The organism is Paraburkholderia sp. GAS199 (genome assembly GCF_050436585.1).
Taxonomy (GTDB): domain Bacteria; phylum Pseudomonadota; class Gammaproteobacteria; order Burkholderiales; family Burkholderiaceae; genus Paraburkholderia.
In genome coordinates this window covers 230,685-344,476 of the sequence record NZ_JBNDMM010000003.1, presented here as the reverse complement: position 1 = coordinate 344,476, position 113,792 = coordinate 230,685, and the positions used below count along the sequence as shown (strand labels likewise).

Here is a 113,792-nt window from a genome sequence, read left to right as displayed (position 1 = left end):
TCCCGCGCCGATGCCGTCGAGCGCCTGCACAGGCCAGACGCCCCACGCCGAAATGAACATCGCGGCGACCACGCCACGCAGCGGCAACGCAAGAAACGTGATGAGAATCACAGTCCAGTAGCCGACGCGTTGAATCAACCGGTTCGCGAAGCACGCCGCGACCACCATCACGAGTTGCGCCACCACGATTGTCTGCGCCGTGAACGCGCTCGGGTCGCCCTTGTGCGCGGCCACGACGGCCAGGCCGTAAAGCGGCAGCATCGCGGCATTGCCCAAATGAAACATCGCCAGCGCGGCGGACAACAGCAGGAGCGGGCGGCATGTCAGCAGCACGCGAAATCCGCTGGCCTGCTCGTGCTGCTGCGCGGAAGACGCGGCGCCGAGGCCGCGTGCGCGGTCGTGATCGATGGAGTCGCGACGGATCAGCAATGTCGAGATGACCGTCAGCGCGCCGAACACGCCCGCGAGCGCGAACACCGCGCCGAAGCCATAGCGCCAGCCGAGCCATCCCGACAGCGCCGCGGCGACGACGTTGCCCGCGTGGTTGGCCACCTGGTTGCGGCCGAACTGTTTGTCGAAGCCGCGCTCGTGAACCATGCCGAGCGTCACGCCCGCCACTGCCGGACCGAGTGCGGCGCCCGTCACCGCCGTGACGATCTGCGACGCCGCGACCATCCAGTACGTATGGGACACCCACAGCACGAGCGAGGCGAGCGTCGTCATCACGCCGGCGGCGACGATCACGCTGCGCTTGTAGTGGGTCGCGTCGACGAGCGCGCCGGCCGGCGAAGTCGCGAGCATGCCGGCGAGGCCGCCCAGGGTCATCACGGTGCCGATCGCGTCCGGGTGCCAGCCCTGCGACTGCAGAAAGACGCCGAGAAACGGGCCGATGCCCGCCTGCACATCGGCCATGAAGAAGTTCAGTCCTTCGAGTGCGTACAGGGGATTCATCGATCGATCTCCGTCCATGCTCACACCACGCCCGCACCCTTCGCTATCTTCTTTGCTGCGCGCGCTTCAGGTAGCGGTTTCTGCGTCGACCAGTTCGGCGATCTCATCCACTTCGATGGTTCGCCCGTGCCGGTTCCGCACGCCATGGCCCCATGCATGGACATGCGCGCCCGGCGTGAGGTACGACGTCAATCCGGAGGCGGCATGCGGCGGCATGCGCAAGGACGTGCCATCGTCCAGCAAGGCGCCGCGCAATTCGCCCTTCGGACCGAACAGCGACAGCACCACTTCGCCGCTCGCCTGCATCGGACTGCGCTCGACCTCGGGCCGGTGATGTTTCTCGCCGTCACGATGCGGACCTTCGTCGAGGATGACCTTGCCGCTCTTCGGCGTGATCGACACGGCCGCGATCAGGTCCGCGCCGCGCGCTCTCACACCCCGCACGCGCACCGCGTCGCCCACGGCTACGAGCCGCGCGACTTGCCGCGACAGATGCGGCGGGAAATGCACCTGTTGCATCTGACGCGAGCCGAGTACGAAGCCGTCGAGTTCGCCGTGCGGATTGAGAAGAAAGCGCGTGACCTTGCCGCGCGTTTCGGGAAGGCTGTCGGGATCGATCCAATGCATGTTGCAAGTCCTTTTTCGGGGTGATGGAACTGGTGACGGCTGCTTCGGGCTATCGGGCTTCCATCCCCGAAGGCAACGCAGTCAGGAGTGCATCAGCAAAATTCCAGCCCGGCCGTGAAGCTGCGTCGCCGGAATGCGGATCGCCTCGCGACGGCCGATCCGATCGCGCAAAGCACTTGTCCCGCCAGCCGCTTTGAATATATGATGCGTATACGTTTCGTATATAACCAATCACGAGGAATGAAGTGGGCATCGTAAATATCGACGACGATTTGCACGACCAGATACGCAAGGCAAGCGCGGTGTCATGCCGCTCGATCAATGCGCAAGCGGCTTTCTGGATCAAGATCGGCATGCTGTGCGAGATGAACCCGACGCTGAGTTTCAACGAGATCGCAACGCGCGAACTGCGCGCCGCGGGCGTCGTGGCGCAAGCTGTCAAAGTGGCTTTGACATGACCAAGCGTCCCGAAGAAATCGAGTTGATGGCGGAGTCGGGTCGATTGCTGGCGCAGGTATTCGGCTATCTCAATCAGATGAGCCTGATCGGCATGACGACCATGCAGGTCAACGATCTGATCGACCGTTTCATCGTGCAGGAACTCGACGCGCGTCCCGCGAGCAAAGGTCAGTATGGCTACGCTTACGCGCTCAACGCGTCACGCAACGAGGTGGTCTGCCACGGTGTTCCATCGCCCAACGACGTGCTGCAAAGCGGCGATATCGTCAATTTCGACATCACGCTGGAAAAAAACGGCTTCATCGCGGATTCGAGTAAAACCTATCTGGTCGGAGAGGTGTCGCCGCTCGCCAAACGGCTTGTGCAGGTGACCTACGAAGCGATGTGGAAAGGGATCAAGGCGGTTCGCCCCGGTGCGCGACTCGGCGACATCGGCCACGCCATCGAACGGCATGCGCGCAGAAACGGTTACTCGGTCGTGCGGGAATATTGCGGACACGGTATCGGCCGCGAAATGCACGAAGATCCGCAAGTGCTGCATTGGGGAAAGCCGAAAACGGGTTTGCTGTTGCGGGAAGGCATGGTGTTCACGATCGAACCCATGCTCAACCAGGGTCGGCCTACCGTTCAAACCGAAGGCGATGGCTGGACCGTGGTCACACGCGATGGGCAACTGTCGGCGCAATTCGAGCACACGGTCGCAGTGACCGGGAACGGCGTCCGCGTCCTCACGCTACGGCCGGAAGAAAGCGTGCCGAACTAACAAGCCGGCGCCTTCCGCCACGCCATGCGCGTCACCCTCAATTCGGCGTTATACCCGCCCCCGGATTCGACATCGTGACGGCAGCCTGCCCCGTCGCGTTGCGCGCCTTGCGCTTGTCTATTTCCGCGAAACGGATCTTGATGCGCTTGCGCATCGGCTCTTCGTAGAACTTGAAGAAAACAAGACTCGCGAGCACCGAAAAAATCATCACGATCCAGCCGTTGGATTTCCCGAAGCCGAGCATCAGCGCGATGAGTGCGATCGGCAAATGCGTCAGGTAAAGCGAATAGCTCGCTTCACCCAAGCGCACCAGCGGACGCGAACTCAGGATGCCGAACACCGGTTTCTCCAGCAAGGCGAGGCCCAGAATCAGCATGGCGAAGAATGGCGACTGCAAATAGAAGTCGGGCGAGATGGGACGCCACAAGCTGAGAATCACCACGCCCACGAGCGCGACGCTCACCAGCACCTTGCCTTTGGCATGCTGCGACACGCCGCTCGCGGCAAGCCGCAACCAGATGATCGCCGACGCAATGCCCATCACGAATTCCGAGAGCCGTGTCAGCGGCAGCGAATACGTCATCGAGCCGCTGCGCGAAATCGGCAGGAAAGTGTTGAGCATCACGATCCAGATACCGGTCGCGATCCATAGCGCGACGCACGTCAGCAGAAGGCGCGCGGCCTTCATCGTCATCATCCGGCGCAACAGCAGCGGGAACAGCAGGTAGAAGAAAATCTCGCAGGAGATACTGTCCGACGGCCCGTTCCACGGCTGGTTGATCGCCGAGAAAGGGAACCAGCCGTTGATCAGTAGCAACTGACAGACGAAGCTCGCGGCCAGCGAAATGTAAATCGAACTCTTCAGCGCGAACCACTTGAGCATCAACGCGGCGTTGTCGGTGTAAAGCAGATAGACCACGACCGGCACGCACAGCAGCAAGCCGAGCAGGATCATCGGGTAGATGCGGGCAAAGCGCGCTTCGTAAAACATGCGGGCGCCGTCGCGGTCGATCTTGTCGCGATAGGTGAACGTCAGGATGAAGCCCGACAGCACGAAGAACAGCGAAACGGCGGTCCGGCCGCCGTCGATGAAATTGAAAACGGACGTTGGCAACGGCAGCAGGCCGTTTTCGTAGTAGTGGGAGACGACCACCGCGAACGCGGCGAGGAAGCGAATACTCGTCAACGCGGGAAAGCCGCCGCCCGACTGATTGAGCCCCGTGGACATGAAACCGCCTCCCTGCTTTAGGTATGACGTGAATCTAGCATCCGCAAAAAGCGGAACTGTGGGGTTGGCGGCATTTCCTCAGCGGTTGGCGGCTCGTTCGGGGTAATTTGGCGGGAATGACCAGCGCAGCTTTCGGCTTTGATCTAACGCGATTCACCGCTGATCGAAGCGATTCAGTGCTCCTTGCACAACTCCGCTACGGTCGCGAGAAAGCGCTGCGCGCCGACCGGCTTGCGCAGGCATACGTCCCAGTTTTTCTTGCTGTTGTCGAGCGGCGGCACGGCGGTGTGCACGAGAATGGGCACGTCCGCGAGTTCGGGCATCGCTCTCAGGCGGCGGCACAGTTCGGCGCCGTCCATCTTCGGCATCATCCAGTCGGTAATAATGAGGTCGGGAACGACAGACGACAGGCGCGCCACGGCTTCCGCGCCGTTCGCTGCGCAGTTCACTTCGTAACCTTCGCTTTCAAGAATCAGGCGCCACGCCGCCAGGATTTCCGGCTCGTCGTCCACCAGCAAGATTGAGTGCATCAGGGCCGCCGGGTTAAACGTATTCGTTATCTGCCTAATCCGACGCAAGACGTGTTCCAGAAAACGCGAATGCGACGATAATGATGCAAGACGATTGAGCAGGCAGCACGATTTCCGCCCACCGGAACATGTAAATAGCCTGCCCGACGCCTTTCGGTGCCTTCAGTCTCGCAGCAGCCGGGTCGCAAACCGGCACCCGGCGGTCTTTCGTCCAGACGGGCCGCCATGCCGCGAGTCTATGCAGGTTGTAGAAACTTCAACCCCAAGCACCACGATGACCGATACCCCTCTCAGGCCACTGCGCAAGTTCGCCGACTTCGTGCGCGCGGAGCGCGTGCGTCTGACCGAGCAATGGATGCAGGCCGTGTTCGGCGACGCCGACCTCGTCGAAGCCGACAAGCTCACCTACCAGCAGCTCGCCGACCATCTGCCGGAAATTCTCGACGGCATGTGCGCCGCGCTCGACGTGGAAGACCTCGAACGGCTCGAACCGTCGATCGAAAAAAATGCCCGCAAACACGGCATGGTGCGCTTTCGCCAGGGCTATCGGATCGAGGAACTGGTGCGCGAGCTGGATCTTTTCCACCAGGTGCTCGCCGATGCGCTCGAAGAATTCGCGGACCGCGACAACACCTTCACGCGGCGTCACGAAGCACGCGCCCGGCGCCTCATCGCGGAAGCGCTCAGCATGGTGACGCACACGTCGATCCGCGAAGTGGTCAGTGAACGCGACCGCAAGATCGACGAATACACCGGGCGGCTCGAACGCGCCAATCACGAACTGACCTTGAAGCAGCGTCTGGTCGGCGATCTCTACGAATCGCGCATGCAGATCACGCGCAGCGTGGTGCACGACCTGCGCAACTTCCTGAACGCGTTCTCGATCGCGCTGCAACTGATCGCCCGTGCACCTGCCAAGGCGGAGACGGCGCTCACGCTGGCCAATCGCCAGGCGGCCGACATGAAACAGCTGGTGGAGCAGATGGTGGAGTATTCCGTCGTGCTCGGCGACGGTGCGCCGCTGGAGCTCGAACCGGTGGACTTGCGCGAGCTTTACGACGAACTGGTCGCTTCGTCGCGGCCGTCCATCGAGGCGAAGGGTCTGGCGTTTCGCGCCAGCTTCGATTGTGAGCCGGTCAACGTCACGTCGAACCGGCTGAAGCTCAAGCAGATCGCGGTGAATCTGTTGTCCAACGCGACCAAGTACACGAAGTCGGGGCAAATCGAACTGGCTTTCGTCGCATCGGGAAGCGACCGTTGGTCGATTCATGTCTCCGATACCGGCGTCGGGATCGCCTCGTCGGACGCCGATCGCGTGTTCGACGAGTTCGAGCGCGCGGCCGGCGACGACATTCCCGGCACGGGCCTTGGCCTCGCGATCGTCAAGGAGCTATGCCGCGTGCTGGGCGGCCAGATCGATTTCGTCTCGCGCGAGGGCGTCGGCACACGCTTCGAGATCCGCTTCCCGCAGACACTGCAAGAGAGCTGACGCGCTGCGGACCGCGCCCGTTCAACTCGGCGCGCGGCAAATCATGCCCAGTGCGCCGGCACCCACACATAGCCGACCCAGTGTCCCGGCACCCACACTGCCGGACGCGGCGGCGCCACATAAGCGACGCGCGGCGCGACATACACCGGCGGCAGCGGCGGTGCATACACCACGGGCGGCGTCACCACGACGACGGCCTTCGGCGGCGGCGGCGGCGGTGCCACCACGACCGGCGGCGGCACATAGACGGGCGGCGGTGCGACCACGACCGGCTTCGGCGTGACCACCACGGCCGTGCCGCCGGTCGCCACTACACCGGTCGTTACCACCGTTCCGCTGGTCGTGACCGTATGGCCGTAGCTGCCGGTGGCGGTCGTCGATGTCGTGACGACGCCGGGCGCCACGCGCGTCGCCGTGCCGGCATGATCCACGCTGTTGCCGTTCGCGCCCGTCACCGTGCCGGAGCGAGAGCACGATGCCCCGGCGCAACTGGTCGAGGCCGAGTGGCTTGCGGTATTGCCGTTCCAGCCCGTCACCGTGCCTGACGACGAATACTGCCCCGGTGCAGTCCTGCTGACGTCGCCCGACGTGGTCGCCGTCTTGCCGTCCGGTCCGGTGAGCGTGCCGTTGTGCGAGCAGGTGCCGCCCGCGCAACTCGTGTCGCCGGCATGCTGGACCGAATTGCCGTAGCGGCCCGTCGCCGTGCCCGAGTTCGAGAACTGTCCCGGCGCGGTGCGCGTCACGGTGCCGGTGTTGCTGGCGAAGCCGCCGTACGGGCCCACCACGCCGCCCGCATGCGAACAGCTGCCGCCGCCGCACGATCCGTAGCGTCCGCCGTTATACGTGCCGCGCGACGTGTACGCCGTGCCATGCTGCGACCACGCGAACGCCGACGCGCTGCCGAACGACAACACGGCGACGCTCACGCCGAGCAGCAGTTTGCGCAGTACGCCGCATGCCGTGCGAACGGTCGTGCCGCGTGCCTCGTGAGCGGCGGCAGAAGCCAGTGAAGTGCGGATGACGGGAGCGACGAACGAATGCTTTTTCACGATATGTCCTTCCAGGTTTCGGGCCACTTTTCGTGCTGCGGCGTGGCGACGAACGGACTATAGAAGGACGCTCCCGAATAATCATCCGGGAAGATATGTCACGCTGTTTCACTACGGAGAAGGCCCGCCCGGCAACGCCTTGCGGCGTTCGGGCAGGCGCCCGCGACATATCCCGACATAAATTGCCGCGGGCGAATTCGCCGCTTTCAGGCCGGCACGCTCGGCGATGTCATGCGCGCCGCCGCGGCGTCGGCCACGCGATCGGCCTGGTATGACGAACGAACCAGCGGACCCGCCGTGACTTCGCCGAAACCCATCGCCAGACCTGCCTCCCGCCAGGCGGCGAACTGCTCGGGCGCCACGTAGCGCCGCACCGGCATATGAAAGCGCGAGGGCGCGAGATACTGCCCGATCGTCAGAATATCGACCCCGTGCGCGCGCAGATCGCGCATGGTGTCGAGCAGTTCGTCGTCCGACTCGCCGAGCCCAACCATCAAACCCGACTTCGTCAGCACCGCCCGATTCGCCTCCTTCACGCGCGCCAGCAACGCCAGCGAGCCGCGATAATCCGCGCCCGCTCGCGCAGCCCGATACACCGAGGGCACCGTTTCGATGTTGTGATTGAAGACGTCGGGCCACGCCTGCGACAACGCCGCCATCGCGCGCTCGACGCGTCCGCGAAAATCCGGCGTCAGCACTTCGACGCGGATGCCCGGCACACGCTCGCGCAACAGCGCAATACAGCGTGCAAAGTGCGCGGCGCCGCCGTCGCGCAGGTCGTCGCGATCCACTGAGGTGACCACCACGTAGCGCAAGGCCAGCGCCGCCACCGCGTCGGCGAGCCGCTCCGGTTCAGCGGCGTCGAGCGGTTCGGGGCGGCCGTGCGCGACGTCGCAGAACGCACAGCGCCGCGTGCAGATGCCGCCCATGATCATGAACGTCGCCGTGCGCTGCGCGAAGCACTCGCCGATGTTCGGACACATCGCCTCTTCGCACACCGAATGCAGACGATGCTCGCGCAGCACCGCCGCCACGCCCGCCACGGTTTCACTCATCATGGGCCGCGCGTGCAACCAGGGCGGCTTCGGCAAACTGTCGCCGCCCTCGCGCGGCACGATCTTCACCGGAATGCGCGCGAGCTTGTCGCTGTTGCGCTTGCCGTGCTGACCGAGCGCGGTGACGCTTTCGCCCTGCAGTGCGGCGTCCATCTCAACGACCCAGAAAATCGTCGAGCAGACGGTTCACCTCCGAGGCCGCCTCCATCTGCACCATATGCCCTTTGCCGTCGAGCACGTGAACGCGGATGTCGCCCTGCAAGCCCTGCGCGTGCGAAGCCGGAATGATCTGGTCCTGCGCGCCCCAGATCACGAGCGTGCGCGGCGCCAGTTGCGCGAGCCGCTCACGGTAGCCGGCGCGCTGTTCGCCGCCCACGAAAGCCGCCGCCGCGATCTTGCCCAGCGCCTCCTGCACGCCTTCGAGCCGCTTGTATTTGACGATGTCCTCCACGAGTTGCCGTGTCACGAGCGAAGGGTCCGCGAACAGTTTCGCGAGGTGCGGCTTGAGCGCGTTGCGATTGCTGCCCTGCGCGAAGCCGTCGATGTACGCCTGATTGATCTCCTTGCCGAGACCCGCGCCCGCAATGAGCGCGAGCGACGCGACGCGCGCGGGCGCCGTGGCCGCCACCGTCATCGCGATCAGCGCGCCCATCGAATGACCGATCAGATGCGCCTTGTCGATGCCGCGGTCGTCCATGAAGGCGATCACGCTCGCGGCGAGTTCGTCGGCGCTGCCGGATTCGACCGACTTGCCCGACTCGCCGTGGCCCGGCAGATCGAGCGCCCACACCGTACGATGCGCGGCCAGCTCCGCGTGATTGAACAGCCAGTTGTTCAGATCGCCGCCAAAGCCGTGGATCAGGATGGCCGGCGTGCCGCCTTCGCCGAGTTTCAGATAACGCATCGTGCGGCCGCCGATCTGCGTCTTTTCCGGCTGCGGGCCGCTTTCGCCCGCTTCGGCCGCGGCCGGAACGAAGTCGCGCTGGAAGGCTTCGACCGCAGCGTCGATCTCCGCGTCCGGCGTGTCGGGATCGGCCACGACGGCGAGCAGCGCGCCGACCGGCAGCGTGTCGCCCTCCTGCGCGATCTGCCGGCGCAAGGTGCCCTCGAACGCGCACTCCACGCCGGACGAAATCTTGTCCGTCTCCACGTCGAGCACTTCGTCGCCTTTGCTGACCTTGTCGCCTATCGCCTTGAGCCAGCCGTTCACCTGGCCCTGCTCCATCGACAAACCCCACTTGGGCATCGTAATCATCTGGATCGGCATCGCTTAACCTCGCACTTTGAGAACGGCTTCGGCAATCTGCGCCGCCGACGGGATGTACATGTCTTCCAGCACGCCGGCAAACGGCGCCGGTGTATGCGGCGCGGTCACCATTTCGATTGGCGCTTTGAGCGAGTGGAAGGCGCGTTGCGCGATCAGTGCGGAGATGTCCGTGGCAATCGAGCAGCGCGGATTCGCTTCGTCCACCACGACGACGCGACCGGTCCGTTCGGCACTTTCGAGAATCGTGTCTTCATCCAGCGGCGACGTGGTGCGCAGATCGATCACCTCGACCTGGATGCCGTCTTTCGCGAGCTTTTCGGCGGCTTCGGTCGCGTAATGCACCATCCGGCCATACGTGACGATGGTGGCGTCGTCGCCGTCGCGCACCACGTTCGCTTCGCCGAACGGAATCGCATACGACTCTTCGGGCACGTCGCCTTCGCGGCCGTACAGCAATTTGTGCTCGCAGAAAATCACCGGATCGTTGTCGCGAATGGCCTGAATCAGCAGGCCTTTCGCGTCGTACGGCGTGGACGGGCACACCACCTTGAGTCCGGGAATGTGCGTGAATAGCGAGGTCAGCATTTGCGAGTGCTGCGCTGCCGCGCGCAAGCCCGCGCCTTGCATCGCGCGAATCACCACGGGCGTCACGGCCTTGCCGCCGAACATGTAGCGGAATTTGGCGGCCTGATTGAAGATCTGGTCGAAGCACACGCCCATGAAGTCGATGAACATGAGTTCCGCCACGGGACGCATGCCGCACGCCGCCGCGCCCACCGCCGCGCCGATATAACCGCCTTCCGACAGCGGCGTGTCGAGCACGCGGCCCGGATATTTGTGAAAGAGTCCTTTGGTCACGCCGAGCACGCCTCCCCACGCGTCCTGCTCGCCGGGCGAACCGGCGCCGCCCGCATTGTCTTCACCCATCACGATGACCGTTTCGTCGCGGGCCATCTCCTGACTCAGCGCTTCGTTGATTGCCTGAGAAAACGTGATCTTCCGTGCCATGTCTGTCTCCAACATCGTTACATTCGTCCGGCGCAGCCTTCTGGCTCGCACCGATCCACATCGATCAGATTTGCTGCCGACGCGTCACGGATACGACACGTACACGTCGCTCAGCAGATCTTCCGCGGTCGGCAGCGGCGCGGCCTTGGCTTCGCTCACCGCGTTGTCGATCAGGGTTTTGACTTCGGCGTCCACGCTGCGCAGTTGATCCGCGCCGAGCATTTCCGCGCGCACCACGCGCTCCTCGAAACGCTTCAGGCAGTCCTTCTCGTCGCGCAGTTTCTGCACTTCGCCCGGCGCGCGATAGGTTTGCGCGTCGCCTTCGAAGTGGCCGAAATAGCGGGAGAATTTCACTTCGACGAGCGTCGGGCCGCCGCCCTGGCGCGCCCGTTCGATCGCTTCGCCGAGCGCCTCGTGCACCGCGAAGAAATCGAAGCCGTCCACGATCACACCCGGCATGCCGAAGCCGGCCGCGCGGTCCGCGATGTTGTCCGTCGCGACCGACCACGTCGAAGAAGTCGCCTCGGCATAACCGTTGTTTTCCGCGACGAAAATCGCCGGCAGACGCCACACGGAAGCGAGATTCATCGACTCGAAAATCACGCCCTGATTCGACGCGCCGTCACCGAAAAAACACACGCCTACGCCGCCCGACTTCTTGTACTTCGCCGCGAGCGCCGCGCCGCAAATCAACGGGCCGCCGGCACCCACGATGCCGTTCGCGCCGAGCATGCCCTTCGACAGATCGGCGATATGCATCGAGCCGCCCTTGCCGTGGCAAACGCCCGTCTTGCGGCCGTAGATTTCGGCCATCATGCCGCGCACGTCCACGCCTTTGGCGATGCAATGGCCGTGGCCGCGGTGCGTGGTCGCGACGTAATCGGCGTCGTTCAGATGCAGCATCGTGCCCACCGCGGACGCCTCTTCGCCCGCATACAGATGCACGAAACCGGGAATTTCGCCGGTCGCGAATTCGACATGCAGACGCTCCTCGAACTCGCGGATCGTGCGCATCATGCGATACGCCTTCAGCAATTCGTCCTTGCTCAGATCATTTGAAGCCGACATGGTGTGTCTCCTTGGAATGAATGCCCTGCCTGAACCAACCACAACAAATCACGCTGACTGTGCGACCACGCTGGCCACGTCGCGCACGAGTTGCCGCGACGCGGCGTATCGCAGCGTGCGTTCGACATCGACGGTCAGCGGGCCGTCCCAGTCGAGCGCGATCTCGTAACGGTCGCCGCGTTCCAGTTCGATCTCGCGCTCGCCGTCGAAAGCGAGCGTGCCCTGCCCCGTTTCGAGCGGCATCCACGCGCCGACTTCGAAGCGCTCGCAGGTTCGCATCGACACGCGGTCGACCCGTCCCGGTGCAATCGGCGCGACGATCGGTACGCCCGACTCGCCGGGCCGCGCGAAGCGCAGATGCAGGCCGTGCGACGCGGTCCGCTCGACCGGCGCCCACGCGCCGCCAATCGACGACAGACCGATGCCGTCCGGCGAGGCGAACGTGAGATAAAGCGTTTCGATATCCGTCGGTTCCGAGACGGCGCGCGCGCCGATGAAGCGTTGACGGCTCACGCACACGTCCACGAGCGCGATCTCTTCGCGCCCGGCATTCGGTCCTTCGACGCAGCGGACCACCAGCCGCTTGTTGCGCGTGAGCGCCGCGTCGGGCGGCACGGCGCCGGACGCGACGAGCGCGCCGGCGAGTCCGGCCACGGTCGCTTCGCGCAGATCGGGGAAGGCGTTGTTGGTGCCCGTCGATAACGTCAGCAGCGGCACCCTGCCGCAATGCGCCGCCACCGCGCGATGCGTGCCGTCGCCGCCGAGCACCGCGATCAACTCGACACCTGCGCGCAGCATCGCGGCGACACCTTCGTGCGTGTCGGCGACGCTATCCGTGATCGGCTGTTCGATGAAGTCCACGTCGGGCCAGCGCTGTTGCACCGCCACTGCGGCGTGCGTGTCGAGCGCGCGCAGAACCAGCGCCGCGACGCCGGTGCGGTCGCGCAAGGTCAGCACGCGATCGACGCCGAGCACGCCGAGACCCGCGAGTAAACGCACCACCATGTTGGCCTTTTCCGCGGTCGGGAAAACCGACGCGTACGTGGTGAGTCGGCGAATATCGCGACCGGACGCGGGATTGGCAATCACGCCGACCGTAATGGGCGATGGCACTTTGCTTGTCTCCTGCCCGCGTCGAACGCAAGCGATGTATTGAGTGCGCGATGGATTTCGCCACGGCGCTTTGTCATGCGAAGCACTCTGCAAAGGGTGTGCCATGCGAACGAAGACCGCATGCCGTGAAGCGAAAAATGCCTTGTTTCAAGGGGTTTCCGGCAAGAAAGCAACGTTCCGTTCGACGGGACAAAGGCGCGCTGCCTTCGCGTTGCGGCGTCTCACGAGGTCTGTTCGCGACACGTTGGCGCCGCCATGCGGACGCGGCGATCGACCGCGAAGTCCCGTTGCGGCGGCCTTCGCAGCCATCGCGCAAGATCGTCTCAAGGCGTCGTGAGACGAACGTCTCACGCGTCTCTCGTGCTGCAATGCAGTGTGATTGATGAAGGCGGATGTGCTACAAGAACGCCTGTACCCACCGTGTGTCGCGCGACTGGAGCCGGCCATGCCTTACGTCTCGCAAACCCAGCATATCGACCGCGTGCGCGGCGCCATTGAAGGACGGCTGCCGGCGCCCGCCGATTCGCCGCGCCTGGTGTCGTCGTGGCAACGTTCGTTCGAGCAGTACCGTCTGGACCCCGGCGCGGTGATCGGCCCGCGCGTGCTGACGTCCGCCGAACTGCGCGAAGTTCAGGGCAAGGAAGAAGCCTTTCTGCGCGCATCGGGCCAATGCCTCTCGCGACTGCACGACATGATTCGCGTGGCCGATTACTGCGTGATGTTGACCGACGCGCACGGCGTCACCATCGACTATCGGATCGACCGCGAGCGCCGCGGCGACTTCAAGCATGCGGGCCTTTATATCGGCTCGTGCTGGTCGGAGCGCGAGGAAGGCACCTGCGGCGTCGCGAACGTGCTGACCGATCTGGCGCCGATCACCGTGCACAAGACCGATCATTTCCGCGCGGCCTTCACCACGCTCACCTGCAGCGCCGCGCCGATCTTCGCGCCCACCGGCGAAATGATCGGCGTGCTCGATGCCTCGGCCGTGCAATCGCCGGATAACCGTGAAAGTCAGCGGCTGGTTTTTCAGCTGGTGCGCCAGAGCGCCGGTCTCATCGAAGACGGCTATTTCCTCAACCAGACCACCCAGCACTGGATACTGTTCGGTCACTCGAGCCGCAACTTCGTCGAGGCGCAACCGGAAGTCCTCATTGCATTCGACGAAGCCGGCAATCTGGTCGCCGCCAATCGCAAGGCGCGGGAGTGCATTCCCGCCCTGAGCGGTCCGCGTCATATCGACGAAGTGTTCGACACCGCGAACGTCCAGTTGCACGACATTGCGCGAACCGATGCCATCGTGGCGCTGAGACTGCGCGCCACCGGCTCGACGCTTTACGCGCGAATTCGCGCGCCGCTCAGGCGCGTCTCGCGCGGCAACGGCTTCGCCCACGACGTGAACGGCGCCACGCCGCGAAGCGATCCGCAAGGCAGTTTGCAGGTCGGCGCGCTCGGCCGTTTTCTGCATAGCAAAGACCCACGTATCGCCAACAATGCCGCGATCGCGTTGCGCGTCGCCGGCAAGCGGCTGCCGATTCTGATACTCGGCGAGACGGGCGTCGGCAAGGAAGTATTCGCACATGCCGTGCACGACGCCGGGACGCGTCGCACGCGGCCTTTTATCGCGGTGAATTGCGGCGCGATTCCCGAGTCGCTGATCGAGAGCGAACTGTTCGGCTACGCGCCGGGCGCGTTCACCGGAGCACGCAGCCGTGGCGCGCGCGGAAAAATCGCGCAGGCCCACACAGGTACGCTTTTTCTCGACGAAATCGGCGACATGCCGCTCAATCTGCAAACTCGCCTGTTGCGCGTGCTAGCGGAAGGCGAAGTGATGCCGCTCGGCGGCGACGCTCCGGTTCGCGTCGATCTCGACGTAATCTGCGCGACGCACCGCGATCTCGCGCAGATGGTGGCCGAAGGCTCGTTCCGCGAAGACCTCTATTACCGCCTGAGCGGCGCGAGTCTGCCGATGCCGCCATTGCGCCAGCGCGCGGATATTCGCGACGTCATCGAAGCCGTGTTCGACGAAGAGGCGCACATGACCGGTCACGTGCTCACACTCGACCCGCGTCTGACGGACCGCCTCGCCGCCTTCGCGTGGCCCGGCAATATCCGGCAACTGCGCAACGTCTTGCGCTACGCGTGTGCGGTCTGCGATTCGGCGCGCGTGGAATTACGGCATATCGCGCCGGATATCGCGGCGCAACTCGAACCCGACCTGAGGCAACGCGGCGCGGGCCACGAGTTCGCGCCGCTTGCCGCCGACGACGATCCACGTGACGAACGCAGCCGGATTGTCGATGCACTCACGCGCCATCAATGGCATCCGAACGCGGCGGCGCAGGCTCTGGGAATATCGCGCGCCACCTTGTACCGGCGCATTGCGAAACTGGGGATTGTCGGGCCGCACCGAAGCTGACTCTGCTCGCGTGGTGAGCGTGCCGCGAAAATACAAACGCCCCTGCATGGAGGGGCGTTTGTGTGTTGAGAAGGCGCTTACTGGGCGGCGTCTTGCGGCGTGACCTGCACCGCGGCAGCCGAGACGAATACGGCATGAATGGTGTCGCCGACCTTCACGTCTTGCAGATCGACATCCGGACCCACCTCCAGCGTTTGCGTCTGATACGCGCCGCGCAGCGTGACGAGGCGCTTCTTGCGGTCGATCTTCTGCACGGTGGCCAGCACTTCCACTTGACGGGCCGACTCGAAGCCGCCCGACGCCGGCGCGTAAACCTGCGTGTCGACACGTTTGCGGATGCCTTTGTCTGCGCCGCTCACCTTTTCGGCTTTGACGAGCAAGGCGTTTTTGTAGAGAACGTCGACGCGGTCGCCGACATGCAGTTTGTCGAAACCCTCGACCTGCTGGCTCACCAGCACGACCAGCGCGTTACCGTTCGGCCCCTTGAGCGTGAGCGTGCGGCTGGCCGGATCGATACCGACGATCTGCGCCTTCACATGAACGGGCGTGACCACGCCGACGACCGCACGCGCGGTGCTGGCCATGGCGTCCTGCGCCCAGACCGGCTGCGATGCGGCCGCTGCCGCCACGAACAACGCTGCTCCGATTGCCGCTAGTTTCATACACGCTCTCCTCGTGAAAAATTCGATCCGGTGACGGCACGCCAAAAACGGGACACTCAGGATGACGATTATCTAAAGGCGCATAACGCAGACGATTGTACATGCCTAATCCGATCCGGAGATAATCTCGACACTTCGTTTTCCTGCCGAATCGGCATCAACACGAGAATCGGCAAGATCGAGTCCCAGCAAGGCTGACGGGAAAGCAACGCTGTCTGAAACCGCTACTGGCGGAAAATGGCTGGATCGAAGATCTATGCGAGCGGCATTAATCCATAAAAATGCTGTCTATTCGAATCGAAAAATCCGTCCGGCGCTGTCGATAATTAAACGATTATTCACCAGACGTTGATTGGCGAGCCATGAAATGAAACAGCCCCTTCGCCTGCGCGAAGGGGCTGTTCGGCTCTACGCCATCAAACGGTCAAACGCGCTCGATCGCGATCGCAATGCCCTGACCCACGCCGATACACATCGTGCACAGCGCGTAACGGCCCTGCGTGCGTTGCAGTTGATACATCGCGGTCGTCACGAGGCGCGCGCCGCTCATGCCGAGCGGGTGACCCAACGCAATCGCGCCGCCGTTCGGATTCACGCGCGCGTCGTCGTCCGCCACGCCAAGCGCACGCAACACCGCCAGACCTTGCGACGCGAACGCTTCGTTCAGTTCGATCACGTCGAACTGGCCGATGTTCATGCCCAGACGCGCCAGCAGTTTTTGCGTGGCGGGCGCCGGGCCGATGCCCATCACGCGCGGCGCGACGCCCGCCGTGGCGATGCCGAGCACGCGAGCGCGCGGCGTGAGGCCGAAGCGTTTGGCCGTTTCTTCGTTTGCGAGCAGCAGAGCGGCCGCGCCGTCGTTCACACCCGACGCGTTACCTGCCGTCACCGTGCCGTCCGAACGCACGACGCCCTTGAGTTTGGCGAGCGTTTCGAGGCTGGTTTCGCGCGGATGTTCGTCCTGCGAGACGGTGACCGGATCGCCCTTTTTCTGCGCGATCGTCACGCCGACGATTTCCTGCGCGAGCGTGCCGTCGCGTTGCGCGCGCGCGGCCTTCTGCTGGCTGCGCAGCGCGAATGCGTCCTGATCGGCGCGGCTGATGTTGTAATCCGTGGCGACGTTTTCGCCGGTCTCCGGCATCGAATCGACGCCGTACAGCTTCTTCATCAGCGGATTGACGAAACGCCAGCCGATGGTGGTGTCGTAAATTTCAGCCTGACGCGAAAACGCGCTGGTGGCTTTGCCCGTGACGAACGGCGCGCGGCTCATGCTTTCGACGCCACCCGCCACCATCAGCGCAGCTTCACCGGACTTGATGGCGCGCGCGGCGATGCCGACGGCGTCCATGCCCGAGCCGCACAAACGGTTGACGGTCGAGCCCGGCACGTCGAGCGGCAGACCGGCCAGCAGCAGCGACATGCGCGCCACGTTGCGGTTGTCTTCGCCCGCCTGATTCGCGCAACCGTAGATCACGTCGTCGATCGCGCTCCAGTCGACGTCCTTGTTGCGCTCCATCAGCGCCTTCAGCGGCACCGCGCCGAGGTCGTCGGCGCGAACCGACGAGAGCGCGCCGGCGTAGCGGCCAATCGGGGTGCGAATGGCGTCGCACAGGAATGCTTCGGTCATGTGATGTCTCCAGTTGATGTGCTGCGTGCGCCACGCCGACGGCCTGACAACAGATGCCTGGCAACTGTGGCGGCGGTGAGGCCTGGCGCAGGAATTCAGCGGTAAATCCGAAAGCCGGGTTCGATAAGCGACAATCAAGCCAAAATGTTCTATATACGAACAATAGGTCACATATCGAACAACAAGCCCCGATAATAGGCGTGTCGCGGAAAGCGTGTCAAGCAAAGCCCGGTTCGCACCAGGGAAACCACGCAGCCGGGGAAGTCGCTCGCCGCACGGGCGAAACATTGGAACAACGATACGCTCGTGACGGCGGCCGCGCATCGGCGCGCCGTCACGAGGCTTGGGCGGGGTTTCAGCGGATCTGGATGTGTTCGTCTTCGATATAGGCGCGGATCACGTCGGCGAAACTGCGCTCGCCAACGAGACCGAGCTTCTCGGCGCGCGTGGTGTCCCAGCGACCCGGCCAACTGCCGACGATCTTCTCCACGCGCTCTTCTGGCTGCCACACGATCCGTTGCGCCACCGCGTCGCCCGCCACTTCGCGCAAGGCGGCCACCATTTCGTCGACACTCACCGAAATGCCCGGCAGATTCAGCACGCGCTGGTTGCCGAGCGCGGCTGCGTCGAGTTCGAGACCGGCGATCAGGTTGTCGATCGCCTTGCGCGGCGACAGCAGCCACACGCGCGTACTGCCCGCCACCGGACACACTGCCGTCTCGCCGTTCAGCGGTTCGCGAATGATGCCGCTCGCGAACGACGAAGCCGCCGCGTTCGGTTTGCCCGGCCGCACGCTGATGGTCGGCAACCGCAATACGCGGCCATCGACGAAACCGCGCCGCGCGTAATCGTTCAGCAGCAATTCGGCGATCGCCTTCTGCGCGCCATACGACGACTGCGGATTCAACGCCGTATCGTTCTGCACGACCTCCGGCAGATCGCCGCCATACACCGCGACCGAACTCGTGAATAGCACGCGCGGACGGTGTCCGCGTTGCCGGCAGATTTCCAGCAGCAGGCGCGACGCGTCCAGATTGATGCGCATGCCAAGATCGAAATCGGCCTCGGCCTGCCCGCTCACGATCGCCGCCAGATGGAAAATCGCTGCGGTGTTCGTGTCGATTGCGTGCTCGAGCACGCTGCGCTCCGCGATATCGCCGACTTGCGTGCGAACACGGCTGTCGCCGAAATCGTCGCCGCGCACGACATCGAGCAAGACGAGTTCGGTGATCGCTTGCAGTGTGCCGTGCGCGTCTTTCAGCACGCCACGCGTCAGCAGTTCGCGGGCGAGACGCTGACCGAGAAAACCCGCACCGCCGGTAATCAGTACTTTCATGATGGATTTCGTCCCGTGAGTTGGTCATGCTTCGTTCATGCCTTGTCGAGATACGGTTTGAGCCAGCCCAGACCCGCCGACGTGGCCGCACGCGGCCGGTACTCGCAACCGATGTAACCGTCGTAACCGAGCGAGTCGATCAGATCGAACAGGTACGGATAATTCAGTTCGCCGATATCGGGCTCGTGACGCTCCGGCACGCCCGCCACCTGAATGTGGCCGATGCCCGCCATGTCGCGTTTGAGCTTCATCGCGAGATCGCCCTCGACGATCTGGCAGTGATAGCAATCGAACTGCACCTTCAGATTCGGCGCGCCGACTTCCGCGCAAATAGCCTGCGCATCGTCCTGACGGCTCAGAAAAAAGCCCGGCATGTCGCGCTGGTTGATCGGCTCGATCACGATGGTCATGCCGTCCGCCTGCGCGGTCTTCGCCGCGTGAGCGAGGTTTCGCAGATACACCTCGCGATGCCGCTCACGCGATTGATCCGCGCCGATCAAACCCGCCATCACATGAATCTTGCGATTGCCGATCACGCGCGCGTAGTCGAGCGCCGTGTCCACGCTGCGGCGGAATTCGTCTTCACGACCGGGCAACGAAGCAATGCCGCGCTCGCCGGCCGCCCAGTCGCCGGGCGGCGCATTGAACAGCGCCTGCGTGAGTTGCGCGGCGTCGAGCCGAGCCTTGATTTCGCCGGCGCGATAGTCGTACGGGAAGAGATATTCGACGGCCTTGAAGCCGTCTCGCGCCGCGGCGGCGAAGCGATCGAGAAAAGCATGCTCGTTGTACATCATCGTCAGATTGGCGGCGAAGCGAGGCATGGCAAAAGCTCCTTGAATACGGTGATGTCTGCGCGCGGCATGGAAGGCCAACCGCGCCGTTTAATTTTGCTTAGTCAAACGAACTATTTTTCCTGCTACGACGTGCTACCAGCGCGCGCCGAACGAGACGCGCAGTTCTTCGAGCGCGGCCTCGTCGAGCGGCGCGGGAGGTGGCGTGGTCATCAGCCACAGGCGCGCCGTTTCCTCCAGTTCTTCCAGCGCGTACGAAGCATGCGCGACGGACCGCTCCCACACTACCGGGCCGAGCCGTTCGAGCAGTACCGCGCGCACCGTGTCGGCAAGCGCGGCGATCTGTTCGGCCACCTGCGGGTCGCCGGGGCGGCGATAACGAATCAGGGGGACATGTCCCACTTTCATCACGTAGTAAGGCGTAATGGGCGGCAGCACATCGTGCTCGCGCCATACGCCCGCCAGCGTCAACGCGACGAGATGCGTGGAATGCGTATGCACGACGCCACGCGCCGCGCTATTGCGCGCGTAGATGCCGCGATGCAGTGCGAGCGTTTTCGAGGGCTTGCCGCCCGACACGGCCTGGCCGTCGAAGCCGACCTTCGCGATCGCGGCGGGATCGAGCCGGCCGAGACAGGCGTCGGTGGGCGTGATGAGCCAGCCGTCATCGAGGCGCGCGCTGATGTTGCCCGCCGTGCCGACGGTATAGCCGCGCTCGTAAAGACTCGCACCCGTCACGCAGATTTCTTCGCGCACGCGGGCTTCGCCGGTCGTGTGCAGTGCGGGCGTGCCGTTCATGTCGCGGCTCCGTCGAGATGACGCAGCGCCTTCTCGAAGAAATCTTCGCTGCCGAAATTGCCCGACTTCAACGCCAGCGCGAGCGGTTCGTCGCCGGTCGTCGCGGTGGCGGGTACGCCGGGATCGATCTGCGCGCCGATACGCAGCGTCCGCACGTCGAGCGCCTGAACCACCGCGCCGGACGTCTCGCCGCCCGCGACCACGAACTTGCGCACGCCACGCTCGAACAGGCCGCGCGCAATCGACGCCAACGTGCTTTCGACCAGATGGCCCGCTTCACTCACACCGAGTTCGCTTTGCACGGCCTTGACTTCGTCCGGCGTGGCGGTCGCGTAGATCAGCATCGGCTCGCCCGCGTCGAGATGCGGCTGCGCGAAGGCCAGCGCCTGCTCGACCACCGGTTCGCCGCGCGCGGCGGCGAGCGGGTCGATGCGGAACGCCGGCCGCGTATCGCGCCACGCGGCCACCTGGGCACGCGTCGCAGTCGAGGCGCTGCCCGCCAGCACGGCGGATAAACCTTCGACTCGCGGCAAGCTGGCGGCGTCGGCGTGCTCGTCGAGTTGACCCGCGCGGCGGAAATTGCCGGGCAAGCCCAGCGCCACCCCGGAGCCGCCGGTGATCAGCGCGAGATCGGCGCAGGCCTCGCCGAGCACGTGGAGATCGGCATCGGACACCGCATCGGCGATCGCCATGCGTACGCCTTCGTTGCGCAGCGCGTCGAACGATTCACGCACGCGCGCGACACCTTGCGCGACCGCGTCGTAACGCACGAGCCCGACTTTCGACGACGTCTGCCGCTGCAATACGCGCACCAGGTTCGCGTCGCGCATCGGCGTGAGCGGATGATTCTCCATGCCCGATTCGTTGAGCAGCGTATCGCCGACAAACAGATGTCCGCGAAAAATCGTGCGGCCGTTCTCGGGAAACGCCGGACAGGCGATCGTGAAAGCACGCGCGCCGCCGTCCGCGGACAAGGCGTCGAGCAGCGCATCCGTGACGGGACCGATGTTGCCTGCGTCGGTGGAATCGAAGGTCGAGCAATACTTGAAGAAGAACTGACGGCACCCTTGCGCGCGCAACCAGTGGAGCGCCGCAAGCGACTGCGCAACCGCGTCGGCCGCGGGGATCGTGCGCGACTTCAGCGCCACCACGAGGGCATCGGCGTGAACCGGTTCTCCGGATGCCGGTACGCCGATGGTCTGCACCGTACGCATGCCGCCGCGCACGAGCATATTGGCGAGATCGGTGGCGCCGGTGAAATCGTCGGCGATGCAGCCGAGCAGCGCACCTTGCCGTGATGGAGTCGTCATGGACGTGTCCTCGTTTATTTGCCCGCCGGCACGTCGATGCCGGGGAAAATCTTGATCACGGCGGAATCGTCTTCTCCGCCATGCCCCGCCGTCGACGCCATCATGAACATCTGATGCGCCGCCGCCGACAAAGGCAGAGGAAATTTCGACTGCCGCGCGGTGTCGAGCACGAGACCGAGATCCTTCACGAAAATATCCACCGCCGAGAGCGGCGTGTAATCGCCGTTTAGAATGTGCGGCACGCGGTTCTCGAACATCCACGAATTGCCCGCGCTGTGCGTGATGACCTCGTACAGCGCCTCGGGATCGACGCCCTCGCGCAAACCCAGCGCCATCGCCTCGGCGGCAGCGGCGATATGCACGCCGGCCAGCAACTGATTGACGATCTTCACTTTCGAGCCGACGCCGTGCGCCATACCCAGCCGATACACCTTGCCCGCCATCGCGGCGAGCACGTCTTCGCAGGCGGCGTACGCCGACGCCGGACCCGAGGTCATCATCGTCATCTCGCCGGACGCCGCGCGCGCCGCGCCGCCCGAAACCGGCGCGTCGAGCATCTGCAGTCCGGCTGCTTCGATGCGCTTGCCGAGCTGGTCCGCGAAGGCAGGCGCGACCGTGGCGCTGGCAATCACCACGCTGCCCGGCTTCATGGCCGCCACCGCGCCCTGCTCGCCGAACAGCACGGCCTCGGTTTGCGCGGCATTCACCACCAGCGTGACAACCACTTCGCACTGCGCGCCGAGTTCGGCGGGCGTCGCGCAGCCCACGCCGCCCTTGTCGACGAAAGCCCGCAACACCTCGCTGCGCAGATCGCACGCATGTACGCGAAAACCGGCTCGCAGCAGGGAACTGGCTACACCCAGTCCCATTGCACCGAGTCCGATGACACCGACATTTCTGGACATACCTGACCTCGCTGAATGCGTGATGCGCTTGTGTCGTCCGAAGCCGGCGCGTTTCCTTTTTCGGGCCGGCCGGGTTGATCGCGACGCGACGTGCTCTAGCGTGCTCTAGCCGATGCCCGCTTCCGTGAGCCGCCGGGCGGCGTTGTACAGATGCGTTTGCGCCGCCTCGCGCGCGGCAAGCGGATCGGCCGAGCGGATCGCCGCCGCTATCGCCGCATGCTCCTCGCGCACCTGACGCGAGAAGTCCTCGCGCAAAGCTTCATTGCGGCGCGTCACGACCGTGCCTGCTTCCAGGTACTGGTTCAGGAACGTGAGCGTCTTGACGAAATAGGGATTGCCGGTCGCGGCCGCGATGGCACGGTGAAACGCCACGTCTTCGGCCACGCCGTTCCGGCCTTCGGCTTCGGCCATATCGATGCGCGCGAGTGCGGCGTTGATCGACGCCATGTCGGCATCGGTGCGGCGCGTGGCGGCCTCGGCGGCAACTTCCGCTTCGATGGCCCGTCGCAAGGCGAGGATCTGCACCACCGAGCCGGGCTCGGCCGCTTCCGCGGAATCGATGCGCAGCGGCCGGATCGTGCCGTGCGACGCGATGAACACGCCGCTGCCCTGGCGCGGCTCCACCACGCCTTCGTTCTTCAGGCGCGAAATGGCTTCGCGGATCACCGTGCGGCTCACGCCGAATTGCTGCGCCAGCACGGCCTCGGTCGGCAGCTTGCCGACACGCTCGAACGCGCCCTTGTCGATCTGCGTCAGGATCTGCTGCGCGACGGTGTCGCTCAGCGCACGGGCGGGAATCTTCTCGAACATCGAAGCCTCGATCGTCATGTCGTCAGGTCATCATACAAATTTGAGACAAACTCTGCATCCATGCAAACCCTCGATCCGCTCGCGGCCTCGCCCGCAGTTGGCGAAATAGAAGGCTTGAGCTATCGTCACGGCTTTCGATGGCCTCGCGCCGGCCGCCTTGCCGCACCGGCACCCGCATTCCTCGAACCCACTTCAAGGCCCATGAGCAAAGCCCTGCCGCCGTCTTCCGCCGTTCCCGACAACGCCGAACCGGCCCCGGACAAACCGGGCGACTCGTACGTGCAGTCGTTCGCGCGCGGCCTGGCAGTGATCCGCGCATTCGACGCGTCGCGCCCCGAGCAGACGCTGACCGACGTGGCGGCCGCCACCGGGCTCACGCGGGCCGGCGCGCGCCGCATCCTGTTGACGCTGCAAACGCTGGGCTACGTGGAAGCCGAGGGCCGGCTTTTTCGCCTGACGCCGAAAATCCTCGATCTCGGTTTCGCCTATCTGACCTCCATGCCGTTCTGGAATCTCGCGGAACCAGTCATGGAACAGCTCGTCGCGCAGGTCCACGAGAGTTGCTCGGCGGCCGTGCTCGATCGCACGGAGATCGTCTACGTGCTGCGCGTGCCGACTCACAAGATCATGACGATCAATCTTTCGATCGGCAGCCGCTTGCCTGCCTATTGCACGTCGATGGGCCGCGTGCTGCTCTCCGCGCTCGACGACGACACGCTCGACGCCACGCTAAATTCGACGCCGCTCTACGCGCACACGCCGCGCACCGTCACCGACAAGGAAGAATTGAAGAAGGTGATCGCGCAGGTGCGCCGCCAGGGATGGGCGATCGTCGATCAGGAACTGGAAGGCGGCCTGATTTCATTGTCCGCGCCGATCTGCAACCGCCAGGGCCGCGTGATCGCCGCGATGAACATCAGCGGCAACGCGCAGCGCAATTCCGCCAAACAGATGGTGAAGGCGTTTCTCGAACCGCTGCAACAGGCCGCGCAAACCGTCTCGGAGATGGTGGCGCGGCGCGGCTGAGCCTGCGCCGGCGCCGTCGAGCGCGGCGCGGGTCGCACCGCGGCCGCGCTCAGTCGACCGGCTGCTCCGCCGTTTCCTTCAGCATCGACACCGCGATTAGCGACACCACCACGCACGCGGCAACATAACCCGCCGGCGCGAGCTTGCTGCCGGTCAGCTTGATGAGCCACGTGGCCACTAGCTGCGCCGTGCCGCCGAACACACAGACGCTCAGCGCATAGGCGATCGAAATGCCGGTCGCGCGCACGCGTCGCGGAAACGACTCGCACATCAAGGCGAATTCCGACGCCGAACCCATCGAGTAGAACAGCAGCATCAGCGCCGTCAGCGACATGATGACGGGCAACTGCGGAAAGCGGTTGATCAGCATGAAGGCCGGAAACAGCAGCAGCACCAGCACGCCGCGTCCGAACAGGATCGGCCGCTTGCGGCTGCCGATGCGATCCGAGAGCATGCCGAACAGCGGACACGTGACGAGCATCACGAGCCCGGACGCGACGCCGACCAGCATCGATAGCGACATCGGCAGGCCAAGCGTGTGGATCGCGTAGGTCGGCATGTAGAACGTGAGAATGTAGGTGGAGACGGTGCCGCCCATCACCGTCAGCGTGATCAGCAGCAGCGTGCGCAGATGACGCGTGAACAGTTCGTGCAGCACGCCACGCTCGATGCCGTGGCCGTGCGCGCCGACAGCGTCGTCCGCGAGACGGCGGCGCAAGTACATGCCGACCGGCGCGATCAGCACGCCGATCAGAAACGGAATGCGCCAGCCCCAGCTTTCCAGCGACTCTTTCGGCAGGGCGCCCGACAAAGCCGCCGCGATGCCCGAGCCCATCAGCGCCGCGCCGCCTTGCGTGGCCAGTTGCCAGCTGGCCCGGAAGCCGCGCCGTGTGCCGCCGCCCTGCTCCAGCAAGGTCGAGGTCGCCGCGCCGAATTCACCGCCTTGCGAGAAGCCTTGCACGAGCCGCGCCAGCACGATCAGCAGCGGCGCAGCAAGGCCGATCTGCGCATACGTGGGCGCGATCGCGATCACGCCGGTGCTGATCGCCATCAGCATGATGGTGAGATTGAGCGCCGCCTTGCGGCCTTTGCGGTCGGCGTAGACGCCGAGCATCACGCTGCCGAGCGGACGCGTGATGAAACCCGCCGCGAACGTCGCCACGGAAAGCAGCAGCGAGGTGGTCGGGTCCGCCGAAGGGAAAAACAGCTTGCCGATGATGACGGCAAAAAAGCCGTACACGGTGAAGTCGAAAAACTCCAGCCAGTTGCCGATCACGGCCGCGGCAATTGCGCCGCGGCTGGTGGTCCGGCTGGCTTCGGCGCTGCGCGTGGTGCCGGTCGTGGTGTTCATCGCTGTCTCCTCGTTCTTATCGTTTATGGTGTCGACGGCCGCCTGCATCATGTTATGCAGGCAGGGCGCACTCACTGGCCCAGATAGCGCTCCACGAGCCGGGTCCAGAAAGCCGCGCCGATGGGCAGATTGCGGTCGTTGAAATCGTAGTGCGGGTTGTGCACCATGCAGCCGTCTTCGCCCGCGCCGTTGCCGATGCGCAGGAACGTGCCGGGGCGTTTCTGCAGCATGAAGGCGAAGTCTTCACTGCCCATCAGAATGTCGGTTTGCGCGACCACCTTGTCGTCGCCCACCAGTTCACGCGCCACTTCCACCGCAAAATCCGTTTCGGCATCCGAATTGATCACCACCGGATAGCCTTCGATGTACTCCACCAGCGCCTTGCCGCCGTAGCTCGCGGCCTGGCTTTCCGCGAGTTCCGTAATGCGCTGCTTCAGCAGCGTGCGCACTTCCGGGCTGAACGAGCGCACGCTCAACTCCAGCTTCGCGCTGCTCGAAATGACGTTGTTCGCCGTGCCCGCGTGCATCGAGCCGACCGTCACCACGGCGGGTTGCGACGGATCGACGTTACGCGCGACGATGGTTTGCAGCGCCATCACGATGCTCGCCGCGATCACCACCGGATCGACGGTCAGATGCGGGCGCGCCGCATGGCCGCCCACGCCTTCGATCGTGATGATCGCCTTGTCGCCCGCCGACATGAACGGCCCCTTGCGGAACAGCAGCACGCCGGGTTCCGCGCCCGGATGGTTGTGCACACCGAACACGGCGTCGCAGGGAAAACGTTCGAACAGGCCGTCTTCGATCATCTTCACGGCGCCGCTGTCGATGCCGCTTTCTTCGGCCGGCTGGAAATACAGATGCACCGTGCCGGAGAAATTGCGGGTTTTGGCGAGATGCTGGGCGGCGCCCAGCAGCATCGTGGTGTGGCCGTCGTGGCCGCACGCGTGCATCTTGCCGTGCGTGCCGCTCGCGTACGGCAAACCGGTCTGCTCGATGATCGGCAACGCGTCCATGTCGGCGCGAATGCCGATGCTGCGCGTGCCGTCGCCCACCTTCAGCGTGCCCACCACGCCGGTGCGGCCCACGCCGCGCGTGATCTGCCAGCCCCATTGCTCCAGTTTGTCGGCGACCAGCGCCGCTGTTTGCACTTCTTCGTAAGCCAGTTCGGGATGGTGATGAATGTGATGGCGAATCTCGCGCAGGCTCTCGGCGGCACTCGCCAGATCGGACACTTCGGTAAAACGCGCGGCTTCGCTCATCTCTTGGCTCCATGGATTCACGCCGCGCAAAAAACGCGGCAAACAGGCGAGCACTATAGCCACGCCGTTTTGTTCGAATAAGATGCTGTTTTTTTCACCCCGATCAAAAACACTTATATACGGGAATACCCTCATGAAGCTGCAGCAGTTGCAGGCCTTCGTGGCCGCCGCGCATCACCGCAGTCTGCGCGCCGCCGCGCGCGAGCTCGGCGTGACCCAACCGGCCGTCACGCATTCGATTCGCGAACTGGAAAGCGCGCTGAACGCCGAGTTGATGGTGCGCAGCGTGCGCGGCATCGAATTGACGGCGTGCGGGCTGGCCTTGCTGCCGCGCGCCGAACAGTTGCTCGGCGACATGCGCCGCACGGTGGAGGCGGTCGAACAGGTGAAGGGCGAACTGGCCGGCAAGGTGAACGTCGGCACCATGCCGTCGATTGCGCTAACGGCGCTGCCGCACGCCGTCTCCACGTTCCGGCGCGCCATGCCGCTCGTGAATCTGCATCTGGAAGAAGTGACCGTGCCGCAGGCCGTCGCGCGACTGCGCAACGGCGAACTCGATATCGCGGCGATTCATCATGTGCAGGCGCTGGACAGCGACCTCGTGCAGACACCGCTTTTTTCGACGCAGTTCGTGGTGGCGATGCGCGAAGGTCACCCGTTGGCGAACTGCACGCGTCTGCACGAGCTGATCGACGCCGAATGGATCGTGACGGTCGGCGCCGATCACTTCCCTCATAGCGTGATGATGACGATGTTCAGCTCACACGGTTTGCCCGTGCCGAAGCGGCTACTGCGCGCGCCGTCTTCGTTTGCGGTGACGCTCGGTCTCGTGTCGCAAACGGATGTGATCGGCTGCTTCACGCGGCCTCTGGCCCATCGGGTCGCGCCGCTCGGCATCCGGGTCGCGCCGATCGAAGAGTCGCTGCCGAACTACGAGATCAGCATCATCTCGCGGCGCGATCTGCTGCCGACGCCCGCCGTGCGGCAGTTCATCTCGTGTTTGCAGAATGCGACGCGGGAGAAGATGCCGGAAATTGCGTAGCGCGCTCCGGCGAAGTGTGCGCGGCGGCTTTCAGAAACGCCACCAGCGCCCGGCCCGCGTCTTCCAGCGCGCCGGAATTGTCGATCGTCGTGCAGCGGATCGAGTCAGGCAGCGAAAACGGCGCACGGCGCGCGAGCCGCGCCGCGACCTGTTCCGCCGATTCCCTTGCGCGCGCGCCGAGCCGCGCTTCGAGAATCTCGGGCGCGGCGTCCACGTGCACGACTTCGATATGCGGATAGCGCGCGATGGCATGCTGCAAGTGCTGGCGCGAGCCATTCACCACCACCGTGCAACCGCGCGCGAGCCACGCATCCAGCTCGATCCCGATGCCGTAGCGCAACGAATGGCTCGACCATTCGAGCGCGAACAGACCGAGCACCGAGCGCTCCGCGAATTCCTCGACGCTCAGCGCGACATGTTCTTCGCCGTTGCCGCTCGGCCGCGTGATGTAGCGATGCGCGAACAGAATCGGCTCGCCCATCAGATGCCTGCGCGCGAAACCCAGCAGCGAATCTTTGCCCGCACCCGACGGGCCCATGACATAAACCAGACGACCTGCCATTGTTATTTCACCTCGCGGGTCTGAAACGGTACACGTTGCCACAACATGAACGGCTCGCCGGGCGCGGGCTCCACGAAGAGCGCCGCGTGATCGACGGCGAGCGGTCCGAGCGCGGGCGCATGCGCCTGCCACCAGGCCAGCAGCGTCGCGCGTTCGTCCGCGTCGGCGAGCGAACTGGAGAGCGTCATGTGGAAACGGAATTCGTCGAATACGTAGGGATAGCCCCATTCGAGCAGCAATTCACGTTGCCGCTCGCTCAGGGGCGCGGCGAGCCGGCGCGCGAGATCGTCGGACGAAGGTTTCGCGCGCAACTCGTGCAGCGTGCGCAGTGCGCTGCCGGCCAGTGCCCGCATGTCGTCTTCGGCTTGCCGGCCGGCCGGACGCAGCGCGACGAAATCGCCGAGCGTGGCCGCTTCGATGGGCAAGGTGAACGCGCGCTGCGTGTTCGCCCAGTTGCGGGTGGCGTCCAGCACGTGTTGCTGCGTGACGCCGTCGGCGAGGCGGAACGGCGCCACCAGCGTGCCATGCCAGCCGTAGCGGCGCGGTGCGCCGGTCAGGTCGGCGAGTGGCCGCGCCAGACCTTCGGGTTGCGGCTGCGTGCGCGGCTCACCGCTTTGCGCATCGCGACCGAGCCAGCTCGACCCCGCTTCCCACCATGCCGATTCGCGCATCGGCGCGTAATACACGGCAAAACGAGCGTCGGCACCCCACGCACCGCCGCTCATACATCGTGCTCCACCATCAATTGCACGCGATCCGCCGCGAAATGCGTGAACCCGTACTTGACCGGCGTGCCGTCCATATCCACGTCGACGTTCTCGACCCACAGCACCGGCTGCTGACGGTTGATGTTCAGACGCCGCGCCACTTCCGGCTCGGGCAGCACGCTGCCGATGCGGCTCCACTTGCGCAGATAGTCGCCCACGCCGAACTCGGCCATGGCCTTCGTGATACTGCCGGTGCGCTCCAATATTTCCGGCAGGTTGCTAAAGCGCGCGGCCGGATACCAGTTGCGGGCGAAGGTTAGCGGCACGCCGTCGGACTCGTGCAGCGTCTCGATCCGGTACACCAGCGAGCCCGAGCGCAAGCCCAGCGCCTTGGCCACATCCGGCTCGGCCTTCACGCGCGAAGACGACAGCATGGTCCCGGCCGCCGCGTGATGCTGTTGCCGCAAGTTTTCTGTAAACCGGGTGCGTCGGCCAATCGTATAGTCGATCGCGCCGGGTTGCACGAAGGTGCCGCGCCCCTGTTCGACGCTCACGAGGCCCAGCGCCGCGAGGCCGAGCATGGCCCGGCGCACGGTGTGGCGGTTCACGTCGAAGCGTTTGGCCAACTCGCCCTCGCTCGGCAGACGGCCTTCTTCGCCGAAACCGCTGGCGGCGATTTCCGCCGCCAGAATCTGCTCGATCTGCCGCCAGACGGCGACGCCCGCGCCGCGTTCGAGCAGCGTGCCCGGCGTCGCGTTGTCGTTCGATGTCATGGTGCTGTCATTCCCCTGAGTTCAAATAATCGCTGTTTCTTGCTGCATTGTAGTGCGCAAGCCGTGATGGAAATGTGAAACGGCGCCACGCGCGACAACGCAACACAAGCTTACCTTTAAACGTCTAGACGTTTAGATGAATAGATGGTCAAATGACTTTGCGGCGATTGGTCCGCCAGTTTGTCTGCTGTCCGTCTATTCCTCGCTCGCTGGATCAACAGGAACTTCGATGAGTGCTACTCCCGACTCGCCTTCATCCGCCACGCGGCGCGCATGGATGGCCGTGCTGGCCCGCACGCCGCGCGCCGATCTCGAAGCCGCGCTGGAACACGCGCTGCAAGGCAGCGCGAAGCCCGCTTACGACTGGCTGCGTCCGCCTGAAATCGGCCTTGCGATGGTGCGCGGCCGGGTAGGCGGCAGCGGCGACCCGTTCAATCTCGGCGAAGCCACCGTGACGCGCGCCACCTTGCGCCTGCGCGGCGCAGCGGACCAGGCGCCGACAGTCGGCGTGGCGTGCCATCTGGGCCGCGACAAGCGGCGCGCCGAACTGGCCGCGCTCGCCGACGCGCTGCTGCAACGGGCCGAGCACCACGAGGCCTTGCATCGTCAGCTGATCGAGCCGTTCGCCGCGCAGCAAGCCGCGCGCCGCGTCGAACGCCAACAGGACGCGGCGGCAACGCGCGTCGAATTCTTCACGATGGTCCGGGGCGACTGATGGAAAACTCGCAGATTGCATTGTCGACATTGACGCCGGGTTTCGCCGATCCGGTCCACGATACGCAAGCCGTGTTCCGCACCCTGCTCGACGCCTTGTCGCGGCCGGGGACGGTCGGCGTGGTGGGGAACGTGCTACCGGAAGTACGGGCCACGCGCGCCGAACCGGCCGCCTTCGCCGCCTTGCTGACCCTGTGCGACTACGCTACGCCGGTCTGGCTCGCGCAGCCGGATACGGCGCTCGGCTCGGCGCTGCGCTTTCATACCGGCGCGCCGCTGGTCGACGAACCGGAACAGGCCGCGTTTGCCTATATCCACGACGCCGGCGCGATGCCGTCGCTCGAACGCTTCGCACTGGGCGAAGCGGAATCGCCCGAACAGTCGGTGACTTTGCTGGTGCGCGTGGAATCGCTGCACGGCGGCACGCCCGTCGTGCTGAGCGGCCCCGGCATCCAGCACAGCGCCACCATCGCGCCGCTCGGCCTGCCCGAACATTTCTGGCGCGAGCGCGCCGCCCTCGCGCCGCTGTTCCCGTGCGGCGTCGACTGTTATCTCGTCTGCGGCGCCGAACTGATCGGCCTGCCGCGCACAACTCAAGCGAAGGTGAACTGATGTACGTTGCCGTCAAGGGTGGGGAACGCGCGATTGAGGCGTCGTGGCGTCTGCTCGACAAGGCGCGCCGTGGCGATACGCGGCTGCCCGAATTGAGCGTCGCGCAGATTCGCGAGCAGATGCGCCTCGCTGTCGCACGCGTGATGACCGAAGGCTCGGTCTACGACGAAGAACTCGCCGCACTCGCGATCAAGCAGGCCGCGGGCGATCTGGTCGAAGCGATCTTCCTGCTGCGCGCTTATCGCACCACATTGCCGCGTTTCGGCTACACGCAGGCCATCGACACCGAATCCATGCAGGTCGAGCGGCGCATCTCGGCAACGTTCAAGGACGTGCCCGGCGGTCAGTTGCTCGGCGCGACCTACGACTACACGCAGCGTCTGCTGGATTTCGCCTTGCTGGCCGAAGGCGGCACGCAAGCGGCCGATACCGTAGCCGTCGCAGCCATCGCCCCCGAAGCAACCGGCGGCACGCCGGCCGAAGCGATGCCGCGCGTGGTGAGTCTGCTCGATAAGGAAGGTTTGATCGAGCAGGAACGTCCCACGCCAAACGCGCCGGAACCCGGCGATCTGTCGCGCGAACCGCTCGCCTTTCCCGCCAGCCGCGCCACGCGTCTGCAAAATCTGGCGCGCGGCGACGAAGGCTTTCTGCTCGCCATGGGCTATGCCACGCAACGCGGCTATGCACACACGCACCCGTTCGCCGGCGAAATCCGCTTCGGCAGCGTGGTGGTGGAAATGGAACTCGACGAGTTGGGCGAAGCCGTGGAAATCGGCGACATCGACATCACCGAATGCCAGATGATCAACCAGTTCGCCGGCAGCGGCGAGGTGCCGCCGACCTTCACGCAAGGCTATGGACTGGCGTTCGGTCACTCGGAGCGCAAGACGATGGCGATGGCGCTCGTCGACCGCGCGTTGCGCGCCGAAGAACTCGGCGAAACGCTCGCCTCGCCGACCCAGGACATCGAATTCATGCTCTCGCACAGCGACAGCGTGGAGGCCTCCGGCTTCGTGCAGCATCTGAAGCTGCCGCATTACGTGGATTTCCAGTCCGAACTCGAACTCGTGCGGCGTCTGCGCGAACAGCACGCGACACAAAGCGGCAAACAGGACGACGACCGACAGGAGCAGGCAGCATGAACGCACCCGACACCTCTCTCGCCACGGCCTCGTACGACAGCGCTGCCGAGGGCTACAACTTCGCCTACCTCGACGAGCAGACCAAGCGCATGCTGCGGCGCGCCCTGCTCAAGGCGGTCGCGGTGCCCGGCTACCAGGTGCCGTTCGCGTCGCGCGAAATGCCTTTGCCGTACGGCTGGGGCACCGGCGGCATTCAGGTCACGGCGGCGATCATCGGACGGCACGACACGCTCAAGGTGATCGACCAGGGCTCGGACGAAACCACCAACGCCGTGAACATTCGCCGCTTCTTCGCGCGTACGACAGGCGTGGCCACCACGCGCCGCACCACCGAAGCGACGATCATCCAGACACGTCACCGCATTCCGGAAGCGCCGCTTACCGAACAGCAGATTCTGGTCTATCAGGTGCCGATGCCCGAACCGCTGTACCGGCTCGAACCGCGCGTGGCCGAATGCAAGAAGCTGCACGCGCTCGCCGATTACGGTCTGATCAGCGTGAAGCTCTACGAAGACATCGTGCATCACGGCAGCATCGCGACCACTTACGACTATCCGGTGATCGTCAACCATCGCTATCTGAGTTCGCCCTCGCCGATTCCGAAGTTCGACAATCCGAAGATGCACATGAATCCCGCGCTGCAACTGTTCGGCGCCGGACGCGAGCGGCGCATCCACGCCATTCCGCCTTATACGCCGGTGCGCAGCCTGGATTTCGACGATCACCCGTTCGAAGTGCAGAAGTGGCAGCACGCCTGCGCGCTGTGCGGGTCCACGGAAAGCTTTCTCGACGAAATGATCGTCGACGACGCGGGCAAGCGCATGTTCGTCTGCTCGGATAGCGACTATTGCCACGAACGCCGCGGCGATCAGGATCTGGAATTGCCGGCCTACGAGGCGCGCAAAGGAGAAGCCGCATGACCCCGCTGCTGAGCGCTCGTGCGCTCACCAAACAATACGGCGGCCGCAACGGCTGCAGGAACGTCAGCTTCGATCTCTATCCGGGCGAGGTGCTGTGCATCGTCGGCGAATCCGGTTCGGGCAAGACAACCTTGCTCAATACGCTCGCGCTGAAAACCGACGCCGACGGCGGCTCGTTGCATTACACCGCCACGCATGGCGACAAGCTCGATCTGCTGGCCTTGTCCGAACCGCGCCGGCGTCTGCTGATGCGAACGGAGTGGGGCTTCGTGCAGCAGAATCCGCGCGACGGCCTGCGCAGCGGCGTGTCCGCCGGCGCGAATATCGGCGAGCCGTTGATGGCCGTCGGCGCGCGCCATTACGGCGACATCCGCCACACCGTCACGCAATGGATGGAGCGCGTCGAACTCGACGCTTCGCGTATCGACGAATTCCCCGCCGCATTTTCGGGCGGCATGCAGCAGCGCTTGCAGATCGCACGCAATCTCGTCACGGGTCCGCGCCTCGTCTTCATGGACGAACCGACCGCCGGGCTCGACGTTTCCGTGCAGGCACGTCTGCTCGATCTGCTGCGCACGCTGACGTCCACGCTGCATCTGTCGGTGCTGATCGTGACGCACGATATCGGCGTGGCGCGTCTACTCGCGCATCGTCTGATGGTGATGCAGGGCGGCGAAGTGGTCGAGTCGGGTCTCACCGACCAGGTGCTCGACGATCCGCAGCATCCGTACACGCAAACGCTCGTTTCCTCGGTTTTGCCGGTTTGAGGCTGATCTATGCAATCCACTGACATGCGCTCTCCTGATTCACGTGCCGACTCGAGTGCCGACGCACATGCCGACTCACGTGCGTTTCAGGACAACGAAGCACTGATGCTGCGCGCCGTCGGCATCCGCAAGACGTTCACGTTGCACGGCCAGGGCGGCGTGCAGATCGAAGCGCTCGCAGGCGTGTCGCTCGACGTCGCGCGCGGCGAATGCGTCGTGCTGGTCGGACCGTCGGGCGCGGGCAAGAGCACCTTGCTGCGCTGCCTGTACGGCAACTATCTCGCGAGCACCGGCTCGATTGCGATTCGCGATGCGGCGGGCGACGGCCACGCCGTTGCCATCACCGGCGCGGAACCGCACGACGTGCTGCGTTTGCGGCGCGGCGTGGTCGGCTACGTCAGCCAGTTTCTGCGCGTCATTCCACGCGTGAGCACGCTCATGCTGGTCGCCGAACCGCTGCTCTCGCGCGGCGTCGCGCAGGACGAAGCACTCGATCGTGCGTCTGCGTTGCTGGCGCGGCTGAACGTGCCGCAGCGTCTCTGGAATCTGGCGCCTGCCACGTTCTCCGGCGGCGAGCAGCAGCGCGTGAATATCGCGCGTGGCCTGATCGCCCAGCATCCGGTCTTGCTGCTCGACGAGCCCACGGCCTCGCTCGACGCGGAAAACCGCGACGTGGTGGCCGATCTGATCGTCGAGGCACGCGAACGCGGCGCGGCGATCGTGGGCATCTTCCACGACGAAGACACGCGTAACAAGGTCGCGACGCGCCGCCTGGAACTTCAGCCGCCGCTGCGCGCCGAACCGGCACGAAACCGCACTACACTCACACACTGAAGTCTGACTGACTACGGAGCAAGTCGATGTTGATCAGAAACGCTCGCGTCGTGACGCGAGACGAAGTATTCACCGGCGTGGTACGGATCGAAGACGGCGTGATCCGTGATATCGAACGCGGCACGACCTCGGCGCGCGAGGCCGAAGACTGGGAAGGCGACTACCTGCTGCCCGGTCTGATCGAACTGCACACGGACAACCTCGAAAAGCATCTCGCGCCGCGCCCAGGTGTGCAATGGAACACCGACGCCGCGTTCGTCATTCACGACGCGCAGGTGGCCGCCGCCGGCATCACCACGGTGTTCGACGCGCTCGCCATCGGCACGCGCGCGAAAGTGGGCTTGCGTGGCCGCGATCTGCAAACGCAATGCGCCGAAGCCCTCACGCGCTTCTCCGAACGCAAGCTGCTGCGCGCCGAACACTTCCTGCATCTGCGCTGCGAAATCGCAACCGCCGACGTGGTGGAAGTGTTCGATTCCCTGTGCGCGCATCCGCTGCTGCGGCTCGCGTCCGTCATGGATCACACGCCGGGACAGCGTCAATGGCACGACCGCGAACAATGGCGCCGCTTCCAGGAACGCAACGGCAAGCTGACCGACGAACACGTGGCGACCGCGCTGGTGGAGTTGTCGGTGGAGCAGGAACGTTACGCGGACGCGCATCGTCACGAGATCGTGCAGCGTTGCAAGCGGCTCGGCATTCCGGTGGCGAGCCACGACGACACGTTAATCGAACACGTCGAGCAGGCCAAGGCGGAAGGCATCGTGCTGGCCGAATTTCCGACTACCCGCATCGCTGCGCAAGCCGCGCGCGACCATGGCATTTCGACCATCATGGGCGCGCCGAACATCGTGCGCGGCGGCTCGCACTCGGGCAACGTGTCGGCGCTCGAACTGGCGAAAGCGGATCTGCTCGATATTCTCTCGTCGGATTACGTGCCGTCCAGTTTGATGACGGCGGTATTCGATCTCGTCGACAAGGCCGGTTGGACTCTGCCGCGCGCCATGGCCACCGTCTCGGCCGAACCGGCACGCACGGCGGGATTGCATGATCGTGGTGCGATCGAAGCGGGACTGCGCGCCGATTTCGTGCGCGTGACGATGCTCGACAAGTTGCCGGTGCCGCGCGCGACATATCGCGCCGGGGCACGGATCGTGTGAGAAAACCTCAGGCTTCGCTGGGAACGGGAAGCAGCGGTTCGACCGCTGCCCAGCGGGTCCAGCGAGGCGTCTGGTCGACGGCTTCGACGTGTTTTTCCGGCGCCTCGACACGCAGCGTGCGCGAGCCGTCGTCGAAAACCAGCGACTCGATCGTCAACGGACGACCTTCGGCCGCGCCCGCTTCACGCACGTGACCGGACTGATAGGTAAAGCTGAGGTTGCCTTCGCGCAATAGTTCGAGAAAGGCAGCGAAGTCGGGGGTGGATGGCCGGGATGCCCAGCGATTCAGCAGAGTGGCAGCGATTTCGGCGTCGTACATTCTGTACCTCTTCTAGACATGAGCCGCGCCTTGAATATAACGTAAAAAATCTGAACGTGCTGCAACGCAGCATCCGTTCGCGGCGCATTGTGCGCGTCGGGCCACAGTTTGTCGCGCTCTACACCGCACGTGGCCGTCCCGCTTGCCGGAATCGGCTATCGCGCCTGGCGTTTTCCCTGGGGCGCACGCAATCATTGCCGCTTCGCGCAAGCCGAAAAGCGGCAAGAAATGCTGCATTGCGATGGATTGAAAAGCCCAGGCATTGCCGTCGTGGCGGCGGGTTGCGCGCGCGGTGAGGCGCTCAGGCGCTCAGGCGGTCGGCTCGGCTTCGCGGCCGGCTTCGCCTTCGAGACCCAGGCTCGCGCTCTCGCCGGCCCGCGCCTCTTCTTCCTCGCGCCTGCGCTGTTCCAGCAGGTCCTGATAACGCAGATACGCAAAGCGTCCACCGGATTTCGCCGCATACATCGCGGCGTCGGCGTGCAGCAGCAACTCTTCGGTGGTGACGCCGTCGGTGGGGAACTGGCTGATGCCGATACTCGCGCCGACCGTCATGCGCTGTCCGTCGATCGCCAGTTCCTCGTTCACCGTGTCCATGATGCGTGTGGCGATGCCCGGCGCGGCCTCGGCCGAACGCGGCCCTTCGATCAGCACGATGAATTCGTCGCCGCCCAGGCGCGCGGCGATGTCGGCGGTGCATAGCGCCTGCTTCAGGCGACGCGCCACCGCCACCAGCACCTTGTCGCCGACCGAATGGCCGAACTGGTCGTTGATCTGCTTGAAGCGGTCGAGGTCGACGAACAGCACGGCGAGTTGCTCCTGACGCCGCGTGGCCTCGGCAATCGCCGCTTCGAATTTCTGCATGAACAGCATGCGGTTGGGCAATCCGGTCAGCACGTCATGCGTGGCGAGATGCACGAGTTCGTGCTGCTTCTTGTGCAGCACGTCCATCTGCGCCTTGATCTCGCGGCGCAGTCGATCGAAACAGCGCGCCAGCACGCCGATTTCGTCGGTGCGTCTGAGCGGCAACGGCTCCATGGCGTGCTCGGCGAACAGATGCGTGGCGGCATGCGCGAGACTCTGCAAAGGCTTGGTCAACGCGCGCGCGAACAGGATGGCGAGGAAGAAACCCAGCACGCTGAACGTCAGCACGATACGGATGATGCTGTTGCCGAGCAGATGCGCGCCCGCCAGCACATCGGAGAGCGGCTTCGCGAGACCGAGCACGATAAAGCGGTTGCCCTCCGACGCCCCGAACGGACGGCGCACGAACGCGAGCACCTGGCCGGGCGCCTGGGCCGGTCGCGCCAGACCGTTGAGCAATATCTCGCTTTGCGTCTGCGCGAAAAGTGGTTTGGTTGCCGCGAAACTATCCTGCATCAATACGCGCCGGCCTTTGTCGAAACCGAACGTTTTCGACGGGTCGGGATGCACGAGAAAATCGCCCCACTCGTTGGCGAGATAGACCTGATAGTCGCTCGGCAGATCGCTTTGCAGACGTTGCAGAAGCCCGGCCAGATCGATGTCGATGATGACGACGCCCACCACCGCGCCGCTCTCGTTCGCCACCGGCGTGCCGAGCCGCAACGTGGGTTTGCCTTCGGCAGAATGCGCGCCGCGCTCGTGATTCACGGAAATCGGCGAGCTATAGATGCGGCCCGGCAAAAACGCCAGCGTATCGAACACGTAGGCGAACTGGCCTTTTTCCTGCAGGTCGCGTCCTTGCACACGCGCCACGCCGTCGCCGTCGCGATCGAAGCGGATCAGTTCGAGCCCGTGTTCGCGCCGCGTGATCAGGCGAATCTGCAGATATTCGGGGTGATGCACCATGAAGCTCGAATACGCCTGCGCCAGCCGCTCACGCGCGACGTTCGCGCCGAGGCCGTCGTCGGTCTGCGCGATGTCCGCGGTGGTCGGCATGTTGGCGAGCACCAGCGCGTCGGCGCCGACGTCGTCGACGGCCACCGAGAAGCGCTGCCCGAGCAATTCCGTCGAGGTGAGCAGGCTATGCTCGGCTTCGTTCACGAGCATCGTGCGGTTGGCCCGATACGCGTAATAGCCGGTCGCGCCGGAGGCGAGCACGCCCATACACGCGAGCAGAATGGAGAGCTTGAAGGTCAGTCCCGAGCGCATCATCAAAAGCGCTCCGACCGGTCTCCGGACACGATCTTGCTCCACAACTCTTCGCGCCGTTGAATGTCTTCTACCGGCCCGATCCACACGATATGGCCGCTATCGATGTTGTCCGCGGGCGCCGTCAGCGTGTTGGCGAGCCCCTGGCGTTGCGTGAGCAACGCCGAGACGTCCGGCTCCAGCATGTAATTGATCCATGCGAGCGCGAGCGGCCGGTCCGTCGCGGCGCGCGTCATCGACCAGCAGTCGAGCCAGGCCAGCGCACCTTCATCCGGAATCACGTAGCCCACGTCGGCGCCCGCGCGACGCAACTGCTCGACCTGCTGCGTGCCGTAATTGCCGAACATCAGCGCGACCTTGTGCTGGATGAAAAATGCCGTCGCCTCTTCCGGCAAGGTGTAATAGGTCAGCAGGTTGCGGCGCAGATCGACCAGCTTGTGCGCGATCTCGCGCATCTGCGTGGCGTCGAGCTGAAACGGATGCGGATAGCCCAGCGCGAGCGCCGCGAACGAGAAATTGTGCTGCGCGCTGTTGAAGTCGAGCACCTTGCCCTGGTAACGCGGATTCCACAGATCGCGCATCGAGCGTGGCGGCACTGGAATCTGCTTGCGATCGTAGATCAGTCCCATCGACGAATACGTGAACGGGATGGCGTAGACCTGGCCGCCCGAGGTCAGGCCGTCGATCGCGGTGCGCGCCTGAAAGCGCGGCAACTGTTTTTTCGTGTTGGGCAGGCTCGCGAGGTCGAGCGGCGCGAGCAGATTGGCGCGCGTATAGCGCTGGATTTCAGCGGTGTTGGCCGCGAGCACGTCGAATGGCGGTGTGGGTTTGGCGTGCATCTGCGCCCACAATGCTTCGTCGGAATCCACCAGCGTGACTTCGACTTTCGCGTTATAACGCGCTTCGAAATTCTTCACGACGTCGGCGTCGGCATAGCCCGGCCATGCGAGCACGCGCAAGGTTTTGTCGGCGGCAAAAGCCGGCGCCGCGCCCAGCAAGCCGCAGCACAACAGCGCGCCGGCCAGACAGGCCGTGACAACGCGGCGTGCCATACGACGTGACAGGCCGCCCGCGGTGCCGCGCCGTGACGGATGCGCGTTTCCCGCTGCCGCCGCCAGCGGTTGCGGGCGGGATGGCTTGCTGCGACGAATTTCACCTGCCATCGAAATCATGTGCATATACAACACCGCTTAACCGAAGGCCACTACGACGGGCAGGTCAGACTCGCGCCTTTTGAACGCGAACGCACTACCCGACGACTTTGTTCAGACAGAGATACCCGCACGACCGCCCTGGCTTGCCGCGCGCTGCGAACGGCGCATGAATGCCGGCGCCGCACGGCGCATGAATGGGCTGGCCCACCGGAATCCGGAAAATCTGTCCTGAAGGCGAATGCGACAAACGCGCTCATCCGATATTAACGGTAGTTTATGCGGATTCTTTAACTGCACGGTACAGATATAAGTGAGTGCTGATGCAGTAAGACGCGGTAATCGAGTCGTCGCCGGCAGGTGGAAAGTCGTCCGAATCGCCGTCCACGTTGGGAGACCGGCCGGCGACACGGCGTCGTGGATGCAATGCTGTGCGATATGACGCTCAAGAACCACGATCCGCTGCCGTAAACCGTGTCTTGACGGAATCGGCCGCCACGCGGTGCGGCGCGACTATAGAATCGCGTGGCCTGCCGCTCCGGTAGTCGAACAACAGACAGACGATGCGTTTAAGAAAAACAGAGTGGACGTTGGTGGCGATCGTGGTCGGATCGGTCGCGTGCTTCGGCAATTGGCTACAGGCTGAAATGAACCGCGCCTCGCTGGCTCGCATGCAGCGCGCGCAACCGGACATGCGCGGCACCTGCGCCGGCATGAACGCGCGCGACGCCGACATGATGGACAAAGGCGCGCTATGGTGCGGCACGGTCGATCCGGCGCGGGCCGACTCGCTGAACCGTCAGTGAGTGCGCTTCTTTACGCGTGGTTTACAACGCGGCGGGCGGTGCAACCTGCGCACATCCACGCTTTAGAAGCTATCCTCGTACGCTATCCGGTGTTTCACTAACTACCCATTCTTTTTGAACTGATAAGCTTGGCGCGCGCTGCTGGCCGCCCCGGCTGGCAGCTTCAACCCAAGCCCGGTCGTGAGTCGCGCCGGGCGTCCCGCAGCGGTACAACCGCATACGGGAGTATTTGAACTACACCGAGGAGTTAAACAGTGAAAAAACTGCTAGCGGCTTTGATGGTTGCTCTGCTTGCAACCGTCTCGATTGGCGCACACGCGAAAGATTGGTCGACCATCCGTTTCGGCGTTGACGCCAGCTATGCCCCTTTTGAGTCGAAGGGCTCGGACGGCAAGCTCGTTGGCTTCGATATCGACCTCGGCAACGAAATCTGCGCGCGCCTGAAGGCCAAATGCGTGTGGGTCGAAAACGATTTCGACGGCATGATCCCGGCTCTGAAGGCGAAGAAGTTCGACGGCGTGCTGTCGTCGATGTCCATGACGCCGCAACGCGCTGAGCAGATCGCTTTCTCGTCCAAGCTGTTCAACACCCCGACGCGCCTCGTGACGAAGAAGGGTTCGGGCGTGATGCCGACGGCTGATTCGCTGAAGGGCAAGACGGTCGGCGTCGAACAGGGCACGATCCAGGAAACGTACGCGAAGACCTACTGGGAACCGAAGGGCACGAAGGTCGTGCCGTATCAGAACCAGGATCAGGTTTATGCCGACCTGCTGTCGGGCCGTCTGGACGCGTCGCTGCAAGACGCCGTGGAAGCTGAAATTGGCTTCCTGAAGACGCCGCGCGGTGCAGGCTACGAGTTCGCAGGCAAGGACCTCGTCGACGAGAAGATTCTCGGCAACGGCGCAGGCATCGGCATGCGCAAGGAAGACACCGATCTGAAGGCGAAGGTCGACAAGGCAATCGCCGACATCATCAAGGACGGTACGTACAAGAAGCTCGAGAAGAAGTACTTCGACTTCGACGTGTACGGCAGCTAAATGGCAATCCACCTGCGCGTCTGACGGCGCGCGGGCAGGCTTGACACAGACGGGCCCCGCTCCAGTGCGGGGCCCGTTTCGTTTTGGACGCAGCGGCCGGACAGCGGGCGCTCGATGGAAAAGCCGCGCCTCACGACGCCCCGTCCAACCCCACTTCGCAACATATCGGCTAAGATCGTGTGATCGAGACACCGCAAAGCGAACTGCCGGCACCTCGCCCGTGGCCGCAAAAACCGCACTCTTTCCCACTGTTATCAACGACATAGCGCGGCGCGCCTCATTTGCCCGCGGATCTGAAAACCATGCAAACGCAAACCCATCCGCTGATTGCCCCGACGCTCGGCACTGCCCGTAATCTGACGAGTTTCCATTACGGTCCCGGCGGCGGGCAGAAGATCTACATCCAGTCGTCCCTGCATGCCGACGAATTGCCCGGCATGCTGGTGTCGTGGGCGCTGCGCCGCAAGCTGGCCGCGCTCGAAACCGCCGGCAAGCTGCGCGGCGAAGTCGTGATCGTGCCGGTGGCCAATCCTATCGGCCTGAACCAGCACTTCCTCGGCCATCTGACGGGCCGCTTCGAAGCGAATACCGCGCAGAACTTCAACCGCAACTTCTACGAACTGGCGGCGCTCGTGCAGCCGGGAATCGAAGCGCGTCTCACCGACAACGCCGACGCCAATCGCGACGCGATCCGCGCGGCCATGCGCGAAGCGCTCGACGCGCAAAAGCCGGAAACCGAACTCGAATCGCAGCGTCTCGCGCTGCAAAAGCTCTCGTACGACGCCGACGTGGTGCTCGATCTGCATTGCGACTGGGAAGCCGCGATGCACATCTACACGAATCCCGACCTGTGGCCGGAAGTCGAGCCACTCGCCCGCTATCTCGACGCGAAGGCGTCGCTGCTGGCGCTCAACTCCGTGGGCAATCCGTTCGACGAGATTCACAGCTTCTGCTGGTCGGATCTGCGCGGCCGTTACGGCGACCGTTTCCCGATTCCGAACGGCTCGATCTCCGTCACCATCGAATTGCGCGGTCAGCGCGAGGTGTCGTACGAATACGCCGATCACGACGCGCAGGCGATCATCGAATACCTGACCTCGCGTGGTGTGATCGACGGCACGCCGGCGCCGCTGCCCGCGCTCGAATTTGCCGCCACGCCGCTCGCCGGCGCCGAGCCGATCGTCGCGCCCATCAGCGGCGTGCTGGTGTATCGCTGCGAAGTGGGCACCTGGGTCGACGTCGGCCATGAAATCGCCGATATCGTCGATCCGCTCACGGACCGCGTGGTCACGCTGAAAAGCACGGTGGCGGGCGTGCTGTACGCGCGCCATCTGACGCGCTTTGCCACCGCCGGCCTCGAGTTCGCCCGCATTGCCGGCGCGAAAGCCTTCCGGAGCGGCTCGTTGCTGAGCAACTGACGCCACTGAAGTCGCCAACATTCCGCCGCGCGGCTCGGTCCGCGCAACCCGTCATGCCTATCGCCCGCTGTCCCAGCGGGCGATTTGCGTTGATGCGTCCGCTTTGCCGCCCCGGCGCGCCTTGCTCGATTTGAAAAAGCGAAGCTAGGCATCTGTCGCGCATACGCGACAGTTTCAAAAATAACCAGTTCTGTCACAGACCTTACTCTGCGTTCCCTTAAATTTCGGGCCATCGCTTGACCGACCAGAGAGTTCGGCGTCGCGATCGCTTAATTTTTAATCGGAGAATGTCTTGAATAAGAAAGTACTTGCCGCCGCTACCCTCGCTATTTTCGCTGGCGCTGCTCACGCACAAAGCAGCGTCTCGCTGTACGGCATCATCGACGCCGGTTTCACGTACGTTAACCACGCTGGCACGGCTGGTCAGAAGCTGTATCAATACGGCGACGGCGTTGCTCAAGGTAGCCGTTGGGGTCTGCGCGGCACCGAAGACCTCGGTGGCGGCCTGAAGGCTCTGTTCACGTTGGAAAACGGCTTTAACTCGGGCACGGGCACGCTGGGTCAAGGCGGCGCGTTGTTCGGCCGTCAGGCATTCGTCGGTCTGTCGCAAAACGGCATCGGCTCGCTGACGTTCGGCCGTCAGTACTCGTTCTCGACGGACTACCTCGGCGGTTCGTACTCGAACGGCGGCCAGACCATCGCGGGTAACTACGCTTTCCACATCAACGATATCGACCAGCTCACGTCGAGCCGTATCAACAACTCGGTCAAGTTCAGCAGCGCAAACTTCGCGGGCCTGACGTTCGGCGCGATGTACGGCTTCTCGAACCAGGCTGGCGCATTTGCAGGTTCGTCGGGCACGGGCGGTTCGTCGGCGGCTTACAGCTTCGGCGTGAACTACGCAAACGGCCCGTTCGGCATCGGCGCGGCTTACACGGACATCCGTTATCCGGGTTCCGCAGCACCGGCCTTCTCGACGACGCTGTCGAACTCGGCGATCAGCGGCACGGCGAAGGACCTGTCGACGGTTGGCGTTGGCGCGAAGTACTCGATCGGACCGGCAACGATGTTCGCCCTCTGGACGCACACGAACATCGAACAGATCACCGGCCACATGACCACGTTCAACGCGTATGAAGCAGGCGCGAAGTACGCATTCACGCCGGCACTGACGGGCGGCCTGGGCTACACGTACATGCAAGCCAAGGATCTGACCAACGGTCACTGGAACCAGATCGATGCAGACGTCGACTACGCACTGAGCAAGCGCACGGACGTGTACCTGCTGGGCGTGTATCAACAGGCATCGGGCAAGACGTCGAAGAACACGGACCTGCAAGCGCAAATCGGTTCGAGCGCAAGCAGCTACCTGCCGGCAGCGGGCGCAAGCACGCAACTGGCACTGCGCGTCGGTATCCGCCATAAGTTCTAAAGCAACTCGCCGGCAGAGTGCGCGAGCGCTCTGGCGGGAGGTTGACGATCCAGCCGTTCCGGTCGCGCGAAACGGCTGGTGGAAGCCCCCTGGAATTCGATTCCGGGGGGCTTTTTCGTTTGGTGCGTTTGGCTGGGCGGTGGGGGGTTAGCTGGAGGCAGGGAGCTTGGCGACGACAACATCGGCCGGCCCCCACCCCGGGATATTCAGGTAATAGCGGGTCGAGCGACCAGCACCAACCTTGCCCAGCAGGCCCATCTCTTCGAGCTCGATGAGCTCACGCGACGCCGTGGCTCGCGAGGTGCTGCCGATGCTCTCGTATTTTCTGGTACTCATGCCGCCTTCAAAACCTTTGGGACCGGCATCGAGCAACAGGTTGACGACTTTGCGCTGTCGGGTCGTCAGGGCTTTGTCCTGATGGCTCGTCCAGAAAACAGCCTTGGCGAGCGCGGCGTCCACTGCAACGGATGCCTCTTCGCAGGACACTCGCACCTGCTCGACAAACCACAGAACCCATTCGGTCACGTCCAGCTGACCATGTTGCGCGCGCTCGAGTTGCTGATAATAGTCGTTGCGCCTCTCGAGCAAACGTTGCGAGGTTCGAATCAGACGGCTGACTTCGCCGCTTTCACGGGCCAGCACGAGGTCGACGATGACCCGACCGATACGGCCATTGCCGTCTTCGAAAGGATGGATCGTTTCGAACCACAGATGCGCGAGCGCGGCTTTGACCAGACTGTCGTGCTCGGTGATTGCGTTGAACCATTCGAGGAACACTTGCATTTCGGACGGAACGCGAGCCGACGACGGCGCCTCGTAGTGAACTCTTTCGCGTCCGACATGCCCGCTGACGATCTGCATCGGCTCGGCATGCTCGCGATAAGCGCCGACGAGAATTCGGCTCATGCCCGAGTAGCCGGTGGGAAAAAGCGCAGCTTGCCAGGCGCATAAGCGCTCGTGAGTGAGCGGCGCGTCGCGTTGTAGCACTGCGTCGTCCATGATGTCGAGCAAACCTTCGACGCTCCGGGGCGCGTTCGGGCCTTCCTGATTCCCGACCCCAAGCCGCCTCGCGACGGACGAGCGCACCGCCGTCAGGTCGATTCGCTCACCCTCGATAGCGGCTGTCGCGACCGCCTCCTGGCTCCATGCCTCGGCGGCGAGTTCGAGGCGCTGCTCGAAGCCAATGCTCGTCAGCTTGCCCTCGACGACGCCCTGAGCACGATGCGCGCGCGCAAGCTCGGTCCCGACGCTAATGGCGTCGTAGTGCATGCCGGGCCACGTCGGCGTTTGCCAGATGAATGATGTGGGCATGACAGGGTGCCGATTGAGATTGAGACTATGCGTCGATCCGGATGGTTGAGGCGATTACCGGCCTTATTCGACTCAAATCACGAGTCGAATAAGTGTATCCCAGTATGAGTCGATTAACCCGCTAATCGACTCAAAACATGAGCTGAAAGCTCACCATGGCTGTAGCGGTGCCGCATGCCAGCCGGCGAACCGACAGCCCAAACGAAAAGCGACGCCCCGCTCCCACCCCATCACCCCAACGCCCCAAGCCGTCGCCTGAACACATCGATCAGCGCGAGCACTTTCGCCGGCGGATAGCTGGTGGGCGGAAACACCGCGTGGATGCCGGCGGGCACCGTCGTCCAGTCGGGCAACAGACGCAGCAGGCGCCCCGCTTCGACGTCCGAGGCGATAGAGAAATCGGTCAGCAGGCCGAATCCGCCGCCCGACAACGCTGCGGCGCGCGCCGTGTCCGCAGTATTGACGACGAGGCCGCTCGCGCAGCGCACGCTTCGGGTCGTGCCTTTGGCAGCGTCTTTTGTCGTGCCTTTCGCCGCACTTCGGACGCCGCCGCCACGCTGCAATTCCAGTGTCAGCGGATGCGGCAACACCGATTGCGCAATGAACGGCAGCTTTGCCAACGCCGCCGGCGAGCGCGGCGTGCCCCATTTTTCGACGAAAGCCGGGCTCGCCACCACCCACTTGACGTAGCCGCCGATCCGCACTGCGCGGTAATTCGAATCGGCGAGGCGACCGAGGCGAATCGCCACGTCGATACCGTCCGCGATCAGATCGACGTAACTGTCGCTGCAGATCAGTTCGACGTCGAGCTCCGGATAAATCTCGCGTAGTTCCACCAGCGCCGGCGCGACGGCGAGCGCGCCGTAGTCGTTCGGCGCGCTGACCCGCAAGGTGCCGCGTACCGGCGCGCTCGCACCGGACACCGCGGATATCGCGTCTTCCGTCGCTTGCAGAATCCGGCAGCTTGCGTCGTAAAAGGCGCGACCGCTTTCCGTCACCTTCAATTGCCGCGTGGTTCGCACCAGCAGACTCGCGCCCACTTCCCGCTCGAGCCGCTGAATGTGCGTGCTGACCATCGCCTTCGCCAGACCCAGCCGCGCCGCCGCCGCGGTGAGCGAGCCTGCTTCGACCACCGCCACGAAAACCGCCAGCCGGTTCAGATTGACATCGCGCAGGTCCGTCACGATAGATTGTCCACTTTGGATTGACTATGTTTTGAAGCTTAGCAGGCTTCTCGTGCGCGGCGGCGGCCATTACGCTGTGATCATTCCATCCGCGGTTCCACCCCTCATCGAAAGGATCCAGTCATGCCCGCCGCCAAACCCGCCCAGCCGATTCGACTCCACACCACGCTGCTGTCCGGTCATGGTCATCGCGTCAAACTGTTCCTGAGCCTGCTCGATCTGCCGTTCGAAGTGATCGAACTGAACATGAAGGCCGGCGACAACCGCCGCCCGGAATATCTCCAGCTCAATCCGTTCGGCCAGGTGCCGACGATCGAAGACGGCGAAACGGTGTTGTTCGATTCGAACGCGATCCTCGTTTATCTGGCGAAGCGCTACGGCGATGAATCCTGGCTGCCGCAGGACGCGCTCGGCGCCGCGACGGTGCAGCGCTGGCTCTCGCTGGCCGCCGGTCAGATCGCCTACGGGCCGTGCTCCGCGCGTCTCGTGACGGTATTCGGCGCGCCGCTGAACCTCGAAACCGCGCAGAAAATCGCGGTCAAGCTGTTCGACGTGATGGACCGCGAACTCGCCGACAAGCCGTTCGCCGCAGGCGACCACGTGACGATCGCCGATGTCGCGGCGCATACGTATATCGCCCACGCGCCGGAAGGCGGCGTGTCGCTCGAACCGTACCCGAACATTCGCGCCTGGCTGCGCCGCGTCGAGGCATTGCCGCGCTTCACTCCCATGCCGTCGACCAAAGCCGGCCTGCTCGCCGAGTAGGACGCAGGCGACGCGGCGCCACGCGATTCGCACGATCGGAGGCTGTCATGCCCGAAGCATCGACCATCAAACCCAGCGGTTGGGGCGCCGACGCCCCGCCGTTTCACGGCGCGGAACTCGCTGTCCAGCGTCGTGCCGGCGTCAGCGAAGAAGCGGAACGCAGCGGCCGGCGCGGAATTCGCCGCTTCATGCCGGAACAGCACCGGCAGTTTTTCGCCGAGCAGCCGTTCATGGTGTTCGGCGGGGTCGATGCCAGCGGGCAACCGTGGGCAACGCTGCGGGTCGGCAAGCCGGGCTTCGTGTCGTCGCCGGACGCGCGCACGCTGCGCATCGAAGGCGGCGCGCTGCCGGGCGATCCGTTGAACGGCAGCTGGACCGAAGGCGCACAGATCGGCGGCCTCGGCCTGCAACCGCAGACGCGCCGACGCAACCGCATCAACGGCGTGGTGCGCTCAATTAGCGGCGACACGATCTCGCTCGACGTACTGCAAAGCTTCGGCAATTGCGCCAAATACATTCAGGGCCGCACGCCCGAGTTCATCGCGCGCGGCCCGAATGCCGGCGACGCAAACGTGGCCGGCGTGGAGTACGCCACCGAATTGAGCGATGCCGATCGCGCATTGCTGGCGCGCGCCGATACGTTTTTTATCGCCAGCGCCAACCTCGCGACCGACGCAGGCCTCGCGCGCGGCGCGGATGTCTCGCATCGCGGCGGCATGCCGGGTTTCGTTCGCGTGGACGATGCCACCACGCTGATCACGCCCGACTTCACGGGCAACAAATTCTTCAACACGCTCGGCAATCTGACGCACGATCCGCGCGCCGGCCTGTTGTTCGTCGACTTCGACAGCGGCGATCTGCTGTATGTCGCCGCGCTGGCCGAAATCATCTGGGACGGCCCCGAACTCGCGAGTTTTCCGCTCGCCGAGAGACTGGTGCGTTTTCGCGTGACCGAAGTGCGCCGGAGCCCCGCGGCCTTGCCGTTCCGCTGGTCCGCCGTCGACTTTGCGCCGCAGTTTGCCGCGACCAGAACGCCAAACGCAGCGCCGCAGATAGCGTCGTCGTGGAAAACGCTGCGGGTTGCGCGCATCGACGACGAAACCGCGTCGATTCGTTCGTTCTACCTGGAGTCGCTCGACGGCGCATCGTTGCCCGCATTCGAGCCCGGCCAGTTTTTGCCGATCCGTGTGCCGCTCGCGGAATCGGGCGCGCCGCTCGTGCGGACCTATACGCTGTCCGCCGCGAGCGACACGCGGCAATATCGCATCAGCGTGAAGCGTCAGGGTGTTGCGTCGAACTGGTTGCACGAACATCTTGCCGCCGGCGCGACCGTCGAAACGATGCCGCCGCGCGGCGCGTTCACGTTCGACGCGACGAGCCGTCGCTCCGTCGTATTCGTTTCGGCGGGAATCGGCATCACGCCGATGCTGACGATGTTGCATCACGCGCTCGCGGCAGGCCCGGCGAATGCGGCCAGGCCGCTGCATTTTTTCCACGGCGCGCGCAACGACCGCGAACGTCCGTTCGCCGCGCATCTGCGCGAACTGGCGCAGCGTCATGGCAACCTGTCGATGCATCTGTTCAACACGGAAAGCGACGGCCATTCGCAAGCGTGGCCGGGCCGCGTCGATATGGCCGCGCTCAAACGTCTGCTGCCGTTCGACGACTACGACTTCTACCTGTGCGGCCCCGAAGCGTTCATGCGCGACCTGTACGAAGGTTTGCGCGCGTTGAACGTTCCCGACGAACGCATCCGCTTCGAAGCATTCGGTCCTGCCAGCATCAAGCGCACGCTGGCCGTTGCGGCGCAAAGCAAACCGGAGCCGGCACAGGAGCGTCCGGCCGATGACGCGACACCGGCCGTCGGCGGCGTACCCGTGACGTTTGCGTGCTCGCAACGCACGGTGCAGTGGCTACCGAAAGACGGCACGCTGCTGGAATTCGCCGAATCGTGCGGCATCGAAGCGGCGTCGAGTTGCCGTTCAGGCATGTGCGGGACCTGCTCGACGCGCGTGACGAGCGGCAGCGTGAGCTATCAGGACCCCGTCGACGCCGAAGTCGAACCGGGCCATGCGCTCATTTGCATGGGACGGCCGAACGTCGGCGAAGGCGTCGCGGCGTTGACACTCGATCTTTGAACGACGGCACGCCGTCGTTTCACATCCCCAGAAATTCGAGCGCGTTGTTGCACCGCCAGTCTTCACGCACTGAATCAGGCAGCGCCAGCGAGTCGAATTCGGCGAGTGCTTTTTCCACCGGCATCATGGGAAAAGCCGAGCCGAAAATCATGCGCTTTTTTAGAATGGTCCTGCCGTATTGCAAGAGCGGCTCGTACCCGGAGTGCGGCGTGGCGAGGAGTTTGGGGCGAACGGCCACCGTGCCGATCCAGACGTTCGGGTGCCGCCACGCCACGGCGAGCAACTCCTGCACCCACGGCCAGCCCGGCGGCGACGCGCACACGCGCAACTCGGGCAAGGCCACCATCACGCGATCGAGCGCGGCCGGATGGCCGAACATCATCGACACCTGAGTCGAAAAGTTCGTGCCGCAATGGATGTTCACCGGCACGTTCAGCTCTACGCATTTGCGATAAAGCGGAAACAGCAGGGGATCGTCTATCGCCAGTTTGTGTTCGAAGCCTTGCACGTTCAGTCCGCGCAGACCCAGTTCGCGCACTGCGGTTTCCAATTCCTCGACGGCGAGTTCGCCCCTGTGCGGATCGACGCCCGCGAAGCCGATGTAGCGTTCACCGTGCTGCCGGCAAAACGCTGCTACGTCTTCATTCGAAATCCTGACGCCGAACGTGCTGCGCAGATCGCGCGCTTTCAGCACGACATGACGCGCGTTCAGACGCTCGTACGTGGCGAGATAAGCGGCCAGCGGATCTTCGCTGACGCCGCCGTGCGTCACCTGTCGCTCGGTGCCTTCATACACGCGCCGATAGTTCGACAGATGACTGGCGGGTCCGTCGAGTTGCAGCGAGGGCGGACGACTCGAAAAGTCTACGAACATGAACAGCTCCGGTCAAAGGCGTCAGCGCCAACGCGATTCCTGGCGGTCAAAGGTTCCGGCAAACGGATCGACGGTTTCGGCGATCAACCTTTTCTTGGCGATCTTGCGCGACGGCGTGCGAGGAAAATCACCTTCGACGTATTGCAGGAAACGCGGAATCTTGAACGGTGCGAGATGCTGCGCGCAATGCTCGAACACTGCATCGGGCGGCAGATCGCGAGCCGTCAGGCCATCGCGCAATTTCAGATACGCCTTCACTTCCTCGCGCCGCAGCGGATCGGGCACGGGCACCACGGCTGCCTCGTCGATTGCGTCCATGCTGCGCAGCACCGTTTCCACTTCCGTGGCGGACACGTTCTCGCCGGCCCGTTTGATCATCTCCTTGATGCGGCCGACGATGAAATAAAAGCCTTCTGCGTCGCGTCGAAACAGGTCGCCCGTGCGGAACCACTCGCCGTCGAAACTTTCCGCGTTGGCCTCGGGCCGCTTGTAATAGCCCGCCAGAATGCCGCGCCCGCGAATCCACAACTCGCCGACTTCATCGACGTCCGCCACGCTGCCGTCGTCGCGCCGCACCTGCAATTCGCGAAACGGCGCCGGCAAACCGCAGGTACGCTCCAATGCTTTTTCGTGCGCCCACGCGGGCACGAGTGCGCCCGTGCCGACTTCGGTCATGCCGAAGCCTTCACGCGCAATGACGTTGAAACGCGCGCGAATTTCCTCTCGCGCCGGTTTCGTCCAGCCGTAGATACTGACGTATTTCAGGCACACGTCCGCGTCTCGCGCACTGCGTGGATGCTGACTCAGCGCCGGCTCCGGAAAGATGCAGTAGTGAATGCGGTAGTCGATCAGCCACGACATGAAACGCGTCAGACTCATGCGATCGGCGATATACGCCGTGCCGCCGAGTTTCAGCGTCATGAGGAACTGCCACATCGGGTCCATGTAAAAGAACGGCGCCCAGATCAGCACGTTCTCGATTCCCGCCTCCGGTCCACGCCGATGCCGCGCCGCGCCGTGCGAATGAATCATCCAGTAATCGTGGCTCAGCATGCAGCCTTTCGGAAAACCCGTCGTGCCCGACGTATATTGCAGATTGAGAAGATCGTTGCGCGAAACCGCGCTCGGCGCGACGAAATCCGCACTGCCGGCATCGAGCAGCGTCTGCCAGTTCAGCGGGTGCGCGCTCTCGCCGGACACGATCACGCGTTCCCACGAAAGCAGTTTCGGCAGTGCGGGCGCTTCGGCAATGCGCGGCAAAAATTCCGCGTCGATCACCATGAATTGCGCGTCGGCGTCGGTCAGCACGAACATCATTTCGTCCGGCGTATAAGCCGTATTCACCGGCACCATCACGGCGCCGATGCGGCCGAGCGCGATCCACGTGATGGGAAATTCGGGTGCATTCTTCAGCATCAGCGCCACATGACAGCCCTTGCGAATACCGAGCCGCATGAACGAATCGGCGAGCTGTGAAGCGGCAAGGTCGATCTGCGTATAAGTCATGCTGACACCGCGATCGAACCACACGGCCGCGATCTTGTCGCCGTGAAGCGCGGCCTGCTCGCGCACGAACTGCCCGAGCGATTCAGGCAAAGCGAGTTGCTCCTGACGTTTTCGACGAGCGAGTTCGTCCTCCACGGTCGGCGACAGTGTTTTCATCCTATTCTCCAGAAATGTCGAGGCCTCGCGCCGCGAGGCGTGCCTGTTATGCCGGTTGGTCTTGCAAAATGATCTGGCAATCCTCGGGCGACCAGTCGAGCAGAACCGACGCGCCGCGCTCCTGCGCGCCCTGCCGCCGGTTACCCTGCTGCTGGACGATGATCTGCATGTCGCCCGGCAGGCGCACGTGATGACGCACCACGCTGCCTAGCGTGATCGAGTCCACCAGCGTGCCGGCATGACGCGGGCCATCGGCGCTTTCCGTGCCCGACAGATGCAGCGACGACGTCATGCGCACGCTCTCCGGACGCACCAGCAGATTCACGGTTGCGCCGGGCGTCACCGCGCAGCCCCTCGTGGAAGCCGGCAGCAAACCCAGCGGCGTCGATACCACCGCGTGTTCACCTTCGTTCTCCTGCACTGTGCCGGAGATGAGATTGGCCGTACCGATGAAACTCGCGGCAAACGTGGTGCGCGGCGAGCGATAGAGTTCGTCCGGCGTGGCGATCTGCTCGACGCGCCCGCGGTTCATCAGCACGATGCGATCCGACATCGACAGCGCTTCGTCCTGGTCATGTGTCACGTTGAGCATCGTGATGCCGAGTTCCGCGTGCAAGCGGCGAATTTCGAATTGCATCTGCTCGCGCAATTTTTTGTCCAGTGCGCCGAGCGGTTCGTCGAGCAGAATCAAGGCAGGGTTGTAGGCAATGCAGCGCGCGAGTGAAACGCGTTGTTGCTGGCCGCCGGAGAGTTCCTTCGGCTTGCGCGCGGCAATGTCGGGAAGCTGCACCATGTCGAGCACTTCCTTCACTCGGCGGCGAATGTCGTCCTTCGACATTTTCCGCACGCGCAGCGGAAACGCGATGTTGTCGAACACCGTCATGTGCGGCATCAGCGCATAGTTCTGAAACACCATGCCCAGTCCGCGCGCGCTCGGCGGCGAATTCGTGATGTCCACGCCGCGCACGAATATCTGTCCCGACGAAGGACTCACCATGCCGGCAATCAGGTTGAGCAGCGTGGTCTTGCCCGATCCGCTAGGGCCGAGCAGCGTGACGAATTCACCCGACTTCACGCTGAAGTCGAGCGGCGCGAGCGCCTCGACCGCGCCGTAGCGCCGGGAAACCTGCTTCAGTTCGATCATGTTCATCATGGAATCCTGTGATCTCTACGCTCAATGCCGTTCGCCGCGCATCACGACCTGCGCTGCGTTGTGTCCTGGTACGCCCGTTACGCCGCCGCCCGGATGTACCGACGCGCCGCATTGATAAAGCCCTTTGATCGGCGTGCGATAGTCCCCTGCGCCCTGGACGGGGCGCCGGAAAAAGATCTGGTCTGCGCTCAGTTCGCCGTGATGCACGTGGCCGCCCGGCAAGGCGAAAATCCGTTCGAGATCGGCGGGCGACAGAACCTGCGCACCGTCGATGCAATCGCGTATATCGGGCGCGTACTCCGACAGCGTGTCGAGCACGATTTCGTAAAGACGTTCGCGTTGCGTGTCCCACTTTCCCTCGCGCAAGACGTATGGCGCGTGCTGGCCGAAAATGCTCATCAGGTGCTTGCCTTCGGGCGCGACGCTCGGGTCCACCGCACTCGGGCTCAGAACGACCAGCGGCGGACGCGACGAAATCTCGCCGTACTTCGCCGCGTCCCACGCGCGTTCGAGATACTCCACCGACGGCCCGATGCGCACCTGTGCGGGATAGGCAAAGCCTGCGCGCTGCGCGTCGAAATCCTTGAACAGAGGCAAGCGTTTGAGCGCGAGGTTGACCTTGAACGCCGTCGAGCGATCGCGGATCTGCGCGACGCGCGAAAGAAATTCGGGCGGCACGTTGTCTGCGCTGACGAGTTGCTGAAACAGCACCTTGGTGGCCACGTTGGAAATCACGCACTTCGCCTCGATCTCTTCGCCCGACGCGAGCCGCACACCGGCTGCGCGCTCGCCCTTGACGATCACCGACGCCACCGGCGCGTCGCAGCGCACTTCCATGCCGTGCGCTTTGCCGGACGCCGCGATCGCGTCCGAGATCGAGCCCATGCCGCCGCGCACGAAGCCGGCCGGCCCGGCGCTGGTGGTGTGGTCGCGAATGAAGCCGCGCAGCAGCACGTAGGCCGAACCCGGCGAACAGATGCTGGTGGCCGCGCCGCCGCACGATGCGTAGAAGCCCATCGCGGTAATCATTTCGTCGGACTCGAACCAGCGCGCCAGAAAATCACGGGCGCTCAGTGTGAGGACGTCGTACAGATCGTAGAACTGGTCGCCGATGCCGCGATAACGCCACGCGAAACCCAGCAGCCGGCTGCGCGCGCTCACGTTGCTCGCGGCGGGATCGGGCGGGATTTCCCACAGCATGTTGGCCACCACCTTGCCGAGCCGTGTCATGTGCGCGCGATACCGGCCATATGCGTTCGAATCGGCCTCGCTGAAGCGGGCAATGTCGGCGCGCAACTGGTCGCCTTCCGCGCGAAAAGCGAGGCTTCGTTCGTTGCCGTAGAGATGCAGCATCGGCGGCGGCACGATGATCTCGTAGCCGTATTTCGCCAGTTCCAGCTCCTGGATGATGCGCGGCTGCAAGAGCGCCATCGTGTAAGAGGCCGTGGACACCCGATACCCCGGCCACACGGCTTCGCTGACGGCCGCGCCGCCCGCGATGTCGCGCCGTTCCAGCAGGCAGACCTTGAAGCCGGCGCGCGCCAGATAGGCGCCGCATACGAGCCCGTTGTGCCCTGCCCCGATGATCACTGCGTCGTAGCTGTTCTTCATGTTTATTGCTTTCGCGATGAATGGATAAGATCGTCGATCATTCGGCGGATGCATCGTGGCGTTGCAATGCCATGATGCCGAGACACACCAGCAGCGAGACCAGCGTGAGCATCGTCGATACGGCGGCGAGCACCGGCGAGACCTCCCAACGAATCGCGCTGTACATCTTCACCGGCAAGGTCGTCGTTTGCGGGCCGGAGATGAAATAGGCGACCACCACTTCGTCGAACGACAGCAGGAAAGCGAACAGCACGCTCACCGCGACCGACGCACGAATTTGCGGCAGCACGACCTGGAAGAAAATCCGGACACGGCTCGCGCCCATCACGAGCGCCACCGCTTCGAGCGACGCATCGGCGTGGCGCAAACCCGACCCGACCGCGATGACGACGAACGGCACCACCAGCACGGCGTGAGCCAGTGCCAGGCCCCACACGGTATTCACCAGCGACAGCATCGAGAACTGCTTGTAGACGCCCAGCCCGAGCACGACCACCGGCACGAGCATCGGCGTGATGGCGAGCGTCTCGAAGACGCGCTTGCCGGGAAAGCGGCCGCGAGCGAGCGCATAGGCGCCCGGCACACCCACGGCAATCGAGATGGCCGATGCGAGCAGTGCAACCGTCACACTCGTGATGCAGGCGCTCCACCACGCCGGGTCGGCGAGAAACTGGTGGAACAATGCGAGGGAAAACGTCTTCGGCGGAAAGGTCAGTTCGCTGCCGCCGCCGAAGGAAATCGGCACGATGACGAGGCTCGGCAGCAGCAGGAACAGATAGCCGCACCAGCCGCCCACTGCGCCGAGCAGGCGCATGGCCGCACGGCTGTCACGGCGTTTTGGCGGACTTTTCACGAAGTCGGTGCCCACGCGGGTTGCGGTGTCCATCATACGAGTGCCTCCTTGCCGCGCTGAACGCCGCCCAGCAGGGCGATGAGCACGCCCGACAGCACCAGCAGCATCATGGCGATCGACGCCGCGAGCGTCCAGTCGAGTGTCTGGCGCGTGTAGAAATCGATCAGGTTGGCGAGCATCATGTCGCGTGGTCCGCCGAGCAAAGCCGGTGTGATGTACATGCCGGTGGATAAGGTGAGGCACATCAGCACACCTGCCATGACACCAGGCATGGACAGCGGCAGCGTAATGCGCGTAAAAATCATGAACGAGCCCGCGCCCATCAATTCAGCGGCAAACTTGATATTGCGATTCTGCGTGGTCAGGCTCGTGAGAATCGGCAGAACCATGAACGGCAATAAATAGTTAGTCATCCCGATCACGACGCCTGTGCGGTTGAAGATCAGATCGGGATGCCACGCGTCGTTCGTCAGCCAGCCCACCACGTTGGCGATAATGCCCGCGCTGCCGAGCAGAACCGTGAACGCATAGCTCTTGACGAGAATACTGGTCCAGAACGGCAGCATGACCATCACGAGATACGGAGCGCGCTTCGAGGCCGGCATCCGCGCCAGATGCAGCGCGATGATGTAGCCCAGCACCAGACTCGTCACGGTGGCGACCACGCTGATCGACAACGTATTGCCCAGCACACGGCGAATGAGCGGATTGGTCAGCACCTGTTCGTAGCCACGCAGCGTGAATGCGTGTTCATAGATGCTCGACCAGCCCACCACACCCAACGGCCACAGAAAAAATACCGACAGCAGGCCGAACAGCGGCAGCAACATCGCGACCACGGCCTTCGTGTTCAACGTATAGTTCATCGCGCGCTCCGGCTTCCTACGTCAGCATCCAGGTCGTGAATCGGTTCTGCAGCGCATCGTAGTGATCGCCCCACCACGCGTCGTTGATGATGATGCTGTTCGCGTCGTGCATATCCGGCATGCGCGACTTTGCGGCCGCCGAGACGAGCGACATGGCCTGGGCGGCATTGGGTGCGAATTCCACCATCTCGCAGAACGCCGCCTGACGGTCGGGGCGCAGGCAGAAAGCCACGTACTGCATCGCCGCTTTGGTGTTCTTGCCGTACTTCGGCACCGCCAGATATTCGAAGCTGTTGAGCGTCTGCTTCATCGACATCTGGATCGACGTGCCCGCGCGCTGGGCCGGAAGCACGCGGCTCAGATACGTGTACGTGAAGTCGAGTTCGTTGTTGGCGATGAGCGTGACCGTCTCCGGCGTCGTCTCGATCCATTTGCGTACGGCAGGCTTGATGCGGTCCATCGCCTTGAAGGCGCGTTCGATATCCAGTGGATAAAGCTTGTCGGGCGCGACGCCGTCGGCGAGCAGCGCCATTTCCAGATTCTCGCTCACACGCGGACGCAGTCCCCGGCGGCCCGGAAACGCCTTCACGTCCCAGAACTCGGCATAGGTGGAAGGATGCTTGCCGCCGTTACGCTTCGGATCGAAGCCGATGCCGCCGGCGTACGAATAGGTGCCCACGTAGTCCACGCCCGTCTTCGTGACGAGGCCGTCGGTCTTGACGATGGCCGGATCGAGCTTCTCCCACATGCCCTGACGCGAGCCCGCCACGATCTGCGGACCGATGCTGTCGAATACGTCCCACGAGACGTTTTTCGAGTCCACCTGCACCTTCATGCGTGCAAGGTCGGCGCTATTCACGAGGTTGACCGCGATACCCGTCTCTTTCGTGAAAGGGTCGGCGAACGCGGCGCGCACTGCCGCCTCGTACGCGCCGCCCCAGCACGTCACGCTGATGCTTTTCGTCTGCGCCCGCACGATGGCGGGCGCCCCCAGCAGCGCGACGCCTGCCAGCGCGCCGGCCTGTTGCAGAAAGACCCGGCGCGGGCGCGACGGACCGCCTGATGCGTTATCGGAAGCTGCCTGATCGATCGGACTGCGGGTGGTGCGTGTTTTCATGTTGGTCTCCATGAGCTAGCGGGGCACTACGTCAACCTGCGATCCAGATGGCCTTCCAGTCCATATATTTGTCGAAGGCGTGCATCGACTTGTCGCGGCCGAAACCGGACTGTTTGAATCCGCCGAACGGCGAGGACATGGTGCCGCGATCGAAGCAGTTGACCCACACCACGCCGGCCTTCAGTTGACGCGACACCTGCTGGGCGCGCGCCACGTTCGAGGTCCACACGGCGGCGGCGAGTCCGTAGATCGTGTCGTTGGCAACGCGAATGGCTTCTTCGGGCGTCGCGACCGTAATGGCCGACAGCACGGGGCCGAAAATCTCTTCACGCGCGATGCGCATGTCGTTGCTCACCTGATCGAACACCGTCGGTTCGATGAAGTAGCCGCCCGAATCGGCTCGCGCCGCGCGGCCGCCCGCGATGACGCGCGCACCGTCGGCGCGGCCTGCGTCGATATACGACATGACCGTGCTGTGCTGCGCCTCGCTCACGATCGCGCCCATTTTCGTGGCCGGGTCGAGCGGGTCGCCGGGGATGAGTTCGCGCGCGATTGCCGCGACTTTCTCCAGCAATTCGTCGCGCACACCTGCCTGCACGATGAGCCGCGAACCCGCGTTGCACACCTGGCCGCTGTTGGCGAAGATGCCGGCTGCCACTGCACGCGCAGCGGCGTCGAGATCCGGGCAATCGTCGAGCACGATGTGCGGGCTTTTGCCGCCGCATTCGAGTCCCACGCGTTTGATGTTCGATTGTCCGGAGTACTGCATGAAGAGCTTGCCGACTGCGGTGGAACCCGTGAAGCCCACCGCGTCGACGTTCATGTGCAAGCCGAGCGCGCGGCCCGCTACTTCGCCATAACCCGGCAAGACGTTCAACACGCCGGGCGGCAAACCGGCTTCGGCGGCGAGCGCGGCGATACGGATCGCGCTCAGCGGCGATTGCTCGGCCGGCTTGAGCACGACAGAATTGCCCGCGGCAAGCGCCGGTCCGAGCTTCCAGCTCGCCATCGAAAGCGGATAGTTCCAGGGCACCACGGCCGCGACGACGCCGAGCGGTTCGCGCACGATCATGGTGGTCACGTCGGGCGCGGCCGGCGCGGTTTCGCCGTAGAGCTTGTCCACCGCTTCGCCGTACCACTGGATGCAGGTAGCAGCGCTAACGATGTCGCCGTTATAGGCGTTCGTAATCGGCTTGCCGACATCGAGCGACTCGAGCAGCGCCAGTTCTTCACGATGTTCGAGGATGAGTTGCGCGAACCGGAGCATCACGGCCTTGCGTTCGGCCGGCGCGCGGCGCGACCATACGCCCGATTCAAACGCCTTGCGTGCGCTCTGCACCGCGAGGTCGACGTCTTCCGTCCCACACTCGGCGATCTCCGCGATGACTCGCCCCGTTGCGGGATTCACGGTACTGAAGGTCTTGCCAGACAGCGCGCTCACATAGCGCCCGTCGATGAACGCCCGGCCTTCCGGCCGGATCTCCTGCGCGCGGGCGCGCCACGCTGATGCGTCGGGAATGCTCACAGCAAAGCTCCTTGAATTTTGAGTGAATTGCGTGCTTCCTCTTGCCACTGAGACCAAGTGTAAAGTGTCAAAACCATGAAAACCAATACAATCTGATAAGCTTATTCCTTCCAGAAAGTTATACCTTTAGCGGGCTCGCACCATGCTCAAAGTTCGCCATCTCGAGATCTTCCGCACGGTCGTGAAGGCCGGCAGCGTTTCGGCGGCGGCGCGTCTTCTGTATGTGTCGCAACCCGCCGTCACCAAGACGCTGCGCATGCTGGAAGAGGAAATCGGGCTCACGCTGTTTCTGCGCGTGAAAGGGCGGCTCGTTTGCACGCCGGAAGCCGAGGCTATCCTGCCCGAGATCGAGCGGCTCTTCGGCAGCGTGCAGTCCATTGCGGAAACCGCGCGCGAGATTCAACAAGGGCAGCGCGGTTCGATTCGCGTGTCCACGGTGTCGATGCTGGCTACTACGATCGTTGCGCGCGCAGTGGGTGAGTTTCGCGAGACGCACCCGCACGTCGAATTCGATATTCGCGCGTTGCCTACGCGGCACGTGGTCGAGTACGTGAACAACAATCAGGCGGACTTCGGCATCCTCGATGTCGCGGCGCCGTCCGGCACGCTCGAAGTGGAAGAGTTTTGCAGCGCGGAGTTGCGTTGTGTGATGCGTGCCACTCACCCGCTCGCGTCCCGCAAAACCATCACGCCGCGTCTGCTCGACAACGAAATGCTCGCCACCTTCGGCGAAGACACGCTCACCGGCTGGCGCTTGCGCGAGGCGTTTCGCGCGCAGGGCCGCGCCTTCACCAGCGTGTTCGTGTCGAACAGCACGCCGGTGCTGTGCGCGCTGGTGAGAGAGGCGAATGCCGTCGGCCTCGTCGACCCGTTTGCGCTCATGAGCCGGTCTTTTCCCGATCTGGTTTCACGCCGGTTTTCGCCCGCCGTACCGGTCGAACCGCGCTTTCTGTTCGCGCCGGGCAGGCCGCGTTCGGTGATCGTCGACCAGTTCGTTTCGCAGCTCAAAAAAACCGCCGAACAGATGACCGAAGATTGATGGCGTCTGCCGTTCATCATGGCTTGCCGGCGAAAGACCTCGTAACGTGAGGTAGCCGCATATCTGGTACGCTGCGCCCTTTGCTACTGCTTTGCATTCAACTCGATGGAAACCCCTTTCAATGATCGCGGCGTGTCGGTCACGCGCAATGCACTGTCTTCCGCCGGCCAGGTTTTTCCGCTGCGCGATATCGTCGACGTGCAGGTCGTTACCGTGCCCAAGAACAAGATCCTGCCGCGCACGATTTCGGCGGTCGGCCTGATCGGCGCGATTGTCGGCGGCTTCTTTCATTCGCCGGCGGGTCTGGTGTGTGGCGTGATGCTGGTCGTGGTCGGCTGGCTGACCTGGGCGACGCAAGACATCACGCATCGTCTGATGGTGCAAACGGCGAACGGCGAACGCGAAGCGCTGATGAGCACCGATCGCGAATTCGTCGAACGCGTGGCCGCTGCCGTGCACGCGGCGAAAGCGTCGGCAACGCCCGCGCAAGCCTGAACGGTTTTTGCCACGCTCGTTTTTGCCATGCCCGTTTTGCACGCTTATTGACACGATTTTGATTCGCAGCGAAGCAGCTTTAGCGCGCCGTTGACATCCGCCTCGCTACAGTGAGCGGGACTCCACAACGCGCGCCGCCTCAACGGATCGGCGCTAATTCGATGCTCACGTCCGCCAGCTCATCGACCACCCCGCCGCCGGTTTCCCGCCCGCGCACAGCGCGCCTCGCTCGCCCTGCTCGCTCCACGCACCTCGTCGTGCCGCTCGTCATCGTCGACGTCACCGTGCCGGGCGTTTCATCGGCAGCCGGACGACGCGCGCTGCACGCCGCGCTCGGCGATGATCTGCGTCTGTATGTCGTCACCGTCGACAAACCCAACGAACGCGTGACCTTTCGCGTGGAAGTGACTTCCCGCACGCTCGACGACGTCATCGGCCTGCTGACGCTCGCGCTCGACCGCGCCACCGTGGGCCGCGCCCAGGCCACCACCTTGCGTCGCCCGCGCGACTACTGACGCAAACCGGCGCCCGCGGACGCCGGGCGCAAGTCTTGACACATTTTTGCAAGTGCCAGGAAGCGCGGCGGTAGAGTCGGCGCTCCTGTCATCGCGTCTTCCCTCCCGCAGGCCCTCGCAAGCGTCCCGGTTTCCCGCCCACGCCATGGCAATTCATTAAGATTGCCGCTCGTGCTGTCCGATTCGCAGTCCACGATGCTCCGCCTTCGCCAGGGATACGCCTTTTTGCAAAGCGTAATCCTATGTTGCTCTCGTCTTTCCACTCGGCCCGCCGGCGTGCGCGCCATCTCGGCGCGGCGGCGCTCGCCCTGACCTTCGCGTCCATCGCATCGCTCGCGCTGAGCGGCTGCGGCACCACCTTCCCCGAACCGGTTCCGCCCGCCACGTCCGCCTCGTTGATCAACGGCGGCAAGGACGGGCTGCTGATCCCGCTGCACGTCGAGCGCAGCGACGAAGGGCATGCGCGTCTCGGCCTGCCGGTGCAAGTCGATGGCAAGCCGCTGTATGTCGAGTTCGACACCGGCACGCATGGTCTGCGAGTGTTGAAGTCGGCGCTGCCGGGCAAGGATTACGCGGCCGCCGGCGGCCGGTCGTCGCTGCTGTTGCCGAACGACGCCGAAATCGCCGGCGCGTCGGTGAAGCTGCCGTTTAGCGTGGCGGGCGCCCAGGCCACGCAGATCGCCGCGCAGTCGGTGGACACCGTGCATTGCCAGCCGGGCGCCCGGCATTGTGTGGCGATGGACGGCTACACCGGCGAGTTCGGCTGGGCATTCTCTGGTGTGGTGGGCGTGGGCGCGCCCCAGCCGGACGACAGCTGCTGCGCACAACCGTTGCGCGCCTTGCCCGGCAATATCGGCCAGCGCTACCTGGTGCGCGCGAACATCGACCGGCCGTATCTGGTGCTGAGCCCGTCGAGCGCGATCACGAAGAACTACACCATGGTGCCGATGACGAAGTCGGCCAACGGCGACGCGCAATGGCCGCGCGGCTGCGTGAACGTCGACAACAGGATGACCTTTTGCGCGCCGCTCGTGTTCTCCACCGGCAGCAGCGGCATGATCCGCATCGAAACGGACAAGGCGCCCGACTGGACCGGCGACGACGACGCCGGCAAGATTCTCAAGCAGGGCAACTATCAGACCGCGATCGGCTCGGGCGGCTGGGTCCACCGGTACGAGAGCGCGCAGGTCACCATCGTGAAAGCCAAACCGGACGCGAACCGTATCGTGATCGGCCTGATGGGCATGCAGAACATCGACCTGCTGTTCGATTTCCCCAACGCTCAGGTCGGCTTGCACGCAGCGAACCAGACCGAGCGCTTCGCACCGTGACGATCTGAGCCGTCCGACGATCGAAACAATCGCAACAAGCCATGAAAAAAGGCCGTGCTCTTAAAAAGCACGGCCTTTTTTATCGACGCAGACCGCCCGCGATCATTCGATTTCTAGCGGATTCACATGCCAGATATCGCGCGCATATTCGGCGATCGTGCGGTCCGACGAGAACTGCCCCATGCCGGCGACGTTCTCGATCGCGCTCTCGGTCCATGCCCGCTTGTCGACGAAGCGCGCATCCACGTCTGCCTGCGCCTTCGCGAACGCCGCGAAGTCGGCGAGCACCATGTAGTGATCGCCCCAATCGACCAGCGTGTGGAAGATGTCGGAGAAGCGCAGCGGGTCGTCCGGCGAAAAGAAGCCCGTGCGAATCTGGTCGAGCGCCATGCGCAGGTCCGGATTCTCTTCGTACACCTGACGTGGCCGGTAGCCGGAGGCGCGCAATTCATCCACTTCGTCGGCGGTATGGCCGAAGATGAAAATGTTCTCGCGTCCCACGGCGTCGCAGATCTCAATGTTCGCGCCGTCCATCGTGCCGATAGTCAACGCGCCGTTGAGCGCGAGCTTCATGTTGCCGGTGCCCGACGCTTCGGTGCCGGCCATGGAAATCTGCTCCGACAGATCCGCGGCCGGAATGATCAGTTCGGCTACGCTCACTCCGTAGTTCGGCACGAACACCACTTTCAGGCGATCGCCGATCAGCGGGTCGTGATTGACCTTCTCGCTCACGTCGCCGATCAGCTTGATGATCGTCTTCGCCATGCGATACGCCGACGCGGCCTTGCCCGCGAACATCACCACGCGCGGCACCCAGTCGAGCTCAGGATTCGCGCGAATCTGGTTGTAGCGCACGATCACGTGCAGCACGTTGAGCAACTGCCGCTTGTATTCGTGAATACGTTTGACCTGCAGATCGAATAGCGCGTCGGGATCGAAATGCAGCTTGGTGTGATGCGCGAGACGCTGTACCAGCCGCAGCTTGTTTTGACGCTTGGCTTCGCGGAAAGCGTCGATGAAACCGCTGTCGCTGCGCAGATCGCGCAACTGCTCCAGCTCGAACAGATTGCTGCGCCAGTGCTTGCCGATCTGCTGATCGATCAGCGAAGACAGCGACGGACTCGCCTGAGCGAGCCAGCGGCGCGGCGTAATACCGTTCGTGACGTTGGTGAAGCGGTCGGGATATACGCGCGCGAAGTCGGCGAAGATATCGCGCGTCATGAGTTGCGAATGCAGCTTCGAGACGCCGTTCACCTTGTGGCTCGCCACGATCGCCAGATAGGCCATCCGCACGCGCCGCTGACCGTATTCGTCGACGAGCGAGATACGCCGGATCATTTCGCCGTCGTGACCCGATTGCTGGCTGACATGCTTGAGAAACTCCGCGTTGATCTCGAAGATGATTTCGAGGTGACGCGGCAGCAGACGCGCCAGCATCTCGACGTCCCACGTTTCGAGCGCCTCGGGCATCAGGGTGTGATTCGTGTACGAGAAAATCTTCGTGACGTGTTGCCATGCCGTGTCCCACGGCAGGCGATGCACGTCCACCAGCAGACGCATCAGCTCGGGAATCGCCAGCACCGGGTGCGTATCGTTCAGATGCACCGCCACCTTTTCGGAGAATCGCCCGAACGCGCTGTGCGTGCGCTGATAGCGGCGAATCAGATCCTGCATGGTCGCCGAGACGAAGAAGTACTCCTGACGCAAACGCAATTCGCGCCCGGCCGGTGTCGAGTCGTCCGGATACAGCAGACGCGAGACGTTCTCCGACATGTTCTTGGTATCGACCGCGTTGCGGTAATCGCCGCGATTGAACGCGCCGAGGTCGAGTTCTTCGGTCGCGCGTGCGGACCACAGACGCAGCGTGTTGGTCGCGTCGGTGGCGTAGCCGGGAATCACGGTGTCGTACGCGGTCGCGTTCACATGCTGGGTGTCGATCCACTCGACATGCTCGCCGCGCTGCACCGTGCGGCCGCCGAAGTGGATGATGTAGGTGACTTCCGGCCGCGGGAATTCCCACGGATTGCCGGAGCGCAGCCAGTAGTCCGGCGCTTCGACCTGCTCGCCGTTGACGATCTCCTGACGGAACATGCCGTATTCGTAACGGATGCCGTAGCCGAAGCCCGGAATGCCGAGCGTCGCCATCGAATCGAGGAAACACGCGGCGAGGCGGCCGAGGCCGCCGTTGCCGAGCGCGGCGTCCGGTTCGATATTGACCAGCATGTCCATATCGACGCCCAGACTCGCGAGCGCTTCCTTCATCTGGTCGTGGATGCCGAGAGCGAGCAGCGCGTTCGTGAACGTGCGGCCGATCAGGAATTCCATCGACAGGTAGTAGACGCGTTTGACGTCCTGTTCGTATTGCAGGCGCGTGGTCTTCATCCAGCGCGCAACCAGCCGGTCGCGCACGGCGAGCGCCGCGGCGTGCAGCCAGTCATGCGGATGCGCGGTGACGGCGTCCTTGCCGACGCCATACATCATGCGATTGGAAATTGAGCGCCGTAGCGCGTCGACGGTACTGTTGAGCTGGTCGAATTCCAGATCGACGGCTGTCATCGAAGCCTCCGGGAAAGAGCGACGCGGCATGCGCAAACCGCACAGGTGACGGACGGGAGGCGCGTGCCGGTCAGGCGGGTTAATAATCAGAGTAGGACATTTTACGGCCCAGAGACACCGGCTGGGCGCGAGCGGAGGCCACGCACATGCCATGCCCGCCGAAGCCTGCGCAAGCAGGCCGGTCTGCCGGTCGTCACGCACGCGTGCGGTGCAATGCGCGTGCTGGCGGCACTGGGCGCGTGCATCGCCGTCACAAAACAGGCAAACGATTGCGGCCGGCAAGGGCTCCTGCGACACAGCATGAGGCGCGAATATTTTTATCGTGTGACGCGATCGCAACGATACAAAACGCATCAACCGTGGTGCCATCGGGCCACCTCGTCTGCCGGACAGCGAAGCATGGGTGGATCGTGAGACCGACGACACACGCCGATTCGAAGCGGCGTGGCGTGGCTGACAGTTAGTTGCATTATTCATCACGGTCGACGGCCTTCTCCGGAGTGAACCCCAGCACGATTTCCACGGCTCTGTAACAATCGCTACATTCGCCGCGCGGGCGGTTGCTGCCGACTGCACACCGCTCCCGCGCTTCGTGCCACCAACCTTGCGCTCCACGCGCCGCCGCCCACTAGGGCGCGCCGCGCAAGAGACTCGCCCAACCGACGAGCCACGCCTTGTCCGACAAACCCAGCACCACCGCTCACCCTTTCCCGGCCGACGGCCCGATGTCGCCGGCGAACCGCCGTGCGATGGCCGCGATCATGCTCGCCGTCGCGCTGGCCACGCTCGACACCGCGATCGCCAACACCGCCCTGCCCGCCATCGCGGCGGATCTGCATGCGGCACCGGCGGCGTCCGTGTGGATCATCAACGCCTACCAGCTCGCGATGGTCGCGACGCTGCTGCCGCTCGCCGCGCTCGGCGACATCGTCGGCCATCGGCGGATCTACATCGGCGGCATTGCGTTGTTCACGCTCGCCTCGCTGGCCTGTTCGCTCGCCACGACGCTGCCGCTGCTGGCGGCGGCCCGCGTGCTGCAAGGGCTCGGTGCCAGCGCGATCATGAGCGTGAACACCGCCTTGATCCGCTATCTGTATCCGCCGCATCGGCTCGGGCGCGGTCTCGGCACCAATGCGCTGATCGTCGGCGTGTCGTTTGCGGTCGGGCCGACGGTGGCCTCGCTGATTCTCTCCGTGGCCAACTGGCCGTGGCTGTTCGCCGTCAACGTGCCGCTCGGCGTGCTGGCGCTCGCCTTCGCCTGGCCCGCGCTGCCGCACACCGAGCGCGGCAAGCACAACTTCGATCCGGTGGCGGCGCTGCTCAACGTCATCACCTTCGCCGCGCTGATCTTCGCGCTCGGCGAGGCCGCCCAGCGCGCGCCCGCGCAACTGGTGCTGAGCGCAGCCGCGGTCGCGCTGGTGTTCGGCTGGCTGCTGATCCGGCGTGAAGCGGGACATCCGGCGCCGATGCTGCCCGTCGATCTGTTCAAGCGGCCGGTGTTCGCGTTGTCGGCGGTCACTGCCGTGTGCTCGTTCGCCGCGCAAGGCCTCGCCTTCGTCTCGCTGCCCTTCTATTTCGAGGACGTGCTGCATCGCAGCCAGGTCGAAACCGGCTTTCTGATGACGCCGTGGCCCGTGGTGGTGGCGTTGGCCGCGCCGCTGGCGGGCAGTCTGTCCGACCGCTATCCGCCGGGTCTGCTCGGCGCGATCGGACTTGCCGTGCTGTCAGCGGGCATGGCCGCGCTGGCCTTGCTGCCGGTGCATCCGCACGTGCTCGATATCGGTATCCGCATGGCGATCTGCGGCGCGGGATTCGGGTTCTTCCAGTCGCCGAATCTGAAAGCGTTGATGGCCAGCGCGCCGCCCGAGCGCAGCGGCGGCGCAAGCGGCATCGTCGCCACGGCACGGCTGCTCGGACAGACCACCGGCGCGGCGCTGGTCGCGCTGAGCTTCGGCATTGCGGGCCGCCACGGCCCGACGCTCGCACTCGCGACCGGCGCGTTCTTCGCCGGCGCCGCCAGCCTTGCCAGCGGACTTCGGCTGCTGGCGCCCTCGCATCGCGCGGGAATTCACGCGAAAACGTCGGCGAAATGACAAAGCGGGCGCACTGTTCGAACAGTGCGCCCGCTTCTGTATCAGCCGGGGCCCGCCATGTGGCGCGCGCCGTGTCTCCGGTTCAGTGTTCTGCTCGCGCTCAATGCGCGGCGAAATAGCCCTTCACAGCCGTGAGGAACGTGTCGATATCCGCGCGTGTCACGTCCTTATGCGTGACGAATCGCGACGCATACAGCATCTGCGTAAGGATGCCGCGCTCCTTCAGCCACGCTTCCAGCGGCGCGCAATGTTCCTGCGGAAACTGAGCGAACACCATATTGGTCGCGACCGACTGCACCTTCACGTGCGCGATGGATTCCAGCCCGGCCGCCAGATGCGCCGCGTGCGCGTGGTCGTCGGCGAGACGCTCGACGTTGTGATCCAGCGCATAGAGGCAGGCGGCAGCCAGCACGCCCGCCTGACGCATGCCGCCGCCCAGCACCTTGCGCCAGCGATGCGCCACGTCGATCAAGGCCTGACTGCCGACCAGCACCGAGCCGACCGGTGCGCCCAGACCTTTCGAAAAGCAGATCGACACCGAATCGAACGGCGCGCACAGCGCCGACACCGGCTGGCCCGACGCGACCGCCGCGTTGTAGACTCGCGCGCCGTCGAGGTGGGCGGACAGGCCGCGCTGACGCGCCAGTTGCACGGCCTCGGCGACGTACCCGGCCGGCAGCACCTTGCCGCCGATGGTGTTTTCGAGCGCCAGCAGTTTCGTGCGGGCAAAGTGATTGTCGATCGGCTTGATGGCGGCGGCGATCTTTTCCAGCGGGATCGAGCCGTCGGCGGCATTTTCGAGCGGCTGCGGCTGGATGCTGCCCAGCACTGCCGCGCCGCCGCCTTCGTACTTATAGGTATGCGCCAGTTGGCCGACGATGTATTCGTCGCCGCGCGCGCAATGCGCCATCAACGCGGCGAGGTTGCTTTGCGTGCCGCTCGGGAAGAACAGCCCGGCCTCTTTGCCCGTGCGCTCGGCGACGGTGGCCTGCAACCGCAGCACGGTCGGGTCGTCGCCCCAGACGTCGTCGCCCACCTCGGCAGCCGACATGGCCGCGAGCATGGCGGGAGTCGGACGGGTTACGGTGTCGCTGCGCAAATCGATCATGTGAGAACCCTGTGTGTAGCCAGTAGAAGAAAGACAGCCTGCGACGGCCCGCGCGGCACCGTCGACCGAGCCACACAGTGTATTCAATTAAGACGACGCTGAGAATATGCGATCAAATTGGCGCTGAGCGGTGCCGTGGCGATTCGCTGGCGCGCATAGCAGAACGGGGCCCTTCGAGCGCCCCGTTCTGCTTCGTCATTCAGCCTGTCATTCGGTCTGTCGCGCCGCCTTCTCGATCAACCGCCCGATTTCGGCAACCAGGCAAGCGGATCGACCGGCTGGCCGTTCTGCCGCACTTCGAACTGGATCGACGCCACGCCACGGCTGTCCACACCCACTTCGCCGATGGTCTGCCCTTGCGCGACCGCGTCGCCTTCCTTCACGAGCAAGGTGCTGTTCTGGCCGTACGCGGTAATCAGCGAATCGTCGTGCTTGATGATGATGAGCGGGCCGTACGCCTCGATGCCGGTGCCCGCGTACACCACGCGACCGGTGGCGGCCGCCTTGACCGGATCGCCCGGCCGCCCGCCGATCACGATGCCGTTCGAGCGACCCGGCGCGAAGTTCTTCAGGATCGGGCCACGCAACGGCCACGCGAGGACGCCGGGTTGCGGCCCAGCCGGCTGCGTGGACGCCTGCGGCGGATTCGGACCGGGCATGGTGCCCACGGCCACCGGCGGCGTCACGACACTGCCGGACGCCATCGGCGGCGAGACGCGCAGCACCTGACCCGGCGTGACCGCGGCGTTCGCCGCGAGTCCGTTCCACGTCGAGATGTCTTGCGGCCGGTGGCCGTACGCCGACGCGATGCTGCCGAGCGTATCGCCCTGATTGGCGCGATAGTAGCCGGCCGGCACGGGTACCGTGCTGAGCGTGGTCGGACGGGCCGGCGTGTTGTTGCTATAGAAGGGGGTGCTATCCCAGGGCATCGATGTGCAACCGCCGACCAGCAGGCCTAGCGCGGTTGCCATCAGCAACCGTGTCCCCGTCAATTGCCATTGTCTTGTCATGTGATTTTCCTCGACGTTTTGATTCAATCGGATTCAATCGATGCCCAAGCATTTGCCGTGCCGCGCCCTGAAGCCCGCGCAGCCGGCGCTGCGCGGCCGGCCGTGACCGTCGCCCTGCTGTCAAACGCTGCCCTCGCGTTCGATCACGAGAATGCGTGCCGCGCCGAGCGGATGCGCCACATGTTCGGTGCCGACGGACGCATAGAACACATCGCCGGTTTCCAGAATCGCCGACTGCTCTTCGCCCGCCGCGCGATACTTCATCTCGACGCGGCCATCGAGCACGGCAAACACTTCCTCGCCGTCGTTGACATGCCATTTGTACGGCTGGTCGGTCCAGTGCAACCGCGTCGTGATACCGCCCATGTTGGCGATATCGAGCGCGCCCCACGCGCGCTCGGCGGTAAAACTCTTGCTGCGAATGATCTTCATGGTCAGGGAGCGATTCCGGAATTCGGGCGTGCGCGGCTGCACCGGCCGACGCGCCGGTCGACAAAATGCCGGCTGCCAAACCAGTCACCCGGCGTTTCGACTGGCCCCCATTATAGGACCGCGGATCGCGTACTCATCCGCCAGAACGCAGCAAGCCGCTTTTGGTACGATGATTGAAACCTTGGGTGCCTCGCCTATACTCAGGCAGAGTTGCTCTACCATGATGTCATCGCTGTTATCACGATTCTTGCCACCGCGGCTATGCGGTGCGTCGAAACCGCCTGAACTGAGCGAGGAGTTGGGGATGAACAAAGCCACTTTTCTGGCCGTGCAACTCAACGTCGACGATATCGCCGCGTCGCCGGGTCTGGTCGAATTGCTCAATACTCATCTGGTGTTTGCCGCCGACGTCGCCGAAGCCGCCGACGCGCTCGTGCAGCTCGCCAGCGTCGCGGGACTGTCGAGCGGCGTCGAAGCGAGCGTCGAGATTCCGGCGGTGGCCATCGAACGGCTGCGCGAAGCGCTGGACAACCTCAGCGGATACGACGAATCCTGGCTGCTGGCCCTGGAACCGAGCCGTGCACTGTTCGACGAAATCGGCCGCCGCGACCGCCGCCTGCACTAAGCAATAATCGTCATGCCGTAAACGGCAAAACGCCGCCCTGATAGGCGGCGTTTTCAATTTCGCGCCGCCCACTCAGGCGGCGTTTCCTGCAGCTTCAGCGTGAATCAGTTGCCGAAGTAGACCGAGTGACGGTCGGTGCTGTCCAGCGGACGGCCCGATTGCGTCGTGCCGGCCATCGGTGCGCCGTAGCCGCTGTTCACAGCTTGAGCGGTGCCGTTCTGTGCGTCGACACGAGCTTGAGCGGCTTGCAGGTTAGCCGGGTAATCGGTGTGATCGCCGATCGGGTTGTAGCCGGCCTTTTCGAGTTGCACGAGTTGTGCGCGGACTTCAGCGCGCGTAACCGGCTGGTTCGATTGAGCGAACGAAGCAACAGGAGCAACCAGAGCAGCGGCAACCACAACTGCGGAAATGAGCGTCTTCATGATGTAAACCTCCAAAACTTGTTTTGATGCGCTTCGGGTTCGTTATCCCTCAGCGGTTGATCAGAAGTTTAGGAGGGCGGCCATCTAGGGGAAACCCCTAAAACGACGAAACTCTATTCCAGTTTTCGCAACAGTCTTGACAGTAGCTTTCTGGCGCATTAACCGCTCGGCCACTTTCAGCAACAATTACATTGCCTTAATTCACACAGCATGACGGCCCGGCACGCCTTACCGAAGGCGGCGGCCGGGCCGGTCTAGATCAAGCGCTTAGGACCAGTTGGCGTGGAAGCTGCCCGGCTTGTCGATGCGTTCGAAGGTGTGCGCGCCGAAGAAGTCGCGTTGCGCCTGCACCAGATTGGCCGGCAGACGTTCCGAGCGATAAGCGTCGAAATAGGCAATTGCCGACGCGAATGCGGGCACCGGCACGCCCGCATTCACCGCGGCCACCACCACTTCGCGCAACGCCGACTGGTAGTTCTTCGCGATGTCGCGGAAGTACGGATCGAGCAGCAGATTCGCGATCGCTTTGTCTTTCGAGTAGGCGTCCGTGATCTTTTGCAGGAAGCGCGCGCGGATAATGCAGCCGGCGCGGAAAATCTTCGCGATCGTGCCGAAGTCGAGGTCCCACTTGTACTCTTCCGAGGCCGCCCGCAGTTGCGCGAAGCCCTGCGCGTACGAGATCACCTTGCTGAAGTACAACGCGCGGCGCACCGATTCGATGAACGCGTCGCGGGCGTCGCCCAGCGGCTTGGCCGTCGGCCCTTCCAGCACCTTGCTGGCGGCCACGCGCTGGTCTTTCAGCGAAGACAGCACGCGTGCGAACACGGCTTCGGTGATCAGCGGCAGCGGCGCGCCGAGGTCGAGCGCGTTCTGGCTGGTCCACTTGCCCGTGCCCTTCTGCGCGGCGCGGTCGAGAATGACGTCGACCAGATCCTTGCCGGTTTCTTCGTCTTTCTTGCTGAAGATCTTCGAAGTGATCTCGATCAGGTAGCTGTCGAGCTCGCCCTGATTCCACTCGGTGTAGACCTTGCCCAACTCTTCGTTCGACAGACCCGCCACCTGCTTGAGCACCGCGTAGCTTTCGGCGATCAGCTGCATGTCGCCGTATTCGATGCCGTTGTGCACCATCTTCACGAAATGGCCCGCGCCGTCCGGACCCATGTACGCGACGCACGGCTCGCCGTCCGGCGCCTTTGCGGCAATTTCGGTGAGGATCGGGGCAACCAGATCGTAAGCGTCGCGCTGGCCGCCCGGCATGATCGACGGACCCTTGAGCGCGCCCTCTTCACCACCCGACACGCCCGTGCCAATGAAGTGCAGGCCCGACTTCGCCAGATCCTGATTGCGGCGAATCGTGTCCGTGAAGTGCGTGTTGCCGCCGTCGATCAGAATGTCGCCTTTTTCCAGCAGCGGCTTGAGCTGGTTGATGGTCGCGTCCGTACCTTCGCCCGCTTTCACCATCAGCAGAATGCGGCGCGGCTTCTCCAGCGATTCCACGAATTCTTCCAACGTGAACGCCGGCACCAGCTTCTTGTCCGGATATTCGGCGATGAGTTCGTCGGTTTTCTCGCGGCTGCGGTTGTACACCGATACCGCGTGGCCGCGGCTCTCGATGTTGAGCGCCAGATTGCGGCCCATGACCGCTAGCCCCACCACGCCGATTGCCTGTTTGCCCATGTTGAATTCTCCAGAGTCCAATAAATGTCGGAGCGCCGCGCCGAAGGTACGGGGCGCGACGCCGAGGGTGAAAGAATAAAAGAAACGCCGGTTTGCCGCTCGCCCGCGCACGCATGCCAGTCCGGCACGCGCCAGTTGCTACTGCTTGCGGAACACCAGACTGAAATTATTGGCCGGCATCGCGACCGGCTCGCCGCACGCCAGACCGGCCGCGGCGCCCAATGCCACCACCGCTTCCATGTCACGCACGCCCCATTCGGCGTTGCGGCTGCGCAGTTGCTGATCGAAAGCTTGGTTGCCCAGCGCCGTGTGTTCGCCGCCGCGTTTGTACGGTCCGTACAGATACAGTACACCGCCCTCGGCGAGACGGCGGCTCGCGCCGGCAAAGAGCGCCTGCGCCGCGCTCCACGGCGAGATATGAATCATGTTGATACAGACCACGGCGTCGAGCGAGCCGGGTTCGTCGACGCCCCATCCGGTATCGTGGACGTCGAGCGCGAGCGGCGCACGCACGTTGGCGAGACCTTCGTGCGCGGTCCACGCAGCGATCGACGCGCGCGCGTCGGCGTCGAGGTCGCTCGGCTGCCAGTCGAGGCCCGGCATGGCGGCGGCGAACCACACGGCATGCTGGCCGGTGCCGCTCGCGATCTCCAGCACGCGGGCCTGCGCGGGCAACACGTCGCGCAGCACGCCGAGAATCGGCTCGCGATTGCGTTCGGTGGAAGGAGAGCGTTGTCGCAGCGACGGATGGGTTTCGGTCATATTCGGTCTGGTGATCGAGGCTCGTGACGGCGATGCGCTGGTTCAGCCGGTTCAGGAAAACGTCGTGCCGACGCGCGCATGCCGCTCGATAAACTCGCGTACGGGATCGCAATGCGCGGCAGTGTACCTTCGACGGCAAAACTGTCCAGCAATTCAGGCGAAATCAGTCGAGCGCCAGCAGTCCCGTCAGCGCGGTGAGCGTGTCGGCGCACGGCGCGGCAATTTTCAGGGACAGCAACGGATCGGCACGCGTGCGGCCGAGGTTGATCGCGACGATCGGCTTGCCCTGCTTCTGCGCCCAGACGCAGAACCGGTAGCCCGAATACACCATCAGCGACGACCCGACCACCAGCATCGCGTCCGCCGCGTCGAGCGCCTGCGCGGCGGCGTCGACCCGTTCGCGCGGCACGTTCTCGCCGAAAAACACCACGGCGGGCTTGAGCAGACCGCCGCAGTTCGAACAGGCCGGCACGCGGAACGATTCGATGTCGTGCCATTCCAGATGCGCGTCGCCGTCGGCGGCGGTTTCGGCGGTGACGTTCAGCAGGGCGGGATTGTCGGCTTCGAGCGTGTGCTGGATCGAGGCGCGCGAGTGCTGCATGCCGCAGTCCAGACACGTGACGCCGTCGATACCGCCATGCAGTTCGATCACCTCGCGGCTGCCCGCGCGTTGATGCAAACCGTCGACGTTCTGCGTGACGAGGGTCGGCACGTGCCCCGCTGCCTGGAGCCGCGCCAGCGCGACGTGCGCGGCGTTCGGCTGCGCGTCGGCCACCACCGGCCAGCCGACCATGCTGCGCGCCCAGTAACGCTGACGCATCGCCGCCGTGCCGAGAAATTCCTGCAAGGTGATCGGCGGCGAGCGTTTCCACGCGCCGTTGTCGTCGCGATAGCCGGGAATCCCGGAGTCGGTGCTGATGCCCGCGCCGGTCAGCACGAACAGGCGCGGATAGCGCTGCACGAAGTCGTGCAGATCGTCGAGCGTATGGGTGCGAGTGAAGGATTCGACGTGAGCGGGCTGAAGGTCGGTCATGACGTGACGTTGGATAATCCGGTGGCCGTGCCGCGCGTTGTGCCACGAATGTGCCGCGCAGAGGCAGCGGCGGCGAATGGCACGCGCAGCAGGTTCGCCGTGCGGCCGCGCGCGGCTCGATGCGGCCTGCTGCCGGCATGCCGACAGCCGGCTAAGACTGTCGCACTCGCTGCGCCTGCCGCGCTTCCCATTCCGCCAGCGCCGTTCTGTAACGCGCGAGTTCGTCGTCGTAACGATCGAAAATGCACGGGCTGCAACCGCTATGACAGCAGTCGTCGAGATCGGGTTGAACGGGCGGGACTGGCTGCGGGTCGTCCTCAGGCGTGGCTCGGGGCACGGCAGATCGCTTGCATCGGGGCCGTCATCGGGACGGCAATGGCTCAGTATAAGTTGATCTCCCGGAATCCGTGCGGCAGCGGCACACGGCCGCCCCGCCGTCACGAGCCTTCACGAGCTTTCAACCCCGGCCGACGAACGGCATCTTGCTCGCCATGATCGTCATGAACTGCACGTTCGCCGACAGCGGCAGATCCGCCATGTGCAGCACGGCGTCGGCCACGTGCTGGACGTCCATCAAGGGTTCGACGGCAATTTCGCCGTTGGCCTGCGGCACGCCGCGCGCCATCCGTTCGGCCATCTCGGTCGCGGCATTGCCAATATCGATCTGACCGCACACGATGTCGTACTTGCGGCCGTCGAGCGAGAGCGACTTCGTGAGTCCGGTGATGGCGTGTTTCGTGGCCGTGTAGGCGACACTGTTGGGCCGCGGCGCATGCGCCGAGATCGAGCCGTTGTTGATGATGCGCCCGCCGCGCGGCGTCTGCGTTTTCATAAGACCGAAGGCCGCGCGCGAGCACAGGAACGCGCCAGTCAGGTTGGTGTCGACCACCGAGCGCCACACGTCGATATCGAGTTCGTCGATATCCACCGGCGGCCCGTTACGGCCGGCGTTGTTGAACAGCACGTCGAGCCGGCCGCGACGCTCGCGGATCGTCTCGAACAGCGCGTCGACGCTGGCCGGGTCCGTCACGTCGCAGGCCACCGCCAGCGCATCGCCGCCGAGATGCTGCGCCTCGCCGACCACCGCGTCGAGCGGCGCCTGACGACGCCCGGCGAGCACGACGCTATAGCCATGTTCGAGCAGCTTCAACGCACACGCGCGACCGATGCCGCTGCCCGCGCCCGTTACCAGCGCGACCTTCTTGATACCCGTTGCCGTCACCGCCATTCTCCTGTTCGACCGAACCCGTTTCACGCGTTTCATGCGCCGCGCGGCACTCGCCTCGCGGCTTCTGCACCATACAACAGCGTCCGGGTCTCCACAATTGCACGCGCGAAAACCGCCGTCTGATTCCGCTACTTTCAGCACGCTTTCATTTTTTGCGTTTGCTGTCCTCATGCGCGTTGCATGGCGCATAAATGGTATCGTTTGCTGTTGCGCGTTACGCGCGCGATTCAGGGCCTTCCCGCCACTAGGGAAGAAGACAGGAAGCACGTTTGATGAAACAACTCTCCACGCCGACGCACGGCGCCGCCGCAAATCGGCCACGCCGTTGGCCACGTACCGGCTACCCCGCCATGCTGAGCGCCACGATCGCGTGGCACGTGGTGGTGCTGGCCGGCTGGCTGGCCCGACCCTCGGCCTGGCCATGGTGGCTGGCCGCGATCTTCGCGAATCACGCTGTTTTTACGGTGGCGGGCCTGCTGCCGCGCACCTCGCTGCTGGGGCCGAACTGGACGCGCCTGCCCGACGCCCCGCACAACGCCGACGCCATCGCCCTGACCATCGACGATGGTCCCGATCCGCTCGTCACGCCGCAGGTGCTCGATCTGCTCGACGCATTCGGCGTACGCGCGACCTTCTTCTGTATCGGCGCAAAAGCGCAGCAATATCCCGAGCTGGCGCGCGACATCGTCAGGCGCGGCCATGCGCTCGAAAACCATTCACAGGTCCACGTCCATACTTTTTCGGTCACGTTCCCCGGCGCGCTGACGCGTGAAATCGCCGCCGCGCAGCACACCTTCGAGCAGCTGGGCGGCGAGCGCCCGATGTTCTTCCGCGCGCCGGCGGGCCTGCGCAACATCTTCCTCGAACCGGTCTTGCAGAAGCTCGATCTGCGTCTCGCGTCATGGACACGGCGCGGTTACGACACGCGCGAGCGCGATCCGCACGCCGTGGTGCGGCGTCTTCTGGACGGCCTCGCCGCGCGCGACATCCTGCTGCTGCACGACGGCAACGCCGCGCTCACCGCCGAAGGCAAGCCGCTGATTCTGGCGGCGCTGCCGCGCGTGATCGACGCCGCCCGTCAACACAAGCTGCGCTTCGTGACGCTGCGCGAAGCGCGCGCGGAACCCTGACACGCTAGACGCGGAAGTCCGCCGCCATGTCTTCGTCCGAGCGTGCGAGCAGTTCGCCGCTGCGGCATGCCTTGAGAAACACGTCGTAGTCGCGCTCCACCTGATCCGCGTAGCTCGTGGAGTAAGCGGTGAGCGCTTCCGCGAACTGGTCGCCGCGGCCGATATACGCGCTGACCTCGATCGCCTGACCGCTCGCCTTGGCATGCGCGCGCGCCATGATCCAGCCGCATAGGCGCGCATAACCTTCCAGCAGGTCGTTGTCGAAGAGTTCGATGTTGGCCGAGAGCTTCATGTCGCGCAGCTGGCGGAAGTAGAAATGCCGCCCCTGCGGTCCGGTTGCCCAGCCGAGAAAAATATCGCTCGCGGCCTGCAGCATGCGCTGTCCTTGCACGACGCGTTCGCCTTCGTGCTTAACCGCCGTGTGCGCGTGTTTGCCGTGCGGCGGCTTGTAGAACTGCGCGACCACCGATTGCCGCGCCTCCTTCATCTGCATGAACAGCGGCTTGCCCATGTGATCGACGCTCAGCAGCACCAGACAGCGCGTGCCGACGCTGCCCACGCCGACCACCTTGAAGACGATGTCCTGCACGGTGAAATGATCGAGCAGTTCGCGCCGGTCATGCGACATGGTCTTCAGATAATCGCCCCACATGGGCGCGAGCGACTTGCGCCAGTCGTTGCCTTTGAACACGGCGGCTTCTTCCTCCGTGAACAGCGTATTGGCGCCGAGAATGTGAAATAGCGCGGGTGGCGCGTCGCGAATGTGCCAATGCGCGCCGTCGTGCTCGGCCATCTTTTCCAGCAGACTTTCGTGCGTGCGGCTGGCCGCTTTTTCCATCGCGCGACGCACGGTGCGGCGGCGCTCCGGCGTGAGCGCCGTTTCCGCCATGCGATCGAAGGTGATGCGGTCGTACCAGAGTTCGAGCGCGCCGCATTGCGCGTATTGCGCCATCCGCTCGCGGTATTCCGTCGCGGCCGTCATCACCAGATGCTCGGCGGTGCTGCGACTCAGCCGCATATGGCGGGCCGCGACCACGAGACTCGCGCACAGGCGCTTCAGGTCCCATTCGAACGGGCCGGTCGAGACTTCGTCGAAGTCGTTCAGATCGAACACGAGTTGCCGCTCGGGCGTCGCGAAGCCGCCGAAATTCATCAGATGGCCGTCGCCGCAGATCGGCATGGTGAGCCCGCTATCGTGAATCTGCGCGAGATCGTGCGCCTGAATGATGGCCGTGCCACGAAAGAAAGTGAAAGGCGACACGGCCATGCGCCCGTAGCGCAACGGCACCAGATTCTCCACACGCCCTTCGCTGCTCTGCCTGAGCAGCGCGATCGGATCGCGATGCAACTCGCCCACCGTGCGATGGCTCGAGCGCTTCGAATGTTCGCGGGCGGCACGGCCACGGGCCTCCCGTTCGGCGATGGTGCTGGCTTTCATGCTCTCTCCGGTTAGAGTGCGACGCGTCGTCATCGGTCTGAACATACCGAGTACCGGCACGATAGCCATGCCGATGCGTCATCTGTGTGAATGCTCAGAAACGGTAGCCGACGCCGGCGAAAATCACGTCCGAATCGCGGTTGTAGTGCGTGACCACGCGGTTCCACTCGAGACGTGCGTCCCACTGGCTGGTGAGCCTGTACGAGCCCGCGATCGTCACGAGACCGGAGAATTTTCCGGCGCCCGGTCCCGGCGACGCGCTGTCTTCGTTTTCGTTGATCGCGTAGTAGGCGCCGAGGCCGAGGGCCAGCGTGACCTTGTCGTCGAGGAAGGCGCGGGTGGCCCACAACTGGCTGGTCAGGCCGTCGCGCCGCGAGATTTTGCTGCTGCCCTCGTGCAGGTAGCCGACCGTCACGTCGAGGTATTTCGCCAGCCCTCGACGGTATTCGATCGCGCCGCCGAGCGCGCTCGGCGAACTGGTGGAGTTCACGATCGTCTTGCCGAGATACAACGCGACTTCGTTATTCGTTACGTTATGCGTGCTGCCGCTAGCCCAGTCTCGCGGACCCGGCACGCCCGGCGCGTCGAGCTGATAGCCGACGCCGAACATCAGGCTGGTCGCGTCGGGACCGCGCTGCACGTGCACGCGGTTCAGCTGTAACTGGGTGATCCAGCGGCTCGACGCATAGTACGCCGCGCGGACGCTGTACACGACGCCCCAGCCGTGCGTGTCCGAGTAACTGCCGCCCTGGCCTGCCGTGGTGGTGTCGAAGTAGCGGTATGGGCCGACGCCCGCCTGCAGCACGAATTGCGGGCTGCCGACAGGAAGGCGTCCCCACAGCTGAACCATCTGCCCATCGCGATGATGGTCCGGGATATGGCCTTCGTTGAGCCAGGTGAAGCTGGCGGCAAAGTATTGCCCCAGACCTTCCTGGTAATTGAACGCCCATGTGTAGGTGTTTGTACTGCCTGCGCGCGAGCCGCCGCCGAACAGGGAAAACTCCTGAGCCTCGCTGCCCGGCGACGCGAACAGAAAGCACAGACCGGCTACGCAAGGCGCCGCGTTGAGCGCCCACCTGCTGCTGGAAACAGAGTTCAGATTGCGCATGCTGTTCGCATCTCCAGAAGGGATGACAGCTTCGGAATGACATCGGTGACATCGGGTGTCGCGAGACATTCCGGCCATCCTAGCAGACCGTCCGGTAAAAAGGTCACGTTGCGGGAATCGCGCTGGATGAAACGCGCAAACGTTTGGCAATGCTTCGATCGCACGGTGAACGCGATTAGTTGCGGCTTCAACGAACGAATATCGACGAGACAAAATTACCGAATTCGCGCCAGTTTGATTAACCATCTGGTGAATCGCTTTATTTTTTACCGGATTCACACTTCAGCAACGGCGATTTCCGCCGTTTACCAATACATGCAAATCTTTTGTGAAGCACACGAAAACCCCTTCGCTTAGGGCCTGTTTTATTCGATCGTGCGACGCGCGGAATCAACGGAGAGAGTATGTTTGTCGCAATCGGCTGGATCGTGGTGATCGCTTCGGTGATCGGTAGTTTTGTCGGCGTGGGCGGCCATTTGCCCGCTCTCATTCAACCGTTCGAGCTCCTGTGTATTTTCGGCGCGGCGATCGGCGCCTTCGTGGTGAGCAACCCGACTTCCACCCTGAAGAAAACGCTCAAGGCCATTCCGTCGTGCTTCAAGAGCGGCGGCTACACCAAGGAAAAATACCTGGAGCTGATCGCCCTGCTGTACGAGCTGCTTCAGAAAGCGCGCAAGGAAGGCATGATGTCGCTCGAAGCCGACGTCGCGGCGCCGGAAGATAGCGTGCTGTTCCAGAAGTACTCGCACGTGCTTAAAGACCATCATCTGCTCGACTTCATCGTCGACTACCTGCGCATGATGTCCGGCGGCAACGTGAACGTGCTCGAAGTGCAGGACCTGATGGACGAGGAACTGGCCACGCATCACGCGGAAGCGTCGGTGGCGGCCAACGCGATCCAGAAGATGGCCGACGGCCTGCCCGCATTCGGCATCGTGGCCGCGGTGATGGGCGTGGTTCATACGATGGGTTCGGTCGGCGCGCCGCCCGCCGTGCTCGGCGAAATGATCGCGGGCGCACTGGTCGGTACCTTCCTCGGCATTCTGCTGGCGTATGGCTTCATCGGCCCGGTGGCCGATCTGCTGACCGCCAAGGGCCGCGCCGAAGCCAAGCCGTATCAGTGCGTGAAAGCCGTGCTGCTGGCTTCGCTGTCCGGCTACGCGCCGCCGATCGCCGTCGAGTTCGGCCGCAAGGTGCTGTTCACCGCTGACCGTCCGAGCTTCCAGGAACTCGACGACGCCGTGCGCGCCACCAAGATGCCGAAGTCGGCCTGACGCGGAGCGGCATCATGACCGAACGAAAAGCGCGCTCGTCGCAACAGGGCGAGACGACGCCGGCGCCGGTAATCGTGCGCCGCTCGAAGAAGGGCGACGATCACGGCGGCCACCACGGCGGCGCATGGAAAATCGCGTACGCCGACTTCGTCACCGCGATGATGGCGTTTTTCCTGCTGATGTGGCTGCTCGGCTCGACCTCGAAATACGACAAGCAGGGCATCGAAGACTACTTCAACACGCCGTTGTCGAGCCTGCTGAGCGGCAGCGACACGGCATCGCCGCGTCAGAACATCGTGCAGGGCGGCGGACGCGATATTTCCGACACCCGTCCCGGCGACGGCAAGCGAAGCCAGACCGAACCGACGCCGCCGGTTACCTCCGCGCCGCCCGTGCCGCCTTCGGACGCCGCGCGTCTGCAGCAACTGAAAGCGAAACTGACCGCGCTGATCGAGCAGAGTCCGGCACTGAAGGCCTTCAAGGACCAGATCCGCATTTCGATCACGAACGAAGGCCTGCGCATCGAGATCGTCGATTCGCAAAATCGCCCGATGTTTCCCTCGGGCAGTTCGAAACTGCAACCGTATGCCGTGACGATTCTCACGCAGATCGGCGCCGCGCTGAACGACGTGGACAACCGCATCTCGATTGCCGGCCACACCGACGCCGTGCCCTACACGGCCGGCCCGGAAGGTTATTCGAACTGGGAGCTTTCGTCGGAACGGGCCAACGCGGCGCGGCGCTCGCTGGTGTCGGGCGGCATGCACGGCGAAAAAGTGCTGCAGGTGCGCGGACTCGCCGATGTCCTGCCGCTGAACAGCAACGTGGCGGACGAACCGACCAACCGCCGCATCAGTATTCTCGTGCTGAACAAGGCCGCTGAAATGGCGTTCTTCCAGGACGGCGGGCGCACCACGATCGACGAAGCCACACCGGCGAGCTCCACCATTCCCGGCGTCGTCGGCCGCCTGCAACCCGCCCAGTCGGCGCAACCCATCCCGGCCGTGCAAGCGGTTCAGGCCTTGCGTGCAGCTCAAGACGCACAGAGCGCGCAGCCTGCGAGCGGGACGCATAGCTCACCGTAATATCGCGGTGCTTCCGGCACACCGCACGGGCCTTGCTGCAAGGCGCGTGCGGTGTGGTTAGAATCGGTTGCATGCGCCCTACCCTTCCTCCGCAACGCGAAGCCGAACTGCCGCTGCATACGCCCAGCGTTTCCTCGATCACCCTCGCGGCCATCATCGCCGTCATCGCGTGGGTGTCGGTCATCGCGCAAACCGACGTGACCGTTCAGCGCATGCTCGCTCGCGGCTACGGCGTGCTCGACGGTCTTGCGCGCATGAGCAGCTACCTCACCAATCTCACCGCGCTGGCCTGCGCGGTCTGCTTCACCTGCATCGCCTTGCGTGGACGCGGCCCGGCAATCGTGCGTTTTTTCCGCTTGCCCACCGTCGTCACGGCGGTGGTGGTGTATATGGCATTCGTCGGTGTCGCCTATAACCTGTTGCTGCGCGGACTGTGGACGCCCACCGCTTACCGGCTGCTGCTCAACGAATCGCTGCACAGCGTTTTGCCGATGCTCGCCGCGTTGTACTGGGTCCTGTTCGTGCCGCGCTTTCATTTGAACTTGCGGCATTGCCTGCTATGGTTGATCTATCCGCTCGCCTATCTCGCCATCACGTTCTGGCGCGGCAGCCTGTCGGACTTTTATCCCTATCCGTTCATCAACGTCGACGAACTCGGGGTCAGGCACGTTGTCGTGAATTCCGCGCTGCTATTCGGCGGCTTCCTGATGTTGATGGCGATCTTCGTGGGGATCAATCACCGGCGCCGTCGCTGAATGCCGCATTTCCCGGGCGCGCTTTTTGCGCCCTGTCAGACGAGGGCAAGGCTCGTCACGCTGGCCGGCGGGCCGTGCGGTCCTTTGGTGTGGCGCGTTGCAATTGCAACCAGCTCACACGTAACTATGACAATGGGAGCATCGTATGGACACGAATTCAGCGGAAGGTGCAGTCAAGGAAGTCGCGGGCAAGGTACAGGGCGCGGTGGGCGACGCACTCGGCGATACCGGCACGCAACTGGCCGGTAAAGCGAAGGAACTGAGCGGCAAGGCGCAACAACTGTGCGCCAGCACGACGAGCCTCGTGCGCGACACGACGGCGGAAAGCCCCTTCACCACCATCGCGGTCGTGGCGCTGGCAGGTTTCGTTGCCGGCGCGTTGTGGTCGCATGGCGCAGCGGATCGGCGTTAAACGTCGTCTGAGTGCTTAAACGCGCTGTCTCTCGCGCGCTGTAAAGCGGCGGCCGGGCCAACCGGCCGCCGCTGGTTCATTCGCGCGTCGCCAAAATTATTCCGTAGACTTAACCGATCGTTTAGCCGCTTTTCTTGCGGCTGGCGGCGGTCTTCGTCGCGGCCTTCGCTGCGGTCTTCGTCGAGGTTTTCTTCGCAGTTTTCTTCGCGCCCATATCGAGTTCGATCCACGTCGGTGCATGATCGCTCGCGCGCGGCTCGCCACGCACCCAGCGGTCGACACCCGCCTCGCGCAATCGCGGCGCGAGATCGGCGCTCAGCAGCAGATGGTCGATACGCAAGCCGGAATTCGTGTCCCAGTGGCGACGGAAATAGTCCCAGAAGGTATACACGCGCTCGTCGCCGAAATGCGTGCGCAGCGCGTCGGTCCAGCCCTGCTTCAGCAAACTCCGGTAGCGCTCGCGGCTTTCCGGTTGCAGTAACGCATCTTTGAGCCAGGAGCGCGGATTGTAGATATCTTCGTCGGTCGGAACGACGTTGAAGTCACCCGCAATCACAACCGGATGGCCGCTTTTATAGAGCTTCGCGGCGTGAGAAATCAGATGGTCGAACCATTCGAGCTTGTAGTCGAACTTCGGACCCGGCTGCGGATTGCCGTTCGGCAGATACAGGCAACACACCAGCACGCCGTCGACCGCCGCCTCCAGATAGCGGCTTTGCGTATCCTGCTCGTAGCCCGGCAATCCGCGACGGCTTTCGTGCGGCGCCTCGCCCTTCGCCAGAATCGCCACGCCGTTCCACGCGCTCTGTCCTTGCCAGATGGCGCCGTAGCCCGCTTCGCGCAACGCGTCTTCGGGAAACGCGCTATCCACCGCTTTCAACTCCTGCAGGCAGACCACATCCGGCGCCTCGCGCTCGAGCCATTGCAACAGGGCCGGCAGACGCGAGCGAATGCCGTTGATATTGAAAGTCGCAATCCGAAGCCTGGACAATGTCATTGCTCCCCGCAAAGCACCGCAAAAAAGCGACCCGCTTCTGACGGCCGCAGCAGGTTTCAGTGCGTCTGGCCGACCGCCGCATCACACCATTCCATCGCCCACGCGCGCGCACAGGCGATGGCGTCCGCCTCGTTCGAAAACGCGTCGATATCCCCTGATTCATGCGACTCGAAGCGCTCACGCGCCTGCGGCACGCGCGTGATTCTGGCGCGCGCGTAGTAGACGCCTTCGTCGGCATGGCGCGCGCGGCAGTCGATATGGAAATGGCGGTAGTCGAATTGCATGACGTCTCCTCTGAACCCGTTCTCTCTTTGACACAGTCAGCAGGAGACGTTCCGCACCGCCATCCGGTTTGTGCACCGAGCGCGCACGAAGCCGTGGCGGCCCGATCAGTTCGGCACGTTCACCGCGCCGTTCGCCACCGTGATCGCGTTCACGCCCGGACTCGCAGCGATAGCGGGCAGATTCGCCGCCGTCAAAGCGGGCGCCGCGCCCGCGGTGCCGCCACGCGGCGTGGTGTGGATCACTTGCGAGGGCGGCAACGGCGTGCCGCTCTTCAGATGACTCCACATCAGGTTGAGCGCCTGGATGTTGTAGTAATGCACCGGCACGAAACGCGTGTCGAATCCCGCCACACTCAGGAACGCGTCGAAATGCTGACCGTTCGTCACTTCGTAGAACGACAGCTTGCTGGCGCTGCCTTCAACGAGCGAGTTCATGCCGAGATAAGGACGCGACGCATGATTGATCGGCACCAGCGCATCCGCGCGACCCTGCACGATGATCGCCGGTTTGCCGTGCAGATTCGCGTTGACGCGAATGGCGTCGACGTTGGCGTTCAGCGTGCCGTTGGTCCATAACGCGCGCAGGCAGGCCGCGCCGGCGTAACTACCGTCGGCGGTGGCGAGCCGGTGATCGGCCGCGCCGGACGCGCCCGCGTTATAGACGAGGTTGATGCCGTTGGTGGGCGGCACGCCATTGCCGTTGCCGAACACCGTGAGCATCGGCGAGACCGCGGGTGTGACGCCCGCGGCGCCGGCCGCACTCGTCGTGCCGAAGCTGAAGTTGCACAGGTTGGCGGTGACGCTCGCCTGGGCGTACGCGTTCGCATAAGTTACCGCCACCGCCGGGACGGCCTGCGAATCCCACATCGGCGCGTGCAGCAGGTCGGAGTCGGTCTGATAGCCGTTCTGATGCAGCAAGGCGAGCGCGTTGGTGGCCTGCGTGGTCACGTCCCCGCCTGCAATCACGCCGGCGCTCGCGAGCGAAGCGCAGCGCGCCGTGCGAATCGCCGTGGTGGTGGCGCTCGGCAAGGCCGTCAGATACGGCGCGCCGGCCGCGGCCGGCGCCAGCGCGGCGCACGGTTGCAGGACATTGGCGAGGCTCATGTAGTCGGCCAGCGGCTTGCCGAACGCGCCCACCGCCACGCCGCCCTGCGCCACCGACACCTGGGCCGGCAACCGCAGATTGATCTGCGGTTCGCCGACCACGACCGCCGTGATCCACCCCGACGTGTCCTGTTCCGCCGCCGCGAGCGAGGCGCCGCCGCCGTTGCTCACCGAGGCCGCGATGGTGGTGATGCCGCCCGCGCTGTAGCGCACGGTGCGCGTGGTGCCGTCGAGCGTGCCGTACGAATCGTTGAGCGCCCAGTAGGCGAACTGGATCGCCTCCAGCGTGTCCTTGCCCCAGTCTTTCTCCGGATTCTGCTGCGAATGCGCGTGCTTGAACGCATAGCGGTTCGGGAAAGCCGCGTTGAACGTGGCGAGATCGCTCGTGCCCAGATTCGCGGTGAAGAGACTCGCCTTGCCTGCCGTGCCGGCGTCCTGCAAGGTGCCGTCGATCAGCGTGACCTGGTTGCTCGACAGTTCGTGTGCGCCGTTGCCGCTGCCTTTGTCGGTATAGGCCACGGCGCAGCCGTGTTTGAGGCCCCATTCGCCCGCCGCCGAGATCGCCCCGTACACGCCGCGCGATCCCGACGACGTTGCCGTGACGATGCACGGCTGATCCGGGTTGAAGCTGGTGGGAATCTGCACCAGCAGGCTGACGTTCTGTTTGCCGCTGCCGTCGTCGGCGAAGGCGAGGTATTCCTTGCCGGCGATCTTGCCTTCGCCGAGCGTGTCGTTGCCATTCACGTCGACATTCGGCCCCCAGTAACGCCCGTAGCCGCCGTTGGCCGTCATGTCGACCAGCGCGCGATAGTTCGACCAGATCGCCAGACGCCGGAGTTCGGCGGCGGTCGGCTGGGCCGCGTTGGCGATCGCCGGCGCGCTCGCCGAGGCGAGGCCGGTCTTGCCGAGGCCGGCGGTCAGCAGGTCGTCGGTATTGCCGTCGTAGGACTGGGTTTTTACTGCGCTCGTGACGAAGCTGGGCAGCACATTGGCCTGCGGCTTGGGCGGATTGTCGTGGTTGCCGCCATGGCAGGCCGCGAGGGCCATCGCACAGGCGGCGAGGCTCGCCGCTGCTGCCGGTCTGATCGGTGAAATCATCGTTGCCGTCTCCACTATTGTTTTATCGGTGGACTCGCTTCGCCCGCGAAGCTTGATGGCAAGTTTAGGAAAGGAATGTGTAAACGGCAGGGAATTTTTTTGCGGGCGCGGGGCGCCTTGCAGACGACCGCCCCAAACGAAAAAAGCCGGCGCGGCAGGAGCATCGCCCCTGCCGCGCCGGCCCGTCAGACACTTGCTTTATGCAGCCGCCGTCACCCGGCGCGGCGACACCAGCGACACCACGAAGCTCACCACGATGTTCGCAGCCAGCGCGATCAGGCCGATATACACCGGATAGACCGCGTCGCCCAGATGCAGCGCGTAGACCGGCTTGAGACCCTGGATGATCGCGAGGCTCGTGCCGATCGTGATACCCACCAGCCAGCCGAGGAACAGACCCGGCGTATTCAGACGACGCGTATAGAGCGTGAACACGATGGCCGGGAAGATCTGCAGAATCCACACGCCGCCCAGCAGTTGCAGGTCGATCGCGTACTGCGTCGGCAGGAACACGATGAACAGCAGCGCGCCGAACTTGACCACCAGCGACACGATCTTGGCCGTCGAGGCTTCCGCTTCCGGCGTGATGTTCGGCGAAACCAGCGGACGCCACAGGTTACGCGTGAACAGATTGGCCGCACCGATCGACATGATCGCGGCAGGCACCAGCGCGCTGATCGCGATAGCCGCGGCCGCGAAGCCGACGAACCACGACGGGAACAGCGTGTTGAACAGCGCCGGCACCATGTCGGACGCCGACTTCACGTGCACGCCGGCCGCGATCGCCATATAGCCGAGCAAGGCGATCAGGCCCAGCAGCAGCGTGTACGCCGGCAGGAAAATCGCGTTCTTGCGAACCGTATTCGCCGACGACGAAGACAGCACCGCCGTCATGGTGTGGGGGTACATGAACGCCGCCAGAGCCGACCCCAGCGCGAGCGAAGCGTACGCAGTGAATTGCGTCGGCTTCAGGATGATGCCGGTTGCGCCGCCCTTCGCCTTGAAGTACGTATCGGCCGCGTCGAACACGTGCGCGTAGCCGCCGAGCTTCGCCGGGATCAGCCAGACGGCCGCGATCACGACGATATAGATCATGATGTCCTTCACGAAGGCGATCATGGCCGGCGCCCGCAGGCCGCTTGCATACGTGTACAGCGCGAGAATCACGAAGGCGACGATCAGCGGCATTTCGCCCGTCACGCCCAGCCCCTTGATGACGACCTGCATGCCCACCAGTTGCAGCGCGATATACGGCATCGTCGCGACGATCCCGGTAATCGCGACAGCCGCCGGGAACCACTTGCCGCCGTATTCGCCCTGCACGTAGTCCGCAGCCGTGATGTGGTTTTTCGCATGCGCGATTTTCCACAGCTTCGGCATCACGGCGAACACGAACGGGTACACGATGATCGTGTACGGCAACGCGAAGAAGCCATAGGCGCCCACCGAATACACCAGCGCCGGCACGGCGATCACGGTGTACGCGGTATAGAAGTCACCGCCCACGAGGAACCACGAAATGACGGTGCCGAACTGGCGACCGCCGAGGCCCCACTCGTGCAGTTGCGTCAGGTCACCGCGTTTCCAGCGCGCGGCGAAAAAGCCGATCACGGTCACGAGCACGAAGAAGGCGATGAAGACCGTCATCGCAACCGGGTTCACGGGATTGATATCGCTCATTTGACACCTCGGTACACGACGTAAATCAGCAGCGAGGTCAACGGCACCCACAGAAACTGATACCAGTAGAAGAACGGAAAGCCCGCGAACGAAGGACGCGTGTCGTTATAGAACGGCAGCCACAACAGCGCGATGTACGGAATCAGCAGAATGAGCCAGAGCCATGAACGGCCGGCGGATGGGGAGGTCTCCACGAACTTCTCCTAAGTCTATTATTGAAACCGTGCGCCATGACTCGTGGTCACGCGCAAAAGGAACCGGCCAGACGATATTGGCCGGCACATTCGGAGTACGCTTCCCGGCGCGAGTCGGAATGCTCGAAAATTCATACGAATGGGCGATGACTCGATGAGAGTCCGGAGGAATGTCGTCTCCTGCCTGTTTATATGAATGTCCGGTAGGCCCGGCTTGCGCGACCTTGCAAGGCAAGGCGCAAGCGGCCGGAAGGCGCGGTATGCCGTGGGGATGTAGTATTCGCCTTCGTGAGCGACCTTACAAGCGCGCAACTACGTAAGCCGGCTACGTAATACCACGTAGCCCGCCGGCGGTTCTGTCACCGATGAAACTCAAAGCCAAGATCATTCTGCTGGCGATCGTGCCGTTCCTCGCGGCCATCGCCAGCATCGAAACCGGCGTGCGCCAGCAGGCCACCTCGCTCGCGCAAACGCAGCATGCGACCACCCAGGCCGCGTACATGGCGAGCAAGGAGATCGAACTCAAGCACTACGTGGAACTCGCCACCACGGCCATCGCGCCGCTTTACGAAGCGAGCGGCCAGAACGCGCGCGACGACGAATTGCTGCGCACCCGCGCGCTCGACGTGCTGCAAAAAATGGACTTCGGTCCCGACGGCTATTTCTTCGTCTACGACATGCACGGCCGTACCCTCATGCATCCGCGCGAGCCCGATCTGGTGGGCCGCGATCTGTGGTCGCTGCGCGACTCGCAAGGCGCACCGACCATCCAGCAGCTGCTGGCCGCGGCGTCGCACGGCGGCGGATACGTGCGCTACGAATGGCATCGGCCGTCCACCGGCAAGGTGACGTCGAAACTCGGCTACGTGGTGCCGCTTCAGCGCTGGGGCTGGATGATCGGCACCGGCATCTATCTCGACGACATCGACACGACGCTCGCGCACATCGACCAGGGCGCGGCCGCCAACATCGACCGCACCATGAAATGGATCGACACGATCGCGCTGACCGGCCTCGCCGTCATCGCGTTGTGCGCGCTGGTGCTCAACGTCACCGAATATCGCAGCGCCGACGCGAAACTCAAGCGTCTTGCGCAGCAGGTGGTCGAGTCGCAGGAAAACGAGCGCGCGCGGCTCTCGCGCGAGTTGCACGACGGCATCAGCCAGATGATGGTGTCCGCCAAGCTGCTGCTCGAATCGGCGCTCGCGCGCTTCGAGCGCGGCGCGGTGCGCGAGCCCGCCGCCGAGGCCGCGCTGTCCACCGGTCTCACGCGCCTCGCCGACACCTTGCGCGAAGTGCGGCGCATTTCGCACGCACTGCGCCCGTCGATGCTCGACGATCTCGGCGTGGCGGCGGCGCTCGAACAGCTCACGCGCGAAATGAGCGACGAGTCCGGCATCGAAATCGGCTTCACGCAGATCGCTCACACGCATGCACCCGTACTGCCCGATGCCGTGAATACCGTTCTGTTCCGGATCGCGCAGGAAGCGCTGAGCAATATCGTGCGGCACGCGCAGGCCTCGAACGCGGCGCTTTCGCTGGAAGTGTCGACCGAGGCCGTCACGCTCACCGTCTCCGACAACGGCCGCGGCTTCGATCTCGCGCATGCGTTTGCCGGGCCGCGCGCGGGCATCGGTCTGCGCAACATGCGCGAACGTCTGGAGGCGCTGGGCGGCCGACTGTCGCTCAGTTCGCAAACTGGCCATACGATCGTTACGGCGCGTGTGCCGCTCGGCGCGCACGCGGCTCAAACCCCTGCCTTGCAGGAAACCTGAAAAATGAACGACATGTCACAGGACATTGCCCGTCTGATTCTCGTCGACGATCATCCGCTGGTACGCGACGGTCTGCGTGCGCGGCTCGAAGCGGTGCGCAACATCGAAATCGTCGGCGAGGCGGGCAATGCGCAGGAAGCGCTGGCGCTGGCACAAAGTCAGGAGCCGCATCTGGTGCTGATGGATGTCGGCATGAACGGGATGAACGGAATTGCGCTCGCCGGCATGTTTCACGAACGCTTCCCGGCGATTCGTGTGCTCATGCTGTCCATGCACGACAACCTCGAATACGTCACCCAGTCTGTGCGTGCCGGCGCGAGCGGCTATGTGCTGAAAGATTCGCCGGCCACCGAGATCATTCAGGCCATCGGCGCGGTGCTCGAAGGCAATACGTTTTTCAGCGCGGGACTCGGCGCGCGACTGATTCAGGCGTCGGCCACGCAATCGCCGGTCGAGCGGCTCACGCCGCGCGAGCGCGACATTCTCGACGCGCTCGCGGAAGGACTCTCCAGCAAGCAGATCGCGCAGCGCAACGACCTTTCCGTGCGCACGGTGGAAACGCACCGCCTGAACCTGAAACGCAAACTCGACCTGCAAGGCCAGGCCGAGTTGATCAAATTCGCCGTGGAAAACCGGCGCAAGCGGCAGTAGATTGCGGCTTGGGGCGCCGGCCGCCGACCGCCCGCCGGATTAGTCCGGCAGAGGTTCGAGCGAACGCGGTTCGTGCATCGGGCAGCCGTTGTGCTGACCACGAAACCCCGACGACATCTCGTACGCCGGTTTGCGCGAGCGCATGATGCCGCCCAACGGACGATGCGCGCTCAGGCCGTGCCAAGGGCTGAACGCCAGCTGGTCGTCCACCACTTCGGCACGCGCGTCGGTCCATGCCGGCTGCGGGCTCACCGTGATGCGCGCCACCGTCACGTACGGACTTTCGTCTTCCGGCCATTTCACCGAGGCATCTTCGATCGGCATGCGTTCGAGATTCGTGGCGAGCTGCACACGCACTTCCCACTGCGCGCCCTGCGTGGCGAAGAATTCGTTGACGGCATCGCGCAGACCGTTCGGCTTGCCGTTCATGTCGAGCGGTGCATGGGTCAACGCGGTCAACTCCGGCGACACCGGCGCAACGCTCAGCTTCGCGTAATACGGACCGTAGAGAAACGGCACGCAGGTGTAGAACGTCTCGCCCAGAATGTGCGTTTCCGGATGACCACCCAGACTTTTGAGCGCACCGCTTTCTCCGCCGAGCGCCTCGACCGCCGCTTCGGCGCCGCGCAATACCGCCGATAAAGCCTTCTTGAGTCCCGGCGCCTTATCGGTCGTCTTTGCCAGCAGCTTCAAGGTGCCCAGAAATTTTTTCGGCGTCGCCACGGTGAAGGCAGGCGCATTCACCATCACGAAGTCTTGCGTCACCTGTCCTTCGCTGCCGGGCAAACGCTCGCCCTCTACGCCGATCATCTTCAGCGCGAGACCGCGCGGCGTCGACACGCTGTCGTCGAGAATATCGCCGGGATTCGTGGATAAACGCAGCACCACCGGAAACGTACCCGCGCGCGCGAATGCGCCCTGCGCCAAGGCGGGCGGCAGATTGTCCAGCACCTGAAGTTCGCCTTGCAGAAGACCATGACTTTTCGCGTGAACGCCGCGCACGGCGTGCCCATAGTCCTTGTACGTCGTTTCAATAATGCTGTGCAGCGTCTCGACCAGTTCGCGCGTGGTCTCGGCTTCGTCTTCGGGAATCTGTTCGAAAGAACGATCGAAGCGCAGCGGTTCGATGGTCAGTGGATCGGTCATGGTGGTCTCCAGAAAGGCGTCGGACGCCGCGGACGCGGCGCAATGCCTTAACGGACAGCAAGGGGTGTTCCCGCGAATGCCGACGGCCACTGAAACTGCCCACACCGTCGAGCGCCCGCGCCATACAGCGCAAATTCGCCGCATAATCCGGATAAGCGCCCAGGAGTTCACGCGGATGAAACCTTCGATGCCGTTGCGTCTGGCCGGCCTGCTGCTGTGTATCGCAGCGGCGCAAACGCCCGTTCACGCCGAAACGCCGCGCGTCAATCGCGGTCACGATCCGTTCGTCCAGATATCGAAGGCGATCGACGGATGCCCCGAACCGCTTGGTCCATTGGAGACGGAAAAGGAATGGCTGGACGACAGCCATTACCGCATCGAGCGCGGCAATAGCTGCTGGGTGGAAGGCCGCTGCCGTCTGTCGAACGCGTATCTGTACGACGCCGAGATTGCCGAGGCCGTTCAGCGCCGCCTCGCCAACATCAATTACGCGACGCATTGGCGCGAACAGACCTCGTTGTGGCTGATCCTGCAACGTCGCTTTATCTACGCGCAAGGTTGTGTGGCGCCGGGCTTCGACAAGGCAGGCTTTCTCGCCGAGCTGGCGAAAACCGCGGACGTCGAACGCGTGATCGACGACACCACGACGAATCCGCACGCGACGTCATTGCCCTATAAAACACAGGCCGATCCGGACCGGCCGGTGATCGATCCAGGCAATTGACGGGCGGCGGCGCTCATGCGGTACTTCCGTGACGCCTCGCATCCAATGCGCGCTACTGCGCCCCCGGCTGGGCCTCGCCGCTCTCGCTATTTTCCCGGATGATCCTCGCGATCAACACATCCGCCTCGCGCGACACGTTGTCGTGCACGCGCGTGCTCTGGGTCGCGACGGCCGTATCGTTGCCGATCAGATGACCGCCCCGCTCGTGTGTATCCACCGACACCTGCATCGACAGACCGAGCCGCAGCGGATGCGCCGCGAGATCGGCGGGGTCGAGCGAAATCACGATGGGCACGCGCTGCACGACCTTGATCCAGTTGCCCGCCGCATTCTGCGAAGGCAGCATCGAAAAAGCGCTGCCTGTCCCCGCCGAAAAGCCCTCCACCTTGCCGTGATACGTCACCTGCGAGCCATACACGTCCGACACGATACGCACGGGCTGCCCCACGCGCATGCTGCGAATCTGCCCTTCCTTGAAATTCGCTTCGACCCATAGACGTTCGAGCGGAACGATCGACATCAGCGCGAGCCCCGGTCCGACCTGCTGGCCGATCTGCACCGAGCGCTGCCCCACCGTGCCTTCGACTGGCGAGACGATCGTGGTGCGCTGAAGGTTGCGATAAGCGAGCCGCAATTGCGCCGCCGCCTGCAAGACGGGCGGACTCGCTTCGATCGCGAACTTGCCGCCGAGCGCGCGCGCCGCGTCGAGTTGAACTTGCGCCGACGCCAGATTGGCCTGAGCGACGGCCACCGTTTCGCGCGCATGCGCCAGTTCTTCGGGCGACACGACTTCCACGGAGGCGTGATCGCGCGCCGCCAGCGCGCGCTGTGCGAGCGCGAGTTCGGCGCGGCGCGCGTCGATGGCCTGCACGTAGAGCTTGCGCGAGATGGTTGCGTTCGCCACCTGCCGCACGGCCAGCGTGAGTTGCGCGCGGGACTGCGCGAAGGCAGCGGCAGCTTCGGCGTCGTCGAGTTTGACGAGCGGCTGACCAGCCTTCACCTGGCGTGTGTTGTCCACGAGAATATCGGTGACGGTGCCCGGAATCTGCGCGGCGATCTGCACGATGTTGCCGGCCACGTAGGCGTCGTCGGTTTCTTCGACGAAGCGCGCGCTGACCGTCCACCACGCGAGCCAGGCTGCTCCACCAAGCGCGGCCACGCCGAAAAACATCGCGAAGCGACGCTTGCGCGCGCTGCGTCTGAGCGCGTGGGCGGCGTCCGCCGCGCCCGTCGCGGCCATCTGTTCCTCGGTCCAGCCGGCGGCACGATGTGCCTCTTTGTCGTTATGCATTCGGTCGTTGTGCGGTCAGTCGAAGTGCGTGTCGGTAATGCGCGCGTGAGACATGAAAGAACTCGTGTAGTGCGTGAGCGGCGCGCCGCTCACCTTGCGCTCGTCGAAGCCGCCGCCCAATGCGCCCACCAGCGCGACCTGCAGCAGCCGGCGGCGTCCTTGCAGATCGATCTGCTGCGCGCGCTCGTCGAGCAGCGAAAGATCGGCGAGCGTCACGTCTTTCTGCATGCCGATGCCGCGCCGGTGCCGTTCTTCGGCAATCGCGACGATGCGGGTAGCCGCGTCCACCGCGCGATTCTGCTCGGACGTCAGCGTGTCCACGGTGCGCAGCGAGGTCAGCTGACGCGCGACTTCGCCGAGCGCCTGGTCCACGGTCTTGTTGTAGAGGCTCACGGCCGCGTCGACGTTGGCGTAATCGCCGCCGAGTTGCGCGCGCAAACGCGTGCGATCGAACACCGGCAAGGAAATCGCCGGGCCGATCGAGCCGGTCATGGCCGCTCGCGTGAACAGCGCGGCAGGCGTCAAGGCGGTCAAACCGGCGAAGGCCACGAGATTGACGTCCGGATAAAACTGCGCGCGCGTCGCGTCGATGTTCGCGAGCGCGGCCTCGGCGCGCAAACGCGCCGCCACGATGTCGGGACGGCGGCCCAGCAGATCGACCGGCAGTTGCGCGGGCATCGGCGTGTCGGCGGCCGCAGTCATTTGCGGCCGGTGCAGCGACAGTCCACGCTCCGGACCGCGTCCCGTCATCACGCCGATCTGCAATTCGGTCAGGCTGATGCGCTCGTCGTTCTGCGCCTGTTGCGAGGCGAGGCGGCTCTGCTTGAGCGTGGCATCGGCGGCATCGTATGCGTTGTCGAGACCACGCGCGCTGCGCTCGCGCAGCACGGCGTCGACCTGCTGCGCGGCGAGTTGTTTCTGCCGCAGAATGTCGCGCATCGCGAATGCGCGATCGAGTTCGCAGTAGAGCGTGACCATCGCCACCGTGAGCGTGAGGCGCGCCTGCTCGGCGTCGATTCTGGCCGCGTCTCGCGTGGAGAGCAGGCCGCGCGTCAGGGCGGCATTCTTGCCCCACAGATCGAGTTGATAGCTCAAGCCCGCGAACAGCGCGGCCGGCGACACCGTCGGGTCGTTGAAGACCTGCACGGGAATCTGCTGGCCACCCACCGATACGTTGGCCACGTCCGCGGGTTGCGGCAAACGCGTCTTGCTGATCGTCGCGGCCGCCGTGCCGGTGAGACCGGTCAGGGAAGCGAACTGTTCGAGTTGCGCCTGCGCCGCCCCCACCCGCGCACCGGCTATCTGCAAATCGGGGTTGTTCTGCAAGGCCTCGGTCACCAGTTCGTCGAGTTGGGCATCGCGGTACTGCCTGACCCAATCCGGCGCGGGCCACACGCCGTTGGCATTCGGACCAGCGCTCTGCGCGAGCGCATCCGCCGCGGGTTTGCGCGGCTGCACATTGGCATGCAAACCTGCGTCGCTGACACAACCCGCGAGCAGCAAAGCCGGCAACGCGACGAACAGCGATGCGAACATCGCTGCAAACCCAGGCAAGAAACCGCTACGGCGGCTGAACAATCGCATCGACATCCTCATGAATGGTGCACGCGGGCCACGGTATTGCTGCTCGCGGCGGCGTTCGACGCTTTCTCGCGCGCGGCTCGCACCACTTTCTCGGCGAAGCGCGGCCGCGTCTGTGCCAGCGGTCCCATGCGTCCGAACATACCGTCGAACACGCCCAGCGCAATCGCGCCGAGTTTGCCGAGTTTGTCTTTCTCCAGCAGAACGATCTGCACGATCTGCCATAAGGTCAGCACGTTCGGCACGACCGCGACCGGCAAACGCAGCCCGTATTGCAGCGCGATCTGCATGGCGTTGCGCGCACTGTAGTAGCGGCGAAAGCCGGGATGATTCATGCTGGTCAATTCGAAAGGACCCAGCGCGTGACGACGCCGCGCGCCGATCCGGTGCGGCAGGATGAGCGAAGGCACGAGATAGATCGGCACGTTGCACAGCAGCGCGCGCAGGCAATACTCGGTATCGACGTGGTCGATGAAGAGCGACTCGTCGAAGCGCCCGAGCCGCGCGTAAGCTTCACGCGAAATCACGCTGCCGGAAGAAATCAGGAATGCGCAGCGCTGAACGTTGGCGTCGGCTCTGAGCGCGAGGCGTTCGACACCCAGGCCGCTCGTCGTCAGTTCCGGCAGAAACCGCCGATCGTTTTCGTCGAAGATGCGCGGGCCGGCCATGAACGCCGTGCCGCCGAGCGACGCACAGCGGTCGCGCATCACGTCGAAATAGCCCGGCGGCACGTCGGAATCCTGGTCGAACAGCGCGACGGCCGCCGCGCCCTGCGCAAAAAGCGCGTCCAGTCCCGCGTTGAAGGCGCCGGCAATGCCGTGCCGGTTGCCGTGGTGCAGCACGGCAACGCCCGCGTCGGTCAGCCATGCCGCCGCCTCGCTATCGGGCCGTGGAGAATTGTCGACCACCAGCAGACGGTCGCATTCGGCGTTCATCGACACGACGCGCTGCAATTGCGCCTCGCTCGGATGAAACAGGACAATCAGCGCGCCCAGTGTCGTCATGGCAGTTCTCTCAGTGACCCAGTGTCATTGCGGCGCCGCGCTTCGGGCGGGTCAACCACATCATGGCGGCGAGCACGAGGCAGGTGAGGCTCGCCATGTAGAACATGTCGCCGGTCGCCATCATGTAAGCCTGTTGCTGCACGATGTGATGCAGGGCGGCGAGTTCGCGCGCGCCGTCGATGCCCATGCCGTGCAGCGTCTGCACGAAACGCTGCGTATTGCCGGACGATTTCGTCACCGATTGCGCGACCACGTCGTAGTGATACAGCGCACGGTTGTCCCAGAGCGTCACGCTCATCGCGGTCCCGAATGCCGCCGACAGCGTGCGCAGGAAGTTCGACAGGCTCGATGCGGCGGCGAGTTTGTCGTCGGACACGCGCGACAGCGTGGCGGCCGTGAGCGGAATGAAAAAGCACGGCAGGCCGATGCCCTGAATCAGGCCGGGCGTGATGATCTGCGTGAAGGTCATGGTCAGCGTGAAATGCCCGTCCCACCACAGCACGCCGGCAAAGATCAGAAACCCGAAAGTGGCCAGCACGCGCGCGTCGAAACGCGCCGAAAAAATGCCGACCAGAATCGAGAACACCAGCGCGAGCACACCGAGCGGCGCCGTGGCGAGACCCGCCTGATACGCCGTATAGCCCATCACGGCTTGCAGCCACAACGGAAAGATCACGCCCACGACGGAGAAGCTCATCATGCCGAGCGACACGATCAGCACGCAGAACGAAAACGTGCGGTCGCGAAAGAGGCTCAGATCGATCACGGGATGCTTTTCGCCGAGTTCCCAGATCAGCAGCGAGACGATTGCCAGCGCGGCGACGATGGCGAGCGTCAGAATCAGCGGCGAGTCGAACCAGCCGCGTTCGTGGCCGAGATCGAGCACGGCTTGCAGCGAACCCACGCCGATCACGAGCAGCACGATGCCGGGCAAATCCACGGGCGCGGCGTCGGCGGTCCGGGCGGCTTTCACATCACGCCGCAGCAGGCTCAGGCACACCGCGAACGAGAAGATGCCGATCGGCAGATTGATCAGAAAGATCCACGGCCACGAATAGCTGTCGATGATCCAGCCGCCCACGACCGGCCCGAAAATCGGCGCGAGCAAGACGGTCATGGCCCATAGCGCGAGTGCCACGACACGCTTCTCCGGTGGAAAGGTGCGCAGCAGAATGGTTTGCGACAACGGCACCATCGGTCCGGAAAAAAGGCCTTGCAAAGCGCGGCACACCACCAGCAGATGAAAATCGCCCGCGATGCCGCACAACAACGAGGTCAGCGTGAACAGAATCACCGCGGCGAGAAACAGCCGCGTTTCGCCGAGGCGCCGCGAAAGCCAGCCCGTCAGCGGCACGGCAATCGCGGCGGCCACGGAATAGGAACTGATGACCCATGTGCCCTGACTGTTCGACACGCCGAGGCCGCCTGAAATGGCCGGCACGGCGACGTTGGTGACGGTCGAGTCCAGCACTTCGATGAAGGTGGCGAGCGATAACGCAAACGTCAGCAACGCCAGGCGCGCGCCACGTATGCCGTATGCGCCGGCATCGCGCGTCGACCCCGACTGCTCGCGCAGCGGCGTTGCCGCGGTCATGCGTTGCGCCCGCTGAGCGCGAGTGTCGATGTGGACATTGGCACTGCATTCGAAGCCGGCGAAACCGCGCCGCTATCCGTGCGCATACGCGAATCCGCCCGCATGAAGCTCTCGATGTAACGCGCGGCGACTTCGCTGCCGTCCGGGGACGCCGCGATGCGGTCGTGCACGCGCAGGCATTGCGTCGCGATCGACGGGCTGCCGAGCACCTGCTTCAGCGCGCGCGTCAGCCGGCGCGCTTCGATGGGTCCGTCGAGCCGCACGCCGCATCCGCTTGCCACGACCCGCTGGGCGTTATCGAACTGATCGTGCGCGAATGGCGTCACCACTTGAGGCGTGCCGGCGGCATAAGCCAGCGCCGCCGTGCCGACGCCGCCGTGATGCACCAGCGCGCGGCACCGCGGCAACAGCGCACGCAACGGAACGTAGCGGCGCTCCAGCAAGACATCCGAAACATGGGATGCAATCGACCCGGCAGCGGCCGCATCCGGCCGCAACAGAATGCCGCGCGCGCCGCTCGCCCGCAGCGTGGCGCTCACCACCTGCGCGTAGTGCGCCTGGTCGATCAAGGTCGAGCCTGCCGTGAAGACCACGGGCCGTTCACCGGCGGCGAGAAATGCGTCGAGTTGAGTATCCGGCTCGTCGGGCAGCGCGTCGTTGAACAGCGGAAAACCGCTCATGCGATGCGGCGTGGGCCAGTCGGCTTGCGGTTGTGCAAACCAGTCCGGGAAAAGGCACAGCACGCCGTCGGTCGAGTGCAGCCAGTTGCCGAAAATGCGCGTGGCAGGCGCGAGTCCCAGTTCCGCGCGCAGAGCGTTCAGCGCGGGACCGCAAACTGTGTCGAGCGCGTGCCGCTCGATCAATTGCATCAACGCCTTTTTCAACGCGAGCGGCAAGGCGCGCGGAATCGTCAGCCGGGGATGAGTCGGCGGCGCGTGCGCCGAGAGCAGCGTGGACGGCGACACCTGCACCGACACGAACGGCACGCCCTGCAACTCCTGCATCAGCCGCGCGGAAAACGCCCATAGCGTCCCCACCAGCACCGTATCGGACGTGGTCAGCGAGCGCAGCGTGTCGAAATGGCTGCGCAAAGTGGGCGCGATGACGGCCCACAAAGTGCGAAACGACGTGCGCGGATGCCAGAGCGCCGGATTCGCCATGGCCTGCGCGTACTCCTCGGCCGAGCCGATCGGCACGAACGCGAAACCGCGACGCGTGACGGCGTCGGCGAATGGCGCGTGCGTGCAGAATACGATTTCGTGTCCGCGTTCGGCCAGCGCGGCACCGATGCCAAGCAAGGGATGGACGTCGCCCGCCGAGCCGATCGCAGTGATGATGACTCTCGTCATGCGAGGCGCCCTAGAAAAGGCCGGGGATCAGCGCGGCCACGTCGCGCCGGTATTGCGAATAGGCGCGGCCGAAATGCCCCGTCAGCCAGCTTTCCTCTACACGCACCTTGTAGGCGAGCGACGCGAAGATCAGCAGCAGACCAAGTGCGCCACGCCACTCCGCGCCGATCACGGCAGCGCCCGCGAGCGCCAGCAGGCAGCCGGTGTAGATCGGATGGCGCACGAGTCCGTAGGGGCCGCTGCGCACCAGTTCATGGTCTTCTTTCAACGTGACCGACACGCTCCAGTTGGTGCCCAGATGCAGCCGCGCCCACACGGAGAACGCGAGGCCCGCGAGCAACACCGCGAGTCCCACGCACTGCAGTGCGCCGAATGCATGCGGATCGAAGGACCACGCCGCGCGATCGAGATCGGGCACGATGATCAGCGCACCGCCGCCGATCAGCGGAATGGACTGCAAGGTGCGCGATAACGACGCTTCCTTGCGCGCGGTTTCCTTCACCCGATTCGACGTGGCGATCCAGTACAGCAGCCACACGGTCCACGGTACGACGATGGCGAGACTCTGAGCAATGTTCACGGTAGTTCGACCTGTTGGAGCGAGTGTTCGGCAGCCTGCAGCGCGGCATGCGGCACGGGAGAATGGGAGGCGCAGTCGGTTGCGGCGTCGAAACGTTCGAGCGCGCGCACGGCTTGCGCGGCCGGCGAGCAGCTCGCCTGAATCGCGGCAGAACCGGCTTCATGACGTGCCGGTGCCGCGTCGAAATAGTCGAGGATCGCGCTGCGTACCTGGCGCAGCGCGGCACGCCCTTCCAGATCGAGGAAATGGCCGGCCTGTTCGATGGTCGCGAACTCGGCGCGCTTCAGATGCTGGCCGAGCGAACGCACGTCGGCAGGCGTGGTGTACTCGTCCAGATCGCCGTTGATGAACTTCAGCCCGCAGTCGATATGGCGGAATTCATGCAGGTACTGCTCGGGGCGAATCGCCAGAATCTGGTCGACGTGAAACGCCACCTGATGCTGCTCGTCGCGCGGCAAGGTGGAAAGATAGCGATAGTTGTAGAGCTTCATGATGCGCGGCAAATGACAGCCCACGGTGTCGTTGAGCAGTTGCGCGGCTTTCAGGTTTTCGCCCGCGGCAATGTAGTCGCGCGCGGCGGTCACGTAAGCGGTCATCGGCTCGTTGAGCAGCGGCGAGAACGATGCGATCACCGCGCGCCGCACACTCGTGCGCGCCCGCGACAATGCAAGCAGCGACGCTACGCCGCCCCACGACACCGACAAAAGGAAGCCCGGTTCGAATAAACCGATGAGATATAAAAGAATATCGACTTCATCGTCTTTAGTGAGAATGAAGCCGTGCTCATTATGCATTTTCGATTGGCCCGCATAGGGCAAATCGAAGCAGATGGGGTTATAGCGCTCGCCGAGGTATTTGATTGTCTGTCCGAACGACGCCGTTGTGGCTAACGCGCCGTTGATCAGAATGACACTCTCGAAGGACGGATCGAATACGTGACGTTCCACGTAGACTTTCAGCCCCGCTGGTAGCGGAACGAGGAGTTTTTCGATGGGCATGGCGTATTCGCATGCACTTGCGCGTAGCAAATGCGTACCGATACCGCGCCCGCTCGAGCGGACGCATGGCGGCCGTAACACCGTGGACCAGGCCCATGCGATCTGCCTTTACGCCGGCAGATCCGATCCACGACGACCGCTGCTGCACCGAACACACGCGCCACCCCAAGGTGATGCCTGCCCGCTCGACTGAAACGCCCAAACTCGGGTTTGGTTTCATTTCAATCGGGCGTTCGATGCCTCGTGATATTTCTTATATGTAATTGGAAAGCATTGCTTGAACGCACTGCCGCAAAGTTGAGCGGGCCATTGCGCAATGCCAGTCTCGGCAATTTGCGTGAAGCCTTCATGTCAATATACGACGGCGGATTGCTTTTTAACATGTTTCAAAAATAAAAGCTAAAAAAGTCATTCGGCATATGTTCGAAATTCGCCAAAAAATCTAATTGAAAGGAAATGACATTGCGGCACGCACTCATCACGTCACAGTTGCGTGTCCAGTAGCGGCACCACCTTTTCAATCAGCTTTTCCTTGAGTGGACGTTGCAGCCACGCTTCGAGCCTAATCCTTTGCGAGCGCGAGAGGTCGTCCGTGAAAATAGCCGCTTGCTGCTTCGCGAAATCACGGTCGTAAATATTCAGATTCGCTTCGTCGTTGAGCTTGAACGAGCGGCTGTCGAAGTTGGTCGAGCCGACCGACACCAGATACTCGTCCACCACGAGCAATTTGCAATGGAACATGGTGGGCTGATACTCGTACATCTCCACACCGGCTCTCAATAGATCGCCCCAGCAGGCGCGCGACGCCTCGCGCACGGTATGGGTATCGATACGGTTTCCCGGCGTGATGATCTGTACTTTCACGCCGCGTTTCGCGGCTTCCACGATAGCGTTGATGGTGAGCTTGTCCGGCACGAAATAGGCGCTCGCGAGATGAATGCTGCGCGTGGCCGCCGTGATGGCCATCAGGTACATGAGCTGCATATCGTCGCTGCCGCCCGAGGGAGAACTGCTGAACATGTGCGCGAGTCCGTCGCCCACGGGTTCTACCTTGGGAAAGTACTCTTCGCCGTGCAGCACGTTGCCGGTCGCCTTCACCCAGTTGTCCATGAAGACGGCCTGCATGTGTCCCACCACCGGACCGGCCACGCGAAAGTGCGTATCGCGCCAGTGCTTTTCGTCCTGTGCATTGCCGGTCCATTCCGGCGCAATGCCGACGCCGCCCGTAAAGCCGACACGGCCGTCGATCACCAGCAACTTGCGGTGCGTGCGATCGTTCATACGGCCGAGTCCGGTCCAGTGCGGCTTGTGATACTGAATCACTTCGGCGCCGGCATCGCGCAGAATGTTCAGATAGCGCTTGTCCATTTTCGACGAACCGACCCAGTCGAGCAGAACGTGAACGGCCACGCCTTCGCGCGCCTTGTCGGCCAGCGCCTGGGCAATCTGTTCGCCTATTTCACCCGACCAGTAAATGAATGTTTCGAAGGTAATAGTTCGACGCGCCGAGCGGATACCGTCGAGCATCGACGGGAAAATCTGATCGCCGTTACGCAGCATGGAAAACTGGTTTCCCGAGATGACGGGCGGTCCGAGCAATAGACCCATTGACCGAAGAAATTGCGGATCGTCGCTTGCATAGCGGCGCTCGATCTTATGCTCGATTTTCTTCTCGCCACTCGACAGATTGGCAATGACCAATACGATGACGAGCGTGACGAAGGCGGTAATGGGAATGGTCAGCATGCGTGGCCTCGATGCTTATCGGCGGAATGCGCCGCTGGTTGGGCATGCCGCGATGTTGTAAAGACAGGTGGTTCTCGCGTGCGCAAACGTATGAAACGCCGAGCGATACCCGACCGTCAGGACGCACGGCGCGTGCCTGTTTCAGGACCGGAGATTGCTACTCGATTGGGATTTGCCCGGACGCCTGGCGAAAGCCGGCTTGAAAGCGTCCGGGTAGTGTATTGAATTGAAGCCGATTGGCGCCGCTTGAAACTCAGCGGACCAGAGAGAATGCTTCGCGGCTGGCAATTTCACCGGCGCCATATACGCCGACCACGGTGAAATCGGATGCCACGCATTCGAACGTCGAATCCTGAAACGTAATAATGAAATGACGACGCGCAACGGCCGGGTCGGTCACGCCCGCGATTTCCGCGGCGAGCGACGAGTTCAACACTTCGTGGGCCGAGTCCGCCATCAGACCTTGCGACGTGAGTGGATGAATGTCGAGGTCGGCGCGTCCAGGCGGTCCCAGCCGATGAAAAACGGCGTCGGGAAATAGCACGGCGCAGAAAGGATCGTCGTCGGCATCGAAAGGACCGAAGGTATCGAAATTGGCCTCGGAAATCGGATAGGCCAGAATCACGCGACGGTCGCTCGCGACGATAAAAGGTTCCGCCGCATCAGACGCCGGAAAAGGAACCGAGTCCAGCAGGACGACGTGGTCTTCCTGCTGGGATGCTGCTAGCGTGCTAGTCATCTACTTCGCGACTCCGTGCACTTCGATTACGCGCTCGTCGATGCAGCGGACGTTTCCGGAACCGCAGCGGCCGTGGTTGCCACCGTGCTGACTTTAGGCGCCGTCTTGCGAACCGGCGCTTTCTTCGCGACGGTTTTCTTGACTGCGGCTTTCTTGACCGCGGTCTTTTTCACTGCAGCGCTTTTGACAGCGGCTTTTTTAGCCGTGACTTTTTTAGCTGCGGTTTTTTTAGCGGAAGGCTTGGCGAGACTCTTCTTTGCCGCCACTTTCTTGACTGCCGCTTTGACGGTGGCCGACTTTTTGGCCGTGACTTTTTTCGCTACCTTTTTAGCTGCCGTTTTCACTTTGGCCGCTTTAACGGATGCTTTCGAGGCGGCTTTCGGTGCCGCGGCACTCGCTACCGCAGCGGCGCCGTCGATCAGAAAGCGAGTACGGTCTTTAGCCGAGGCGAGCCACGCCGGCGCCGGGCCACGTCCACTCCAGGTCGCGCCGCTCTTCGGGTCGCGATACTTGGGCGGCTGCGCGCCTTTCGGCTGGCCTTTCTTACCCGCCTTCGCGGACTTCACCAGAGCCTTCGCCGCGGACTTCATTTCACTCGCGCCGTCGACCAGAAACTGCGTGCGGTCTTTTACGCTGGCGATCCAGGCCGGCGCGCGGCCATGACCTGTCCACGTTGCACCGGTCTTTGCGTCGCGGTACTTTGCAACCTTGCCACCGGCGGAAAGTGCCTTTGTCTTGCGAACTGAAGTACTGCCATTCAGACCTTGCGCTGCACGTCGTGCTCGCGCTTTGGCTTCGATGTCTTCCGTCGTCAAACCATGCTTGAGCATCAGATCGCGAATCTGGTCGACTGCAACCTGTGCTTTTCTGGCGATGAGAACGTCCGCCTGAGCCTGAAGCTTTTTCAGCTTTGCCTGAATTTGTTCTAGAGTGGGCATCTTTTCCTCCTTGCGTGGTAATCGATCGCACTATGCCACGAATAGCGCGAGAAAGGCAGATCTTGTACTTTTATCTCCCATTCTTATTGCCTGTCACTCGTGGAATATGTCTTACTGATTATTCATCCAGCGGAGTGCGAAGCTTTCTTTGTCACGGTCTGTTACTGCTCATTCGGTGTCGACGCATTGCCGCCATACCTTTCCAATTGCTCTCCGGACGCTTACGTCGGCGTGAAAACGGCAACTTGGCGATCGGCGATATACCGCACGCTGCGCATGAAACGGTACTGTTGATCGTCGGCGGTCATGCGGTTCAAACCGAGCCGGGTCAACGCCAGAATTTCGTCGGCCTCGAAAGCGGCTATCGTCCCCTGACCGCTCAACGCTTCAAAAGCCCCGGATGGATTGCCGATATAAACGCCGCGCGCCTGAACGCCGACGCGCATCAGCACGACGCTTTCCCCCTGGTCCAATGCCATCTCGAGATAGGCGGCCAGCCTGCGCAACGACTCCGGCGTACACGCCTGAGCCTGGTAGATCGCAGCGTGTGTCGATGTCATATTCCTTTCCCCGTCGCGAGCATCGAAATGAAAGCGGCTACTGTGCGCCGAGAATGGCGCTCTATCTGCTTCTACTATAGGCAAGCATTCGCGGATTCAAAGGACGACAGTACTTTTAGTTACAGTGGCAAGCTTGCCGCGCTATTGAAACGGCTCGAAGCGTCGCCATTTGCGAGCGACTCAAACTCGGGGTACTCTCAGATGAAAGCTGGCTTTATCAAGGTCGCGCTCACGATGGCCGTTCTGACTTCTGCCGGAATGGGCACGGCTCACGCGGCAGGTTGCCTCAAAGGCGCGGTGGTGGGTGGCGTGGCCGGGCACTATGCGGGACATCACGCGGTGGTCGGCGCCGTGGGCGGCTGTATTGTCGGGCGGCACGTGGCAAAGAAGCACGCGCAGGAACAGGCGGAGCAACGCCAGCAGGTGCGGGCGGAATAAGCAGGAATAGCCGCAATGAGAAGGAGCAGCGGCAATGGCCGGCTCATGCGATGCGTAATCCGTGAGCCGGCAGAATCTCCTGAGTCGTGACAAAGCGATGTTCTTTGACGGCGTCGTGAAAGCGACGGTAGTCGCTCTTCTCGAATGCCTCGCTCCAACGGGGACGGTCGCCGCTGTCGTCCTCGCCCTGCAAACCGGTGGCTTTGTACTTCCAGGAACCGAGTCCTTTGGCAATGTATTGCGGCACGGGTTCTTTCAAACCCGGAATGGTGCCGGCACTCACGGCGTCGCATAACGCCTGCAAGCGCTTGTTATCGTTCGAATAACGGTTGGTGTCGAGCAGCGTGGTCAATGCGCTTTTCACCTCATCCGGCAGACCTGCTTCGGTGTCGAACTCTTCTCGTCCCGCCAGATAGCCGCGCACTGCCCGGCAGGCCATATCGGCGGCCTGCACGAATTCCGGCAAATTGCGCCGCTCCACACGCACACCGCGACCATCCACGTAATTCCAGACGGCCCACGGCTGGTCGGGAAAGTGCAGAGCCGCGCCGTGACCGACCGGCAATGCGATCGTCACGACGTCTTCTTCTATTTTCTGGATCAGATGCCGCGTGGCGCTTTCGAGACGCGCGAGCCAGCCTTCTTCCGTGCAATCTTCCGATTCCAGACGATGCACCCGGTTCGCCAGGTTCTCGATGCCGGCAAAACCCTGGTGCGCCCAGGTGTCGACATAGGTGTGGAGCGTCACGCCGAGCCGATGCAGTGCCGTTTCCGTGCCACGCTGCCGGATTGCCCGGCGAACGACTTCGCGCGCCACCGCGCTGTCGGGACGGCAGATGGCTTTTTCGTCGAGCGTTGCTCCCTGCCCGGCGGGCAGAAAATGAAACGGCGTCCAGACCAGGCGGTTCTGGTCGTCTTCTGTATTGACGTAATCGAACATGCGGTGAGCCGTGGCGAAACGCTCGAAGGTTTCGCCACCGGCAAAGCGCAGAATGCCGGAAGTGGTCGCGTCGTCGACATACTGGCAGGCGTGCGCGACCGTGACCGCCTCGGCGGGCGCCATGCCCGCCGTACGGGCGACGATATAGACGACTCCATAGTGAAAGTCGATATTCATGGCAAACGCTCCCGATACAGGATGCGACACGACGACAGCGGCTTTTCACCCCCGCAGGCTGAAGAAGCGATGTTGCGCCGGATAGCGGCGAGAAAGGCCGCTCGCGAATGGAAAGTAAACGAGCCGCAACGGTGCGAGTTTAAAAACTGGAATATTTTGTCTGACAGCTTGCACGAACAGACGGCTCATCTATTCTTGAGAGAGCCACACAATTGTTTGCAATGCAAAACAGCGCCTTTCTACCACGACCCGCTAATGTAAAGGATACTTCAATGACGCTCGGCAGCCTGGGAAAGAACATCGACCCGGAACGGCGCAAGCTGATCCGAAGCAAAGTACACGTCCTGCTCGCCGCCATCGGCACCTTGTCTTCGGTGGTGGGAATTGCGGTGGCCATCAATGGCGGACTCGAATTCAACCGCACGAAGGTATTCGTCGGCGTGGGCATTATCGTGGTGTCCACCATCGTCTATATATCGATGCTATTCGCGCCTTCCGAATGAAGCGACGGGGCCGCCGGATCAGACCAGGTGCGTGACAGCCAGCCGGCCGCCCCACTGCGAATTCAGATACTCCAGCGCGAGACGCCGGTGACAGCGATGCGGTAAATGCTCGCTGCAAAGCAGGCAGGCGGAGTCGAACATGGCCGCATCCAGCGCGCTTTCCACACGCCGTTTCGCCAGCAATTCGAGGTACGCGTCCGCGTAATCGTCCCACGCCAGCAATTTCGACTGGTAACGCTTCAATAGCGCCGCCTCGGGCGCGAGATCTTTTACTTCAATATAGGCCGCGCTGCAGATCTGCTTCAGGAAGAATGCGAGATCCTGCTTCTTTGCAAATCCGGCAAGCTGGGAAGTGTTGTTCAGGCGAACGTCGAGCACGGTTTTCACCCCCGCACGCGCCAGCAGATCGAAAAACGACTTTGCGCTTTTGCCGGTAAAACCGATGGTCGCTACCGGCACGATACCTGGATCGGCTTGCATGGGAAGTGAATGCGCGAATGGCGCTGTTGTGCCCACCAAAGAGCGCCCACCAAAGAAAAACCCCGCTGCGCAGACACGGAGCGGGGTTCGCTTTCAACGTGGCGGATGCCGCGTTATTTGACGATATCGACCAGTTCGACTTCGAACGTGAGGTCGCTGTTCGGCGGAATTGTACCGACGCCACGCTCACCGTAAGCGGTGGCCGCGGGGCAGGTCAGTTTGGCTTTGCCGCCGACCTTCATGGTCTGCACGCCTTGCGTCCAGCACGGGATCACGCGGTTGAGCGGAAACGTTGCCGGACCGCCATGTTTGGCGGAACTGTCGAATTCCGTGCCGTCGGCCAGGGTGCCACGGTAGTTCACTTTCACGACGTTGTCGGCGGTCGGCTTGGCGCCCGTGCCTTGCGTGAGATGCTGAACGACCACGCCCGAAGGCAGCTTTTCAGTGGCCGGCGCGGCCGCCATTGCCGCGGAGGAAAGAACGGCTGCAGCGACCAGAGCAACGATAGATTTCAAAGCGAGTCTCCAAGTGGGTAGTGCCTCCCCATTGTAGCGGATGCCAACGTGGCCGCCGAACCGGGCGCGCCAGGCCCGGCCATGCCGGTCCCGGTAACGGGTGGGCGCGCGGCGCCCGTACCCGGCACTGCGCGTGCTACACCAGACGTGCTACACCGGAAACATCAATGTCTTCGCCGGATGGCGACGTGAACCACCGACCGGAATTCGCGGTCCATCCGAAAAGCCCACCTGCGTCCTGCGACGCGGGCAAAACCGACGCGCCAAGGAGCGCCATCCATGACCGAGCCGGTCCCGCCCGACGAGACAGACGACACGGACAACCCCGCGCGGGACGCGTCGCCCGCCCGACCGCGCGCGCCGCGGCCACGCCGGATTCCGCGCAGCCGGACGCAGCAGGCGCGGCTGGATGCCCGCGAACCGGCGTTCGAGCCCGCGCCCTTCGCCATCGACGAGACCGCCGCGCGCCGTCCTTTCGGCGAAAAACTCGATGCGTGGTTCGAGGCGCGCCGCTGGCAGCCGTTCGATTTTCAACGCGACGTCTGGCGCGAAATTGCGGGTGGGGCGAGCGGTCTGCTGCATGCCACCACCGGTGCCGGCAAAACATGGGCCGTCTGGTTCGGTGCACTGGCCGCGTTCGCTGCGCGTCCTGCGGCCACCTCGACTCGCAAAAGCGTTTCATCCGCGCAGGTGAAGCAACCCGAGCCGCTTACCGTGCTCTGGATCACGCCGATGCGCGCCCTCGCCGCGGACACCGCGCGCGCCCTGCAAAGTTCGGCGACGGAACTCGCCGTACCGTGGAGCGTGGGATTGCGCACCGGCGACACTTCGTCGAGCGAGCGCGCGCGGCAGAACCGGCGCATGCCGTCGGCACTCGTGACGACACCCGAGAGCCTCACGCTGATCCTCACGCGTCCCGACGCGCGGGACGTGCTTTCGCATGTGCGGCTCGTCGTGGTCGACGAATGGCATGAGTTGATCGGCAATAAACGCGGCACGCAAACGCAACTCGCGCTCGCGCGACTGGCGCACTGGCGACCCGAATTGCAGGTGTGGGGATTGTCGGCGACACTCGGCAACCTGCCGTTCGCCGAAACGGTCCTGCTCGCGCCGGTGCGAACGCCGCGCGTCAGCGTGCACGGCGCGCTGCCCAAAGCACTGATTGTCGACACGATCATTCCGGAGACCATCGAGCGGTTTCCGTGGGGCGGCCACGTCGGCGTGCGCCAGGTCGGCGCGGTGGCCGATGCGATCGGCGAAGCCAGCACGTCGCTCGTGTTCACCAACACGCGTTCGCAATGCGAGCTCTGGTATCAGGCCTTGCTCGACGCGCGGCCCGAATGGGCGGGACTGATTGCGCTGCATCACGGCTCGCTCGATCAGGAAGTGCGCGAATGGGTCGAGCGCGGCCTGAAAAGCGGCGCGCTCAAAGTGGTGGTGTGCACATCGAGTCTCGATCTCGGCGTCGACTTTTTGCCGGTGGAACGCGTTTTTCAGATCGGCTCGCCCAAGGGCGTCGCGCGTCTGATGCAACGCGCGGGACGCTCGGGCCACGCGCCGGGACGTCCTTCGCGCGTGACGATCGTGCCGACGCACGCACTCGAACTCGTCGAAGCCGCGGCTGCCCGCGAAGCCGTCGACAGGCGTCAAATAGAAGGCCGCGACACGCCCGACAAACCATTCGACGTTCTCGTCCAGCATCTCGTGACCGTGGCGATCGGCGGCGGATTCGACGCCGCCGCACTATACGACGAGATTCGCAGCACCTATGCGTACCGGCATCTGACGCAGGAAGAATTCGCGTGGGCGCTCGGTTTCGTGGAAGGCGGCGGCACGGCCTTGCGCGCCTATCCCGACTATCACCGCGTGGTGCGCGAAAACGATGGACTGTACCGCGTGCCACGCGACGATCTGGTGCGACGGCATCGCAACAACATCGGCACGATCGTCGCGAACGGGACCTTGCATGTCGCGTATCTGTCGGGCGGGCGCATTGGCGCAATCGAAGAATCGTTCATTTCACGCCTGAAACCGGGGGATATCTTTACTTTCGGCGGACGCGCGCTCGAATTGATCCGCGTGCAGGATATGACGGCGTGGGTCCGGCGCGCGACCTCGTCGCGTGGCGCGATGCCGCAATGGGCAGGCAGCCGCATGCCTCTCTCTTCCGAACTCGCGGACGCCACGCTTGCCATGCTCGCGCTCGCAGCCAAGGGTATCTACGACGAACCGGAAATGCGCGCCGTGCGTCCTCTGCTGGAATTGCAGCAGAAATGGTCCGCTTTGCCCGAGCCGGGGCTGCTGGTGGTGGAACTCATCAAGACACGCGAGGGACATCACTTCTTCTGTTATCCATTTGCCGGGCGTACTGCGCATATCGGTCTCGGTGCATTGCTTGCATGGCGCGTGGCGCGCGAAAAGCCGGGCACGTTCTCCATATCGATGAACGACTATGGCTTCGAGCTGTTGTCCGCGCAACCGTTCGACTGGCAGGCGCAACTCGAAAGCGGACTGCTTTCGCCGGAAGAACTCGATCACGACATTCTCGCGAGCCTGAACTCTTCCGAGCTTTCCATGCGGCGCTTTCGCGAAATCGCGCGCGTGTCCGGCCTGGTGTTTCAAGGGCATCCGGGGCAGCAGAAGAGCGCGCGTCAATTGCAGGCGTCGAGTGGACTCTTCTATGAAATTTTCCGCAATCACGACAGCGGCAATCTGCTGCTCGGTCAGGCCGATGCCGAAGTACTCCTTCAGGAACTGGACGCACAACGAATTCGTATTGCGCTCGAACGGATGAGCGCGAGCCGCGTGATCGTCACGCGGCCGAAGAAGCCGACACCGTTCGCGTTTCCGTTGATCGTCGGCAGACTGCGCGAGAAAGTCAGTACCGAGAAACTCGCGGACCGTGTCGAGCGAATGCTCGCCGAACTCGAAAAGGCAGCGCGCACATGAGGCCTTTTTCGCTGACGGCCGACGTTGCCGGACATCCGGTCATGCTATCGAACCTGCGCGCCATGTTCGATCCCGCGCTGCGTTGTCTGTTCGTCGCCGATGCGCACTTCGGCAAGGACGCCGTGTTTCGCGCGCGCGGCATTCCGGTGCCGGTCGGGTCCACCGCCGACAACCTGATGCGCCTCGACATTCTGATCGCCGAGTTCGAGCCGGCCGTGCTGGTGTTTCTCGGCGACCTGCTGCACGCACGCGAATCGCACGCGCGCGAAACACTCGACGCGCTGCACGTCTGGCGCGAACGGCACGCCGCGTTGCGTATCGTGCTGGTCGAAGGGAATCACGACCGACACGCGGGCGCGCTGCCGGCGTCGCTGGGCGTCGAGTACGTGCAGGAGCCGTGGCGCATCGGACCGTGGGCGTTGTGTCATCACCCGCAGCGCGTCGAAGGCGCTTATGTGCTGGCTGGACACGTTCATCCCGTCTACCGGATCTCGACCCGCAACGATGCCGTGCGCGTACCGTGTTTCCGTTTCGGTGCCGCGTGCGGTGTGTTGCCGGCGTTCGGCAGTTTCACAGGAGGGGCGCGCGAGGATGGTTATGTCGCGGGAGAGCGAGTGTTTCTGGTCGCGCAGGAGAGGGTGATTGAAGTGCTGAGGTGAGGCTTTGGTTTGATGGTGCGGCGAGGCTGCTGAGATGTTGCTGTGATGCTTCGTCAGGATAACTGCTGCTTGTAGATGAGCGGACGGTAAGTTGTCCGCTCATTTTTTTGTTTTCTGTTCCTGCTTTTCTGCTGTTGTTTTTCTGATTCTGTTTTCTGCTTCTGCTTTTTTATTCGCCCTGACTGTTCAGGCCAGGGCGGTTGCACGGGCGACCAAAATAACGGTCGCGCCGTGCATTCTCCTCCGCGCCGGATCGGCTGCTTTAGTGGCTACCGCCACCATGGCCGCCGCCACCGCCGGCACCGCCGCCATATCCACCGCCGTGGCCGCCGAAGCCGCCACCGAAGCCACCGCCGTGACCTCCGAAGCCGCCTCCGAAGCCACCGCCGTGACCGCCGTTGCCTTGGCCTGCGCCGCCTTGACCACCTTGACCGCCGTTGCCTTGGCCCGCGCCGCCTTGGCCGCTATTGCCCTGGCCGCCTTGACCACCGTTACCTTGGCCGCCGCCGTTGCCGTGACCGCCACCACCTTGGCCTGCGCCACCCTGACCGCCGCTGCCTTGGCCACCTTGGCCGCCATTACCCTGGCCGCCGCCGTTGCCGTGACCGCCACCGCCCTGGCCTGCGCCACCCTGGCCGCCGCTGCCTTGGCCACCTTGACCGCCGTTACCCTGGCCGCCGCTTCCTTGGCCGCCTTGACCGCCGTTACCTTGGCCGCCGCCGTTGCCGTGGCCGCCGCCGCCCTGGCCTCCACCCTGACCGCCGCTTCCTTGCCCGCCTTGACCGCCGTTACCCTGGCCGCCGCCGTTGCCATGACCGCCACCGCCTTGGCCTGCGCCACCCTGACCGCCGCTGCCTTGGCCACCTTGACCGCCGTTACCCTGGCCGCCGCCGTTGCCGTGACCGCCACCACCTTGGCCTGCGCCACCCTGACCGCCGCTGCCTTGGCCGCCTTGACCGCCGTTACCCTGGCCGCCGCCGTTGCCGTGACCGCTACCACCCTGGCCTGCGCCACCCTGACCGCCGCTGCCCTGACCGCCTTGACCGCCGTTACCCTGGCCGCCGCCGTTGCCGTGACCGCTACCACCTTGGCCTGCGCCGCCCTGGCCGCCACTGCCTTGGCCACCTTGACCACCGTTACCCTGGCCGCCGCCGTTGCCGAAGCCACCGCCGCCTTGGCCGCCGCCGTTACCGTGACCACTACCACCTTGGCCTGCGCCGCCCTGGCCGCCGCTGCCTTGGCCACCGTTACCCTGGCCGCCGCCATTGCCGTGACCGCTACCGCCTTGACCTGCGCCGCCTTGGCCGCCGCTGCCATAACCACCATTACCTTGGCCACCGCCGCCTTGACTGCCGTTGCCATGACCACCGTTACCTTCGCCGCCATGGCCCGTACCGCCGTGGCCGCCATCGCCGCTGCCTCCATTGCCGTGGCCGCTGTCACCATGACCACTCGCGCCGTGGCCGCCGTCACCATGGCCACCATCGCCATGACCGCTATCACCATGGCCACCATCGCCGTGACCACCGTCACCATGGCCACCATCGCCATGACCACCGTCGCCATGGCCGCCATCACCGTGACCACCGTCACCATGGCCACCATCGCCATGACCGCCGTCACCATGGCCACTATCACCATGACCGCCGTCGCCATGGCCGCCGTCGCCGTGACCGCCGTCGCCATGACCGCTGTCGCCATGACCACCATCGCCATGACCACCGTCACCGTGGCCGCTGTCGCCATGACCGCCGTCGCCATGGCCGCCATCACCGTGACCACCGTCACCATGGCCACCATCGCCATGACCGCCGTCGCCATGGCCACTACCACCATGACCGCCGTCGCCATGGCCGCCGTCGCCGTGACCGCTGTCGCCATGGCCACCGTCACCGTGGCCGCCATCACCGTGGCCACCGTCGCCATGACCGCCGTCACCGTGACCACCATCGCCATGGCCACCGTCACCATGGCCGCCATCGCCGTGGCCACCGTCACCATGGCCGCCATCGCCATGGCCACCATCGCCATGACCACCGTCGCCATGACCGCCATCGCCGTGGCCACCGTCGCCATGACCG

104 protein-coding genes and 2 pseudogenes (2 of these 106 cut by a window edge) are annotated in these 113,792 nt (G+C 64.0%); 37 read left to right on the top strand and 69 right to left on the bottom strand.

Annotated features, from left to right (window positions below):
- Positions 1-951, bottom strand: partial view of an MFS transporter gene (locus P3T18_RS13210; protein ID WP_429300371.1) — the 5' portion only. Its footprint begins 288 nt before the window's first position; 951 of the gene's 1,239 nt are visible here — the first part of the coding sequence; its start codon is at positions 949-951; its stop codon lies beyond the left edge, outside the window.
- Positions 952-1,017: 66 nt separating this feature from the next.
- Complete coding sequence (locus tag P3T18_RS13205; protein WP_429300370.1) at positions 1,018-1,578, bottom strand: hypothetical protein; 561 nt, start codon at positions 1,576-1,578, stop codon at positions 1,018-1,020.
- A gap of 245 nt (positions 1,579-1,823) precedes the next feature.
- Between P3T18_RS13205 and P3T18_RS13200 the strand changes: the two genes are divergently transcribed.
- Together P3T18_RS13200 and map are read left to right on the top strand one after the other, a co-directional pair.
- Positions 1,824-2,036, top strand: a complete 213-nt coding sequence (locus tag P3T18_RS13200; protein ID WP_429300369.1) for a ParD-like family protein — start codon at positions 1,824-1,826, stop codon at positions 2,034-2,036.
- Positions 2,033-2,800: a type I methionyl aminopeptidase gene (map, locus tag P3T18_RS13195; RefSeq protein ID WP_429300368.1), complete on the top strand. Its 768-nt coding sequence runs from the start codon at positions 2,033-2,035 to the stop codon at positions 2,798-2,800. The genes P3T18_RS13200 and map overlap by 4 nt, the downstream gene beginning before the upstream one ends.
- Before the next feature lie 37 nt (positions 2,801-2,837).
- Here map and P3T18_RS13190 read toward each other — a convergent pair whose 3' ends face one another.
- On the bottom strand, positions 2,838-4,028 hold the full coding sequence (locus P3T18_RS13190; protein WP_429300367.1) for an acyltransferase family protein: 1,191 nt from the start codon (positions 4,026-4,028) through the stop codon (positions 2,838-2,840).
- 173 nt (positions 4,029-4,201) lie between these two features.
- Entirely contained in the window at positions 4,202-4,558 is a 357-nt protein-coding gene (locus P3T18_RS13185; protein WP_429300366.1) for a response regulator, read from the bottom strand.
- Between the two features lie 274 nt (positions 4,559-4,832).
- Here P3T18_RS13185 and P3T18_RS13180 point away from each other — a divergent pair, with 274 nt between their 5' ends.
- A complete protein-coding gene (locus P3T18_RS13180; RefSeq protein WP_429300365.1) occupies positions 4,833-6,047 on the top strand; it encodes a sensor histidine kinase in 1,215 nt (404 codons plus the stop codon).
- A 41-nt stretch (positions 6,048-6,088) separates the two neighbouring features.
- Here the strand turns inward: P3T18_RS13180 and P3T18_RS13175 are convergent, their stop codons facing one another.
- The 6 genes from P3T18_RS13175 to P3T18_RS13150 all read right to left on the bottom strand — a co-directional run bounded on the left by P3T18_RS13175 (position 6,089) and on the right by P3T18_RS13150 (position 12,607).
- A complete protein-coding gene (locus P3T18_RS13175) occupies positions 6,089-7,096 on the bottom strand; it encodes a hypothetical protein (protein WP_429300364.1) in 1,008 nt (335 codons plus the stop codon).
- A 206-nt stretch (positions 7,097-7,302) separates the two neighbouring features.
- Positions 7,303-8,304: a lipoyl synthase gene (lipA, locus tag P3T18_RS13170; RefSeq protein WP_429300363.1), complete on the bottom strand. Its 1,002-nt coding sequence runs from the start codon at positions 8,302-8,304 to the stop codon at positions 7,303-7,305.
- A gap of 1 nt (position 8,305) precedes the next feature.
- Positions 8,306-9,418 (bottom strand): acetoin dehydrogenase dihydrolipoyllysine-residue acetyltransferase subunit, encoded by a 1,113-nt coding sequence (locus P3T18_RS13165; RefSeq protein ID WP_429300362.1) that lies wholly within the window; start codon positions 9,416-9,418, stop codon positions 8,306-8,308.
- A gap of 3 nt (positions 9,419-9,421) precedes the next feature.
- Positions 9,422-10,426 carry an alpha-ketoacid dehydrogenase subunit beta gene (locus tag P3T18_RS13160; RefSeq protein ID WP_429300361.1) on the bottom strand — a complete coding sequence of 335 codons (1,005 nt, stop codon included), beginning with the start codon at positions 10,424-10,426 and terminating at the stop codon, positions 9,422-9,424.
- Positions 10,427-10,510: 84 nt separating this feature from the next.
- A complete protein-coding gene (locus P3T18_RS13155) occupies positions 10,511-11,494 on the bottom strand; it encodes a thiamine pyrophosphate-dependent dehydrogenase E1 component subunit alpha (RefSeq protein ID WP_429300360.1) in 984 nt (327 codons plus the stop codon).
- Positions 11,495-11,542: 48 nt separating this feature from the next.
- Entirely contained in the window at positions 11,543-12,607 is a 1,065-nt protein-coding gene (locus P3T18_RS13150) for an ATP-NAD kinase family protein (protein ID WP_429300359.1), read from the bottom strand.
- A 445-nt stretch (positions 12,608-13,052) separates the two neighbouring features.
- Between P3T18_RS13150 and P3T18_RS13145 the strand changes: the two genes are divergently transcribed.
- Positions 13,053-15,026, top strand: a complete 1,974-nt coding sequence (locus P3T18_RS13145; RefSeq protein WP_429300358.1) for a sigma-54-dependent Fis family transcriptional regulator — start codon at positions 13,053-13,055, stop codon at positions 15,024-15,026.
- A 77-nt stretch (positions 15,027-15,103) separates the two neighbouring features.
- Here P3T18_RS13145 and P3T18_RS13140 read toward each other — a convergent pair whose 3' ends face one another.
- The 8 genes and pseudogenes from P3T18_RS13140 to P3T18_RS13105 form a co-directional block, all read right to left on the bottom strand.
- On the bottom strand, positions 15,104-15,688 hold the full coding sequence (locus P3T18_RS13140) for a hypothetical protein (RefSeq protein WP_429300357.1): 585 nt from the start codon (positions 15,686-15,688) through the stop codon (positions 15,104-15,106).
- Between the two features lie 424 nt (positions 15,689-16,112).
- Positions 16,113-17,315, bottom strand: a complete 1,203-nt coding sequence (pcaF, locus tag P3T18_RS13135; RefSeq protein ID WP_429300356.1) for a 3-oxoadipyl-CoA thiolase — start codon at positions 17,313-17,315, stop codon at positions 16,113-16,115.
- A 355-nt stretch (positions 17,316-17,670) separates the two neighbouring features.
- Positions 17,671-18,651, bottom strand: coding sequence for a D-erythronate dehydrogenase (gene denD / locus P3T18_RS13130; protein ID WP_429300355.1), 981 nt, complete (start codon positions 18,649-18,651; stop codon positions 17,671-17,673).
- 35 nt (positions 18,652-18,686) lie between these two features.
- The gene (otnI, locus tag P3T18_RS13125; protein ID WP_429300354.1) at positions 18,687-19,472 is read right to left on the bottom strand and encodes a 2-oxo-tetronate isomerase; all 786 of its coding nucleotides are present in this window, start codon (positions 19,470-19,472) and stop codon (positions 18,687-18,689) included.
- 105 nt (positions 19,473-19,577) lie between these two features.
- Positions 19,578-20,240 (bottom strand): aldolase, encoded by a 663-nt coding sequence (locus P3T18_RS13120; protein WP_429300353.1) that lies wholly within the window; start codon positions 20,238-20,240, stop codon positions 19,578-19,580.
- Positions 20,237-21,550 carry a 3-oxo-tetronate kinase gene (gene otnK, locus P3T18_RS13115; RefSeq protein WP_429300352.1) on the bottom strand — a complete coding sequence of 438 codons (1,314 nt, stop codon included), beginning with the start codon at positions 21,548-21,550 and terminating at the stop codon, positions 20,237-20,239. The genes P3T18_RS13120 and otnK overlap by 4 nt, the downstream gene beginning before the upstream one ends.
- A 14-nt stretch (positions 21,551-21,564) precedes the next feature.
- Positions 21,565-22,527 (bottom strand): annotated as a pseudogene (ltnD, locus tag P3T18_RS13110) (L-threonate dehydrogenase); the annotation flags it as partial.
- A 33-nt stretch (positions 22,528-22,560) separates the two neighbouring features.
- Entirely contained in the window at positions 22,561-23,265 is a 705-nt protein-coding gene (locus P3T18_RS13105; protein WP_429301085.1) for a FadR/GntR family transcriptional regulator, read from the bottom strand.
- Between the two features lie 201 nt (positions 23,266-23,466).
- Between P3T18_RS13105 and P3T18_RS13100 the strand changes: the two genes are divergently transcribed.
- Entirely contained in the window at positions 23,467-24,291 is an 825-nt protein-coding gene (locus tag P3T18_RS13100) for an IclR family transcriptional regulator (RefSeq protein WP_429300351.1), read from the top strand.
- A 49-nt stretch (positions 24,292-24,340) separates the two neighbouring features.
- Here P3T18_RS13100 and P3T18_RS13095 read toward each other — a convergent pair whose 3' ends face one another.
- Positions 24,341-25,642, bottom strand: coding sequence for an MFS transporter (locus P3T18_RS13095; RefSeq protein WP_429300350.1), 1,302 nt, complete (start codon positions 25,640-25,642; stop codon positions 24,341-24,343).
- A gap of 71 nt (positions 25,643-25,713) precedes the next feature.
- Entirely contained in the window at positions 25,714-26,904 is a 1,191-nt protein-coding gene (locus tag P3T18_RS13090) for a M20 aminoacylase family protein (protein WP_429300349.1), read from the bottom strand.
- A 133-nt stretch (positions 26,905-27,037) separates the two neighbouring features.
- On the opposite strand from P3T18_RS13090, the gene P3T18_RS13085 reads away from it, so the two are divergent.
- Positions 27,038-27,946, top strand: coding sequence for a LysR family transcriptional regulator (locus tag P3T18_RS13085; protein WP_429300348.1), 909 nt, complete (start codon positions 27,038-27,040; stop codon positions 27,944-27,946).
- Here the strand turns inward: P3T18_RS13085 and phnN are convergent.
- From phnN to phnF, 3 genes are read right to left on the bottom strand one after another with little or no spacing between them, the layout of a single operon-like run.
- Positions 27,894-28,508 (bottom strand): phosphonate metabolism protein/1,5-bisphosphokinase (PRPP-forming) PhnN, encoded by a 615-nt coding sequence (gene phnN, locus P3T18_RS13080; protein WP_429300347.1) that lies wholly within the window; start codon positions 28,506-28,508, stop codon positions 27,894-27,896. The two genes, P3T18_RS13085 and phnN, sit on opposite strands and share 53 nt — an antisense overlap.
- Before the next feature lie 2 nt (positions 28,509-28,510).
- Positions 28,511-29,233: a DUF1045 domain-containing protein gene (locus P3T18_RS13075; RefSeq protein WP_429300346.1), complete on the bottom strand. Its 723-nt coding sequence runs from the start codon at positions 29,231-29,233 to the stop codon at positions 28,511-28,513.
- Positions 29,230-29,988 carry a phosphonate metabolism transcriptional regulator PhnF gene (phnF, locus tag P3T18_RS13070; RefSeq protein WP_429300345.1) on the bottom strand — a complete coding sequence of 253 codons (759 nt, stop codon included), beginning with the start codon at positions 29,986-29,988 and terminating at the stop codon, positions 29,230-29,232. Before phnF ends, P3T18_RS13075 begins: the two co-directional genes overlap by 4 nt.
- 229 nt (positions 29,989-30,217) lie before the next feature.
- Between phnF and phnG the strand changes: the two genes are divergently transcribed.
- Genes phnG through P3T18_RS13035 form a run of 7 tightly spaced genes read left to right on the top strand, consistent with a single transcriptional unit; the run spans position 30,218 to position 36,137 of the window.
- The gene (gene phnG, locus P3T18_RS13065) at positions 30,218-30,703 is read left to right on the top strand and encodes a phosphonate C-P lyase system protein PhnG (RefSeq protein WP_429300344.1); all 486 of its coding nucleotides are present in this window, start codon (positions 30,218-30,220) and stop codon (positions 30,701-30,703) included.
- Positions 30,703-31,314 (top strand): phosphonate C-P lyase system protein PhnH, encoded by a 612-nt coding sequence (gene phnH / locus P3T18_RS13060; protein WP_429300343.1) that lies wholly within the window; start codon positions 30,703-30,705, stop codon positions 31,312-31,314. Before phnG ends, phnH begins: the two co-directional genes overlap by 1 nt.
- The gene (locus P3T18_RS13055; protein ID WP_429300342.1) at positions 31,314-32,456 is read left to right on the top strand and encodes a carbon-phosphorus lyase complex subunit PhnI; all 1,143 of its coding nucleotides are present in this window, start codon (positions 31,314-31,316) and stop codon (positions 32,454-32,456) included. Before phnH ends, P3T18_RS13055 begins: the two co-directional genes overlap by 1 nt.
- Positions 32,453-33,376 (top strand): alpha-D-ribose 1-methylphosphonate 5-phosphate C-P-lyase PhnJ, encoded by a 924-nt coding sequence (locus tag P3T18_RS13050; RefSeq protein WP_429300341.1) that lies wholly within the window; start codon positions 32,453-32,455, stop codon positions 33,374-33,376. The genes P3T18_RS13055 and P3T18_RS13050 overlap by 4 nt, the downstream gene beginning before the upstream one ends.
- Positions 33,373-34,143, top strand: a complete 771-nt coding sequence (gene phnK / locus P3T18_RS13045; RefSeq protein WP_429300340.1) for a phosphonate C-P lyase system protein PhnK — start codon at positions 33,373-33,375, stop codon at positions 34,141-34,143. The genes P3T18_RS13050 and phnK overlap by 4 nt, the downstream gene beginning before the upstream one ends.
- Before the next feature lie 24 nt (positions 34,144-34,167).
- Positions 34,168-34,977, top strand: a complete 810-nt coding sequence (gene phnL, locus P3T18_RS13040; RefSeq protein WP_429301084.1) for a phosphonate C-P lyase system protein PhnL — start codon at positions 34,168-34,170, stop codon at positions 34,975-34,977.
- 26 nt (positions 34,978-35,003) lie between these two features.
- Positions 35,004-36,137: an alpha-D-ribose 1-methylphosphonate 5-triphosphate diphosphatase gene (locus P3T18_RS13035; RefSeq protein ID WP_429300339.1), complete on the top strand. Its 1,134-nt coding sequence runs from the start codon at positions 35,004-35,006 to the stop codon at positions 36,135-36,137.
- A gap of 7 nt (positions 36,138-36,144) precedes the next feature.
- On the opposite strand, the gene P3T18_RS13030 is transcribed toward P3T18_RS13035, so the two are convergent.
- From P3T18_RS13030 to P3T18_RS13020, 3 genes are all read right to left on the bottom strand, one after another.
- Complete coding sequence (locus tag P3T18_RS13030) at positions 36,145-36,456, bottom strand: hypothetical protein (RefSeq protein WP_429300338.1); 312 nt, start codon at positions 36,454-36,456, stop codon at positions 36,145-36,147.
- A gap of 309 nt (positions 36,457-36,765) precedes the next feature.
- Entirely contained in the window at positions 36,766-38,589 is a 1,824-nt protein-coding gene (locus P3T18_RS13025; protein ID WP_429300337.1) for a diguanylate cyclase domain-containing protein, read from the bottom strand.
- On the bottom strand, positions 38,589-39,638 hold the full coding sequence (locus P3T18_RS13020) for an ABC transporter substrate-binding protein (RefSeq protein ID WP_429300336.1): 1,050 nt from the start codon (positions 39,636-39,638) through the stop codon (positions 38,589-38,591). The genes P3T18_RS13025 and P3T18_RS13020 overlap by 1 nt, the downstream gene beginning before the upstream one ends.
- A 662-nt stretch (positions 39,639-40,300) precedes the next feature.
- Between P3T18_RS13020 and P3T18_RS13015 the strand changes: the two genes are divergently transcribed.
- From P3T18_RS13015 to P3T18_RS13000, 4 genes are all read left to right on the top strand, one after another.
- Positions 40,301-40,543 (top strand): hypothetical protein, encoded by a 243-nt coding sequence (locus P3T18_RS13015; RefSeq protein WP_429300335.1) that lies wholly within the window; start codon positions 40,301-40,303, stop codon positions 40,541-40,543.
- 254 nt (positions 40,544-40,797) lie between these two features.
- Entirely contained in the window at positions 40,798-41,580 is a 783-nt protein-coding gene (locus P3T18_RS13010) for an ABC transporter substrate-binding protein (RefSeq protein WP_429300334.1), read from the top strand.
- Between the two features lie 302 nt (positions 41,581-41,882).
- Entirely contained in the window at positions 41,883-42,998 is a 1,116-nt protein-coding gene (locus P3T18_RS13005) for a succinylglutamate desuccinylase/aspartoacylase family protein (RefSeq protein ID WP_429300333.1), read from the top strand.
- Positions 42,999-43,290: 292 nt separating this feature from the next.
- Positions 43,291-44,430, top strand: a complete 1,140-nt coding sequence (locus P3T18_RS13000) for a porin (RefSeq protein ID WP_429300332.1) — start codon at positions 43,291-43,293, stop codon at positions 44,428-44,430.
- 147 nt (positions 44,431-44,577) lie between these two features.
- Here the strand turns inward: P3T18_RS13000 and P3T18_RS12995 are convergent, their stop codons facing one another.
- Both P3T18_RS12995 and P3T18_RS12990 read right to left on the bottom strand, forming a co-directional pair.
- On the bottom strand, positions 44,578-45,741 hold the full coding sequence (locus P3T18_RS12995; protein ID WP_429300331.1) for a Fic family protein: 1,164 nt from the start codon (positions 45,739-45,741) through the stop codon (positions 44,578-44,580).
- Positions 45,742-45,971: 230 nt separating this feature from the next.
- Positions 45,972-46,925 carry a LysR family transcriptional regulator gene (locus tag P3T18_RS12990; protein ID WP_429300330.1) on the bottom strand — a complete coding sequence of 318 codons (954 nt, stop codon included), beginning with the start codon at positions 46,923-46,925 and terminating at the stop codon, positions 45,972-45,974.
- Between the two features lie 123 nt (positions 46,926-47,048).
- On the opposite strand from P3T18_RS12990, the gene P3T18_RS12985 reads away from it, so the two are divergent.
- Positions 47,049-47,690: a glutathione S-transferase family protein gene (locus P3T18_RS12985; RefSeq protein WP_429300329.1), complete on the top strand. Its 642-nt coding sequence runs from the start codon at positions 47,049-47,051 to the stop codon at positions 47,688-47,690.
- 47 nt (positions 47,691-47,737) lie between these two features.
- A complete protein-coding gene (locus P3T18_RS12980; RefSeq protein ID WP_429300328.1) occupies positions 47,738-49,828 on the top strand; it encodes a pyridoxamine 5'-phosphate oxidase family protein in 2,091 nt (696 codons plus the stop codon).
- A gap of 19 nt (positions 49,829-49,847) precedes the next feature.
- Here the strand turns inward: P3T18_RS12980 and P3T18_RS12975 are convergent, their stop codons facing one another.
- The 8 genes from P3T18_RS12975 to P3T18_RS12940 are packed head-to-tail and all read right to left on the bottom strand — an operon-like array spanning position 49,848 to position 59,489.
- On the bottom strand, positions 49,848-50,702 hold the full coding sequence (locus P3T18_RS12975; protein WP_429300327.1) for an amidohydrolase family protein: 855 nt from the start codon (positions 50,700-50,702) through the stop codon (positions 49,848-49,850).
- 21 nt (positions 50,703-50,723) lie between these two features.
- Positions 50,724-52,364 (bottom strand): class I adenylate-forming enzyme family protein, encoded by a 1,641-nt coding sequence (locus P3T18_RS12970; RefSeq protein WP_429300326.1) that lies wholly within the window; start codon positions 52,362-52,364, stop codon positions 50,724-50,726.
- 46 nt (positions 52,365-52,410) lie between these two features.
- A complete protein-coding gene (locus tag P3T18_RS12965; protein ID WP_429300325.1) occupies positions 52,411-53,517 on the bottom strand; it encodes an ABC transporter ATP-binding protein in 1,107 nt (368 codons plus the stop codon).
- Between the two features lie 21 nt (positions 53,518-53,538).
- On the bottom strand, positions 53,539-55,128 hold the full coding sequence (locus P3T18_RS12960; protein WP_429300324.1) for a phytoene desaturase family protein: 1,590 nt from the start codon (positions 55,126-55,128) through the stop codon (positions 53,539-53,541).
- A gap of 37 nt (positions 55,129-55,165) precedes the next feature.
- Positions 55,166-56,017: an ABC transporter permease gene (locus P3T18_RS12955; RefSeq protein WP_429300323.1), complete on the bottom strand. Its 852-nt coding sequence runs from the start codon at positions 56,015-56,017 to the stop codon at positions 55,166-55,168.
- Positions 56,014-56,847 carry an ABC transporter permease gene (locus tag P3T18_RS12950; protein ID WP_429300322.1) on the bottom strand — a complete coding sequence of 278 codons (834 nt, stop codon included), beginning with the start codon at positions 56,845-56,847 and terminating at the stop codon, positions 56,014-56,016. The genes P3T18_RS12955 and P3T18_RS12950 overlap by 4 nt, the downstream gene beginning before the upstream one ends.
- Positions 56,848-56,863: 16 nt before the next feature.
- Positions 56,864-57,964, bottom strand: a complete 1,101-nt coding sequence (locus tag P3T18_RS12945) for an ABC transporter substrate-binding protein (protein ID WP_429300321.1) — start codon at positions 57,962-57,964, stop codon at positions 56,864-56,866.
- A gap of 31 nt (positions 57,965-57,995) precedes the next feature.
- Positions 57,996-59,489 carry an aldehyde dehydrogenase gene (locus P3T18_RS12940; RefSeq protein WP_429300320.1) on the bottom strand — a complete coding sequence of 498 codons (1,494 nt, stop codon included), beginning with the start codon at positions 59,487-59,489 and terminating at the stop codon, positions 57,996-57,998.
- 142 nt (positions 59,490-59,631) lie between these two features.
- On the opposite strand from P3T18_RS12940, the gene P3T18_RS12935 reads away from it, so the two are divergent.
- The 4 genes from P3T18_RS12935 (at position 59,632) to P3T18_RS12920 (ending at position 62,869) form a co-directional block, all read left to right on the top strand.
- Complete coding sequence (locus P3T18_RS12935) at positions 59,632-60,528, top strand: LysR family transcriptional regulator (RefSeq protein WP_429300319.1); 897 nt, start codon at positions 59,632-59,634, stop codon at positions 60,526-60,528.
- A gap of 105 nt (positions 60,529-60,633) precedes the next feature.
- Positions 60,634-61,023, top strand: a complete 390-nt coding sequence (locus P3T18_RS12930) for a DUF6232 family protein (protein WP_429300318.1) — start codon at positions 60,634-60,636, stop codon at positions 61,021-61,023.
- A gap of 257 nt (positions 61,024-61,280) precedes the next feature.
- A complete protein-coding gene (locus P3T18_RS12925) occupies positions 61,281-61,538 on the top strand; it encodes a hypothetical protein (protein ID WP_429300317.1) in 258 nt (85 codons plus the stop codon).
- Between the two features lie 242 nt (positions 61,539-61,780).
- On the top strand, positions 61,781-62,869 hold the full coding sequence (locus P3T18_RS12920; RefSeq protein WP_429300316.1) for a hypothetical protein: 1,089 nt from the start codon (positions 61,781-61,783) through the stop codon (positions 62,867-62,869).
- A gap of 102 nt (positions 62,870-62,971) precedes the next feature.
- On the opposite strand, the gene P3T18_RS12915 is transcribed toward P3T18_RS12920, so the two are convergent.
- A complete protein-coding gene (locus P3T18_RS12915) occupies positions 62,972-65,425 on the bottom strand; it encodes a glycogen/starch/alpha-glucan phosphorylase (RefSeq protein ID WP_429300315.1) in 2,454 nt (817 codons plus the stop codon).
- A gap of 725 nt (positions 65,426-66,150) precedes the next feature.
- Between P3T18_RS12915 and P3T18_RS12910 the strand changes: the two genes are divergently transcribed.
- Positions 66,151-67,518, top strand: a complete 1,368-nt coding sequence (locus P3T18_RS12910) for an MFS transporter (RefSeq protein ID WP_429301083.1) — start codon at positions 66,151-66,153, stop codon at positions 67,516-67,518.
- Positions 67,519-67,618: 100 nt separating this feature from the next.
- Here the strand turns inward: P3T18_RS12910 and ltaE are convergent, their stop codons facing one another.
- The 3 genes from ltaE to P3T18_RS12895 all read right to left on the bottom strand — a co-directional run bounded on the left by ltaE (position 67,619) and on the right by P3T18_RS12895 (position 70,068).
- Complete coding sequence (gene ltaE, locus P3T18_RS12905; RefSeq protein WP_429300314.1) at positions 67,619-68,626, bottom strand: low-specificity L-threonine aldolase; 1,008 nt, start codon at positions 68,624-68,626, stop codon at positions 67,619-67,621.
- Positions 68,627-68,862: 236 nt separating this feature from the next.
- Positions 68,863-69,636, bottom strand: coding sequence for a peptidoglycan DD-metalloendopeptidase family protein (locus P3T18_RS12900; RefSeq protein ID WP_429300313.1), 774 nt, complete (start codon positions 69,634-69,636; stop codon positions 68,863-68,865).
- A 120-nt stretch (positions 69,637-69,756) separates the two neighbouring features.
- Positions 69,757-70,068: a cupin domain-containing protein gene (locus P3T18_RS12895; RefSeq protein ID WP_429300312.1), complete on the bottom strand. Its 312-nt coding sequence runs from the start codon at positions 70,066-70,068 to the stop codon at positions 69,757-69,759.
- Positions 70,069-70,372: 304 nt separating this feature from the next.
- On the opposite strand from P3T18_RS12895, the gene P3T18_RS12890 reads away from it, so the two are divergent.
- Complete coding sequence (locus P3T18_RS12890) at positions 70,373-70,693, top strand: hypothetical protein (protein WP_429300311.1); 321 nt, start codon at positions 70,373-70,375, stop codon at positions 70,691-70,693.
- A 104-nt stretch (positions 70,694-70,797) separates the two neighbouring features.
- Here P3T18_RS12890 and P3T18_RS12885 read toward each other — a convergent pair whose 3' ends face one another.
- The 6 genes from P3T18_RS12885 to P3T18_RS12860 all read right to left on the bottom strand — a co-directional run bounded on the left by P3T18_RS12885 (position 70,798) and on the right by P3T18_RS12860 (position 75,815).
- Positions 70,798-71,115 carry a DUF4148 domain-containing protein gene (locus P3T18_RS12885; RefSeq protein WP_429300310.1) on the bottom strand — a complete coding sequence of 106 codons (318 nt, stop codon included), beginning with the start codon at positions 71,113-71,115 and terminating at the stop codon, positions 70,798-70,800.
- 267 nt (positions 71,116-71,382) lie between these two features.
- On the bottom strand, positions 71,383-72,792 hold the full coding sequence (gndA, locus tag P3T18_RS12880) for an NADP-dependent phosphogluconate dehydrogenase (RefSeq protein WP_429300309.1): 1,410 nt from the start codon (positions 72,790-72,792) through the stop codon (positions 71,383-71,385).
- Between the two features lie 138 nt (positions 72,793-72,930).
- Positions 72,931-73,554 carry a DUF938 domain-containing protein gene (locus P3T18_RS12875; RefSeq protein WP_429300308.1) on the bottom strand — a complete coding sequence of 208 codons (624 nt, stop codon included), beginning with the start codon at positions 73,552-73,554 and terminating at the stop codon, positions 72,931-72,933.
- A 163-nt stretch (positions 73,555-73,717) separates the two neighbouring features.
- Positions 73,718-74,587, bottom strand: a complete 870-nt coding sequence (locus P3T18_RS12870) for an NAD-dependent protein deacetylase (RefSeq protein WP_429300307.1) — start codon at positions 74,585-74,587, stop codon at positions 73,718-73,720.
- Between the two features lie 151 nt (positions 74,588-74,738).
- Positions 74,739-74,924, bottom strand: coding sequence for an oxidoreductase-like domain-containing protein (locus P3T18_RS12865; RefSeq protein WP_429300306.1), 186 nt, complete (start codon positions 74,922-74,924; stop codon positions 74,739-74,741).
- A 120-nt stretch (positions 74,925-75,044) separates the two neighbouring features.
- Positions 75,045-75,815: an SDR family oxidoreductase gene (locus P3T18_RS12860; RefSeq protein WP_429300305.1), complete on the bottom strand. Its 771-nt coding sequence runs from the start codon at positions 75,813-75,815 to the stop codon at positions 75,045-75,047.
- A 272-nt stretch (positions 75,816-76,087) separates the two neighbouring features.
- Here P3T18_RS12860 and P3T18_RS12855 point away from each other — a divergent pair, with 272 nt between their 5' ends.
- A complete protein-coding gene (locus tag P3T18_RS12855; protein WP_429300304.1) occupies positions 76,088-76,945 on the top strand; it encodes a polysaccharide deacetylase family protein in 858 nt (285 codons plus the stop codon).
- A 4-nt stretch (positions 76,946-76,949) separates the two neighbouring features.
- On the opposite strand, the gene P3T18_RS12850 is transcribed toward P3T18_RS12855, so the two are convergent.
- Positions 76,950-78,383: a DUF2252 domain-containing protein gene (locus P3T18_RS12850; protein WP_429300303.1), complete on the bottom strand. Its 1,434-nt coding sequence runs from the start codon at positions 78,381-78,383 to the stop codon at positions 76,950-76,952.
- A gap of 94 nt (positions 78,384-78,477) precedes the next feature.
- On the bottom strand, positions 78,478-79,491 hold the full coding sequence (locus P3T18_RS12845) for a hypothetical protein (protein WP_429300302.1): 1,014 nt from the start codon (positions 79,489-79,491) through the stop codon (positions 78,478-78,480).
- A gap of 404 nt (positions 79,492-79,895) precedes the next feature.
- Between P3T18_RS12845 and motA the strand changes: the two genes are divergently transcribed.
- The 4 genes from motA (at position 79,896) to P3T18_RS12825 (ending at position 83,017) form a co-directional block, all read left to right on the top strand.
- On the top strand, positions 79,896-80,765 hold the full coding sequence (gene motA / locus P3T18_RS12840; RefSeq protein WP_429300301.1) for a flagellar motor stator protein MotA: 870 nt from the start codon (positions 79,896-79,898) through the stop codon (positions 80,763-80,765).
- A gap of 14 nt (positions 80,766-80,779) precedes the next feature.
- Positions 80,780-81,850 (top strand): flagellar motor protein MotB, encoded by a 1,071-nt coding sequence (gene motB / locus P3T18_RS12835; RefSeq protein ID WP_429300300.1) that lies wholly within the window; start codon positions 80,780-80,782, stop codon positions 81,848-81,850.
- A 71-nt stretch (positions 81,851-81,921) separates the two neighbouring features.
- A complete protein-coding gene (locus P3T18_RS12830) occupies positions 81,922-82,605 on the top strand; it encodes a Pr6Pr family membrane protein (protein ID WP_429300299.1) in 684 nt (227 codons plus the stop codon).
- Between the two features lie 145 nt (positions 82,606-82,750).
- Positions 82,751-83,017 (top strand): CsbD family protein, encoded by a 267-nt coding sequence (locus tag P3T18_RS12825; RefSeq protein ID WP_429300298.1) that lies wholly within the window; start codon positions 82,751-82,753, stop codon positions 83,015-83,017.
- Between the two features lie 121 nt (positions 83,018-83,138).
- On the opposite strand, the gene P3T18_RS12820 is transcribed toward P3T18_RS12825, so the two are convergent.
- The 5 genes from P3T18_RS12820 to P3T18_RS12800 form a co-directional block, all read right to left on the bottom strand.
- Positions 83,139-84,008 carry an exodeoxyribonuclease III gene (locus tag P3T18_RS12820; RefSeq protein WP_429300297.1) on the bottom strand — a complete coding sequence of 290 codons (870 nt, stop codon included), beginning with the start codon at positions 84,006-84,008 and terminating at the stop codon, positions 83,139-83,141.
- 62 nt (positions 84,009-84,070) lie between these two features.
- Positions 84,071-84,298: a hypothetical protein gene (locus tag P3T18_RS12815; protein WP_429300296.1), complete on the bottom strand. Its 228-nt coding sequence runs from the start codon at positions 84,296-84,298 to the stop codon at positions 84,071-84,073.
- Between the two features lie 105 nt (positions 84,299-84,403).
- Positions 84,404-86,500, bottom strand: coding sequence for a D-(-)-3-hydroxybutyrate oligomer hydrolase (locus tag P3T18_RS12810; RefSeq protein WP_429300295.1), 2,097 nt, complete (start codon positions 86,498-86,500; stop codon positions 84,404-84,406).
- 198 nt (positions 86,501-86,698) lie between these two features.
- Positions 86,699-88,180, bottom strand: coding sequence for a monocarboxylate uptake permease MctP (gene mctP, locus P3T18_RS12805; protein WP_429300294.1), 1,482 nt, complete (start codon positions 88,178-88,180; stop codon positions 86,699-86,701).
- Complete coding sequence (locus P3T18_RS12800) at positions 88,177-88,374, bottom strand: DUF3311 domain-containing protein (protein ID WP_074286653.1); 198 nt, start codon at positions 88,372-88,374, stop codon at positions 88,177-88,179. Before P3T18_RS12800 ends, mctP begins: the two co-directional genes overlap by 4 nt.
- 365 nt (positions 88,375-88,739) lie before the next feature.
- Between P3T18_RS12800 and P3T18_RS12795 the strand changes: the two genes are divergently transcribed.
- Both P3T18_RS12795 and P3T18_RS12790 read left to right on the top strand, forming a co-directional pair.
- Positions 88,740-90,149: a cache domain-containing protein gene (locus P3T18_RS12795; RefSeq protein ID WP_429300293.1), complete on the top strand. Its 1,410-nt coding sequence runs from the start codon at positions 88,740-88,742 to the stop codon at positions 90,147-90,149.
- Between the two features lie 3 nt (positions 90,150-90,152).
- On the top strand, positions 90,153-90,800 hold the full coding sequence (locus tag P3T18_RS12790) for a response regulator (protein ID WP_429300292.1): 648 nt from the start codon (positions 90,153-90,155) through the stop codon (positions 90,798-90,800).
- 39 nt (positions 90,801-90,839) lie between these two features.
- Here the strand turns inward: P3T18_RS12790 and P3T18_RS12785 are convergent, their stop codons facing one another.
- A complete protein-coding gene (locus P3T18_RS12785) occupies positions 90,840-91,946 on the bottom strand; it encodes a catalase family protein (protein WP_429300291.1) in 1,107 nt (368 codons plus the stop codon).
- A gap of 175 nt (positions 91,947-92,121) precedes the next feature.
- On the opposite strand from P3T18_RS12785, the gene P3T18_RS12780 reads away from it, so the two are divergent.
- Positions 92,122-92,670: a hypothetical protein gene (locus tag P3T18_RS12780; protein ID WP_429300290.1), complete on the top strand. Its 549-nt coding sequence runs from the start codon at positions 92,122-92,124 to the stop codon at positions 92,668-92,670.
- A gap of 52 nt (positions 92,671-92,722) precedes the next feature.
- On the opposite strand, the gene P3T18_RS12775 is transcribed toward P3T18_RS12780, so the two are convergent.
- The 11 genes and pseudogenes from P3T18_RS12775 to P3T18_RS12725 form a co-directional block, all read right to left on the bottom strand.
- Positions 92,723-93,910 (bottom strand): HlyD family efflux transporter periplasmic adaptor subunit, encoded by a 1,188-nt coding sequence (locus P3T18_RS12775; RefSeq protein ID WP_429301082.1) that lies wholly within the window; start codon positions 93,908-93,910, stop codon positions 92,723-92,725.
- A gap of 66 nt (positions 93,911-93,976) precedes the next feature.
- Positions 93,977-95,497 carry an efflux transporter outer membrane subunit gene (locus P3T18_RS12770; RefSeq protein WP_429301081.1) on the bottom strand — a complete coding sequence of 507 codons (1,521 nt, stop codon included), beginning with the start codon at positions 95,495-95,497 and terminating at the stop codon, positions 93,977-93,979.
- A gap of 56 nt (positions 95,498-95,553) precedes the next feature.
- Positions 95,554-96,546, bottom strand: coding sequence for a glycosyltransferase family 2 protein (locus P3T18_RS12765; RefSeq protein ID WP_429300289.1), 993 nt, complete (start codon positions 96,544-96,546; stop codon positions 95,554-95,556).
- A 10-nt stretch (positions 96,547-96,556) separates the two neighbouring features.
- Positions 96,557-98,140 (bottom strand): DHA2 family efflux MFS transporter permease subunit, encoded by a 1,584-nt coding sequence (locus P3T18_RS12760; RefSeq protein ID WP_429300288.1) that lies wholly within the window; start codon positions 98,138-98,140, stop codon positions 96,557-96,559.
- On the bottom strand, positions 98,137-99,489 hold the full coding sequence (locus P3T18_RS12755) for a glycosyltransferase (protein WP_429300287.1): 1,353 nt from the start codon (positions 99,487-99,489) through the stop codon (positions 98,137-98,139). The genes P3T18_RS12760 and P3T18_RS12755 overlap by 4 nt, the downstream gene beginning before the upstream one ends.
- Positions 99,490-99,499: 10 nt before the next feature.
- Positions 99,500-100,069, bottom strand: a complete 570-nt coding sequence (locus P3T18_RS12750; protein WP_429300286.1) for a methyltransferase family protein — start codon at positions 100,067-100,069, stop codon at positions 99,500-99,502.
- A 155-nt stretch (positions 100,070-100,224) separates the two neighbouring features.
- Positions 100,225-101,067, bottom strand: a pseudogene (locus P3T18_RS12745) (alpha/beta fold hydrolase); the annotation flags it as partial.
- 483 nt (positions 101,068-101,550) lie between these two features.
- Positions 101,551-102,813 carry a cardiolipin synthase gene (gene cls / locus P3T18_RS12740; RefSeq protein WP_429300285.1) on the bottom strand — a complete coding sequence of 421 codons (1,263 nt, stop codon included), beginning with the start codon at positions 102,811-102,813 and terminating at the stop codon, positions 101,551-101,553.
- 253 nt (positions 102,814-103,066) lie between these two features.
- Complete coding sequence (locus tag P3T18_RS12735) at positions 103,067-103,552, bottom strand: hypothetical protein (RefSeq protein WP_429300284.1); 486 nt, start codon at positions 103,550-103,552, stop codon at positions 103,067-103,069.
- Between the two features lie 26 nt (positions 103,553-103,578).
- The gene (locus P3T18_RS12730; protein WP_429300283.1) at positions 103,579-104,490 is read right to left on the bottom strand and encodes an H-NS histone family protein; all 912 of its coding nucleotides are present in this window, start codon (positions 104,488-104,490) and stop codon (positions 103,579-103,581) included.
- Between the two features lie 221 nt (positions 104,491-104,711).
- Entirely contained in the window at positions 104,712-104,996 is a 285-nt protein-coding gene (locus P3T18_RS12725) for a hypothetical protein (RefSeq protein WP_429300282.1), read from the bottom strand.
- Between the two features lie 255 nt (positions 104,997-105,251).
- Between P3T18_RS12725 and P3T18_RS12720 the strand changes: the two genes are divergently transcribed.
- Entirely contained in the window at positions 105,252-105,488 is a 237-nt protein-coding gene (locus P3T18_RS12720) for a hypothetical protein (RefSeq protein WP_429300281.1), read from the top strand.
- Positions 105,489-105,531: 43 nt separating this feature from the next.
- On the opposite strand, the gene P3T18_RS12715 is transcribed toward P3T18_RS12720, so the two are convergent.
- Complete coding sequence (locus P3T18_RS12715) at positions 105,532-106,605, bottom strand: DUF6765 family protein (protein WP_429300280.1); 1,074 nt, start codon at positions 106,603-106,605, stop codon at positions 105,532-105,534.
- 272 nt (positions 106,606-106,877) lie between these two features.
- Here P3T18_RS12715 and P3T18_RS12710 point away from each other — a divergent pair, with 272 nt between their 5' ends.
- Positions 106,878-107,108 carry a hypothetical protein gene (locus P3T18_RS12710; protein WP_429300279.1) on the top strand — a complete coding sequence of 77 codons (231 nt, stop codon included), beginning with the start codon at positions 106,878-106,880 and terminating at the stop codon, positions 107,106-107,108.
- Positions 107,109-107,126: 18 nt separating this feature from the next.
- Here P3T18_RS12710 and P3T18_RS12705 read toward each other — a convergent pair whose 3' ends face one another.
- A complete protein-coding gene (locus tag P3T18_RS12705) occupies positions 107,127-107,588 on the bottom strand; it encodes a DUF488 family protein (protein WP_429300278.1) in 462 nt (153 codons plus the stop codon).
- 113 nt (positions 107,589-107,701) lie between these two features.
- Positions 107,702-108,052, bottom strand: coding sequence for an FKBP-type peptidyl-prolyl cis-trans isomerase (locus P3T18_RS12700; RefSeq protein ID WP_429301080.1), 351 nt, complete (start codon positions 108,050-108,052; stop codon positions 107,702-107,704).
- Between the two features lie 330 nt (positions 108,053-108,382).
- Between P3T18_RS12700 and P3T18_RS12695 the strand changes: the two genes are divergently transcribed.
- Positions 108,383-111,052 carry a ligase-associated DNA damage response DEXH box helicase gene (locus P3T18_RS12695; protein ID WP_429300277.1) on the top strand — a complete coding sequence of 890 codons (2,670 nt, stop codon included), beginning with the start codon at positions 108,383-108,385 and terminating at the stop codon, positions 111,050-111,052.
- Positions 111,049-111,711 (top strand): ligase-associated DNA damage response endonuclease PdeM, encoded by a 663-nt coding sequence (gene pdeM, locus P3T18_RS12690; RefSeq protein WP_429300276.1) that lies wholly within the window; start codon positions 111,049-111,051, stop codon positions 111,709-111,711. Before P3T18_RS12695 ends, pdeM begins: the two co-directional genes overlap by 4 nt.
- Before the next feature lie 186 nt (positions 111,712-111,897).
- Here pdeM and P3T18_RS12685 read toward each other — a convergent pair whose 3' ends face one another.
- Positions 111,898-113,792, bottom strand: the 3' portion of a protein-coding gene (locus P3T18_RS12685) for a hypothetical protein (RefSeq protein WP_429300275.1). 178 nt of this gene lie beyond the right edge of the window; only the last 1,895 of its 2,073 coding nucleotides appear in the window; the start codon falls outside the window, past its right edge — the gene reads right to left on this strand; its stop codon occupies positions 111,898-111,900.

What these genes read in the sequence shown, in the direction of transcription:
- P3T18_RS13205 (WP_429300370.1), bottom strand. Translation starts at nt 1,578, where the DNA reads ATGCATTGGATCGATCCCGACAGCCTTCCCGAAACGCGCGGCAAGGTC.
- map (WP_429300368.1), top strand. Translation starts at nt 2,033, where the DNA reads ATGACCAAGCGTCCCGAAGAAATCGAGTTGATGGCGGAGTCGGGTCGA.
- P3T18_RS13190 (WP_429300367.1), bottom strand. Translation starts at nt 4,028, where the DNA reads ATGTCCACGGGGCTCAATCAGTCGGGCGGCGGCTTTCCCGCGTTGACG.
- P3T18_RS13185 (WP_429300366.1), bottom strand. Translation starts at nt 4,558, where the DNA reads ATGCACTCAATCTTGCTGGTGGACGACGAGCCGGAAATCCTGGCGGCG.
- P3T18_RS13180 (WP_429300365.1), top strand. Translation starts at nt 4,833, where the DNA reads ATGACCGATACCCCTCTCAGGCCACTGCGCAAGTTCGCCGACTTCGTG.
- lipA (WP_429300363.1), bottom strand. Translation starts at nt 8,304, where the DNA reads ATGGACGCCGCACTGCAGGGCGAAAGCGTCACCGCGCTCGGTCAGCAC.
- P3T18_RS13165 (WP_429300362.1), bottom strand. Translation starts at nt 9,418, where the DNA reads ATGCCGATCCAGATGATTACGATGCCCAAGTGGGGTTTGTCGATGGAG.
- P3T18_RS13160 (WP_429300361.1), bottom strand. Translation starts at nt 10,426, where the DNA reads ATGGCACGGAAGATCACGTTTTCTCAGGCAATCAACGAAGCGCTGAGT.
- P3T18_RS13155 (WP_429300360.1), bottom strand. Translation starts at nt 11,494, where the DNA reads ATGTCGGCTTCAAATGATCTGAGCAAGGACGAATTGCTGAAGGCGTAT.
- P3T18_RS13145 (WP_429300358.1), top strand. Translation starts at nt 13,053, where the DNA reads ATGCCTTACGTCTCGCAAACCCAGCATATCGACCGCGTGCGCGGCGCC.
- P3T18_RS13140 (WP_429300357.1), bottom strand. Translation starts at nt 15,688, where the DNA reads ATGAAACTAGCGGCAATCGGAGCAGCGTTGTTCGTGGCGGCAGCGGCC.
- pcaF (WP_429300356.1), bottom strand. Translation starts at nt 17,315, where the DNA reads ATGACCGAAGCATTCCTGTGCGACGCCATTCGCACCCCGATTGGCCGC.
- denD (WP_429300355.1), bottom strand. Translation starts at nt 18,651, where the DNA reads ATGAAAGTACTGATTACCGGCGGTGCGGGTTTTCTCGGTCAGCGTCTC.
- otnI (WP_429300354.1), bottom strand. Translation starts at nt 19,472, where the DNA reads ATGCCTCGCTTCGCCGCCAATCTGACGATGATGTACAACGAGCATGCT.
- P3T18_RS13120 (WP_429300353.1), bottom strand. Translation starts at nt 20,240, where the DNA reads ATGAACGGCACGCCCGCACTGCACACGACCGGCGAAGCCCGCGTGCGC.
- otnK (WP_429300352.1), bottom strand. Translation starts at nt 21,550, where the DNA reads ATGACGACTCCATCACGGCAAGGTGCGCTGCTCGGCTGCATCGCCGAC.
- P3T18_RS13105 (WP_429301085.1), bottom strand. Translation starts at nt 23,265, where the DNA reads ATGTTCGAGAAGATTCCCGCCCGTGCGCTGAGCGACACCGTCGCGCAG.
- P3T18_RS13100 (WP_429300351.1), top strand. Translation starts at nt 23,467, where the DNA reads ATGAGCAAAGCCCTGCCGCCGTCTTCCGCCGTTCCCGACAACGCCGAA.
- P3T18_RS13095 (WP_429300350.1), bottom strand. Translation starts at nt 25,642, where the DNA reads ATGAACACCACGACCGGCACCACGCGCAGCGCCGAAGCCAGCCGGACC.
- P3T18_RS13090 (WP_429300349.1), bottom strand. Translation starts at nt 26,904, where the DNA reads ATGAGCGAAGCCGCGCGTTTTACCGAAGTGTCCGATCTGGCGAGTGCC.
- P3T18_RS13085 (WP_429300348.1), top strand. Translation starts at nt 27,038, where the DNA reads ATGAAGCTGCAGCAGTTGCAGGCCTTCGTGGCCGCCGCGCATCACCGC.
- phnN (WP_429300347.1), bottom strand. Translation starts at nt 28,508, where the DNA reads ATGGCAGGTCGTCTGGTTTATGTCATGGGCCCGTCGGGTGCGGGCAAA.
- P3T18_RS13075 (WP_429300346.1), bottom strand. Translation starts at nt 29,233, where the DNA reads ATGAGCGGCGGTGCGTGGGGTGCCGACGCTCGTTTTGCCGTGTATTAC.
- phnF (WP_429300345.1), bottom strand. Translation starts at nt 29,988, where the DNA reads ATGACATCGAACGACAACGCGACGCCGGGCACGCTGCTCGAACGCGGC.
- phnG (WP_429300344.1), top strand. Translation starts at nt 30,218, where the DNA reads ATGAGTGCTACTCCCGACTCGCCTTCATCCGCCACGCGGCGCGCATGG.
- phnH (WP_429300343.1), top strand. Translation starts at nt 30,703, where the DNA reads ATGGAAAACTCGCAGATTGCATTGTCGACATTGACGCCGGGTTTCGCC.
- P3T18_RS13055 (WP_429300342.1), top strand. Translation starts at nt 31,314, where the DNA reads ATGTACGTTGCCGTCAAGGGTGGGGAACGCGCGATTGAGGCGTCGTGG.
- P3T18_RS13050 (WP_429300341.1), top strand. Translation starts at nt 32,453, where the DNA reads ATGAACGCACCCGACACCTCTCTCGCCACGGCCTCGTACGACAGCGCT.
- phnK (WP_429300340.1), top strand. Translation starts at nt 33,373, where the DNA reads ATGACCCCGCTGCTGAGCGCTCGTGCGCTCACCAAACAATACGGCGGC.
- phnL (WP_429301084.1), top strand. Translation starts at nt 34,168, where the DNA reads ATGCGCTCTCCTGATTCACGTGCCGACTCGAGTGCCGACGCACATGCC.
- P3T18_RS13035 (WP_429300339.1), top strand. Translation starts at nt 35,004, where the DNA reads ATGTTGATCAGAAACGCTCGCGTCGTGACGCGAGACGAAGTATTCACC.
- P3T18_RS13030 (WP_429300338.1), bottom strand. Translation starts at nt 36,456, where the DNA reads ATGTACGACGCCGAAATCGCTGCCACTCTGCTGAATCGCTGGGCATCC.
- P3T18_RS13025 (WP_429300337.1), bottom strand. Translation starts at nt 38,589, where the DNA reads ATGATGCGCTCGGGACTGACCTTCAAGCTCTCCATTCTGCTCGCGTGT.
- P3T18_RS13020 (WP_429300336.1), bottom strand. Translation starts at nt 39,638, where the DNA reads ATGGCACGCCGCGTTGTCACGGCCTGTCTGGCCGGCGCGCTGTTGTGC.
- P3T18_RS13015 (WP_429300335.1), top strand. Translation starts at nt 40,301, where the DNA reads ATGCGTTTAAGAAAAACAGAGTGGACGTTGGTGGCGATCGTGGTCGGA.
- P3T18_RS13005 (WP_429300333.1), top strand. Translation starts at nt 41,883, where the DNA reads ATGCAAACGCAAACCCATCCGCTGATTGCCCCGACGCTCGGCACTGCC.
- P3T18_RS12995 (WP_429300331.1), bottom strand. Translation starts at nt 45,741, where the DNA reads ATGCCCACATCATTCATCTGGCAAACGCCGACGTGGCCCGGCATGCAC.
- P3T18_RS12985 (WP_429300329.1), top strand. Translation starts at nt 47,049, where the DNA reads ATGCCCGCCGCCAAACCCGCCCAGCCGATTCGACTCCACACCACGCTG.
- P3T18_RS12980 (WP_429300328.1), top strand. Translation starts at nt 47,738, where the DNA reads ATGCCCGAAGCATCGACCATCAAACCCAGCGGTTGGGGCGCCGACGCC.
- P3T18_RS12975 (WP_429300327.1), bottom strand. Translation starts at nt 50,702, where the DNA reads ATGTTCGTAGACTTTTCGAGTCGTCCGCCCTCGCTGCAACTCGACGGA.
- P3T18_RS12970 (WP_429300326.1), bottom strand. Translation starts at nt 52,364, where the DNA reads ATGAAAACACTGTCGCCGACCGTGGAGGACGAACTCGCTCGTCGAAAA.
- P3T18_RS12965 (WP_429300325.1), bottom strand. Translation starts at nt 53,517, where the DNA reads ATGATGAACATGATCGAACTGAAGCAGGTTTCCCGGCGCTACGGCGCG.
- P3T18_RS12960 (WP_429300324.1), bottom strand. Translation starts at nt 55,128, where the DNA reads ATGAAGAACAGCTACGACGCAGTGATCATCGGGGCAGGGCACAACGGG.
- P3T18_RS12955 (WP_429300323.1), bottom strand. Translation starts at nt 56,017, where the DNA reads ATGATGGACACCGCAACCCGCGTGGGCACCGACTTCGTGAAAAGTCCG.
- P3T18_RS12950 (WP_429300322.1), bottom strand. Translation starts at nt 56,847, where the DNA reads ATGAACTATACGTTGAACACGAAGGCCGTGGTCGCGATGTTGCTGCCG.
- P3T18_RS12945 (WP_429300321.1), bottom strand. Translation starts at nt 57,964, where the DNA reads ATGAAAACACGCACCACCCGCAGTCCGATCGATCAGGCAGCTTCCGAT.
- P3T18_RS12935 (WP_429300319.1), top strand. Translation starts at nt 59,632, where the DNA reads ATGCTCAAAGTTCGCCATCTCGAGATCTTCCGCACGGTCGTGAAGGCC.
- P3T18_RS12930 (WP_429300318.1), top strand. Translation starts at nt 60,634, where the DNA reads ATGGAAACCCCTTTCAATGATCGCGGCGTGTCGGTCACGCGCAATGCA.
- P3T18_RS12920 (WP_429300316.1), top strand. Translation starts at nt 61,781, where the DNA reads ATGTTGCTCTCGTCTTTCCACTCGGCCCGCCGGCGTGCGCGCCATCTC.
- P3T18_RS12915 (WP_429300315.1), bottom strand. Translation starts at nt 65,425, where the DNA reads ATGACAGCCGTCGATCTGGAATTCGACCAGCTCAACAGTACCGTCGAC.
- P3T18_RS12910 (WP_429301083.1), top strand. Translation starts at nt 66,151, where the DNA reads ATGTCGCCGGCGAACCGCCGTGCGATGGCCGCGATCATGCTCGCCGTC.
- ltaE (WP_429300314.1), bottom strand. Translation starts at nt 68,626, where the DNA reads ATGATCGATTTGCGCAGCGACACCGTAACCCGTCCGACTCCCGCCATG.
- P3T18_RS12900 (WP_429300313.1), bottom strand. Translation starts at nt 69,636, where the DNA reads ATGACAAGACAATGGCAATTGACGGGGACACGGTTGCTGATGGCAACC.
- P3T18_RS12895 (WP_429300312.1), bottom strand. Translation starts at nt 70,068, where the DNA reads ATGAAGATCATTCGCAGCAAGAGTTTTACCGCCGAGCGCGCGTGGGGC.
- P3T18_RS12890 (WP_429300311.1), top strand. Translation starts at nt 70,373, where the DNA reads ATGAACAAAGCCACTTTTCTGGCCGTGCAACTCAACGTCGACGATATC.
- P3T18_RS12885 (WP_429300310.1), bottom strand. Translation starts at nt 71,115, where the DNA reads ATGAAGACGCTCATTTCCGCAGTTGTGGTTGCCGCTGCTCTGGTTGCT.
- gndA (WP_429300309.1), bottom strand. Translation starts at nt 72,792, where the DNA reads ATGGGCAAACAGGCAATCGGCGTGGTGGGGCTAGCGGTCATGGGCCGC.
- P3T18_RS12875 (WP_429300308.1), bottom strand. Translation starts at nt 73,554, where the DNA reads ATGACCGAAACCCATCCGTCGCTGCGACAACGCTCTCCTTCCACCGAA.
- P3T18_RS12870 (WP_429300307.1), bottom strand. Translation starts at nt 74,587, where the DNA reads ATGACCGACCTTCAGCCCGCTCACGTCGAATCCTTCACTCGCACCCAT.
- P3T18_RS12860 (WP_429300305.1), bottom strand. Translation starts at nt 75,815, where the DNA reads ATGGCGGTGACGGCAACGGGTATCAAGAAGGTCGCGCTGGTAACGGGC.
- P3T18_RS12855 (WP_429300304.1), top strand. Translation starts at nt 76,088, where the DNA reads ATGAAACAACTCTCCACGCCGACGCACGGCGCCGCCGCAAATCGGCCA.
- P3T18_RS12850 (WP_429300303.1), bottom strand. Translation starts at nt 78,383, where the DNA reads ATGAAAGCCAGCACCATCGCCGAACGGGAGGCCCGTGGCCGTGCCGCC.
- P3T18_RS12845 (WP_429300302.1), bottom strand. Translation starts at nt 79,491, where the DNA reads ATGCGCAATCTGAACTCTGTTTCCAGCAGCAGGTGGGCGCTCAACGCG.
- motA (WP_429300301.1), top strand. Translation starts at nt 79,896, where the DNA reads ATGTTTGTCGCAATCGGCTGGATCGTGGTGATCGCTTCGGTGATCGGT.
- motB (WP_429300300.1), top strand. Translation starts at nt 80,780, where the DNA reads ATGACCGAACGAAAAGCGCGCTCGTCGCAACAGGGCGAGACGACGCCG.
- P3T18_RS12830 (WP_429300299.1), top strand. Translation starts at nt 81,922, where the DNA reads ATGCGCCCTACCCTTCCTCCGCAACGCGAAGCCGAACTGCCGCTGCAT.
- P3T18_RS12825 (WP_429300298.1), top strand. Translation starts at nt 82,751, where the DNA reads ATGGACACGAATTCAGCGGAAGGTGCAGTCAAGGAAGTCGCGGGCAAG.
- P3T18_RS12815 (WP_429300296.1), bottom strand. Translation starts at nt 84,298, where the DNA reads ATGCAATTCGACTACCGCCATTTCCATATCGACTGCCGCGCGCGCCAT.
- P3T18_RS12810 (WP_429300295.1), bottom strand. Translation starts at nt 86,500, where the DNA reads ATGATTTCACCGATCAGACCGGCAGCAGCGGCGAGCCTCGCCGCCTGT.
- mctP (WP_429300294.1), bottom strand. Translation starts at nt 88,180, where the DNA reads ATGAGCGATATCAATCCCGTGAACCCGGTTGCGATGACGGTCTTCATC.
- P3T18_RS12795 (WP_429300293.1), top strand. Translation starts at nt 88,740, where the DNA reads ATGAAACTCAAAGCCAAGATCATTCTGCTGGCGATCGTGCCGTTCCTC.
- P3T18_RS12790 (WP_429300292.1), top strand. Translation starts at nt 90,153, where the DNA reads ATGAACGACATGTCACAGGACATTGCCCGTCTGATTCTCGTCGACGAT.
- P3T18_RS12785 (WP_429300291.1), bottom strand. Translation starts at nt 91,946, where the DNA reads ATGACCGATCCACTGACCATCGAACCGCTGCGCTTCGATCGTTCTTTC.
- P3T18_RS12780 (WP_429300290.1), top strand. Translation starts at nt 92,122, where the DNA reads ATGAAACCTTCGATGCCGTTGCGTCTGGCCGGCCTGCTGCTGTGTATC.
- P3T18_RS12775 (WP_429301082.1), bottom strand. Translation starts at nt 93,910, where the DNA reads ATGGCCGCGACGGGCGCGGCGGACGCCGCCCACGCGCTCAGACGCAGC.
- P3T18_RS12770 (WP_429301081.1), bottom strand. Translation starts at nt 95,497, where the DNA reads ATGTTCGCATCGCTGTTCGTCGCGTTGCCGGCTTTGCTGCTCGCGGGT.
- P3T18_RS12765 (WP_429300289.1), bottom strand. Translation starts at nt 96,546, where the DNA reads ATGACGACACTGGGCGCGCTGATTGTCCTGTTTCATCCGAGCGAGGCG.
- P3T18_RS12760 (WP_429300288.1), bottom strand. Translation starts at nt 98,140, where the DNA reads ATGACCGCGGCAACGCCGCTGCGCGAGCAGTCGGGGTCGACGCGCGAT.
- P3T18_RS12755 (WP_429300287.1), bottom strand. Translation starts at nt 99,489, where the DNA reads ATGACGAGAGTCATCATCACTGCGATCGGCTCGGCGGGCGACGTCCAT.
- cls (WP_429300285.1), bottom strand. Translation starts at nt 102,813, where the DNA reads ATGCTGACCATTCCCATTACCGCCTTCGTCACGCTCGTCATCGTATTG.
- P3T18_RS12735 (WP_429300284.1), bottom strand. Translation starts at nt 103,552, where the DNA reads ATGACTAGCACGCTAGCAGCATCCCAGCAGGAAGACCACGTCGTCCTG.
- P3T18_RS12730 (WP_429300283.1), bottom strand. Translation starts at nt 104,490, where the DNA reads ATGCCCACTCTAGAACAAATTCAGGCAAAGCTGAAAAAGCTTCAGGCT.
- P3T18_RS12720 (WP_429300281.1), top strand. Translation starts at nt 105,252, where the DNA reads ATGAAAGCTGGCTTTATCAAGGTCGCGCTCACGATGGCCGTTCTGACT.
- P3T18_RS12715 (WP_429300280.1), bottom strand. Translation starts at nt 106,605, where the DNA reads ATGAATATCGACTTTCACTATGGAGTCGTCTATATCGTCGCCCGTACG.
- P3T18_RS12710 (WP_429300279.1), top strand. Translation starts at nt 106,878, where the DNA reads ATGACGCTCGGCAGCCTGGGAAAGAACATCGACCCGGAACGGCGCAAG.
- P3T18_RS12705 (WP_429300278.1), bottom strand. Translation starts at nt 107,588, where the DNA reads ATGCAAGCCGATCCAGGTATCGTGCCGGTAGCGACCATCGGTTTTACC.
- P3T18_RS12700 (WP_429301080.1), bottom strand. Translation starts at nt 108,052, where the DNA reads ATGGCGGCCGCGCCGGCCACTGAAAAGCTGCCTTCGGGCGTGGTCGTT.
- P3T18_RS12695 (WP_429300277.1), top strand. Translation starts at nt 108,383, where the DNA reads ATGACCGAGCCGGTCCCGCCCGACGAGACAGACGACACGGACAACCCC.
- pdeM (WP_429300276.1), top strand. Translation starts at nt 111,049, where the DNA reads ATGAGGCCTTTTTCGCTGACGGCCGACGTTGCCGGACATCCGGTCATG.